We start from the raw sequence: 110631 nt of genomic DNA, 5'->3' as shown, positions 1-110631 counted from the left end.
CATCCAGATCAAGGGCATTAACCTCGATGCGGATGTCGGCACCAACATGGTCTACATCGCCAATACCGACGTGCCGGGCATGATCGGCTTCATCGGCACGACACTCGGCAATGCCGGCGTCAACATCGCCAACTTCCATCTCGGCCGCGACAAGGAAGGCGGCGACGCGATCGCTCTCCTTTACGTCGACGGTCCGGTTCCGGCCGACGTGCTGGCGAAGCTGACCGCCAATCCGGCAGTCCGCCAGGCCAAGCCGCTGGCGTTCAACGTCGACTGAGACCGCCAAAGCCGGCACGCCCATTGTGGTCGTGAGGTTTTCAGAACAAGACGAGGGCTTCCGGCGAACAACGCCGGAGGCCCTCGTCGTTTAGCGCTCCGACATATCCGGCATGTCGGAAAGCTCGATGCCATGTGTATCGAACCACCATTCGGGGCTCATGCCCGGATGCCTTTCCCGCAGGTGGAGATATCTGGCCCGAAGGCGATCCTGGCGCTCGCCCTCCACGATGAAGAAGGGATGGTCGAGCGTTCCGCCCATCCGATACAAGCGGCGCAGCAGTTTGCGCAGGACGTAACCCTGCTCCTTATTTCCTGGCCGGTAGCCGCTTTCGATGATCTTCATAATCGCCCCACTCAGCGTTTCGAGCACATCCTGCCGCTGTGTGCCGTTGATGAGCATGTCGAGACGATCGGCGCCGAAGCCGACATCGATGCAAGTTCCGAGCGGATTGACGATGTTTCCGATCTCCACCCCGTCCTTGTAGAACTCGGTGCTGTATCCGGTGATGCTGCCATCGCTCCACGTGCATTCCGGATCCGGGACGATCGGCATGCGTCCGCGGTAAAGCGGCGTCCATTCAGCTAGGCGGTCCGGATGAATGGTGACGTGATCCGGCACAAGATCGAGCGTCGCCAAGAACTCGAGCCAGAAATCGATGGCACCGCCAACGCTCATCTCCCGGAAGGAGAAGAGGCCGAGCATGGTGAAGTGAAGGAAGTGGGTACCGTCCCCGATTTCGTCCAGATCGCCCAGACGCAGGCATGCCTGGCTGTTTGCGACGGTTCCCTTATGGGAAGGATCGGAGAAGAGGGGTTTGTACTGCTGCATGCCAGCGCTGCAGAAGAGCGTGGTGGCGTCGTGCGGCCTTACGGATTCGATGCGCGTGAAGTCGAAGCCCTTTGAAAGGCAGAAGTCTTGATAGTGTCGGATCAGGCGTCCCGCGGTGTCATAGGCAACCTCCTTTGCGTTATGTGCCTCACAAAAAGGTAATGCCATTCGCCATGCCGCGCAATGTGTTTTGCAGGATCATCTTTCAGCTCGAGCCACTGCGCCTGGTTGTATTTTGAGCGCTTGGCTCTCGTTTCAAACTCCGTTATCTACTTCGACGGGAAAAATGGAGGATGGGCCTAAAATCCAGATGGCCGCCTCTCTATATAAACGGGAATACCGCGCTTGAGCGGTTTATGAGGAGAAAACGATGTTATCCAACCTTCGGCGTTTCAAGAACCTGTTCGCGATCCTGGCGATCGGAATGGCGGTTTCCTTGACCGCCGTGGACATGGCTGAGGCGCGCCGCGCCAGCGGTGGCTTCGGCAGCCGCGGCACGCGCACATTCTCGGCTCCGGCGACCACCAACACCGCGCCCACGGCGCCGACCGGCATCAACCGGTCGATGACGCCCAATACGCAGCAGAACGCCACGACGCCGCAGAACGGCCTTGGCCAGCAGGCGGCGCAGCAGCCCCGTCGCGGCCTTTTCGGTGGCATGTTTGGCGGCCTGCTCGGCGGTCTCGCTCTCGGCGGCCTGATCGGCATGTTCATGGGCACCGGTTTCGGTGGCATGGCCGGCATGCTCGGCATGTTGCTGCAGATTGCTTTGATCGGCGGTCTCGCCATGTTGGCTTTCCGTTGGTTCGCGCGCCGTCAGCAGACGGCCGGCGGCCCGACAGGCGGGGTGAATGCAGGTGGGGCGAATACCGGCTTTGGCCAGCCGCGCAACGCCTATGAGGCGCCGAGCCAGAATACCTCGTCCTTCCAGATTCCGAAGATCGGATCACTGGGCGGCGGTGGTCAGGGCGGTTTCGGAGGCGGTTCCAATGCCGCTCCGCGCCAGGCCGGGCCCGAGACCGACGAGATCGGCATCACCAACCGCGACCTCGACCAGTTCGAAAAGCTGCTGGCCAATGTCCAGTCTGCCTATGGCGAGGAAGACTATGCCAAGCTCCGCAGCCTCACGACGCCGGAAGCGATGTCCTACCTGGCCGAGGAACTCGGCGAGAACGCCACCAACGGCGTCAAGAACGAGGTGAAGGACGTCAAGCTGCTGCAGGGCGACCTGGCGGAAGCCTGGCGCGAAAACGGCCAGGACTACGCGACCGTCGCGATGCGTTACTCCAGCGTCGACTACATGAAGGACCGCACTACCGGCGCAGTCGCCGAAGGCGATCCGAACGCGGTGACCGAAACCGTCGAAGTCTGGACCTTCGTGCGCAAGCCCGCCACGGACTGGAAGCTTTCGGCGATCCAGGCTGCCGCCTAACTTCGAAGCAGCGCGATGGTCTTTTCATCGCGCTCGCCGTCAAAGAACTGTTCAAGGGCTCGCTCGAAAGGCGAGCCCTTTTTGCTGACTGCCTCGAACAGCGTCATCGAACTCTTGAACTTGATGTCGTCGGGCGAACCGAGGATGGCGTGCGCCGAAAGGTCCGGATGGGAGAGCATCGCCACGGTGCATTCGGTGAGCCGGGGCCCGAGCAGGGGATGTTTGAGATAGGCTGTCGCCTCTGCTTTCGAGCCGATCGCGAAGCGCTGGGACATGATCGAGAAACCGAGCCCCTCCACCTGCGGGAAGATGTACCACATCCAGTGGGAGCGCTTTTTGCCATCGCGAAGCTCGCCGATGACGCGCGCATAGACCGGCGCTTGCGCGTCGACAAAGCGCATGAGGTCGAATTGCATTGTCTTTCCGTCCCTATCGCCCTGTTGCCACAAATCACCCTCGCCCAGAAGACTCCCAAATCATGAAATTTTTGCGGCCGCTCTTTTCGATGCTGCATCGCACCCTAGCTGAGGGGGCATGGAAAGCTTCATCCAGGAATTCCGGAATGATACGGCCTGGCTGCCGGACTGGCTCGTCAGCTGCGGTGTCATGGCCGTTTCATTTCTGATCGGCCTCGCAATCCAGCGCTTCGGATTTCGTTTTCTGACGCGGCTGGTCGAGAACCGGGACCTGTTCTGGCGGTCGCTGGTGTCGCGTACGCGCCGGCCGATGCGGCTGGCGATCCTCACCTGGACGCTGTCGCTCGGCGCGACCATCGCTCCGCTCAGTGCCGGGCAGGGAGACGTAATACGTCACCTGCTGCTGCTCGGCTTCATTATCGTCGTCGGCTGGATGGCAAAGATCGCCCTGCATGTATGGATGATCGTCTATCTGCGCCGCTTCAAGCTGGACGCGGAAGACAACCTGCTCGCCCGCACGCATGTTACCCAATCGCGGATCGCCGAACGGATCGCGAGCGTCATGATCGTGGCGATCACCATCGCCGCGATGCTGATGACCTTCCCTGCGGTGCAGCAATACGGCGTCAGCCTGCTTGCCTCCGCCGGCGTGGCGGGCGTCGTGCTGGGCCTTGCGCTGCAGCCGGTGCTGAAGAACATCTTCGCCGGCATACAGCTTGCGATCACCCAGCCGATCCGCATCGACGATGCGCTGATCGTCGAGGGCGAGTGGGGCAATGTCGAGGAGATCACCTCGACCTATGTAGTGGTGAAACTGTGGGACTGGCGGCGGATGATCCTGCCGCTCAGCTATTTCATCGAGAAGCCGTTCCAGAACTGGACTCGCGACAGTTCGGAGCTGATCGGCACGGTGATGATCTATCTCGACTATTCGGTTCCGGTGAATGCGGTCCGTCGCAAGGTCGAGGAGATCGCCGCAACGTCAAAGCTCTGGGACAAGCGGGTAGTGGCGGTGCAGGTGACGGATTTCAGGGAAAACGTCATGGAGATCCGCATCCTCGTCTCGGCCACCAATGCTCCGCGAACCTTCGACCTCCGATGCGAGGTCCGCGAAAAGATCATTGACTTCATTCAGCGTGAATATCCGGCAAGCCTGCCGCGGGTGCGGGCGGAAGGTGCCGCCAGCGGCGTCAGGACGGCGGCCGGCAAGGTCGTACGGCATGGGGCACTGCAGTCTTGAAGCCCGGCCTCTTCGCGGCTGAGGCCTTGTCCGTTCCTGCACGCGCCGCGCCTGCGATTCGCGCTCCTCCTTGCGCAGGCCGCAAATCCTTTCTATATCCGGCAAGAATTGCCTCCGACGGCCGATCCCGCCGCAGGCCCTGAACATGTCGCCCTCCCATCATGGACCGGCGCTTGAGAGACCGAGAGAGCTACTCGTGAATACGCTGGATTTTGACAAGAGGCCGGAAGACACACGTGTTGTCGTTGCCATGTCGGGGGGAGTGGATTCCTCCGTCGTCGCAGGTCTGCTCAAACGCCAAGGTTATGACGTGCTCGGCATCACGCTGCAACTTTACGACCATGGCGCGGCCGTCCACCGCGCCGGCTCGTGCTGCGCCGGTCAGGACATCGACGATGCGCGGCGTGTTTCCGAAACGCTCGGCATTCCCCACTACGTACTCGACTACGAAAAGCGGTTCCGCGAAACGGTGATCAACCCGTTTGCGGAAGCCTATGCGATGGGCGAAACGCCGATCCCTTGCGTTGCCTGCAACCAGACGGTCAAGTTCGCCGATCTGCTGGCGACCGCCAAGGACCTCGGCGCCGATGCGCTGGCGACCGGCCACTATATCCGCTCCTCCGCCAATCCTTCCGTGGGCAACCCGAACCGCCGCGCGCTGTTTCGCCCGATAGACAGCGATCGCGACCAGAGCTGGTTCCTGTTTGCAACGACCCAGGAGCAGATCGACTACCTGCGCTTCCCGCTGGGCGGCATGTCGAAGGCGCAGGTGCGCGAGCTTGCGCAAGAGATGGGCCTCGTGGTCGCCAAGAAGGCCGACAGTCAGGACATCTGTTTCGTGCCGCAGGGCAAATACGCCGACATCATCAACAAGGTGAAGCCGAACGCGGCACTTGCCGGCGATATCGTGCATATGGACGGGCGCGTGCTCGGCCGCCACGAGGGCATCGTGCATTATACGATCGGCCAGCGCCGCGGTATCGGCATCGCTACCGGCGAACCGCTCTACGTCGTTTATCTCGATGCCCGCTCGCGCCGGGTGATCGTCGGGCCGAAGGAAGCGCTCGATACCCACCGCGTCTACCTGCGCGACGTCAACTGGATCGGCGATGGTGCCCTTGGCGAGGATGCGAAGGGCGGGTTCGCCTGTTTCGCCAAGGTGCGCTCGACGCGCCCGCCGACGCCGGCGGTCCTGCATTCCGACGAACACGGCGTCTATGTAGATCTGGCGATCGGCGAGGCTGGTGTGGCGCCAGGCCAGGCCTGTGTGCTCTATTCGGCCGAAGGTGCGGATGCGCGCGTCTATGGCGGCGGTTTCATCGAGCGTTCGGAACGCGCAGCCGAGGCCGAAATCGCTCTGAAGGCCCTGCTTTCGACGCCGGTCGCGGCCTGAAGCCGGCACTTGCCGGGGCTCACGAAATTGCCTTCGGTTTTTGCCCAAACCCTGCTTGACACTTTGGTGACGGGGGACTTATAAGCCGCACGACCAAAGCGGAACCGGCCACGCCGGAACTTCCGCAGTCCCTGTGGCGGGGTAGCTCAGTTGGTGAGAGCGCAGGATTCATAACCCTGAGGTCGGCAGTTCAATTCTGCCTCCCGCTACCAGTCAATCTCACGGCGATAACCTGAAACGGTCTCTAAAGGCTGGCCGGATATCCATCTCAAACTCCGGTCCGGCCGTGGGTGCGTGCTGGCATCTGATCGAGCGAGGACATTTGTCTGTCGCAGGTTTGGCTGGAACACGGTTCGCCCGGCTGCGAACCCTGCTATATCCGACCTTTCTGAAAACTGGAGACGCCCGTGACCGACCACATTGCTACCGAAGAAGACCGAATCCGCCAGACCGAACGGGCAAGGCTCAGCGCCCTGGTCAGCGGCGACGTGGCAGCGGCGCAAGCCCATCACGCGGCGGATTTCCAGCTGGTCACGCCGATCGGCGCTGTCCTGTCCCGGGACCAATATCTCGGTGCGATCGCGTCCGGACACCTTAAATATCTCACCTGGGAACCGGAGGAAATCGCTGTCCGTCTTTACGGCCCTGCGGCCGTCATCCGCTACCGAGCTCGGCTGGCGGTCGTTTTCGGCGGGCACCATGTGCCCCTCAGCGGCTATTGGCATACCGACAGCTACGAATATCGCGACGATCGCTGGGTTGCCGTCTGGTCGCAGGCGACTGCCATCAGTCACGGCAGTGCCGAATAACCCGCACGGTCAAAGGCAACGAAGCTCTCGGGTGACGCGCAGCTTCGTCTCATTGTCAATTGAGCGGAGCAACGGTCGTCTCCTGAACGCCATATCCAGATCCTTCGAGCAGCATCCGCTTTCGCCATGCGTTGGGAGCAATTCCGTAAAGACGGCGGAAGTTGTTGGTAAGATGCGCCTGGTCGGTCATGCCGCATTCCAGGGCGATCCGGCAGAGAGGTTCATCCGTGCCGGTCATCATCCGACAGGCCATTTCCATGCGCCTGCGGGTGACGTATTTGTGCGGCGTCTCCCCAAGGCTTGCCTTGAAGGCCCGCTGGAAATGGCCGCAGCTCAGGTTGCAGAGACCGGCCAAGGCCTCGACGCGGATTGTCGAGCGGAGATAAAGGTCGACATAGGCCTGCACATTGCGCATTTGCCACGGGGCCAGGCCGCCAACGGCGATTTGACGGAGGTTGGGGTCGGGTGCGGACTGGTCGGGATCTCGCGGAAGCTGTCTGGCGACAAGTCCTTCGAGGTCGATCTCCGAGGTCCGATATCTTGAAACATCAGTGCGCTTTGCCGAAGGGTCGGCAGGCGGTGTCTGCGCGGACTGTGGAATCTGCATCCTAAGCCTCCTCCATCTCAATGTGTTTCTTCAATGATCGGAGTCTAACGCCGAGGCAGGCGGTGAGACTATTGGACAAGGGGACTTGTCCCCCTATCCAAAGGTATGATCGAGACCCACTGAAATTGTCTGGCCACCTTCGGAAGCCTGCGTGTCTGCCCGCGCCACATCAAAAAAGTTCGGGGATGATGGCTCCCGAGCTGTTGCTTTCTTTGGCAGTCGGTGAAGCGGCGCGGGTTCAGTCGAAAGCATCTTCGGTGAGATTACGCCGGTCTGGAGGCCTGACGGCGGAGGAGTTGCCCGGCCGGTTTAGCAATGAACCGCTGTTGCGCTTCATCTGCGCAAAAGCGGAAGCAGTTGGTCGCCCTGTCGCTTGATCTCCTGGAGATAAGGCGTGTCGGAGAGCACGAAATGGGTGATGCCGAGATCCTCGTATCTGCGCAGCGAACGGGCCACGTCTTCGGCTGAGCCGACCAGCCAGGTGGTGCCGGCACCGCCGCCGCCGAATTTTCCAGGCGCGGTGTAAAGGTTGTCGTCGAGGACGTCGCCGCGCTCGTGCAGTTCGAGCAGCCGGCGCTGGCCGACGGCGACCGGCTTTCCGTGGTCGTTCCAGTTGCCGGCCTTGCCCTTGGCCATCTCGGCGACCTTCGCCTCGGCATCGGCCCAGGCCTGCGCGGTCGTGTCGCGGACGAGGGTGGTGATCCGCAGCCCGAATTGAAGCGGAGGAAGGTCGCGGTCAAGCTGCCTGCTCAGCGCCTTCAGCCGTTCGATCCTCTCCCGCACGCCGTCGAGCGGTTCGCCCCAGAAAAGCTGGATATCGGCTTCCGTCGCGGCCACCCGCTCGGCGGCTTCGGAAGCTCCGCCGAAATAGAGTTTCGGGTGCGTGCGGTCGCCGCGGGGTTGGAGGCGAGGCTCGATCGTAGAACCGGTGACCTGGAAATGCTCGCCCTTGAACGTGATGTTCTCCTCGGTCCACAGCCGGCGGACCAGCCGCATGAATTCCCTGGTACGGGCATAACGATGCGCCTGGTCACCTTCGCTGTCGCCATAGGCGGCGAGGTTGTCCTGACCCGAGACGATGTTGATCCGCACCCGACCGCCGCTCAGATGATCGAGCGTTGCCGCGGCCGAGGCGAAGTTCGCCGGCCGCCAATAACCGGGGCGGATGGCGATCAGCGGCTCGAAGGTGGTGGTGCGGGCGGCAAGGGCGGTTGCGATGGTGAACGTATCCGGCCGACCCCAGCCGGTGCCGACGAGCGCGCCCTTCCAGCCGTGCTCCTCCAGCGCCTTGGCCTGGCTGGTCAGCGTCTCCAGGCTGTTATGGTTCTCGGTTGAGGAATCGCCGCGATGGCCGGCTTTGACGTCGTTCGGGATGTACCAGAGGAACTCGGAATTGCTGCTCATGTTATCGACCTGCATCTGAAATAGGGAAATGAGTGGGAGGCATCGCGGCGCACGCCAGCCGGGTTCGAGAGGTTCCGTCAGACGACGATCGGGTTGAGGGCGCCGTCCATGCCGATCACGACTCCGGTGACGTAGCTCGCCTTCGAAGAGCTCAGGAAGGTGACGACGCTGGCGATCTCCTCGGGCGTCGCCATGCGGCCGAGGGGGATGCGCTGGACCAGTTTTTCGAGCGCCGCCTGTTCGCTGATGCCATGGAGATCCGCCTCCGCCCGGAGGCCCTCGGTTACCCGCTCCGTTTCGGTATTGCCGGGATTGATGCCGACGATGCGCAACCCGCTGGCGGCGTAGGCGTTTGCAAGGCCGACGGTCGCCAGCATCAGCGCCGCATTGGCGGCCCCGCCCGGAAGGTGGATCGGCGATGCGACCTTGCCGCCACCGCCGATGACATTGACGATCACACCCGTCCGCCGGGCCGCCATCCGTTTGACCACCGGATCGATGACGTTGATGTAGGAGAAATATTTGGCGTCCATCGCGGCACGCCAGTGGGCCGGGCTGAGGTCCTGGGGTGGCGTGCGGCGCGCGGCTCCCGCGCAGTTGACGAGAATATCCAGCGCTCCCACGTCGGCTTCGATCTTGTCGACGAGCGACAGCGCCTCGTTTTCCGATATCAGATCGGCCGCAAAGCCGATTGCGCCGGGCAATTTTGCCAGAGCCGCGTCGATATTCGCCTGGGAACGCGAGCAGATGACGACGCGTGCGCCTTCGGACAGGAGAGATTGGGCGCAGGCAAGGCCGATGCCCTTGGAGCCGCCCGTGATCAATGCCGTCTTGCCGTTCAAATCGAGTTGCATGGTGCGCCGCTTTCCTCAAAATCCAGGGGAGAGGCTAGGCTCTCGAGGATATTGGAACAAGCAAAAGGCAACTGCCGCGGTCCCGGTTACGGGGAAACGGTTCCTTAGTTAGCTGCGCAGGGAGGCAACTCTTCCATGCGGGGCGCGTGACACGTTTTGCCGGCTTTGCCGAGACGGCGATGTCTGCTGGAGCCGATCCGGCTCCGCCATTCCTACCCTCGGATGATTTCCTCATGGGCCATCGCGGCCTGCAGCAGTGTCTCATCGCAATTGGCGTTGGCGGACAGGAGGAAGCCGATCGGCATGCCCGCATCGCCGGTGCCGCAGGGGATGGAGACGCCGCACCAGTCGAGGAAGTTGCCGAAGCCGGTATTGCGCAGCGTCCTGCCGTTGGTGGCAAAGAACAGCTCGTCGTCCTTTTCGAGCGGCGCGATCGGCGGCGCCACATGCGCGACCGAAGGCATGGCGACGAAGCGGTCGCCGATCAGTGCCTCGGTTTCGGCGATCATCCGGGCGCGGTTTTCGACGATGGCGATATAATCGGACAGGCTGGTCTTTTCGCCGAGGCGGGTGCGGGCGACGACACGGTGGTCCATCTCCACGGCATCCGGCCCCGACAGCTTCTCGCGATGCAGGGCGAAGGCTTCGGCGGTCACCATCGGACCATATTTCACCATCAGCTTCGGAAGTTCGTCGAAGGTCGGGAAGGCGAGGCGGGTGATCCTGGCTCCGGCCTTTGCAAGGCGCTCGATCGCCGCTTCGAAGGCGGCCACCACGCCCGGCTCGGCGCCGTCGAGGACGATATTGGTCGGGATGACGATATCGAGGGATTGGGCCGGCTGGCGGGCCGTCTGAGGAACTGCGAGCCCGCGCATGGCGGCATCCACCCAGACCGCATCCTGCACCGTGCGGCAAAGCGGGCCGAGCGAATCGAGACTGGTCGCCAGCGGATAGACACCGTTCATCGCATAACGGCCGCGGGTCGCCTTGTAACCGACGATGCCGTTGAAACCCGCCGGGATGCGGATCGAGCCGCCGGTATCGGTGCCCATTGCGACGGGCACGAGGCCGGCCGCGACCGCGACGGCGGAACCGGAGGAGGAGCCGCCGGGAATGCGCGGCGCATCCTTGCCATGCGGATTGTGCGGCGTGCCGTAATTCGGATTGATGCCGATGCCGGAAAAGGCGAATTCGCTCATGTTGGTGCGGCCGACCGCGACCATGCCGGCCTGTTTCAGCAGGTCGACGATCGCTGCGTCCTTGGCGGCGGGAGCGGCCTTCTTCAGCACTTTCGAGCCGGCGGTGGTCGCCATTCCCTCGATGTCGAAGAGGTCCTTCCAGGCAATCGGGATGCCGTCGAGCAGGCCGAGCGAGCGGCCTTCCTTGATGCGCGTCGAGGATGCCTGCGCTTCCGCGAGGGCGCGATCTTCGAGAAGCGAGATGAACACGGCCTTGTCGGGGTAGGCCTTGATGCCGGCCAGCACCGATTCCGTGACTTCGACGGGGTCGACCTTGCCCATCTGGATGAGCGTGGAAAGCTCGGCGATCGACATCGCTCCAAAGGTTTTCGTCAAGGCAGTCATTCTCCTCATTCCGTTACTGGCGGGCGACAGATGTATCGGATATTTTGGCAATGGGTAGAGGATTTATCGGCTCGGCTGATGGTATGGAACCTCCCGCATATCCGCGAAGTTCAGAGAGTCCACCGCGTCAGCGGGACATCGGGAAGGATCAGCCCATGAGAAACATCATCGCCACCGTCGGTCTCGTGATCGCGCTTGCCGGCTGCAGCACGGACGGCGGCGGAACCACCGGCGCACTCGACATCGGTCCGGGCATCCGGCCGATCCCCGGCAGCATCACCTATGGGGGCCAGCCGCGCACCAAGCTCACCAAGGCGCCGATCGGCAGCGTCGTGCCGCACGAGTTCCGCAACGAACTCGGCCAGCGGGTCGAGGAAAATTACATCATCCAGCCGGACCGCAGTCTCAAGCTGGTCAACCGGCGGGTGTTTCGCGATCCGTTCGGGTTCGACGATTGATGAACTTCAAGCGGATATGGCCGCCCAGGCACGTTCGGTAGCCACCGGTTCGTCGGTGGTGATCTGATCCGGCTTCAGCGCCATCAGGGCGGAGAAGCTGCGGGTTTCGGCCTCGTCGAAACCGGCGTCCGGGTTCTTGAGGTTGAAGGTCCAGGCATCGACGAGCCTGCCGGCATCGTGGCAGAGGCCGATCAGGTCGAGCCCGTCCTTGGCGGCCTGCAACACCAGCTGCCAGGCGAGATAGATGGTGTCCGGCTCGGTCGGGCCGGCGATATCGGCGCGCAGATCCGTTTCGACGGCCTTTAGGCCTTCATGGCGATAGATCTCCACGAGCTTGCCGGTCGGGTCGATGCCGCGCTTGAGGCCCGGCAGTCTCTGCTTGATGGCGACGACAAGATCGAGATCGGCACCGCTGACGATGATCGAGGAGCCGGCATTGCCGAAATGATCGACAAGATGATCCATGCCGCGTACGCCGATCGCCTCCAGCCCGTCCTTCATGTCGAACTGCAGCAGGGCGTCCGGATGCGCTGTTTGAAGCATCGTCGCGAGATCCTCGCTGAGGATCGGCGGATGGCCACCCTGTAGAAGCGTCAGGCCGCGGATGGTTTCGGGCAAAGCCTCACGGATGAGGCCGTGGCCGGTGGTTTCACCTTCGAGTTCGTCGTCGTGCAGCACGACAAAACCGCCATCGGCGCGGACGCGCAGATCGAGTTCGCTCGATGCTCCGAGGCGAAAACCCTCTGCCATGACGCCGGCGGAAAACAGCGGGTCCTTGAAACTGCGGCGCAGGCGATGCCACTTTAGCCGGGTGAAACGACCCTGATGGGCGATGCCGAGGCCTGAAAATTCTGAAGCCATGAAATACCGTCTACGGTGAAGGGCAGCGATTCGATCGACGCCAGACTATTGTTTTGAAGCTGCCTGCCATAGATCGATGACAGAAGTTTCGTGCCGAACCTCAAAAGCCGCAATTGCGCCCGGCAGGCAACTGCTTGTTATAGAGGTCTGCGGGATAAATACCGGAAAACACGTTTTGTCTCCTGTCACGAAAGGCAGATTTCCATGTCCCATGACGCGAATTGGGCGCCTCTTCCTCCCTATAGCACCGGCCCGCGTGGCCGTTGCCCGCGTTGCGGCCAGGGACATCTGTTCAACGGGTTCCTGTCGATGCGGCCGGCTTGCGAGGTTTGCGGCCTCGATTATTCCTTCGCCGATCCTGGAGACGGTCCCGCCTTTTTCGTCATGTGCTTCGGCTGCATTCCGAGCATTGCGCTTGCGGTCTGGATCGAGACCAGTTTCCAGCCGCCATTCTGGGTGCATCTGCTGATCTCGCTACCTTTCCTGCTCCTCACCTGCCTTGCGCCGATGCGGCCGCTGAAGGGCTGGCTGGTCGCGAGCCAGTATTTTTACAAGGCAGGGCCTGGCAAGATCGACCGGGGGCCATCATCGCCTGTTGACGGCGAGAACGGCGGCTGACCGAAAGGACTTCGGGGCTCGCGTTAAAACCGAGCCGGAAGATGAGGAACATTCTTCTTCCCAAACCATTCGGCAGGTGACAGTTCAAGGAGCCTGCAATGTCCGCTGCCGATGAAATCGAAATGGAAACGCGCCGAAGGTCGCTCGCGGTCGAGGGGGCGATGCTCATGCTGATCGACGGTCTGGCCGCCCGGGGCACCATCTCTGCGGACGAGGCGGAGGACATGTTGCGGATCCTGTCGAAGAGCTCGGATTCCTCGGCGACCCGGGCCGCAAGCTCGCTCCGGATCGTCAATCAGCTGAAACGCCTGCGGCGTGGCGACGGAGCAATCACCCCGGGGGCGTGAACCGGAAGGCGTGCTGGGTCGCGATTTCCTCTTTTTCTGATTGTGCATTTTGATCGGGAACATCTCCGGACGAGGCCAGTTGGGGCGGTCAGTTCGCGACCTCGACAACAAGGAAGATCTTGATGGCCCAGTATCCCACTCCGCCGTTTCCAGAACAGCAGCAGCCGATGCCGGGCTTTACCGGGCGCATGGATCCGGTGCCTGATCACGGCGAGCTCTCCTACCGCGGCTCCGGCCGGCTGGCCGGCAAGAAGGCGGTGATCACCGGCGGCGACAGCGGCATCGGCCGGGCGGTGGCGATCGCCTTTGCGCGCGAGGGCGCCGATCTCTTGATTTCCTATCTGGACGAAGACGAGGATGCCGAGGATACCAAGCGCCTGGTCGAGGAGGCAGGCCGCAAGGCGGTGCTGGTGCCGGGCGACATCAAGACCGCGGCGCATTGCCGGGCAATCATCGACAAGGCCGTCCAGGAGTTCGGCGGGATCGATATCCTCGTCAACAACGCCGCTCATCAGGCTACGTTCTCCGACATCGGCGATATCAGCGATGAGGAATGGGAACTGACCTTCCAGGTCAACATCCATGCGATGTTCTATCTCACCAAGGCGGCGGTTCCCCACATGAAGCCGGGGAGCGCCATCATCAACACGGCCTCAATCAATTCCGACACTCCGAACCCGACGCTGCTTGCCTATGCGACCACCAAGGGCGCGATCCAGAATTTCACGGCAGGTCTCGCACAGCTGCTGGCCGAAAAGGGGATACGCGCCAACGCGGTCGCGCCCGGGCCGATCTGGACGCCGCTCATCCCCTCCACGATGACGGAGGACCGTGTGAAGGAATTCGGCAAGCAGGTGCCGATGAAACGCCCCGGCCAGCCGGCCGAGCTTGCGACGGCCTATGTGATGCTGGCCGATCCGCTCTCCAGCTACGTTTCCGGCACGATGATCGCCGTCACCGGCGGCAAACCCATCCTGTAGTTAAGCTCTCCTCCCACGACAACAGCGGCGGCGTGGGTCCCACGCCGCCGTTCATGTTTGGCGGATACATTTTCTTTCTCAGGTGCGGCGGCCGACTTCCCGGGCCAGATCCTCGAAACAGATTTTGGTGCCTTGCTCGCTCGCCTCGTTTGCCAGAAGCAGGAGCCGGATCGGGAAGGCGATTGCCTTCTGATGGGACGTCGACACGGCGAGCGGCTTGTCGTCGGCAAGCACGGTGCGTTCGGCCACCTGCAGGGCGCTCTGAATGTCGGCATGGGAGACGACACCCTTTTCGACCAGAAGCCGGTTGATCGCGGCAACGGCGAGATAGAGGCCTTCGAGCTGCGGATTGGCGGTGTTCATGTCTCTGTCCTTTGCGTGGAAGACGGAACCGAGGTGGCGGCGTTTTCATCGATCAGCCGCGCTCCGCGCTGCTGGGTCAGGTAACGCCAAATCCATTGTACGCTAACCAGCAGGCGTTTTTCAAAATTAACGAGCAGGTAGACGTGGACGAGCGCCCAGAGGAACCAGGCGACCCGACCCTTCAGCGTCCATTTGCCAAAATCGAAGATCGCGGCATCGCGGCCGATGACGGCGGTGTTGCCGCGATTCTTGAACCGGAAAGGCTGGGGGGCCGTGCCGTCCAGCAGTTTTGCCCGCAGCGCTTCGCCGAGATATTGCCCCTGCTGCTTGGCGACCTGGGCAAGGGCGGGCAGGGGCTTGCCGTCCTCCGCAAGACCCAGCGCCGTATCGCCGAGCGCGAAGATATCCGGAAAGCCGGTGATGGAAAGATCCGGCTCGACCGGGATGCGGCCACCCGCCTTGCCCTCGATGCCGAGCCATTTGGCCGAGGGCGACGCTTTGACGCCGGCACCCCAGATGACGCAGCTGGTGCGGAAACGCTGCGAACCGGCAACCACTTCATCCTTGGTGACGGATTCGACGGCCAGGTTGGTCATCACCTCGACGCCGGCTTTTTCGAGTGCCTTCATCGCGTATTGGGTGAGATTGTCCGGGAAGGCCGCGAGGATCTTCGGGCCGGCCTCGATGAGGATCACCCGCAGATGATCGGGCTCCAGCTTGCGGAAGTCGCGGGTGATCATGAAGTGGCCGAGTTCGGCGATCGCGCCGGCCATTTCGACGCCGGTCGGACCGCCGCCGATGATGACGCTGGTGAGCAGCGCCTTCTTTTCTTCCGGATCATGGGAAAGCTCGGCCTTCTCGAAGGCGAGCAGCAGGCGTTGGCGGATCAGCCTTGCCTCGTGGATGGTTTTCAGGCCCGGTGCCCAGGCGCGCCAGTCGTCATGGCCGAAATAGTTGTAGTCCGAGCCGGTGGCGATGACGAGGCGGTCGTAGGGGACCGAGGTGCCGTTGTCGAGCATCACGGTCCTGGCGGCCGCATCGACGCCGGTGACTTCCGCCAGCATGACGTTGATGTTCTTGAAGCGCCCCAGCGTGCGGCGGATCGGTTCCGATATGTCGGCGGGAGACAGTGCGGCGGTCGCAACCTGATAGAGTAGCGGCTGGAAAAGATTGTGGTTGCGCCGGTCGATGACTGTCACGTCGATGGGGCTGTTGCCGAGCGCTCCAGCAGTCGCTAGCCCGCCGAAACCGGCGCCGACAATGACGACGCGTGGTGGTTTTGTTTCTCCGCCCGTCATGTCGTTGTTCAGAATTTCGTCGGCCATACTGCCCCACCCTTTGCCGGGGCAGAGCCCCACTCGACGCTCGTTCAACCCATGCCAGGCGCGTTTGTTCCAGCCATGTTTCACCGGAACCTTTTACGCCTGTCGCCGTTCAATTTCACGACATCAAAAGGAGAAAGTCATGAACAGCATCGTTTGGTTAGTCGGCGCGGTCGTCATCGTCATCGCCGTTCTGAATCTTGTTGGGTTTGCTTGATTTATTAAATGGAATCAAAACGGAAGCCTTGCTTCCACCTGTAGCGAACTGAAAAGGAGACAGTCATGAACAGCATCGTATGGCTCGTTGGAGCCGTCGTTATCGTTCTCGCCGTCCTGTCCTTCATCGGCATAGGCTGATCGGTGAGAAGCAAAGCTGAAGGATATCGAAAAGGCGCAGTCCGTTTTAGGATCGGCGCCTTTTCCTTGTGATGCTCTTTTGACGTAGCGGCACTATTCCGCCAGCAGAAGCGCGAAGGGGTGGTCGCCAAACGCCCAGTTGACGGCGATGCGATCCTTGGGATCGACGACCTTGCCGGTGCAGACATCGCGATAGCGGCGGTGTCCCAGCCTTTCGGGCAGAATTATCTCCGTTTCCGCCCAACGTTCGGACCCGGACGGAGCAAGGCCCGCATGCAGCGCACTGAACACCAGCCGCGGGGCGATGACGATGAAAGCATCGTCCATGTCGGCGCGGGCGAAGGCGATGACGTTGTCGGCGCGCTTGCCCGACGCTCCGAGAGACAGATATTCCCCCCGGCGAAACAGGGTCGGCGCCTCCTGGCGAACGCGCAGCAGGGTAGCGATGACATGCTGTTTCAGCCGGCCGTTCTGCCATTCGTCCTCCTCGGTGGAGGCAAGCTTTTCCTTCTCCGTCAGGCGCTGCTGGAGCCTGTCGAAATCCGGCTCGCGGCGGTTGTCCGGATCGACGAGGCTGAGATCGAGGCCTTCGCTGCCCTGGTAGATATCGGGTACGCCGGGCGCCGTCAGCTTGATGATCGTCTGGGTGATGCCGTTCACCAGGCCTGCTCGGATGAAGGGGCGCAAGGTATCGGTGAAGTCGGTCAGGAAGGCCTGGTTGCTGGGTAACAGAAGCGTGCGGGCGTACTCTTGGACCGCCTTCTCGTAGGTCTCATTTGGATCGCCCCAGTTGGTCCGCAGCTTCGCCTCGCGCAGTGCCTTGTCGACATAGCCGAGGAAACGTGTCTCCAGCGCCTTGAGGCCTGCCGCGTCTTCGGTGTGGAGATCGTTCGGCCAAGCGCCGGCGAGCGCCTGGTAGAGCATCCATTCGACCGCAGGTTCCGGCGCGCGGCCGTCATCCAGTGCGCCGACGGCTTGGCTGTTGAGCCTGCGCCAGCGACCCACGGCTTCGGCCCAGAGCTCCGGGGCCTCGGTGATCGCATAAAGTCGGGCGCGGGCATCCTCGCCGCGCTTGGTATCGTGGGTCGAGGTGCCAGATAGGGCGTCGGGCTGCCTTTCCAGCCGCGTCTGCATTTCCGCATGGAAGCGATCGAGCGAGAAGCTGCGGGGCAGGGGCTCGGCACCGACCTCGTTCAGCGCCAGCGCCATATGCTGGCGGAAGAACAGTGTATCTTCCACGGATTTCGCCATCAGCGGGCCGGTGAGCTGCTGGAACCGGGTACGGAAGATCGATGCCTGGCTGGCTGCCGCCTGCTCGACATCGCCGACCAGGATACGTTCGAGGAAGGCGAGCGCCGCATGCTCCGGCGGGTTTGGGCCGTTGCGCACCTTGTCGAGAACCTTCGCCAGCATCTCCCGGCCCTCCGGCGGAATGCCCTGCCGGGTGCCATAGGTGCGATAGACCGGGAAGGCGACGAGCAGTTCCCGCAGCGCCGACTTCACGGCTGCTTCCGACAGAGCGGATTCCCGGTCCTCAGTAGGCTGGATCTGCATGGCGATATTCAGCAGTGCCGAAACCTCGCCGGCGAAATTGTTCTCGGCCATCAGGAGCTTTGCGGCGCGCAATTCGGCTTCCATGTCGACCGGTTGGCCGGTCAACCTTTCATAGGCGCTGCGCAGTTCGTCCAGCTTGCGGCCGTCGACCAGGGCGTCGCTGACGGCTGCGATGAACTCATAGCCGGTCGTGCCGGAGATCGGCCAGTCTGCCGGGATCTGTTCGCCTTCTCCGAGGATCTTTTCGACGGTGATGTAGCAATCCGGCCCGGCCTCCTGCCGCAGGCGTTCGAGATAGCTCTTCGGGTCGGCGAGGCCGTCGACGTGATCGACGCGCAGGCCGTCCACCTTGCCGTCACGGACGAGTTCGAGGATCAGCCGGTGCGTGTCGTCGAATACGGTGCCATCCTCCACCCGCACGCCGGCAAGCCCGGTAATCTCGAAGAAGCGGCGATAGGAGAGGTCGCGGGGTGCATCCCGCCAGGACATCAGCCGGTAGGGCTGCTGGTCGTGCAGTCTGGCAATCGCGGCGCGATCGGTGACCTTCAGCACTTCCGTCTCGCGGCCGGCGTAACTCGCCGGAGTCAGCGGATAAAACGTGTCGTAATAGGCGAAGGCCGGTTTGCCGGTTTCCGGATCGGCCTTGAGGGAAATCTCCCCGGCTTCCAGCACCTTCTCGAACGTATCGCCGAGGAAGGGCAGCGTCAGGCGCCTCTTCCAGTCGATATCGAAATGGCCGGCATACCGGCTGTTCTCGCCGTTTTCGACGACATCGCGCCACCAATGGTTTTCTAGCGACGCGGCCATGTGGTTCGGGACGATGTCGAGGATCAGGCCGAGGCCCTCGGCCTTCAACGCCTTCACCATGCGTTCGAAACCGTCGCGGCCGCCGATCGCGGGGTCGATCTCATTGGCGTCGGTCACGTCGTAGCCGTGGGTGGAGCCGGTCGTGGCGGTGAAGATGGGCGAGGCGTAGAGGTGGCTGATGCCGAGCCGCTTCAGATAGGGCACCAGTTCGCTTACGCGATCGAAGGTCATGCCGTTGCGGAACTGGATACGGTAGGTGGCGGTCGGGATCATCATGCGGCGTCTCCGACCGCTTCGAAACGGACGAGCACGGAGTTGGGGGGCAGGTCCTTCTCCTGTTCCGGCCACGCAAAGATCACCGTGCCGGGCATGTCCGGCAGTGCCTGCACCTTTTCACCGAGGTTGAGCGCCATTGAGAGCGTGCCTTTCGGGAAGGCCCAGGAGACCGCGAGGAACCCCTTGTCCGTCTTCAGCACCTTGCCGGAGCGACCGCCTGCGGAGCCGAGCAGGGGGATCACGATGTCCCGCCGCAGCTTCGATAACGTCCTGGTAAATTCCAGCCAGTCCTTGCCGTCCGCCGATTCCAGCCTCTTCCAATCGAGCCTGGAGACATCGAACGTCTTCCTGGCATTCGGATCGGGGACGGTCTCTCCCTCGTGGCCGGCATGGCCTTCGAACTCCTTGCGGCGTCCGTCCCGCACAGCCTTGGCAAGATCGCCATGGAAATCGGTGAAAAACAGGAAGGGATTGGTCTCGCCATATTCTTCGCCCATGAAGAGGAGCGGGATATGCGGCGAGAGGAGAAGCATGGCGAGCAGCGCCTTCACCTTGTCGGGGCCGGCAAGCTCGATCAGCCTCTCGCCCTGGGCGCGGTTGCCGACCTGGTCGTGGTTCTGGATGAAATCCACGAAGGCCGCCGGCGGCTGATCGAGGCTGGACACGCCGCGCTTTTTACCGGTCTGCGGCGAGACTTCGCCCTGATAGGCGAAACCTTCCGCCAGCACCCGCGCCACCAGCTTTTCCGGTTCCTTGGCGAAGTCCTTGTAATAGGCATGCGTCTCGCCGGTCGCCAGCACATGGGCGGCATTGTGGAGGTCGTCGTTCCATTCGGCGGTGAAGAGGGGCGTCTTGCCGTCCTCGTCGCGGGGATGCAGGAAGGTGACGTTGCGGCTGTCCTCGGTGGTCAGGTGGATGGCGCGCTCGGGGATTTCGGCGCGGATGCGCTCGGCGATCTCGATCAGCACGTGTCTGTCGGACGGGTCGTTGATCTGGTCGATGGCGTCGAAACGCAATCCGTCGAGATGGAATTCCTCCAGCCAGTAGAGTGCGCATTCGGTGATGTAGCGCCGCACCGGCTCGACGTCATAGGCGATCGCGGCGCCCCAGGGCGTCATGTTCTCCTTGTGGAAGAAGGCGGGTGCCAGAAGCGGCAGATAATTGCCCTCCGGGCCGAAATGGTTGAGCACGATATCGAGAACCACCGTCAGCCCGTGACCATGGGCGGCATCGATGAAGGCCTTGAAATCCTCAGGCGGACCGTAGGCGGCATGAGGCGCATAGAGGAGCACGCCGTCATAACCCCAGCCGCGGTTCCCGCCGAAATGGGCGACGGGCATGACCTCGATCATGGTGATGCCGAGGTCTGCCAGATGGGGGAACTTGGCGATCGCGGCGCGGAAAGTGCCTTCTTCCGTAAACGTGCCGATATGGATTTCGTAGACGACCGTTTCTTCCCAGGGCCGGCCCTGCCATTCCGGATGCTGCCAAGTGTAGCTGGTCGGGTCGATCACCAGCGACGGGCCGTTGACGCTGTCCTTCTGGCCGCGCGAGGCGGGGTCGGGCACGACCATGCCATCGGCGAGGACATAGGCATATTCGGCGCCGGGGGTGATGCCGGTGGCGAGCAGCTCGAACCAGCCGTCGTCGCTGCGGCTCATCTCGGTATCTTCGCCGTCCAGCCTCAGCGTCACGGTCTCCTGGCCGGGCGCCCAGAGCCGGAACCGCACCTCGCCGGCGGCGACATATTCGGCTCCCCATGTCTTTGGAAACGCGCGAAACTCGGTGGCGGCATTCAAGTCCGGCATGCTGACCAGCCCCTGGTTGAGAGAGACCGGCAAACGGTCGAAGAGGCTTCGAGTTCCATTGTGGGGCATAGGCGCAATAAAATTGCGCGTCGAGGTAACAAATAACAAGTTCAAAGGAGTAGTCGCCGGCCCGGTTCGGTCCTAGTTTAGCACTCATGCAGACGGTTTCGGGGAGGAGATCAGTGCATGCTGACTGAGGAAGAAGAGCTTATCCGCTCGACTGCCGCGGAGTTTTCCCGGGAGGTGCTGAAGCCTGGCTCTGCTGCTCGCGACAAGTCGCACGCGATCGAGCCGGAAGTTCTGAAACAACTCGGTGAGCTCGGGTTTCTCGGCATGCGAACGGCGGAGGAATGGGGCGGCGTCGGCTGTTCCTATGTTGCATATGCCTGCGCGCTGATGGAGATCGCCGCCGGCGACGGCTCGGTCTCGACGCTGGTCAGCGTCCACAATTCCCCGGTGTGTTCCCTCCTCGACATGCACGCTTCCGACGACCAGAAGGAACGGTTTCTCAGGCCGCTCGCCGAAGGCCGTCATATCGGCGCTTTCGCGCTGACCGAGGCCGATACCGGTTCGGACGCTGCGGCAATCCGCACCCGCGCCGTGAGGGACGGCAGCGACTATGTCGTCAACGGCTCGAAGATGTTCATCACGTCCGGCAAGATCGCCGGCACGGTGATCATCTTTGCGGTCACCGATCCGAGCGCCGGAAAACGCGGCATCTCCGCCTTCGTCACCTCGACGGATGTGCCCGGATTTTCGATCTCCAAGATCGAGGACAAGCTCGGGCAGAAGGCATCGGATACCGCGGCGCTGATGTTCGACAACCTGCGCATTCCGGAAAGCCAGCGGATCGGGGCGGAAGGCGCCGGTTTGAAGATCGCGCTGTCGGGGCTGGAGGCGGGCCGGATCGGCATCGCCGCGCAGTGCGTCGGCATGGCGCAGGCGGCGTTCGACGTGGCGCTGACCTATGCCAAGGAACGCAAGACCTTCGGGAAGCTGCTGCTCGACCACCAGGCGGTCGCCTTCCGGCTGGCGGATGCGAAAACCCAGATCGAAGCGGCCCGGCAGCTTGTGCTGCATGCGGCGCGGCTGAAGGATCGCGGCGAGCCCTGCCTGGACGAGGCCTGCATGGCGAAACTGTTTGCCTCCGAAATGGCGGAGAAGGTCTGCTCGGCGGCGATCCAGACGCTCGGCGGCTACGGCTACATTTCCGATTTCCCTGTCGAGCGCATCTACCGCGATGTCCGCGTCTGCCAGATCTACGAGGGTACGTCCGACATCCAGAAGATCATTATCGCTCGCGGCTTGGCGAACTGAGGAGGACGGGATGCGGATCGAAGGCGGAAATTTTCTGGTGACCGGTGCCGCTTCCGGCCTTGGGCTCGCGACCGCTAAAATGCTTGTCGAAGCTGGCGGTTACGTGGCTTTGCTCGACCTCGATGAGACTAGCGGCCGGGTAAAAGCCGAGGAACTCGGCAAGGGCACGATCTTCGTGAAGACCGATGTCCGCAGTGGCGAGGCGGTCGAGAATGCGGTCGCCAAGGCGGAGGCCACCAACGGACCGATCCGCGGCGCCGTCTGCTGCGCCGGCATCGCGCTGTCGGAAAAGGTGCTCGGCAGAGAAGGTGTCCATGCGCTCCAAAGCTTTGCCCGCGCGCTGGAGATCAACACGATCGGCACGTTCAACGTGATCCGGCTGGCGGCGCAGGCGATCGCCAGGGGTGAGCCGAACGAGGAGGGCGAGCGCGGCGTGCTTGTCGCCACCGCCTCGGTTGCCGCCTATGACGGGCAGATCGGCCAGGCCGCCTATTCGGCGTCGAAGGCGGCGGTGGCCGGCATGACGCTGCCGATCGCCCGCGAGCTTGCCCGTGACGGCATGAGGATGATGACAATCGCGCCCGGCATTTTCGAGACGCCGATGATGGCCGGATTTTCCGACGAGGTGCGTGCCTCGCTCGGCAAATCGGTGCCGTTTCCGCCGCGGCTCGGACGTCCGGCGGAATTCGCCCGGCTGGTACGCGACATTATCGAAAACCCGATGCTGAACGGTGAAGTGATCCGCCTCGACGGAGCGCTCAGGATGGCGCCGCGTTGAACGACTGATTTTGACCGGTTCTTTGGGAGGAGAAACGAATGACGGATGGACAGAGACTGAGCCTGCATGTGCCGGAGCCGGAAGTGCGGCCGGGCGGCAAGCCGGATTTCTCCAATGTGCCGATCCCGAAAGCTGGTTCGGTGCGGCGGCCGGAGGTGGATGTCGACCCGAAGGAGATCCGCGACCTCGCCTATTCGATCATTCGGGTGCTCGACCGCGAGGGCGAGGCAGTCGGTCCCTGGGCCGGCTCGCTGACGCCCGAGGAACTGATGGAGGGGCTGAAGCACATGATGCTGCTGCGCGTGTTCGACAGCCGCATGCTGATGGCGCAGCGGCAGGGCAAGACGTCCTTTTACATGCAGCATCTCGGCGAAGAGGCGGTCTCCTGCGCCTTCCGTAAGGCGCTTCTCCCGGGCGACATGAACTTTCCGACTTATCGCCAAGCAGGCCTGCTGATTGCCGGCGGCTATCCGATGGTCGAGATGATGAACCAGATCTATTCCAATGATGCCGATCCCCTGAAGGGGCGGCAGCTGCCGATCATGTATTCGTCGAAGGAGTTCGGCTTCTTCACGATCTCGGGCAATCTCGCCACGCAATATGTGCAGGCCGTCGGCTGGGCCATGGCATCCGCGATCAAGAACGACACGAAGATTGCCGCTGCCTGGATCGGCGACGGATCGACCGCCGAGTCGGATTTTCATTCGGCACTGGTCTTTGCCTCCACTTACCGGGCGCCTGTCGTCCTCAATGTCGTCAACAACCAGTGGGCCATCTCCACCTTCCAGGGCGTCGCCCGCGGCGGTTCGGGCACCTTTGCCGCCCGCGGCCTCGGTTACGGCCTGCCGTCGCTGCGCGTCGACGGCAACGATTATCTCGCCGTGCATGCGGTCGCCAAATGGGCGGCGGAGCGCGCTCGGCGCAATATCGGCCCGACGCTGGTCGAATACGTCACCTATCGCGTCGGCGCGCATTCCACCTCCGACGATCCGTCCGCCTATCGCCCCAAGGAAGAGTCCGAAGCCTGGCCACTCGGCGATCCGGTCATCCGGCTGAAGAACCACCTGATCCGCATCGGTACCTGGAGTGAGGAACGGCACAAGCAGATGGAAGCCGAAATCCGCGACACGGTCGTCGCCGCTCAGAAGGAGGCGGAGCGCCACGGCACGCTGCATTCCGGTGGCCGGCCGTCGATGCGGGACATGTTCGAAGGCGTTTATGCTGAAATGCCGCCGCATCTGAAGCGGCAGCGGCAGCAGGCGGGGGTGTGATGATGGTTGTTCTTGACCGTGAAAGACCCCTCCCCAACCCCTCCCCACAAGGGGGAGGGGCTAACCCGGTCTCGCTGTCGCCTGGTGTAAAACGGGGCAGTACCACGAGTCATCTCCCCCCTTGTGGGGGAGATGGCCGGCAGGCCAGAAGGGGTCTTGCTTCCTCCGATCTCTGTGCCAACCTCTCCGCGGAGGCCCGCTCATGCCGCGCATGACGATGATCGAGGCGATCCGCAGTGCGATGGACGTCTCCATGGAGCGCGACGACGATGTGGTCGTGTTCGGCGAGGATGTCGGTTATTTCGGCGGCGTCTTCCGTGGCACCCAGGGCCTGCAGCAGAAATACGGCAAGACGCGCTGTTTCGATGCGCCGATCAACGAATCCGGCATCGTCGGCGTGGCGATCGGCATGGCGGCCTACGGGCTGAAACCCTGCGTCGAGATCCAATTCGCCGATTACATGTATCCGGCCTACGACCAGCTGACCCAGGAGGCTGCGCGGCTGCGCTATCGCTCCAACGGCGACTTCACCTGCGGCATAACCGTGCGGATGCCAACCGGCGGCGGCATCTTTGGCGGCCAGACGCACAGCCAGAGCCCGGAGGCGCTGTTTACGCATGTCTGCGGGCTGCAGGTGGTGGTGCCGTCCAATCCTTATGATGCCAAGGGCCTGCTGATCGCCTCGATCGAAAACCCGGATCCGGTGATCTTCCTCGAACCGAAGCGGCTCTATAACGGCCCGTTCGACGGTCATCACGATCGGCCGGTGACGTCCTGGGCCGGTCATCCGCTGGGGGAGGTGCCCGCCGAGCACTATGTCGTGCCGCTCGGCAAGGCGGTGGTGCGGCGGCCGGGTTCGGCGGTGACCGTGCTCGCCTATGGCACGATGGTGCATGTGGCGGAAGCGACGGCCGAGGAGACCGGTATCGACGCCGAGGTGATCGACCTGCGCACCCTGATGCCGCTCGACCTCGATACGATCGTCACTTCGGTGAAGAAAACCGGCCGCTGCATGGTGGTGCACGAGGCGACGCTCACCTCCGGCTTTGGCGCGGAACTGGCGGCGCTGGTGCAGGAGCATTGCTTCTACAATCTCGAAGCCCCGGTCACCCGGGTCGCCGGCTGGGATACGCCTTATCCGCATGCGCAGGAATGGGACTATTTCCCAGGCCCGGCCCGCGTCGGCCGGGCGCTGCGCGACATGATGGAGGCCTGAGACATGGCGGAAAAACTCATCAAGCTGCCCGACGTCGGCGAAGGCGTCGCGGAAGCGGAACTGGTCGAATGGCACGTCAATGTCGGCGACCTGGTCCGCGAGGACATGGTGCTCGCGGCCGTGATGACCGGCAAGGCGACGGTCGAGATCCCGTCGCCCGTGGAAGGCGAGGTGACCTTTCGGCACGGCGAGATCGGTGACGTGATCGCCACCGGCACCGTCATCCTCAAGATCAGGACCGTGGGCGAGGGCGCCGAGGGCGAGGAAGAGCCGGAGATCGAGCTTCCGCTTTCCCAGCCCGAAGCTTTGTCCGTCGAACCGCAGAAGCAGTCCGAGCCGGTAGTGGAAAGGCCGAAGCCTGCTCCGGAGATTATTCCTCAGAGGTCGGCGGCTTCATCTGTTCCGAGGAATGTCGGAGCCCCCCGTGCCGAGGGAGAAAAGCCGCTGGCGCCGCCGGCCGTCCGTCTTCGGGCGAAGGATGCGGGCGTCGACCTCCGACAGGTGCCGGGCACCGGTCCGGCCGGCCGCATTACCCATGAGGATCTGGATCTGTTCCTCGACAGCCAGGGAGGCGGCGGGGGTGTCGCTGCCGGGCTGCAGCCGAACAAGGCGGTTCATGAGGTCAAGGTCGTCGGCCTTCGCCGCCGCATCGCCGAAAAGATGGCGCTGTCGAAATCCCGCATTCCCCACATCACCTATGTGGAGGAGGTCGACATGACCGCGCTGGAAGAGCTGCGGACCCGCATGAATGGCACCCAGAAGCCCGGCCGGCCGAAACTCACCATCCTGCCCTTCCTGATGCGGGCGATGGTGAAGGCGATCGGCGAACAGCCGGGCATTAATGCGCTTTACGATGACGAGGCCGGCATCATCCGTCAATATGGCGGCGTGCATATCGGCATCGCGGCGCAGACCCCGTCGGGGCTCGTCGTGCCGGTGGTCAAACACGCCGAAGCGCGCGACATCTTCGACTGCGCCCGGGAAGTGGCCCGCCTAAGCGATGCGGCCAAGAACGGTACCGCGCTGCGCGAGGAACTGTCCGGCTCGACGATCACCATCAGTTCGCTCGGCGCGATGGGCGGCATCGTCTCGACGCCGGTCATCAATCATCCGGAAGTGGCGATCATCGGCGTCAACAAGCTCGCCGTCCGGCCGCATTGGGACGGGGCGCAATTCGTGCCGCGCAAGATGATGAACCTGTCCTCCAGCTTCGATCACCGGGTGATCGACGGCTGGGATGCCGCGACATTCGTACAGCGCCTGAAGGCGCTGATGGAAACGCCGGCGCTTATCTTCGTCGAGGAGTGAGGTGAAAGAAGAACAATGAAAGAGATTACCTGCAAGCTCCTCGTCATCGGGGCCGGTCCGGGAGGCTACGTCTGCGCCATCCGGGCCAGCCAGTTGGGGATCGAGACGGTCATCGTCGAAATGGCGAAACCGGGCGGCACCTGCCTCAACATCGGCTGCATTCCCTCCAAGGCGATCATCCACGCAGCCGACGATTTTGCGAGGACCGTCGCGATGGCCGCGGGCAAAAATGCGATGGGCATCCGCACCGACAACCCGGTTATCGATCTTGCCAAAACCATGGCCTGGAAGGACGGCATTACCGGCCGGCTGACGCTGGGCGTTGCCGGTCTCCTGAAGAAAGCTGGCGTCAAGATCGTTGTCGGCCGGGCGAAATTCCGGGACGGCAAGACCGTCGCGGTGGAAACCGAAACGGGCGAGCAGGTGATCCGCGCCGAAAACGTCGTCATCGCCACCGGTTCGGCGCCGGTCGAACTGCCGATGCTGCCGTTCGGGGGCAAGGTCGTTTCCTCGACCGGCGCACTGTCCCTGACCGAGGTGCCGGAGAGACTGGCGGTGGTCGGTGCCGGGTATATCGGCCTCGAACTTGGGCTCGCGTTTGCCAAGCTCGGGGCGAAGGTGACGATCGTCGAAGCGCTCGACCGCATCCTGCCGCTCTACGATACGCAGCTCACCCAGCCGGTCGCCAAGCGGCTCGCGGCTTTGGGCGTCGAGGTTCTGCTCGGCACCAAGGTCAAGGGCCTGTCTTCGAACGGCGAGGCGCTGCTGGCAGAGACCGGCTCCGGCGAGGAGAAACGCATCGCTGCCGACAAGATCCTCGTCACGGTCGGACGAAAGCCGGTGACCGAAGGCTGGGGCCGCGAGGAGCTGGAACTCGACATGGACGGCCGATTCCTGAAGGTCGACGAGCAGTGCCGCACCTCGATGCGCGGCATCTATGCGGTCGGTGACGTCACCGGCGAGCCGATGCTGGCGCATCGGGCGATGGCGCAGGGCGAGATGGTGGCGGAGATCGTCTCCGGCAAGCGCCGTTCCTGGGACAAGCGGGCCATCCCCGCCGTCTGCTTCACCGATCCGGAAATCGTTTCCGTGGGCCTGTCGCCGGACGAGGCGAAAGCGCAGGGCCGCGAGATCAAGGTCGGCCAGTTCCCGTTTTCCGCCAATGGCCGGGCGATGACGCTATCGGCAGAGGAAGGGTTTGTTCGCATCGTGGCGCGGGCGGACAACCACCTTGTGCTCGGCATCCAAGGGGTGGGAGCGGGGATTTCGGAGTTGTCCGCTGCTTTTGGTCTGGCTGTCGAAATGGGCGCGCGGCTGGAAGATATCGCTGGCACGATCCATGCGCATCCGACCCAGTCCGAAGCTTTTGCGGAGGCGGCGATGAAGGCACTGGGGCATGCGCTGCATATGTGAACATATCGGCAGCAAATCGCTGTGGACGCGTGGATCACCGCAGCGTATTCCTGGGTTGAACGGGTGGCGATGATGAAGAAACTATTTGCGATATGCTTCTCGTGCGGGCTTGTGCCGGCGGCGGCGCTTGCCGAAACGCGCTGCGGCTGGCTGGTCAATCCGACGCCCCGCAACTGGACGCTGATCGATGCCCAGAATGAATGGCTAATCATGCTTCAGGGCGGCTACGAAGCCAAAGGCATGGACAAGATCAAGGACATGGCTGAGGGCGAGCATGTGACCATAAACTACAGCCATGGCTACGCCTGCTTTTGCATGAACGTTTCGACCGACAAGGACGGAAGCGTCCGGCAGATTTACTCCACCCGCCAGCTGCCCCTTTCAAAATGCCGACACGATCCGGCACTCAGCGAGCCTCGATGAACAATTAGGCCTCCCGCCCGGTACCCTGTCGAGAGGAGTTTGGTCGCGATTGTGGCCTAAAGCTCGAGCAGCGCATACGGTTTGCCCGTCGGCTTCTCGATATGCGAGGCGACATTGTAGACCGGCGCACCGCCCGGGGTCTTGCCCTCGTAAGTGCCGCGGTGAGCATGGCCGTGGACCACGGCGGAGACCGGAAACCGGTCGATGGTTTCGGCAAGGCGCGACGAGCCGAGAAACGGGTAGATCTCCTCCGGCTCGCCGATCACGGTCTCGCGGATCGGCGCGTAGTGCAGAATGACCATGGCCCGCTCCGAGCGAACCTGGCGCAGCGCGTTTTCGAGCCGCATGGTTTCCTCGACGCTTTCGGTGACCATCGCCTTAATGGCCGGCTCGCCGAAGGACCCGAGCATGTGGCGGCCGAAACCGCCTGCGAAACCCTTGGCGCCCGCAAAACCGACGCCATTGATCTCGACGGCCTGGCCTTCCAGCAGATTGATGCCGGCCTCCTTGAGAATATGGGTCACTTCCTCGACGCAGCCGCATTCGTAGTCGTGGTTGCCGAGTACTCCCACGATGGGGATCGAGCATGAGCGCAGGTCGGCCGCCAGTATTTCCGCCTCCTTCGGTTTGCCGAGATCGGTCAGATCACCGGTCAGGACAAGGATATCGGCGGTTTGCGAAATCTCGCTGAACAGCTCCCTGTAGGACGCCGAACCGTGCTCCTTGATGTGCAGGTCGCCCATCGCGGCGATCCGCTGCTTGCCGTTTGCCTTCTTCGTGGGTGCCTTGGTCGTGTCAGCCTTTTTTGTTTCCGTCTGGGCGGTGTCGTTTCTCGCGTCTGTTGCCTTGCTCACACTGGGCCTCCTTCGGCCATTTCCTCTTCGACGCCGTCGCGAAGGTCACCTTCGCCGCCGACGTCCGCGAAACCCCATTCCTTGACGTCGATCTCGAAATCCACGCGGCTGAACATGCGGCCGCGGCAGATCTTCATCTGCGGCAGCGGCAGTTCGCGTTGCGCCTTCAGGCGGTCGAGCAACTCGTCCAGAAGCCAGTCGGGGACCTTGTCGCGCTCGGTCGGGTAGATCCAGCGAAAATTCAGGAGGTGGATGAGCAGCACTTCCCAGTGCACTTCCATATGGCTCAACAGCCGTTCCCAATCGATCTGGTCATGGGCGCGCAGGATCATGTGGACGATGTCGCCGCCGTCATAGCGGTGGCGGAGCTGCACGAAACATTTTGACCAGATGAGTTCGGTCGGCGCGATGATCCGTACCTTGTGGCCGTTCATCTCGATCTGGCGGGCGTTTTCGAACCAGGCATCGCTGATCGGCATGGTGCCGTTCGACGCGGCAAAGATGACATCGAAGAAGTGCCGGCCCTTCTTCACCTTGCCGAGCCAGCGGTCGTCCTCGACCTCGATATGATAACCCTTGTCCTTGAAATGGGCGAGGATGCGGGCGTAGTCGCCGGCCTTGCAGAAAATATCGAGATCCTTCGTCTGCCGGGTGATGCCCGTATAGGCGCTGATGGCAAACGTGCCGGCCAGCAGGAACGGGATATGGCATTTGACCAGGTCCTCGACCGCCTCGGCGACAAAAGCTTCGGAATCCGCGTCGGCAAGCGTCGGCGCAGCCTTCACCTCCATCCCCGGCATGGTGTCGACCGGATGGGTGGCCTTCTCCCTCGGCAGGTTCTGCGCGGCATTCGCTTCAGCATTCATCGAGGATCTCCAAATCTTCAAGTCGCGCACAAAATCTTCAACTTGCGCAGAGGAACACCCGGGCACGCCCGGAGGTTCCGCTTCCAATTGTTTGCGAGATGTGGGGAGGGGTCAGCGTTCGGGATTATCGGCATTCGCCATGGGGCTGGGACGGCCGTCCGGCTGGTCGACGTCCTCACGTTCGTCGAGGTCTTCCAGATCGGTTTCCACCAGGTAGGTATCCCCGGCGCCGAGACGGGAGGCTTCCTTGACCGCCTCCTGATTGGTCATGTCCATCTGCGCGTGAAGCGCATCTTCGGCACGCTCCCGGCCATCCGTTTCAAAGCGTTCGGCTTCCTTGTCATTGTCGATCTTGCGTTCGGCGTCCATGGGATGTTCCTTTCATCAAATTCTAGCCTGTCGCGGCAACGTCCTCTCCATCCAGAACACGCCGGTGCTGGAGAGGTTCCGCCGGACAGGGAACCAAGCAGGACCGTGCGGTGTTGGATGAGAAGTATGACAGGAGGCAGATATGCCAGCGAAATCCAAAGCACAGCAGAAGGCGGCCGGTGCCGCACTTGCCGCGAAACGCGGTGACATGAAGAAGAGCGAGCTCAAGGGCGCTTCGAAGGGCATGGAGAAATCCATGAGCGAAAAGCAGCTCGAGGATTTCGCCTCGACCAAGCGCAAGGGCAAGCCGGATCACGCCGCCCACCACTGACCGGATGCGGTTTTGCCTCGACGAACGGGCTGCCGGTCCGAGACCGGAACTTCCCGGAAAGCCGGACGTTCTTCGGAGCGCCCGCCTTTTCGTGGAGGAGAAAGCCATGCCACCTGAAGAACTCGATGCCACGCTGACCGCCCTGCCGCTGAGGATCGGCGTCTACGTTCCCGACGATCTGATGGAAGATTGGTTTGCGCCGGGAACCGGCATGAAGCCGGTGAGCGAGGCGGCTTTGAAGGCGGCCGAGGCGTATGGCCGCCGCTTCGAATGCGAATTTAAATATTATCCGGAGCGGATGGAAGGCGTTTTCTGGAAATGGGTACCAGCCCTCTAGTCAGCTTTCGGGCCTGATGACATCTGAAAATCGTTGAAGCGCGCCGCGCCGCTAAAAGATCGCTTGCCTCTCGCAAGCGATCGGTCCGCCTATGGGCGCGGCGGCGCCTCTTTCTCATGACAACCACCTTCAAGGGCGGCACTTGGCTAAACGATCATCACGCAGCCAACCCACTCCGCAAGCCCTGCCACGCCCTCCAATGCAGGGGAAAACGAAAGGTTCCGCCCGGCAAGTGATTCGGACGGTTATTTTTCGCCCGAATCACCAAAACTCACAGAACCGCTGAGGCTCAGGCGTAACTGTCGCGAAGTGCTTCGAACTTCTGAAGCTGCTCGGCGATCAGTTCGCGCGCGGCATCCCGCTTGACGAAGACCTTGAACATCGCCGAACCCTTGACATTCATGAACCAGACCGAGCAGGAGCGGCGGCCGTGGAAGGCGCGGTCGACGAAGGTCACGGAGGCGCAGTTCTCCTTCTTGATGTGACCGCCGATCGGGCTGTCGCCGTGGATGTTGAACCAGCCATGGCCTTCCGAACCCATCGGCAGGCTGCCTTCGGCTTCCAGCACGATGTCTTCGGTATGGACGATGAACAGGACTTCGCCCCAGGTGGTCATCTCGGCCCAGATATCCGCGAACTTCTCCTTGTCGGCGATGACCGCCGCACCCTTCGGCAGGATTTCGAGGATTTCGGCAGGCGTCACGTCGGCCTTGGCGGCGATCGCCTCGACGACGCCGTCGGGCTTCTCCGCCAACGCGGCGAGCGCCCGTTCGCGACGGTCCGGCTTGATTTCGGAAACGGCGTTCATCAGGAGCCTCAGGCTGCTACGTCGGCGCGTACGCCGTTCTTGTCCTCGTGAATGATCACTTCGAAACCTTCGAAATGCGGGCCCGACAGATATTCGACCTTGCCGCGGTTCTCGCCGGCCTTGGCATGGGCGGCGCGGAACTGTTCCGACTTCGTCCACGCCTGGAAGTCCTCGAAGGTTTCCCAGACGGTATGGGATGCGTAGAGGGTGTGATCTTCAGCCTTGGGGCCTTTGAGCATGTGGAATTCGACATAACCGGGCAGCTCCGCGAGGCGGCCCTGGCGGCCGCGCCAGATGGCCTCGAACGCTTCCTCATAGCCCGGCACGACGCGGAATCGGTTCATCGCGATATACATGGATAGTCCCTCACTTAAAGTTTCACTTTCGGCTCAAGATATCTGCGGCCGGTCCCCTTGAAAAGCCCAAAAAACTTGCGTAGTCAACTCAAGTTATCGTCGCCGGCTAGGCGGATCTGAGGCCTGTTGCGCCTCGGTTTGGGCAGACAAGGAGCAGAGTATCATGGGGTCTTCCTTCACCTTGAGGGGGCTTTTCGCAGCCGTCCTCGTGGGTACCGGTCTCGTTGCGGGCGTTGCCGCCGCATCCGACAAGGGCAATCCGGAAGCCAAGCGGATCGTCTCTATCGGCGGCACGATCACCGAGATCCTCTATGCGCTCGGCGCCGAGGATCGGATCGTAGCACGGGACTCGACGAGCTTCTATCCGGATGCGGCCAATTCCAAGCCCGATGTCGGTTACATGCGCGCCCTGTCTGCGGAGGGCATTCTCGGCCAGAAGCCTGACCTGATCCTGATGGAGGAGGGTTCCGGCCCGCCGCCGGTGATCGAAATCCTGAAAGCCAGCGAAGTGCCGATGGTCGTTATCCCGACGCCGCCGAAGGTGGATGCGATTGGCAGGAAGATCCGCGACGTGGGTGCGGCGGTCGGGCTTTCCGACAAGGCCGATGCCCTTGCCCTAAAGACGGAAGACGGACTGAAGAAACTCGCCGCCGACGTTGCCAAGATCCCCGGCCCGAAAAAGAAGGTTCTGTTCGTGCTGTCGCTTGCCAATAACCGCGTCATGGCCGGCGGTGCCGACACGGAAGCGGGCGCCGTGATCGAAATGGCCGGCGGTATCAATGCCGCGCCGACGATCAACGGCTACAAGCCGCTTGCCGACGAAGCCGTCATCGCCACGAAGCCGGATGTCGTGCTCTCCATGTCGCGCGGCGACCACACGATCACCCCGGAACAGGTTTTCGCGATACCGTCGATGCAGACGACGCCGGCTGCCGCCAACAAGGCGCTGGTCACCATGGACGGCCTGCTGCTGCTCGGTTTTGGCCCGCGTACGCCGGAGGCCGCCCGCTCGCTCGCGGCCCAGATCTATCCGGGAGCGATCAACTGATGATGAAGGCGCTGGCGATGCCCTTCCGGGTTGCCGCCGATGGAGACCGGACGCGCCAGGGCGTCATCGTGCTTCTTCTGCTGGCGGTGATGCTGATTGTCGCGTGCCTGCTTTCGCTCGGCATCGGCCCAACGGGCGTCGGCCTGCGTGATCTCTGGACCTACGCGACCGGTAACAGCGCCAGCCTTTCAACCCAGGACCGGGTGATCCTCGAGGCGGTCCGCCTGCCGCGCACCGCGCTTGGCCTTCTGGTCGGGGCTGGGCTTGCCGTCTCCGGGGCGATGATGCAGGGTCTGTTCCGCAATCCGCTTGCCGATCCCGGCATCGTCGGGGTCACCTCCGGCGCGGGGCTTGCCGCCGTTGCGGCGATCGTGCTCGGCAACGGCATTCTGGCGCCGGTCGCCATGGTGCTCGGCAACCAGTTCCTGCCGCTGATGGCCTTCTTCGGCGGTCTTTTCAACACCTGGGCGCTCTACATCATCGCCACCCGCGACGGGCGGACCTCGACGACGACGCTGATCCTGTCGGGCATCGCGATCGGCGCGCTTTCGGCGGCGCTCATGGGCCTGCTGATCGTCATGGCCGACGACCGGCAGCTGCGCGACATCACCTTCTGGAACCTCGGCTCGCTCGGGGGCGCCACGTTCGGCCGGGTATTGTCCATCCTGCCTTTCGTCGGTGCGGTGATGGTGATCATGCCCTTCGTGGCACGCGGCCTCGACGCGCTGGTACTTGGCGATGCGGCCGCGTTCCACATGGGGATACCGGTGCAGCGGCTGAAGAAGATCGTCATCGTCGCCGTCGCCGCCGCCTGCGGCTCGACCGTCGCCGTCGCCGGCTCGATCGGTTTTGTCGGCATCGTCGTGCCGCATCTGCTGCGCCTCGTCATGGGGCCGTCGCACCGTTTCCTGCTGCCGGGCTCGGCGCTCGGCGGTGGTGCGCTGCTGCTGGTTGCCGACAGCGTCGCGCGCACCGTCGCTGCTCCGGCGGAACTGCCGATCGGCGTCATCACCGCATTGTTTGGCGCTCCGGTCTTCCTCTTCCTGCTGCTCGGCAAGAACGGCATCACCACGCGGGACATGCCATGATTTCCGCCGAACACGTTACCGTCACCCGCTCGGGCCGCAAACTGCTCGACAATGTCGGCCTCGATCTTGAGGCGGGCAAGTTCACCGTCGTCATCGGCCCGAACGGTGCGGGAAAATCTACGCTGATGAAGGTGATCTCCGGGGAGATGAAACCGAATGTCGGTTTCGTCAGCTATTACGGCACCAGCGTCGACCTCTGCCAGCCGGTTGAGCTTGCCAAACGCCGGGCGGTGCTGCCGCAGGCGACGCAGCTCGCCTTCCCCTTCACGGCGCTCGAAATCGTCCGTATGGGAGCGGTGGCGCAAGGGGCGCTGAACCCGACCGAACAGGCGCGTCAGGCCTTGTCACGCGTGGGCCTGCGCGGGTTCGAAAGCCGGCCTTATCCATCGCTGTCGGGCGGCGAACAGCAGCGGGTGCAGTTCGCGCGCGCACTCGCGCAGGTGCCGCAGCCGGTCGCAGACGGCGTGCCGCGGGCGCTGTTTCTCGACGAGCCGACTGCCAGCCTCGACCTCGGGCACCAGATCTCGGTGCTGGAAATCGCCCGCGACTTCGCCAATGCCGGCGGGATCGTGCTCGCCATCCTGCACGACCTCAACCTGGCTGCCGAGTTCGCCGACCATCTCGTGGTGTTGAACCACGGCCGGGTGGTGGCGGAAGGCGCCTGCACGGAAACGGTGAACGACGAGATCATCGCCAGCGTCTATGGAATAACCGGCGCCGTCGGCCGCCTGCCGGCAGCCCACATCCCCTACGTATTGCCGCAATCGCGACACCGCTGACGATTGGATGGTCAGGTGTCCGGGCGGGTGACGATGAAGGTCGCCGAGCCGAGCATGACCGCGGCCACCAGCGCCGCCCGCCACAATGGCGGCGAGGTGCCGAACCAGAACACCGCATAACTCACCGCCATCAGCGAAATGGCGGCGATCTTCGCCTTCCGTGCGATCGCACCCTTTGCCCGCCAGCTGCGCAGCGAAGGCCCGAATTTCGGGTGCTCGAGCAACCATGCCTCCAGCCGCGGCGAGGAGCGGGCAAAACAGGCAACTGCTAGCAGCAGAAACGGAGTGGTGGGCAGGACAGGCAGGAACGCGCCGACAATGCCGATTGCAACGAACAGCCATCCGAGGGCGAGAAAAAGAAGACGCATGAAAGCTCTTAAATGAAAAGTTAGGCCAACATCTGAAGACCATGTTTGCGCACGATGTCCAGAAGTTTCAGCGCTGGCCCACTCGGGCGCTTGGCGCCGGTCTCCCACTTCTGGACGGTCGATTCGCTGGTGTTGAGGTAACGGGCAAAGACCGGCTGGCTGACGTGATTGCCCTCCCGCAAGGCCTTGATCTCCTCAGGCCCAAGTTCCACCGGTACCGAAAGGCAGGTCTCGTCAAAGGTCCGCATCGTTTCCTTGTCGATCGTGCCGGCTTCATACATGCCTTCCACGGCGCTATGGATCGCCTCGAAAGCATCGCTCTTGAATTTCCGGTTAGTTGCCATTGCAAATCTCCACCAGTGCGCCGCTCTTCAGTTCCGCATCCAAAGCACCGGGTGTCTTCCGGCGGTAAAGCTCGGCTAGTTTGCGGAAAGCCGCCAGCTCGTCATCATCGATATTGGCCCGATCCTGCTTAGCGAACAGATAGGCATAGACCCAGAACTCGCCCGCCTTTGCCAGAATGATCGACCGGTGCCGGTTGTCGTTGAGGCGTTTCTTGAACACGCCGCCGCCGAGGTCGTCCGCCTGGCCCAGGGCAACCTGAGCAATGGCGTTGCAAACCTCGCGATCCGATATCCGCGCTTTCTTTGCCGCTTTGGCAAACCACGCAGTTTTGAACACCCGGCCGCTCATGATTTGATATAGCACTGGGTGCTATGCTTTTCAATGTGGCTTGGTGCTGGCTTTTCGGCCGCCGCCGGTTATAGTGCCGCCGGCTTCAATAACCGCAGGGGAAATGATGTCAGTGAAGAAAGTACTCGTTGTCGGCGGGGCCGGCTATATCGGCTCCCACACGTGCCTGGTGCTCGCCGAGCGAGGTTATCAGCCTGTTGTCTTCGACAATCTCTCCAACGGGCATGCGGAATTCGCGCGCTGGGGTGAGCTGGAACAGGGCGATATCCGCGATCGTGCCCGGCTGAACGAGGTGTTTGCCAAACACAAGCCGGACGCGGTGCTGCATTTCGCGGCGCTGATCGAGGTGGGTGAATCGGTCAAGAACCCGGTCGCCTTCTATGACAACAATGTGATCGGCGCTTTGACGCTGCTGTCGGCGGCGATCGATGCGGGCGTGAAAGCCTTCGTGTTTTCCTCGACCTGCGCCACCTACGGTCTGCCGGATCGCGTGCCGATGGACGAGACCCACAAACAGGCTCCGATCAATCCGTACGGGCGTACCAAATTCATCGTCGAGCAGGCGCTGAAGGACTACGGCACCTACAAGGACCTGAAGTCGGTCATGCTGCGCTATTTCAATGCTGCCGGCGCCGATTTCGAGGGCCGGGTCGGCGAATGGCACACGCCCGAGACCCACGCAATCCCGCTCGCCATCGAGGCGGCGCTCGGCCGTCGCCAGGGTTTCAAGGTGTTCGGCGACGACTACGACACCCGCGACGGCACCTGCGTGCGCGACTATATCCATGTGCTCGATCTGGCCGACGCGCATGTCCGGGCGGTCGACTACCTTCTCGCCGGTGGCGAAACGGTCGAACTCAACCTCGGCACCGGCACCGGCACGACGGTGAAGGAACTGCTGGCGGCGATTTCGGCGGTTTCCGGAAAACCGTTCCCGGTGGAATATACCGGCCGGCGCGAAGGCGATTCCACCTCGCTGGTCGCCAATAACGACAAGGCGCGGGCGGTGCTCGGCTGGGAGCCGAAATACAGCCTGAACGATATCATCCGTTCGGCCTGGGACTGGCATTCCCGCTCCAACCATCATGTGATCTGAAGGGCCAAGACATGGCGGAAGGCGAGGTCAAGCTCGAGGAAAGCTGGAAACATGCGCTCGGGCCTGAGTTTTCCAACCCGTATATGAGCGAATTGCGCCGCTTCCTCGTTGCCGAAAAGGAAGCGGGCAAACGCGTCTTCCCGAAGGGTTCGGAATATTTCCGCGCGCTCGATCTGACGCCGCTCGACGAGGTGAAGGTCGTGATCCTCGGCCAGGATCCCTATCACGGCTTCGGCCAGGCGCATGGGCTTTGCTTCAGCGTTCGTCCGGGCGTGCGGGTCCCGCCGTCGCTCGTCAACATCTACAAGGAGATGGAGACGGATCTCGGCATTCCGCCGGCCAGACACGGATGCCTCGAACATTGGGCGGAACAGGGCGTCCTGCTTCTGAACAGCGTGTTGACGGTCGAGGAGGCCAGGGCCGCCTCGCATCAGGGCAAGGGCTGGGAACGGTTCACCGATGCGGTGATCCGGGCCGTCAACGACGAGTGCGACGGTGTCGTCTTCATCCTGTGGGGCTCCTATGCCCAGAAGAAGGCGGCGTTTGTCGATCAGCAGCGCCATCTGGTGATCAAGTCGGCCCATCCGTCGCCGCTTTCCGCGCATAACGGCTTTCTGGGCTCGCGGCCGTTTTCCAAGGCGAATGCCTATCTGCAATCGATCGGCAAGGATCCGGTCGACTGGCGCCTGCCGGAACAAGCCTAATTCTGTGAACGATTGGTCAATGGTCGTCTACGCAGAGTGAACAATGCGTTCGGATGGTCGCGTCTATTCAATCCCCGGTCCTTCCACCATCTTTACCCCAGAACAGCAGGCCGCACAGGCGGTCCGCAGAAAAGGGGTTTAAAATGCTAGACCAGATCAAGGGCCTCCACCACGTCACGTCGATGGCGGCAAGCGCCAGCACCAACAACAAGTTCTTCACCGACACGCTCGGCCTTCGCCGGGTCAAGAAGACCGTCAACTTCGACGCGCCGGATGTCTACCACCTCTATTATGGTGACGAAGTCGGTTCTCCCGGTTCGGTGATGACCTATTTCCCGTTCCCGCATATCGCCCGTGGCCGTCAGGGCACCGGCGAAGTGGGCACGACGCTCTTCTCGGTTCCGGAAGGCTCGTTCGGCTTCTGGACCGATCGCCTGACCAAGGCCGGGGCGGAAGGCATCAAGGCCGATACGGCATTCGGTGAAAACCGCCTGCATTTCGCCGGCCCTGATGGCGACGGTTTCGCGCTCGTCGAAGTCAAGGATGATGCCCGCAAGCAGTTCGTCGGCAACGGAATTTCCGAAGATCACGCGATCCGCGGTTTCCACTCCGCTTCGCTTCGTCTTCGGGATGAAGGTGCTACCGCCGAACTCCTGAAGTTCATGGGCTATCAGCAGATCGACGACAAGGATGGCGTGCTGAGGCTTGCCATGCCGGGCGGCAACGGTGCCGATGTCATCGACATCGAAACCATGCCGAACATTGCCCGCGCCAATCTCGGTGCCGGCTCGGTCCATCACATCGCCTTTGCCGTCGAGAACCGCGCAAAGCAGCTCGAAGTCCGCAAGGCGCTGATGGACACCGGTTACCAGGTCACTCCGGTCATCGACCGCGACTACTTCTGGGCGATCTATTTCCGCACGCCAGGCGGCGTGCTGTTCGAAATCGCCACCAACGAACCCGGCTTCGATCGCGACGAGGATACCGCCCATCTCGGCGAAGCCCTGAAGCTGCCCGCACAGCACGCACATCTGCGGGCAACGCTCGAACAACATCTCGAACCGCTGGACGCCTAGTCAGCGCAGCGTCCAAGGAGACCATCATGAGTTACGACAGTTATGTGCACCGGGCGCGCCCCGGTGCACCCGGAGCGCCGATCCTGTTCGTCTTTCACGGCACCGGCGGCGATGAAAACCAGTTCTTCGAGTTCGGTGGTCGGCTTTTGGCCGGCGCCACGGTGATCTCGCCGCGCGGCGACATTTCCGAACACGGTGCCGCGCGCTTCTTCCGGCGCAAGGCCGAAGGTGTCTATGATTGCGAGGATCTTGCCCGGGCGACCGGGCGTATGAGCGAATTCGTCGCCGCCAACCGCGAGCGCTACGGTTCCTCGACCGTGCTCGGCCTCGGTTTCTCGAACGGCGCGAACATTCTCGCCAATATCATGATCGAGAAGCCCGGCCTGTTCGAGGCGGGCGTGCTGATGCATCCGCTGATCCCGTTCAAGCCCAAGGACCGCAAGGCCGAAGCCCAGGCTCATGTTCTGATCACGGCCGGGCAGCACGACCCGATCAGTTCCGTCCAGCAGACCGACGAACTTGCCGACTATTTCAGGCGGCAAGGCGACACGGTGACATTGGAATGGCACGGCGGCGGGCACGAAATTCGTCCCAACGAGATTGAAGCCGCCAAGACGTTCTTTGCGCCCTATGGCGTCTGAACGCGACAACAAAAACGCCCGGCGTCAGGCTTGTGGAGGCTGATGCCGGGCCGACCGTTGCGGGCGCTCTCTACCAGCGGGCCGTTGCCTTGCCGAACAGGTTCTGGAGGGTCGGCTTTTTCTCGTCGTCGACCGCCTCTTCGCTGTCGCCCGTTTTGCCCTCTTCCTCTTTGAAGTATTTGGCGACGGTCTGCATGTGCCACTGCATCAGTTCATAGCAGTATGTCACTTCCCGCTCGCCCGACGACCAATAGGCATTCGGTTCGCCGCATTCGGCGGCCGTCAGCTTGATGCCGTCCTCCAGCTTGTAGAGCCCCGAGAGAAGCTCGGCGAGGATATCCAGAACCTTCGCCGTCTTCGTCAGGTCCGCGTAGTCCTCGAGTTCCTTGTTGCTCGGCTTCTTGTAGGTGATCGTAAACTTGTTGTTCTGCCCGTCGGTCCGCAGATGCGGTTTGAGGAGGCCGAACCAGCTGTCATGGGCTTTCAGATATTCGCCGACGCACTGCCTGCGGCGTCCCTCCGGAAATTCGAGGTTGTCGGCCGATTCCTTGAATTTCTCCGCATCCTTGCCGACCATCATGCAGACCATGCTGAAGGCGCGCTGGCGGTCGAGCGCGTGGACGTCCCACATGGCCAGTTCCTGTTCGGCCGCCTCGCTGGCCTCTGCGGAAAACGTCCAGCCATCGACGGAATCGGTCAGCGCCGTGTCGAAAACTTCGTCATCGGCCTCCAGCAGGAGCAGTGTGGAAAGCGTGTCCACCGCATCCTCCTCACGGCCAAGAACCGGCAGGTTGAATTCTGAAACCAGCATGTGTCCGGCTTCATGAAACAGGAAAAACAGCGCATTGCCGAATGCGAACTCGACGCTGTCCTCGACCTGCTTCTTTGAAAGACCCTGAAGATCGTCGGTGAGGGCTGTCGCTTGTGCGCCGGGCATGGGCAGCGCAAAAAGCCCGAGAAGGGCGAGAGGGAGAAGGCTGCGTCGCATCGGGCCTGCCTGCTTTCTGAAAGCCGTGTTGATCTGTCGCGTCCATGGCCCAGCGCTGCGGAAAGTCGCTTGGTCGTCGCAAGGTCGATCTATTCCGTAACATCGAGCTTTTAAGTTCGGATGAAGCGGTATTGTTGCTGATATGTTTCGATGGGTTTTACGAATATTTAAGGCCTGTTGAAATTCCCCGGCTTTCCCTGGCCTGCAAGAGCAAAGACGTCGGCTGCCGAGCGCCGCCTGGCGATGGAACAAGCCTCCGCACTTCGTCTTTTCGACGCATCCGCCGGGCTTGCGAGGGCGATGGCGATGGCCGATAGTGGCTCACCATTTCCTCGATGCGCGGAGGTTTCCCATGAGCAACCACTTGAAATTCTTCATCGACGGTGTCTGGGTCGAGCCGGTCATTCCGGTCGCGCTCGACGTCATCGACCCGTCCACCGAAGAGGCCTATACGCGGATCGCGCTCGGTTCCAAGGCGGATGTGGACAAGGCCGTCGCAGCCGCCAGGGCCGCTTTCGCGTCTTTCTCTCAGTGGTCGAAGGAGGAGCGGCTGGCGCTGCTCCGCCGTATCCTTGCCGAATACGAAAAGCGTTACGAGGATATCGCGCAAGCCGTTTCCCAGGAAATGGGCGCGCCGATCGCCTTTGCCCGCGACGCGCAGGCGGCCGCCGGGCAGGGGCATCTCAAGGCGACCATCGAGGCGTTCGAAGCCTACGAGTTCACCGAGACGCGCGGCACGACGACCATCCTGAAAGAGCCGATCGGCGTCTGCGCTCTCATCACGCCGTGGAACTGGCCGCTCAACCAGATCGTCTGCAAGGTGGCGCCGGCGATCGCCGCCGGCTGCACCATGGTGCTCAAACCCTCCGAGATCGCGCCGATCAGCGGCATCATCTTTGCGGAAGTGATGGAGGCCGCCGGTACGCCGAAGGGCGTCTTCAACCTCGTCAACGGCACCGGTCCGGACGTGGGGCAGGTGATGGCCGGCCATCCGGATGTCGACATGGTGTCCTTCACCGGCTCGACCCGCGCCGGGGTGATCGTCGCCAAGACAGCCGCCGATACCGTGAAGCGCGTGGCGCAGGAGCTCGGCGGCAAGTCGCCCAACATCATCTTGGCGGATGCGGAATTCGAAAAGGCGGTGGCGGACGGCGTGACCGCCTGTTTTGCCAATTCCGGTCAATCCTGCGACGCGCCGACCCGCATGCTGGTGCCGGCCAGGCGTCACGACGAGGCACTTCAGGTTGCCAAGGCTGCGGCAGAAAAGCTCAAGACTGGCGATCCGCACGCCGACGGCATCGATCTCGGCCCGGTGGTCAGCCAGGTGCAGTTCGACAAGATCCAGCGGCTGATCGAGGCGGGCATCACCGAAGGTGCGACGCTCGTCACCGGCGGCCCCGGCCGGCCGGAAAATCTCAACCGCGGTTATTACATCCGCCCGACCGTGTTCGGAAACGTCACCAACGACATGACCATCGCCCGCGAGGAGATTTTCGGGCCGGTCCTGTCGATCCTCCCTTACGAGACAGAGGAACAGGCAATCGAGATCGCCAACGACACGCTCTACGGGCTCGCGGCCTATGTCCAGTCCGGCGACCTTGTCCATGCCCGCAAGGTGGCGGCGCGGCTGCGGGCCGGTTCGGTGTTCATCAACTATCCCGAATGGGATCTCTTCGCGCCCTTTGGCGGCTTCAAGCAATCCGGCAACGGCCGCGAATATGCCGACTGGGCCATTCACGACTTCCTCGAAATCAAGGGTATCGTCGGTTATGGCATTTGAGACCTTCAATCCGCCTTCCGTCCGCAAGCCGTTCGGCGGCTACAATCACGGTTTGCTCGTCCCACCGGGCGCAAGTCTGCTCGTCACTTCCGGTCAGCTTGGCATTTCGCCGGAAGACAGGATCCCGCCGGACGTGGCAGGCCAGGCCGAACTCTGCTTCAAGGCGATCGGCGCGATCCTCGAAGAGGCGGGCATGACCTATGCGGACGTCATCCGCATTTCCGGCTTCGTCACCAGCCGCGAGGATTTTCCCGCCTACATGATGGTGCGGGACCGCTATACGCTCGATCCGAAACCGGTCTCGACCCTGATCGTCGTCGGTGGCTTCACCCGCGCCGAATTCCTGGTCGAAGTGGAGGTGACGGCGGCGAAGGTGTTTTGAAGCAACGCCGAATAGAGAAACCTCTCCCGGGTCATCCGCATCGCGGGCAGGCCGCATATATTCAGTCTTTGTTGATCACGTATTGTCTTGTTGCGGCGATGGCGGATGCATTTGCGATTTTACGCCGAATACCGTCCTCGATTTTAAATATTCCTTGAGCTGAACCAGGTATCTCTTGCTCCAGGGTTTTTTATTGGGGATTTTCTATGCGTCGTATCGTAATGGGAGCCATGGCGCTCTTCTGTGCGCAATTTCTCGCACCCGCTGCTTTTTCTGCAAGTCTTGTTGCCAGCGTCAGCCTCTCGTCCCAGACCATGACCGTCGAGCAGGATGGCGTGGTGGTTTACGAGTGGAAGGTCTCGACCGCGCGTTCGGGTTATTCGACGCCGACGGGGAACTGGGGTGCCAAGTGGCTGTCCAGGGATCATCGTTCGCGCAAATACGACAACGCGCCGATGCCGTTTGCGGTGTTCTATAACGGCGGGTATGCCGTCCATGCGACCTTCGAGACGAAGCGGCTCGGCCGACCTGCCTCACATGGCTGCATTCGCCTGCATCCTGAAAATGCAGCGACATTCTTCTCGCTCGCCAGCCGGCACGGAGTGTCGAACACGCGCATCGTCGTCAGCCGTTAAGCGGTTTATACGACGTCCTTGCTGAACCGGAGCCGACCTTCGATGAGAAGGCCTATGCGGCCGCGGCCGAGGCGGGTCAGCCGGATTGGCAGCCGCTTCTCCTCCAGCCGCCGGCGGAGAAGCAGCAGCCGCGTTTCCAGATTATCCTTGAAGTCGGGCAGTTTCAGTGCCGCATCGAGCCGGATTTCGCGGTTGGTGAATTCCAGACGGCCGCTTTGCTGGTGCTGTTCCAGCATCGAAGCAAGCAGCCTGCCTGCGACGCCCTTGATGACGTAATCGCCATCGATGAAAACGCTGTCATCGAAGCGATGGTGGACAACTTGCACTGTCTTTTCGGACGTCGCAGGTTGGGCCGGGACCGACCGTTGCGGTTCGGTTTCGAGCGAAAGTTTTTCGCTGAGGGCCAAAGCCATGGCTGCCTGCCTGGCAATCATCGAAAGAGCCGCCTCGTCGTCACTGGTGAAGGCGATGCGGTCGCGGCTTTCGAGGAAGAGGACGCCGCGCACCGAGCCAGCGGCGACGAGCGGCACGGCGATCTGGCTCATCGCGTCCACCATGCCGGGAAGCGGGATCGCTCGCGTTCGGTTTTCGTCGGCGGAGGAGCCGCGCACTGCGGCGCCGAAGCGGCGGATGCGGCTCATGTCGCTCAGCTTGACGACGCGCCCACCGGCGGCGGCTGCGCCGATCACACCTTCGTCGACAGGAATATCCGAGCCGATGCCGGACGGGACATAGCCCATGCTGCCGATGGTAATGAGCTGGTTGCGCTCTTCATAAAGTTGCAGCAACAAGCCATGTTCGAAACCGAACTCCGCGCGCAGGCCCTCAAGCATGGCATCGATGATGCCGTCCGCGTCGGCTTCCGCGGCGATCGCCTCGGCAATCCTGGAAGCGCCAATCAACCGGTTCCGTTTTGACTGCGGGAGTTCGGCGGTCTGGACCTGGGAGGGGATCGCCTCGATGCTCACGACGCGGAAGATATCGAGATTGCGCAGCTTCATGATGCCCGCCATGCCGACCTGGGCGCTGCTGGCGTCGATCTGCAGCGCGATGTGATCGAACAGTGGCCCCGCCTCCAGGGTGTGGGCGAAGACCAGCTCCAGCCGGTATTGTGCAGAATTGCGCGCATCCACCAGAAGCAGCATCGCGTGCGGGTTCAGACGGATGTTGGCGGCGGTCTTGGCGAAGAACTGGTTGGAGAGCGCCACATGCCGATCGTCGACCACGGCGACATGCGAGAGATAGGAAATATTCGGCAGCCCGTCGGCATCCGCCGTCGAGATGATCGAGGGGATCACGCCTTCGAAACAGGCTTCGAGATCAGCCAAGGTCAGCCTGATCGGCGTCGGCGTCATGGGGTCGTGCTCCAGATACGGTCCCCGGCGCGCGAACCGGGCGTCTGGACGAAGACCGAGGCGACGCGCATCGTGATCAGCATCGGATCGCGGTTCGAAAGCACCGGCATGATCAGTTCCGGCAGCATGCCAAGTCTCATCTGGGTCGAAACGATCGCGACGATGTACTGGGATGAACGCTCCACCTCGTCCGGCTCTGCGCGCCGTATGGTCGCCTGTCCCTTCAGTTGATAGGAGACGTAGTCCGATGGCCGGGCGAACGTAACGGCAATTCTTCCGTTTTCGCGCAAATTTGCGACCGTTTCAGGCCATTGCCAGGCTGAGGTCACGAGGTCGATCGTATCGCTTCCGGTGGATATCCATGCGCCCATGGCTCGGCCAATCTCCGGCCGGCGAGCGGCATTCGAACTGCCGATGATCTGCATCACCGGGCTTTCTATGAAGCCTGCGATTTCGTCCCCGAACATCGAACGTCCCCCTTGGACAGGTTCATAGCGCAGTTAGGCAGGTTTTAGGATTCCCTCCGCGCGACTTAATGAGCTTTTAGGAAACGACATTCGCGGAACTGGCTAAAGCGCTCCCATCGAACAAGGAGCAAGCTGATGTCCACCAGGAACCATGTCAAAATGCCTGAAAGCGCCGTCGCCGTGATTGGTGCCGGTCCCGCCGGCCTCGTCGCCGCGCGCTTCCTCATCGCCCGCGGGCTGGTACCCGTCATCTTCGAGGCCTCGTCCCGCCTCGGTGGCCAATGGAATTCCGCCTCGGCGGCCAGCGCCATCTGGCCCGGCATGCGCACCAATACCAGCCGCGTGATGACCGCCTTTTCCGATCTCGACCACGCCTCCGGAAGCGCCGCCTATCTGCGGCAGGAGGAGATGCTCGATTACCTCGAGCGATATGCGTTCACCTTTGGCCTGCTGCCGCATCTGAGACTGAAGACGCGGGTCGAGCGGCTGGAGCGGGCTGGCAATGGCTGGCTGATCCGTTCGGCAGAAGATGGCGAGGAAGGTTGCGAGATCTTCCAGCGGGTTGTCATCGCGACCGGACGGCAGAACGTGCCCGACCTACCCGCCGTACCGGGGCTCGATGGTTTCGCCGGAACTCTCGGCGCCGCCCATACCGCCCAGTATAACGGCCCGGAGCGTTATCGCGGGCGCAAGGTGCTTGTCGCCGGCTGCTCGATCAGTGCGTTGGAGATCGCCTCTGATATCGCGCTCGGCGGTGCGGCCCAGGTGATCTCCACCAGCCGTCGACAGCGCTACATCCTGCCGAAGGTCATTGCTGGGGTGCCGACCGATCACGTGATGTTCAATCGGGCCGCCGTGCTGATGGAAGGCGTGTTGCCGCCGGACATGCTGGCCGAAGGGCTGACTATGAAGGTCCTGAAGGTGGCGGGTTCTCCGGAGCAGTTCGGTGCACGAAAGCCGGAAGGCAACGCCTTTGCAGCGGGCATCTCGCAGTCGCAGGGTTTTCTGCCGGCGGTGGCGGAGGGGCGCATCGCCGTGAAGCCCTGGATGGAGCGGATCGACGGTCACACCATCTGGTTCCGCGACGGGACGAGCGCCAATGTGGACGCCATCCTGTTCGGCACGGGTTATCGTCTCTCGATGCCCTGGCTTTCGGAGGATATCGTCCGGACGATCCGTCTCGACGGTTATGGTGCCGATCTTCACGACCACACTTTCCACCCGGAGCTGCCGGGGCTCGCCTTTCTCGGCCTGTTCGATCTGGTTGGACCTGTCTTTCCGGTTCTCGAATTGCAGGCGCGCTGGGTTGCCCAGTGTTTCGGAAGTAAACAGCCATTTCCGACGCAGGCAGCGATGCATGCCGAGGTTGATCGCTGCCGCGCCACCCGTTCGGGGCCGCTCAGCCTGCCGATGCATGTGGCGGCGCTCACCTTCGCCCGCAACGCCGGCGTGGAGCCGGACCTGACGATCTGGCCGGACCTCGAGCGGGCGCTGCTGTTCGGGCCGCTTTCGCCGATCTCCTTCCGCCTGCAAGGGCCGGACGCGCTGCCGCATGCGCCGGCGAAGACGGAGGCTGCGGCGGTAGCCTTCGGGGCGATCACGACCGGCGATTTCACCGCCGAGGAGGAGAGCATCCGCCAGCTCCTCAAACTCCTCCGGGTTCAGACAGCGGCTTGAACACTTCAACCATTGATTCATCTGATTCAACAAGAAAGGCCATGCTCATGAAATACCTGTATCTTCTCGCGCTGTCGGCGCTGCTCGGCACACCTGCCTCTCCAGAGAGCAAGCAGGCACCCGCGCCTTCCGGGACCTACATGTCCGACCCTGCCCATTCGAGCGTCACCTGGAAAGTCGGCCATTTCGGGCTGTCGAACTATACCGCCCGATTCACCAAGATGAGCGCCGAACTCCTCTGGGATGCAGAGAATCCGGCAGCTTCAAAGGTGTCGGCGAGTATCGATCCGACCTCGGTACGCACCGATTTCCCGTTTCCCCACGTGGAGGATTTCGACAAGAAGATCGGTAGCGACGTGAACTTTCTGGCGGCGCAGCCGATCAGCTTCGTCTCGACCGAGGTCAAAGTGACGGCCGAGAACAAGGGGCAGGTGACCGGCAACCTCACCTTTCGCGGCCAGACCCGGCCGGCGACGCTCGACGTCACGTTCAACGGCTCGATGGCCGAACACCCGATGGATAAGGTACCGAAGCTCGGCTTTTCCGCTATTGCCCGGATCAAACGCAGCGAATGGGGCCTCAGCCATCATGTGCCGGTAGTCAGCGACGAGGTGATGATCCTGATCGAGACTGAACTCGCGCCGCGGAAGAAGGCGACGAACTGATCCGTGACGCTGGCGGCGCTGGCAACCGGCGCCGCTTCATCAATAACCGCAGCTTCTGAGCTGCGCTTCGTATTTGGCGGCCATGCCGGCGGATTTCTGGGCAGTCTGCTTGACGCCGTTGCCGAACTGGCCGCGCGCGTAACCGGCCTGGCCGGTGTAGTAGGCGAGGTAGAGGTTGTAGCTGTCGGCGAGCGGGATGCCGTTCTTGAGATGGCTCTGGTTGTGATACCAGCCGACGAAATGGACGGCATCGCCGAAATCGGTGCGGCTGGCGCTCCAGCGGCCGGTATCCTTCTTATAGCTCAGCCAGGTGCCGTCGAGAGCCTGGGCGTAACCGTAGGCCGTCGAGGCGCGCTTCCACGGGATGAAGCCGAGCAGCTTGGTGCGCGGCGGCCGGGCATAGGGCTGGAAGCCCGATTCCACATAGATCGTCGCCATCAGGATCGGCACCGGCACGCCGAATTCCTGCTCGGCCTTCTTGGCGTCACGCGCCCAGTTGTTGAACAGCCCGTCGCGCTGCTCGAAGATCGCGCAGGCATTGGTAACCCTGCTCGGCGCAGAAGCGCAGGCAGACAGGGACACCGTCAGGAGGGCGATGAAAAACGCAATACGCATCGCTTAATCTCTCGGTTTCCAGAGATTAATAACCGGTAAAATTTAAGGAAAAGTTTAATGGTCGGGATGAGATGTCGGTGGCGCTAAATAAGCGCGTCCGGCAAAGAAATTTCTGACGATGACGGCGAGCGCAGTTGTTGCCGCAATGCCTTCCAGTCCGAGCCCGATTGCCGGCGCAACCAGCGTCAGGACGGCAAACACAGCGAGCGTGAAACGCGCCGGGCCGATGCAGACATAACGGTCGCGCACGAACCACAGGCTCGCCAGATAGATCGCGACCGGGATCGCCACAGCGTAGTCGCCGACGAGGATGGAGACCTCGGAATGGTGGGTGATGATGTCGACGAGCACGGCAAAACCCGCGCCGACCGCCGCGCCTGAGGTGAAGATGAAGAAATGGCCGTAGCCCCAGAGAAGCGAGCGCCTCAGGTGATGGCTGCCGAGTTGTTCCTCGCGGGCAAAATAGACCCACCAGAGCGAAAAGACGATGACCAGGGCCGATAGCGCCGTATGCACCAGCATCAGGTTGAATTCGCCGGCGAACTGGCGCAACGCGATTGAGCCCGCAAGCAGCGTCTCGCCGAGCACGATGATGTTGAGCAGGCCGTACCGTTCGACGATGTGGTGGCGATGCCAGGGTGTGTTGGCGGTCAGCCGCTCCGCAACGGCCGGCACCGCCAGTTCAAGGCCCACGGCGACCGCCCAGAGGACATAGGATACGCCGAAGGTGAGGGGCTGCAGAAAGAGGAAGCTCAGCCAGAGAAGCTGGACGAGGAAGATCCCGATCGCATAACCGAGCGCGGTGGGACGGCAGCCAGGGTCGTGATAGGCCGCCCGCAGCCACAGGATGATCATGGCGATGCGCATGACGGCGTAGCCATAGATCACCAGCGTGAAATCCGGCGCCTCCGTAAAGAGGGCCGGAATGCCGGCGGCAATCGTCAGCGAGCCGCCCATCAACACCATGGTCAGCAGCCGATAGACGACGTCGTCATTGTCATAGGCAGACGAGAACCAGGTGAAGTTCATCCAGGCCCACCAGATGGCGAAGAAGGCCATGATGAAGGTCATCACGCCCTGCGCCGCATGGTTTTCGGCAATCGCGTGATGCAGCCCGGCCGCGGCCGAAGCGATCGCGATCACCGACACGAGGTCGAACAGAAGTTCGAGCGGAGTTGCGACCCGATGACGCTCGTCCGGATCCCGGGGATGCAAGGGACGCAGGATAGTGGCAAGTGGTGAAGCTTGCTTCGTCATCGTTTGCCTGCCCCCGAGCATCAAGATTCGCGATCGAGGGAAATAGCGCAAAAAAGCGTGTTCAAGTAAAGAGTGGCAGGCGATATCGCGATGATTGAGGCTTGGGATGCGTGACGTTCTTGAGACGGAAAGGCTGATATTGCGGGAAATCGGAAAAGCCGACCTGCCGATCTTGTTTCGCATCTTCGGTGATGCCGAGAGCATGCGCTTCTACCCGCGCGCCAAGAGTTTCAAAGAGACCGAGGCATGGTTCGAAAAGCTCGCCTTCCGGAGTTATGAGGAACACGGTTTCGGTCTCTGGGGCATGGTCGAGAAAGTGACCGGCGAGTTGATCGGTGATTGCGGCATTACCCTCCAGCCGACGCCCAAGGGCCTGGAGCCGGAGATCGGCTATCATCTCCGACGAGAATGGATCGGCCGTGGTTATGCCTTCGAGGCGGCTGCCGCCTGCCGTGATTTTGGTCTCAGCGGCCTCGGTTTCGAGCGGATCGTCTCGATCGTCAGCCCGGAAAATATCCCGTCGCTCCGCGTTGCGGCGAGGGTCCATCAACGATGGGAAACCTACCGGACGGTGACGGCTGCTGGGGCGGAGGTGGATCGGCTCCTGTTCATCTCCGAACGGGATGCATCGGACGCAGACCGCCCGGAAGCGGCCACGCGGGTCGCAATGGTCGAGGCAGAGGCTCTTCTGTTGATGCGCCGCGAGAGGGAGGTCTAGAACCGCTCCATTTCGCGCCGGACCTTGTCAAGGAAGGCGGCGCGTGTTTCCGGCGTGCAGTTGTTCATGTCGTAATGGGCCAGAAACGTTACCGGCTGGGCTGGGTTGGTCTGTACCCGCAGCACGCGTTTCGACAGCTTTCGCGGCGGGTCGCCGGCGAGGAAGGCGCGCCAGCGGGTGGCGCCGTAGGTGGTGACCACCGCCACCTTGTCGATATGCAGTTTTCGCGTCAGCTTGCCGTCCTTCAGCTCGAAGGTGATGCCCGGCAGCCAGACACGGTCGAAATAACCCTTCAGCATGGCCGGCCAGCCGAAATTCCAGACCGGGGTGACGATGACCAAGCCTTCCGCCGCCTGCAGCCGGTCGACATAGGGCTTCACCAGCGACAGGTTGTTAGGGTAGTCGTGATAGGTCATCCGGTCATGGCGCGACATGACCGGATCGAAACCTTCGGCATAGAGGTTGCAGTCATCCACCTCGTGCCCGGCCTTCAACAGACTTTCACGCGCCTGCCTGTGCAGGGCGGCGCCATAACTTTCCTCGACCGGATGCGAATGGACGAGCAGGACACGCATCAGCCACCTGCTGCGGCAAGGCCCGGGAAGAGGTAGTTCTTGCCGGCGGAAAAATCGAAATCGGGATTATCCCAGGCGATCATCTTGCCGGGGTTGAGCAACCCCTTCGGATCGGTCTCCTTCTTGAAGGCGAGCTGGACGGTGTCCGTCTGCTTCATGCCGCCTTCTTCCAGCGTGTAGCGGTGCGGGTTGAAGATCGGGCAGCCGTTGTCGCGGTGGATCTGCATGATCTCTTCCAGCCGCTCTTTGGTCGTGTAGCGGACGAGAGGCAGGCCGGAGCACTGCATGCGACCGTCGAACTTGATGAATTCCAGATGGCCCGGCACCTCGTCGCCGAACAGCTTGGTCATCTTCTCGACCTTGGCGACATGGTCCGGTCCCGGATACTGGACCTGGAGATAGGTGAAGCCGGGATCGACTTTCAGGGCGCGCAGCGTCGTGTGGTTCCAGGCGAGTTCATAGGCATGCGGGATGCCCTTCATGCTCTCGACCTTGTCGGAGCGGAACAGGATTTCGCCCTTCTGGCGCTCGGCAAAGGCGGCGAAGGCGTCCATCGAATGCGGCGCAATCATCAGCACGACGATCGACTGGTTGCGGTCGCGCAGGAACGGCTTGTGGCGTGGGAAATAGTCGTAAGGGATCGGTGCCGCGATCGGGGCGATCTCCTTAATCAGCAGGCCGTTCTTGTGGGCCAGCGCATCGCCGAAGCGCACCGCATCCATGAAGTCGTCATAACCGACCAGCACGTCCACCCAGTCATAAGCGGGTGCCAGCGGCATCTCGACCTCGACGATGATGCCGTTGGTGCCATAGGCATGGGTCACCTTCTGCAGGTCCCAGGCAGTCAGGTCGAGCACGCGCGGTTCAGCCTCCATGGTGACGACGCGCAGGCGCAGGATGTTGCCGAGGTCGCGCAACCCGCCCCAATGGATCGAACCGACGCCGCCGGAACCGCCGGCGACAAAGCCGCCGATCGTCGCGGTCTGGGCGGTCGAGGGATGAAAGCGCAGTTCCTGGCCGGAATGGGCTTTTGTCTGGCGGTCGAGTTCGGCAATCACGATGCCCGGCTCGGCGATGACGCGGCCCGGATGGATTTCCTTGACCTTGTTCATGTTGATGAGGTTGAGCACGATGCCGCCCGAGAGCGGCATGGCCTGGCCGTAATTGCCGGTGCCGGCTCCGCGCGGCGTCACCGGCACGCCATGGGCGTAGGCGACCTTCAGCACCCGGATCACCTCTTCCTCGCTTTTCGGCGAGACGACGAGATCGGCGGTGACGTTCTCGAGTTCTTCCTTGAGGATCGGCGAGTACCAGTAGAAATCGCGGCTCTTCTGGCGCACCAGCGCCGGATTGTCCTCGACCGCGAGGCCTTGGAGTTCTTTCTTGATCTGTGCGTAATCCGGCATGTTCACTTGTCCAAAATCGGGTCCAGGTCACGGTAATCCGGCAGGCGACGGTCGATGCCCATGCCATTCCGCATCACGATGCGGTCGGCCTGCGGACGGGAAAGGAATTCGCTCCAGCGGCGTACGCTGAACAGCACGAGATCGGCGGGGCCGCCTTCGGCAATGACGCCGATATCCGGCCTGCCGAGGATCTCGGCGGGTGTCGAGGTGACGACACGGGCAGATGTATCGAGCGGGTGGTCGAGATGGAGGATGCGGACTGCCTCGCGGAACACCTCGACGGGGTCCATGTCGCCATAGGCGTAGAACGGATCGCGGGTATTGTCGGAGGAAACGGCAGTCTTGACGCCGGCAGCCGCCAGTTCGTGGAACAGCGTGACACCACGCCAGCGGGGCGTGCGGCCGGCATGGCGGTCCTGCAGGTACATGTTGCACATCGGCAGCGACACGACCGAGATGTCAGCCCTGGCGACCTTGTCGATGACACGGCCTGCGGTCTCGTCGTCCTGCCTTGCGAGCGAACAGCAATGGCCGACGGTCACCGAGCCTTCGAAACGGTTGCGGAGTTTTGCCTCGGCAATGGCTTCCAGGGTCAGGACCTGTTTGTCTTCCGTCTCGTCCACATGCAGGTCGATGTCGAGGCCATTGTCGGCGGCCGCCTTGAAGAGCGTGTCGAGGATACGCTCGAAATCCGGCAGGATGCGGGTGGCACCGCCGAGCAATCCGCCATAACGCTTTGCCGTCGCGACGATGCCGCCGAAGATGCTTTCGTCGAGCACGCATTCCAACGGCAGCAGGGCGACAGCCTGCAGCACGATCCGATCTTTCCATTCGGCGCGAAGCTCGTCGAACAGCGGGAAGGAGATATCCGGCTGCGGCGGGATGCTATCGAGATGAGTGCGGATCAGCTTGGTGCCGTGGGCATAGGCACTTTTCAGTGAGAATTCGAAGCGGGCGCGGATATCCTCAGCCGTCCAGTTGGCGATCCGATCCTCGCGCACGTTCATCAAGGCGCCTTCGAACGTGCCGTCCGGGTTGGGGCGGCGGTCCCAGAAATGCCCCTTGTCGAGATGCGTATGCATGTCGGCGAAACAGGGCCAGACCATGCCGCCGCGCATGTCCGCAATCATCAGATCGGCGGGTGCCGAGCCTTTCGACAGGATGGCCTCGATCTTCCCGTCCGCGATGACGAGATCGGCCTCCATGAGGCCGGCCTTTGCGGCAGCCGGCAGGCCCTTGACGAGGACGGCCGGCAGCGTCGCATTGGTGAGCGCGAAACGGCGAGCATCGGGAAGCGTCATGAAGGCAGTCATCAGTTTTCTCTTTTCAGGCTGCTTTCATGCCAGCGATGCAGGAAAAACCAGGAGATGAAGGAGGTGATCGCAAAAATCACCACGCCGAGCAAGGAGAGCAGGATCAGTGCCGCAAACAGGCGCGGAATGTTGAGGCGATACTGGGATTCGAGCAGCCGGAAGGCAAGGCCGGAACCTGCGCCCGCCGAGCCCGCCGCGAACTCCGCGACGACGGCCGCGATCAGCGCCAGGCCTCCGCCGATCCGAAGCCCCGTCATGAAATAGGGGAGCGAGGAGGGGAGTTTCAGGTAGAGCAGCGTCTGCCAGCGCGAGGCACCGTAGAGATCGAAGAGGTTGAGCAGGTTGTGGTCGACGCTCTTCAGGCCCTGGACCATGTTCGACAGGATCGGGAAGAAGGCGACGAGGAAGGCGCAGATCAAAAGCGCCACCTGGGTCGTCGGCGCATAGATCAGGATCAGCGGCGCGATCGCCACGATCGGCGTCACCTGCAGGATGACCGTGATCGGATAGAAGGCAGTCTCGATCCATTTCGACTGGATGAGGAAGACGGCGATGCCGACGCCGCCGATCAGCGCCAGCGCGAGCGCCTGCATGGTGATCTGCGTCGTCACCCAGAGAGCGGGCGAGAGCGTGCCCCAGTCGTTGTAGAGCGAGTTCGCGACCGCCAGCGGCCCCGGCAGGATGTATTGTGGGATACTGTTGGCGGTGATGATGAACTGCCAGAGGAGAACGAGGCAGATCACCACGCAGATCGGGACCAGGGTGCGCAGCAGCGTATCGCGGTTGCGGCCGAAGAAGCCAGGCTTCGGCGGCATCAGGGCGGTATCGGTGTCGGCCATCAATGTTCCTCCCCGCCGATTGCTTCGATGAGCATTGTCGAGACCTTTTCGCAGGCCTGGCGATATTCTTCCGAGGTGCGGTAACGTGCATCGCGCTCGAGGCTCGTGATCAGCGGAAAATCCGCATGCACCCGGCCGGGCCGCGCCTTCATCACTACGATGCGGTTGGAAAGGTAAGCGGATTCGAACACGGAATGGGTGACGAAGATCACCGTGATGCCGGTCTCGCGCCATAGACGCAGCACGTCGTCGTTGAGTTTCTGGCGGGTGATTTCGTCGAGCGCCGCAAAGGGCTCGTCCATCAAGAGCAGCTTCGGTTTGGTGACCAGCGCACGGGCGATCGAGACGCGCATCTTCATGCCGCCAGAAAGCTCGCGCGGATAGGCGTCGGCAAAATCCTGGAGGCCGACGGTCGCGAGCGTGTCCATGATTTCGCCGCGGGCGGCGGACTTGGAGACGCCGCGCAGTTTCAGCGGCAGATAGACGTTGCCGAACACCGTCTGCCACGGCATCAGCGTCGGCTCCTGGAAGACGAAGGAAATGTCGCCTTCCGGCAGGCCTTTGGAGTTGATGCGCGAACTCGGCCAGTCGATCGTGCCTGTCGAGACGTCGCCGAGCCCGGCAATGATGCGCAGTGCCGTCGATTTGCCACAGCCGGAAGGGCCGAGCAGACTGACGAATTCGCCCCCCTCGACCGTCAGCGACATGTCGGAGAGCGCCAGCGTGCCGCTGGAGAATGTTTTCGAGACGGAGCGCATGACGACCAGCGGGCGTCTGCGTGTCTCCCCGGGGGCGGGTATCAGCGGGGCTTGGGACATGCTCATTGCGGGCCTTGAACTTAGTCGGGACAGGGCGGCAATTCCCTCTCTCCCGTGACAGGCACAGCAAAGAGGGAATGAACCGTTGCGCTCTTCCGAGACTACTTTTTCAGCGCCATGCCGACGCCCTTGCAGACGAACTTGGTCGAATAAGCCTTCTTGTAATCGAGGTCGGCCGGCTGGACACCGATCGCGACCATGGACTCGAAGAACTTCTTGTAGCGCTCGTCGGTGATGCAGCCGATGCCCTTGGTCTCGGCGTCGCCGGATACGACGATCCCGTATTCCTTCATCTTGGCGATGGAATAGGCGAGCTGGCCATCCGTCATTTCCGGATTGTCCTTCTTGATCAGGTCGTTGGCGGCCTTGTTGTCACCATAGAGATAAGTGTACCAGCCTTCGAGCGAGGCATCGACGAAACGCTGCACGACATCCGACTTCTTGTCGATCATCGTCTGCGTGGTGGTGATCATCGTCGAATAGGGGCCGTAACCGGCATCGGCGATCAGGAAGACTTTCGGCGTCCAGCCGGCCTGCTTGCCGATCTCGTAGGGTTCGGAGGTCAGGTAACCCTGCTGTGCGGAGGCCTTGTCGGCGATGAAGGGGGCCGGGTTGAACGTGTAGGGCTTGAACTGCTCGTCCTTGAAGCCTTTGAAGTTCTTCTTCATCCACTCGAAATAAGTGGTGTAGCCTTCCTTGCCCATGAAGATGGTCTTCATCTTGGCGAGGTCCTCGAACTTTTCGACGCCCGCGTCAGGATGGGCGAGCAGGACCTGCGGGTCCTTCTGGAAGATCGAGGCGACGCTGACCAGCGGGATGCCTTGCTTGACGGCATCCATGTCGCCGAGCGGACCGCCCATGTAGAAATCGACCTTGCCGGCGATCAGGAGTGCGCGGTTGGCGGCATTCGGGCCGCCCTGCACGATCTTCACCTTCAGGCCGCGCTTTTCGTAGGTGCCGTCGGCGACGGCCTGGTAGAAGCCGCCATGCTCGGCCTGGGCAAGCCAGTTGGTGCCATAGGAGACTTCATCGAGAGCCGCAGCCGGTTGGGCGGCCAGCGCTACCGCCGAAAGGCCGACGGCGGCAAAAAAACTCTTCATCATCAAGGATTTGGACATGTCGCTTTGTTCCCCTGTTAAACCGTGCGGCATCGTGAGAGCAGCTTATGGTGAGCATTTGTACGGTTGCGTTGCTCTTTGAAAAGCATCAAAATTCGTTCACATTGATGCCTTTAGGGCAGCGCTCGAATTTTAACCTGCCAAATTGTGGTGCATGATCAAAAAACATGCAATGAGGGGCTTCGGAGAAAATGCTGCACTCGCGAAAACTTCAATATATCGACGAAATCGCCCGATGCGGATCGATCCGCAAGGCGGCGGCCCGGCTGAACGTCGCGTCGTCGGCGATCAACCGGCAGATTCTCGCCTTGGAGGAAGAGTTCGGGGCGCCGCTTTTCGAGCGGATGCCGCGCGGGCTGAAGCTGACGGCGGCCGGGGAACTCTGCATCGAGCATATCCGGGAGGTGCTGAAGACCTATGAGCGGATGGAAGCGCGCATCCGCGGCCTCAAGATGCCGCAGGCCGGCAAGGTGACGCTGGTTTCGACCGTCGGGCTTGCCGCAGGGCCGCTTCCCGAGATCATAGCCCGCTTCGTCGCGCAGCATCCGCGCGTGCGGGTTCTCCTGCGCAACGACGGGCCGTCGAACACGATGCAGCCGGTGATCACGGGGGAGGTGGATTTCGGGCTCGGCTTCAACATCCCCGCGACGCCCGGCATCCGCACGCTCGCCAACTTCGACATACCGATCGGCGTCGTGATGCCGCCAGGGCATCGGCTGGCGGCGGAAGAGGGGCCGGTCGACCTTGCGGATGTCGTGCAGGAACCGCTGGTGCTTGCACAGTCGGGCACCAGCCTGCGCAACATCATCAATCTGGCGCTATCGCCGCTGTCGATCGCGGTGGAGCCGCTGGTGGAAAGCAACGCCTCGGAAATGCTGAAGAAGCTGGTCAAGGCGGGCACGGGCCTGACGCTGCTCAATCCGCTCGACGTGCTGTCGGAATGCCGCCGCGGCGAGCTGATCTTCCGGCCGATCGCCAACCCGCACGCGCGCCACCAGCCGATGAAGCTTTTCGCCCGCGCTCGCACGACGCTCGATACGGCGACCAGCCTGTTCGTGGAATTCCTGCTGTCGGAACTGGCGGCCATGGTGGCCGAATTGCAAGCCAAGGGCCACCTGCCGCCCCAGCCGCATGGCCGGGACGCGCAGCGCGACGAGGGTTAGCCGGAATAGAGTTCGTCGAGCGGGAAGATTTCGAATTCCCGCAGCATCTCGATGAAGCCCGCGACCTGATGGCGGCAGATAGCCGCGCCTTTTTCGGCGGTGCCCTTCGAGGCGTCGCCGACGACGCCGTTGGGGTTCAGATCGTGGGCCACCCAGGACAGCACGTGCGGGGGGGCGGGCTGCATGTATTTCGAGCGGCTTTCCGCCTTGGAGACGAAGTTCTGCGCGTTCTCCATCCGCACCAGTTCGGGGCGGAAATGCAGCATCAGCGAGGTTTCGACTTCGCCGCCATGGATACCGTATTTCTGCTCGTGCTCGCCGATCAGGCCCGGCGGGTGCCCGAAGCGTCCCCACTGCGTGCCGATCACCGCCATCTTGTAGCGGACGCGCAATTCGCGGCCGACAATGCTCATGATGTCGACATTGCCGCCGTGCGAGTTGACGAAGACGAGCTTCTTTACCCCGGCTTCCGCCACCTTGGCGCCGATCGCGGTCCAGGCGGGGATCAGGATTTCCGGGCCGAAGGACAGCGAGCCCGGGCCGTAGACGTGTTCGTTCGCCTTGCCGATCTCCTGGGTTGGGAGGACGAGGAAATCGAGATCCTCGGGGCGTTGCGCCTTCAATTCCGCCAGCATGCCGTTGGCGATCGCCACGTCGGTTGCGATCGGCAGGTGGGGTCCGTGCTGTTCGGTCGAGGCGATCGGCAGGATGGCGATGGTCTTGTCGGGCGAAAGGCCGGCGAAATCGAGTGAATTGAGTTCGTTCCAGTAAAATGGCTTGCCCATGCTGTCCTGCCTTTCTGCATCTCGTTTTTGAGGGTTAGGAGATCGAGCACATCTCGAAAAGCATCAATTTCCGCCTACTCCGCTGCTTTTTTGAGCGCGCTGTTTCGAGCCATCTGTATCAAGTCGGGAAAAAAGCCGATTTCACTAAAATTGCAGCTATCCGTTTAAGCGCCCGAAAAACCCGAGCGCTAGGGTGAACTCGTCCAAGAAACGGCATCCAAGCCGTCTGAAGAAAAGGGTGCAGCCATGATCAAGAAGCTCATCATTTCCGCCGTGGTCCTGACGGCGCTGATTGTCGGCAAGGAATCACGTGCAGCAGGTGTTGGCGGTTTCGCTCGCGTGCTGTCCGAAAATGTGGCAACCGAACGCCATGACGGCGCGATGATCGACAAGCCGGTCGATCGGGCGCCAAGCCCGATCCGCGAGCGCCTTCCCATCCTCCCGGCCTATCACCACATCTGATCCGGAGCGTCTCTCCTGCGCTCCCGTCCGTTGCAGCACGACGGACCGGCCCGTCTCCCTCTTCAGGGGTGGCGGGCTTTCGCGATTCGGCAATCGCGCTGCTTCAAGCTTCCAAAATTGATTCCGCAGGCCTCTGGAACGCGTTGTATTTAATTGAATATTTAACGTTCTACGCGAAGTTGGGCGCTCTTCCCGTCCAAGTCCGGAAAGCCGCCGAACCAGCCAACCCCGCGGCGGTTGTTTGAAATAAGGAGTGATGCAGGTGCGGATTTCAATCAAGCATACATTGATACTGGCTTTTGTTGTCTTGAGCCTGGGCATTTTGGGTCTCATGGGCAAGATGCTGTCTGAGGAGATAGGCCGCTACCGAAACTCCACCCAACTCTCCGAACTGGCACAGCTTGACGAAGCGCTTTTCAATACGCTGATCGGACTGCGCGGCGAGCGCGGCGCCATTTCCTCCGCAATCAAGCTGGAGCCTGCCGAGCTGGCGTCCAGCCTCAAGAACATGGATACCGGCCGGCAGTCGATGGACAAGGCCTTTTCGGCGGTAAAGACTCTGACCGCCGACGTCGAGCAGGCAAGCCTGCGCGGTGCGATCTCTCCCGTCCTCAGCGCCTATACGCAGTGGGCCGGTTACCGTGCAAATGTGGATACGGCGCTCACACAGGCGGTCAAGGATCGCGATCCGGCGCTCGGCAAAGCCGTGCTCGGACTTGCCGATACGATGCTGGCCGATCTCGAAAAGGCCGCCAACCAGGTCGAGGCCACCATCAATGCGCGCGGGCCAGGGATGATCATGTTCACCCAGATCCGCTCCCTTGCCTGGACGGCGCGCACCCAGCTCGGCACCGCCAACTCCACCTTCGTCAGTGCCCTGATCGCCAAGCAGCCGCTTGCGGCGGAGAAACTGACCGAAATTGCGGTTCAGGATGCCCGCGTGGCAACCGCATGGGATGTCATTACCCAGCTCTCCAACGCGGAGACGACCCCGGAGAAGATCAAGACGCTCCACCGGACAGCACAAACGACCTATTTCGGCGGACCGTATGCCGAGCAGCGTAATGCTGCCCTCAAGGCATTCCAGGCCGGCAAACCCTTCGACATGGCGGTCGACGACTGGCGCAAGCCCGCCGCGCCCGCGCAGTCTTCGATCGCCGATATGGCCTCTGCCTCGCTCAACGAGATGACGAGGCTGACGGCAGAAGAGGCTGCTTCCGCAAAGCAATCCATCATCGTCTACAGTGTTGCGACCGTCATCGCTTTTGCGCTTTCGCTTCTCGGCATCTACACGGTCATCGTGCGGATCGCCAACCCGATCAGCCGGTTGACGGGTGTGATGCGCACGCTTGCCGGCGGCGACCTTTCCGTCGAAATCCCGGGTGCTGCCCGCACCGACGAGATCGGCGACATGGCGCGCGCCGTGGAAATCTTCCGCGAGGCTGCGCAGCAGAACCGCCAGCTCGAGGCGGATGCCGAACACTCCCGCAAGGCGGCCGAAGCCGAACGCATCGAATTCCAGCGTCGCGCAGAGTCCGAAGCCGAGCACCGGCTGACCCAGGCCACCTCGGAACTCGCCTCCGGTCTGCAGCGCCTTGCTGCCGGCGATCTGCTGTGTGAGATCGACAAGGAGTTTTCCGAGCAGTTCGAAACCTTGCGCCATGACTTCAACAGCTCGGTCCGCCAGTTGCGGACCGCGCTCGAAGGCGTGAACCGGACCGCCCAAAGCGTTCGCAGCGGCAGCGACGAAATCTCCACCGCATCCGACCAGCTTTCGAAGCGTACGGAACAGCAGGCTGCATCGCTGGAAGAGACGGCGGCGGCGCTGGAAGAAGTAACCACCAATGTGAAGCAGACCTCCGAAAGGGCGAGCGAGGCGCGAGAAATCGTCCGCGATGCGAGCTCCCGCGCGCAAAACTCCAGCACCGTCGTTTCCAATGCGGTCAATGCGATGCAGAAGATCGAGATGGCGTCGAATCAGATCAGCCAGATCATCGGCGTCATCGACGAGATCGCGTTCCAGACCAACCTGCTTGCCCTCAACGCAGGCGTGGAAGCCGCCCGCGCAGGCGAGGCGGGCAAGGGATTTGCGGTCGTTGCCCAGGAAGTCCGCGAACTGGCGCAGCGCTCGGCCAAGGCCGCCAAGGAGATCAAGACGCTGATCGGCAATTCCGAAGCTGCCGTCAACCAAGGCGTGGTTCTCGTCAATGATACCGGCGACGGTCTCAAGGAGATCGCCAAGCTTGTCGCGGCGGTCAACCAGCATATGGAGGCGATCGCCATTGCGGCAAACGAGCAGGCGTTAGGTCTCTCGGAGATCAACACGTCCGTGAACCACATGGACCAGATGACCCAGCAGAACGCCGCCATGGTCGAGGAAATGAATGCGGCCGGCGCTACTCTTGCCGAGGAAAGCAGCCGTCTTTCGGAATTACTGGCGCGCTTCGAGGTGAGCCGAAACAACGTCCGCGATCAGCGCTCGTTCGCCCCCGGACGGCTGGCCATGGCCAGCTGAGGAGCACCGCGATCAACCGCGCTGCCTAATGCCTTTGCAAGCGGCGGGATTTCACCGTTCGAAAATCTGAGAACCGCCGGCTCCTTTGAGGGCCGGCGGTTTTCGTTTCAACAGGGCTAACGGTCCATATGGGGTTTTCCCCATTCGGCGATGGCGATGCCACCGAGCGCCAGCGCCAGTGCGACGACATGGAAGAGCTGCAGGCTTTCGCCGATGATGGCGACCGAGAGCAGCGTGCCGAACACCGGCACGAGATTGATGAACAGCCCGGCCCGGTTGGCGCCGATCTCCTCGACGCCCTTGATGTAGAGCACCTGCGCGATCAGCGAGGCGAAGATGCCCGTGTAGAGAACCACCACCCAGCCTTCCGCATCCGGCCAGATCAGGCGGTCGGCCGAATATTCCCAGAATACCAGCGGCAGCGAGAAGACCATCGCGAAAAAGGCAGGGACCGCCATCAGCGTTCGCCAGTCGATCTTCGGGCGCCATCTGAGCGCCACCGTGTAGACCGCATAGGCGACGACGGCGATCATCATGATCGCATCGCCGAAGTTGACGGTCAGCGTCACCAGGGCGCTCAAGTCGCCGTGGATGGCGGTGATGATGCCGCCGAGAAGCGTCAGGGTGAAGCCGAGGATCTGCGCCCAGGAGACCTTCATCCGGAACAGGGCGAAGTTGATGAGGAAGATCAGCATCGGGATGACCGCCTGCTCGACCGTCACGTTGATCGCCGTCGTGTAATTGACGGCGGTATAGAGCGCAGCGTTGAAGACGACATAACCGACGACGCCGAGGAAGAGGAGAATCGGCAGGTTCTTCCTGACGACCGGCCAGTCCTTGATGAACTGCGGCACGGAGATGGCGAAGATGATGGCGACGGCGAAAAACCAGCGCCAGAAGGTCAGCATCATCGGGCTCACATGGCCGACGGCGAGCTTGCCCGCTACCGCATTGCCACCCCAGGCCAGAGTTGCAATGACGAGCGAGAGATAGGCCTTTTTATGCAAGATGGTCTCCGGCGCCGGAAAATGACGGCGATTTCAGGAAATAACGGGCGGGAATAGCGTGTAGTCCACGGTTTTGTCACGTAAAAACCACGCCCGAGTGACAAACAGGTCGCTTTCCGTCGGCCGAGGCTTTATAGATGCGGCCGTTTGCAATGCCTCTGAACGGTTTCCATCCGCCAAAGGCGGTGCATGTAAAATCAAATTGGCGCATCGACCGTATATCAATATTGATCTACGGAAGGTGCGCGTGTGGTCGCGTGGGGCATTGCCCGCAATACAGGAAGCACAGATGACGAATGTAGTCGTGGTTGGTTCGCAATGGGGTGACGAAGGCAAGGGCAAGATTGTCGACTGGCTTTCCGAACGTGCCGATATCGTGGTGCGTTTCCAGGGCGGTCACAATGCGGGCCATACGCTCGTCATCGATGGCGTCAGCTACAAGCTGTCGCTGCTGCCCTCCGGCATCGTCCGCCCTGGCAAGATCGCGGTGATCGGCAACGGCGTCGTTCTCGATCCGCATGCGCTGCTGGCGGAAATCGAAAAGCTGGGCGCACAGGGCGTGAAGGTCACGCCCGAGAACCTGCGCGTCGCCGACAACGCCACGCTGATTCTCTCGCTACACCGCGAGCTCGACGGCATGCGCGAGGATGCCGCCTCCAACAGCGGCACCAAGATCGGCACCACCCGCCGCGGCATCGGTCCGGCCTATGAGGACAAGGTCGGCCGCCGCGCGATCCGCGTCATGGACCTTGCCGACATGGAGACGCTGCCCGGCAAGGTCGACCGCATCCTCACCCATCACAACGCGCTGCGCCGTGGTCTCGGAGAGAAGGAGGTCTCGCACGAGGCGATCATGCAGGAACTGACCTCGGTCGCCGACCGCGTGCTGCCCTTCCGCGAAACCGTCTGGGAACTGCTCGACAAGCAGCGCCGCAAGGGCGCGCGCATCCTTTTCGAAGGCGCTCAGGGCTCGCTGCTCGATATCGACCACGGCACCTATCCGTTCGTCACCTCGTCCAACACGGTCGCGGGCCAGGCGTCCGCCGGCTCCGGCATGGGCCCGGGCGCGCTCGGCTATATTCTCGGCATCACCAAGGCCTACACGACTCGCGTCGGCGAAGGCCCGTTCCCGACCGAGCTGAAGGACGAGATCGGCCAGTTCCTCGGCGAGAAGGGCCATGAATTCGGTACGGTCACGGGCCGCAAGCGCCGCTGCGGCTGGTTCGACGCAGCGCTGGTACGCCAGTCGGTCGCCACCAACGGCATTACCGGCATTGCGCTCACCAAGCTCGACGTTCTCGATGGCCTCGACGAGTTGAAGATCTGCGTCGGCTACATGCTCGACGGCGAGCAGATCGATCATCTTCCTGCAAGCCAGGGCGCCCAGGCTCGTGTAGAGCCGGTCTACGTCACCCTCGAAGGCTGGAAGGAATCGACGGTCGGGGCTCGCTCCTGGGCGGACCTGCCGGCCCAGGCGATCAAATATGTCCGCCAGGTCGAGGAATTGATCGGTGCGCCGGTTGCCCTACTTTCCACCAGCCCGGAGCGGGACGACACCATACTTGTGACCGACCCGTTTGAAGATTAAAGTCAAGAATTGATTACCATTCGGCCGGCCTTCGGGCCGGCTTACATGAGAAAGTGCTGATGGCTGATTTTGTAGCGGTGATCCGCCGCGCCGTTGACGGTCTGGCGAACAATACGCCGGAGATGCGTGCGAAGGTTTATGAAAAGGCTCGTGGCGCCGTGCAGCGGCAACTCGAGAACATGAAGCCGCGTCCGCCTGAAGACATGCTGCGGCGGCAGCTCGACAAGCTCGAAGCCGCTATCGTCGACGTCGAGAGCGAACATGCCGAAGCACTGGAACCGATAACCGACGGCGCAAGTGCCGCCGATGCCGAGACGGCCGGTGAGGCTGCTCCGGCCGAGCAGCCCTCGGAATACCAGGACGACCAGCAGCAGGCTGCCGAATCGGCTCAGGCGCCGGAAGAGATGCAGGCCGCATCCGAATCAACTCCCTCCGTTCGCGCAGAACGGCCCGTCTTTTACGAAGACGGTTATGAAGAGCCGGTACCGGCCGTCGCTCAAACCGTGCCCGCCGAGCCGGAGCCGGTCGCGCAGGAACCTGCCGACGTGGAGCCTCCGGTCTCCGAGCCAACCGTCCTCCACGAGGAGGAAGAGGTAACGGCGGTTTCCGATCAGCAGGAACCCGCCGCCCAGCAATATGGCGACTGGCGGGACGACGTGCCGTCGGAAGAGACGCCAGCCGAACCGGCACCCTACGAACATTCCGAACAGGCGCCCGAACCGTCGCAGGCTTTCGACGAGAGCACGATCGAATTCCCGACGGCCGCACCCCTGCCGGCCTCGGAGCCGGTTGTGCCGGAACCGGTCGATGCTGCCGCCGAGCCGGCCGATACTGCCGCAAGCGAATCGGCCGACGATGATTTCCCCTATCCGACACGCGGTGAGCAGGCTGTTCAGCAGGCCGCTCCCGAGGTCGTGGAGGCATGGCACAACGAACCGCATCCGTTTGAAGATCAGCATCCGGTCGAGGACCGGATGGAGGTCGAACAGCCTGCCGAGGCCCACCAGGCGCCGGGACCGGCCAAGCCGGCAGACGAGGATTGGGGCTGGGAGGTGCCGGCCCCGGCCGAGCCTCCGGTGTTGAGCCAGGAGACGGTTGCCGCCGCTGCATGGAACGATGTGCCGGAACTGATCACCGCCGGTCCCGTCGTGCCGATCGATCATGGGCACGGTGGTACCGCAACTCCCGCCGACGCTCATTTCGATTTGGAGACCCATGTGTCGGCCGATTCGGTCCGCATGCCGCCGGTTGCCGATCTCCCGGAGCTCGCGGAGCAATCCGCCGCGGCGGCAGGAGTGGCAACGGCTGCCGGCATTGATCCCTTCGCCGAATATCTCGATGAGCAACATTCCAAGAAGACCACTGCCGCGCCGGCGAAGCCGTCCGACAGCGATCCGTGGGGTGATCTCGAGGAGCTGATCGGCTTCAACAAGGATGCTCCGTCTTCTTCGGGCGGTGGTGCGCGCAGCACGCTCCACACCGATGCCGATGCAGACGATCTGATGCATGCGCCGGCCAGGCCCTATCGGGTCACTCCGGTGCGCAAGCGCAACTATGCCGGCATCGTGCTGGCGGTCATCGGTCTGGCACTTGTCGGCGGCGGCGGTTACGCGATCTGGCTGAACCGCGACTCGCTGAACGACATGGTCGACGGCTTGATCCAGTCGAGCGCGCCCGGAAGCCAGACGGCGCAGCAGACACCGGCGCCCGCACCCGCAACGCCGCAACCCAACCGCACTCCTTCGACGCCTTCCACCCCTGCGACGCCGCCACAGAACGGTGCGGCCAATACACCTGCCGCGCCGCGAACGGCGGACGGATCGACAGCCGGGACCAAATTCACGCAGCGGCTGATGGCAGACGGCCGCGAGGTCGACGAGGGGCCGGGTGTCACCGCCGGGCTGGCGCAGAATGCGGAAGGCCAGTCGGTAGCGCAGCTCAATGCTCCGCCCGCCAATCCTCCGGCGCAACCGGCGCCCACTCCGAGCGCGCCGAACGGCAGCGCCAATGCGGTGCCGCCTCAGACGCAACCGGCTGTGCCGGCTCCGAATGCCGCCACGCCGCCCGCCAGTCCGCCCTCGGCGACTCCGGCGAATACTCCGGCGGTCGCAGGCGAAAAGATGTTCCTTTATGAGGAGCGGATCGGCCAGACGGCGCCGACGGCCATCGAGGGCTCGGTCTCCTGGTCGCTGCAGCGCGAGGCAGGCGCCAACGGCCGGCAGGAACCGGTCGTCCAGGGACGTATCAACGTGCCGGGCAGGGGCCTGACGGCGCTGATGACCTTCAAGCGCAATACAGACCCGTCGCTGCCGGCGAGCCACCTGGTCGAGATCGTCTTCGCCGTGCCGCCGGATTTCGAAGGCGGTGCGATCGAAAGCGTGCAGCGCATTGCCATGAAGGCGAGCGAACAGGATCGCGGCAACGCATTGATCGCGGTGCCTGCCAAGATCACCGACGACTTCCACATGATCGCGCTCAACGATTTCCCGGATGCACGCTCGACCAATCTGGAGCTTCTGCGCAGCCGCAACTGGATCGACATCCCGATCGCCTATCGCAACGGCCGCCGCGCGCTGCTGACCCTCCAGAAGGGCCCGGACGGCGAACGCGCCTTCAATGACGCGATCCGCGAATGGGGCACGCTCGGTGCAACCGCCAGCGGGCAGTGACCAGGCAGGCCCTCCCTGGGGGGCGGACGAGATTGACGTACTACGTCGAGCGTAGTACGTTCATCCATGATCAAGTCGTGGGCGAATAGTTCTACCCGCCGCTTTGCCGAGGACGGCAAAGCCAAGTTTTCGGGGATGGACGAAGAGGCCGCGATCGAGTTGCTGGCGGCGCTCCACGCCGCATCGTCCCTCAACGATCTCAGCCCATTAAGGTCCGTCGGCCTTCACAAGCTTTCCGGAAATCGCTCAGGGCAGTGGGCAATGACGATCAACGGGCCGTGGCGAATCTGTTTCACGTTCAGGGATGGAAATGCCTGGGATGTGGAGATCGTCGATTATCATTAGGAAGGATATGCAGATGATGGCAGTTCATCCTGGTCGCATTTTGAAACGCGAATTGACCGCGCGCAGTCTGTCGGCCAACCAGCTCGCTCTTTCACTCCGCCTGCCTTCAGGGCGGATCACCGACATCCTCAACGGAAAGCGCGGCATTTCTCCCGATACGGCCCTGAGACTGGCGCGGTATTTTGGAAACACCGCTCGTTTCTGGCTCGATCTGCAGACGGCCTATGAGCTTGCTCTTGCCGAACGAGAAAATGGCGCCCGGATCGCGGAAGAGGTCAAGCCGTCCGAAGCAGCCTGACGTTCCGCGCAGTGTAGCCGACCGGCTTCTTGCACCACCGTGGTTTTGTATCGCCTAGAGAAGCGTATGGCCGGCCGCCTGCAGCAGTTCGCGGGCCTTCGGTTCGTCGACCGTTTTGATCAGCAGGTGGTCGCCGTCGAATGTGGAGACCACGAAAATGCCGATGCCGTTTTCCGAGAGCGGCCGGATCACCGAGAGCACGATGCCGGTTTCTCCGAACGCGAACGGCCCCTGGAACTTGTAGCAGGTCCAGCCGCCGTCCTGTTTCATGCCGGAAGGCAAGCGCTCATTGCGGCAGACGATGGAGAGTTCGTCGTCGGTGCGGCTGATGCTGACGAAACCTTCGCCATCCGCCCATGCGGGAATGCGGTCGGCGGGTTCAAGCCTGGCGATGGCATAGCTGCCGGCAAGTTTTCTGAGCGTGATCTGCGCTGCCATCCCTGCTTCTCCATTTCCAGTCCACGGATACCGGATAAAGAAAAGGGCCGCCGAAGCAGCCCCTTTTATATCGTCAGCGTCGCGCGTGATTACGCGTCGACGACGCGCAGAGCGTTCGCCTGGGCGAGCGCTTCCTTCTGAACGGCTTCCTGCACCTTTTCGAAGGCGCGGACTTCGATCTGACGGACGCGTTCGCGGCTGATGTCGAACTCGGACGACAGTTCCTCGAGGGTCACCGGATCGTCGGAAAGACGACGGGCTTCGAAGATGCGGCGTTCGCGGTCGTTCAGCACGCTCAGGGCCTTGGCCAGCATGCGGCGGCGCGTGTCGAGCTCGTCCTGCTCGATCAGCACGGCTTCCTGGCTTTCGTGGTCGTCCACCAGCCAATCCTGCCACTGGCCGGATTCACCTTCGGTGGCGCGGATCGGCGCATTCAGCGAAGCGTCGCCCGAAAGGCGGCGGTTCATTGAAACCACTTCCTCCTCGGAGACGTTAAGCTTGGTGGCGATTTCGGCCACCTGGTCGGGCTTCAGATCACCTTCGTCGATCGCCTGAATCTTGCCCTTCAACCGGCGCAGGTTAAAAAACAGCCGTTTCTGGTTGGCGGTGGTGCCCATTTTCACGAGCGACCACGAGCGCAGGATGTATTCCTGGATCGAGGCCTTGATCCACCACATCGCATAGGTCGCCAAACGGAAGCCGCGTTCCGGATCGAACTTCTTGACGGCCTGCATCAGGCCGACGTTACCTTCGGAGACGACTTCGCCGATCGGCAGGCCGTAACCGCGATAACCCATGGCGATCTTTGCCACGAGACGCAGGTGGCTGGTGACCAGCTTGTGGGCCGCATCCCGGTCGGCATGTTCGGCATACCGTTTTGCCAGCATGTATTCCTGCTGCGGTTCCAGCATGGGAAACTTGCGGATTTCGTCGAGATAGCGGTTGAGGCCGGCTTCGCCGGCAGTAATGGAAGGCAGAGTATTGCGGGCCATAAAGCACCCCTTTCCGATCTATATATCGGCTCCCTTTTTGATCTAGCTATACATGCTGAAGGCGAGCCAAGCGGTGCAGGTCATTTTCGACCCCACACCGACCCAAATGGCAGATAAGTACGGCAGAACAGTGATTCAAGTCATCACAGAAGCGTTATATCATTACAATATCGTAATATACAGCGCCGTGGTCTGACGCGCTGGGAAGCAAGACGATTGTGATCGTCTGGGATCCATGAGTGTATCCTTGCCTCACCCATCTCCGCCGCGTCAGAGACATTTGCGTTCCAGTCCATGCGCGTTGGAGCGGCGGTAACGGCTGACATCGCCATAAGCCTGGCTGCGCGAGACGCCGATATCCTTCAACTGATCGTCGGTCAACTCCAGCAGCGCCAGACGGTTGTGGCGCTGGCGAATTTTTCTCACGATGGCTGCGAGCACCCGGCGCAAGGGCGATGGCTTGGCCGATGCATCGTCGGCGGCGAGCGGCTGGCATGCCGCTGCGGGCGGCAGTTCCATGACAAGGTGATAGCGTTCCGATGTGCGGTCAAAGACCGCCCGGTTCTCGTTCTTCATGATCTTTCTCCTGAAAGAGTGCCGGCCAAATGCGCGCGGCTGGTGTTCAGGAGGCGGGCGGCTGGCGCCCGCCTCGATGTCGGTTACCGGTGCCGGTTTTTACTTGCTGGCTGCCTGGGCCGTGCGGGTCGCGACTTCGGCTTCCCGCAGCGCTTCGGCGCATTCCTCGCAGCAGACTTCGACCGTCTTGCCGCCGATCTTCACGGCGATCCGGGTCGAATCGAGTTCGCAGTCGCAGGCGGCGCAGGTGTTCTCTTTCATGGTGGCATCTCCCGATGTTGATCTTACGGGAAGAAGAAAAGCATTTTGGCAGGGGCTTCCGCTGTCAAAATCTTTAGCGACTGTCGCGCTGTCCCTATCTCAAGCCCGCAAAGCGCTGGAACTCCGCCGGCGTCCGTCCATAGGCATGGCGGAAAGCCGAGGAGAAGTGGCTGTGGCTGGAAAAGCCGAGTTCCAGCCCAAGTTCGGTCAGGTCGTCATAGGTGCCGAGCAGGTCGAGCGCCCGGGCCAGCCGCAGGCGAAGCTGGTAGCGGTAGAGCGGCGTGCCCTCCACCTGCTGGAAGACCTGCGTGAGGTAGACCGGTGAGACGCCGGTTTCACCGGCAATCTCGGCGAGCGTCCAGCGGCGCGCGAGATCGGAGGAGAGGGCGAGCTTGGCGCGGTCCACCAGCTTCTGACGCCCGGCGCTGGCGGTCGCGGCGCGCGCGGTCCTGACGCCGACGGAGCGGCGCACCAGCGTCATGGCCAGCGTTTCGGCTTCCAGCGTCTCGGCGGCGCCGCGCATCAGGCTGTGGCGCAGCAGCGCCACCAGCGCCTGGGCTCGTTCGTCGATCCTGAGACGCTGCTTGTCGAAGACGAAGCGCGAGCCTTTGGGATTGCGGTGCTCGGCCGGCACCAGTTCCTCCAGCATCGCTTCGGGCACGTCCATGCTCAGGCAGGAATCGCCGCCTTCGACCGGGTGGCTGATGTGGTAGGCCTCGTCGCAGTTGAAGAACAGGACCTGATTGGCCTCCGCCACCGTGTCGTCGCTGCCGACATGGCGCATGAAGACACCCCGATAGGGGAAGACGAGGCTGGTCGCATGGGAGCATTCCTCGCCGCTGCGATGCCGGCATTCGCCGTTGCACACGACGTCGCGGACCTTGATCAGGTCCGTGTCGAGGAGCTTTCTGACGGCGAGCTGGCTCATGGAGGACCTTGGGCTGCCTCGTGAATGTCGGGAGTTATATACTCTTCGACAGTGCCTCAGGCCACCCGTTTCATGCCTTCAGCGCTTCGATCAGCTCCGCCATGTCGTCGGGCATCGGTGCTTCGAATTCCATCACCTCGCCGGTGCGGGGATGCTCGAAGGCGAGCAGGAAGGCGTGCAGCGCCTGGCGCGGAAAACGGTTGACGACGCCCTTGGCCAAATCCGGCAGCAGGTTTGCCTTGGTCTTGAAGCCGGCCGAATAATCCTGGTCGCCGATCAGCGGATGGCCGATATGGGCCATGTGGACGCGTATCTGGTGGGTACGGCCGGTCTCCAGCCGGCATTCGATCAGCGCGGCGAGTGCGGTTGCATCCGGCTTTTCGTGGAAACGCTCGATCACCTGGTAATGGGTGATGGCTTCCCGGGCGTCGCTGCTGTCTTCCTTCTGCACGGCGCGCTTGGTGCGGTCTCCGGCACGGCCGAGCGGCGCGTCGATCGTTCCCTTCAGGCCGCGCGGGCGGCCCCAGACGACCGCCTGATAGGCGCGCTCCAGCGGACCCGAGCGGCCGTGGTCGGCGAACTGGTCGGCAAGGTGGCGGTGGGCGATGTCGTTCTTGGCGGCGACCATGACGCCGCTCGTATCCTTGTCGAGCCGATGGACGATGCCGGGACGCTTGACGCCGCCGATGCCCGAAAGGCTCGCGCCGCAATGATGGATCAGCGCGTTGACCAGCGTGCCGGTCCAGTTGCCGGCGCCCGGATGCACGACGAGGCCGGCGGGCTTGGCGATGACGATCAGGTCGGCATCCTCGTAGAGAACCTGGAGCGGGATATCCTCGCCCTTGGGCTCCGGATCCTCGGGTTCCGGAAGATCGATCTCGACGGTGTCGCCGGCATTGATCTTCTTCTTCGGCTCGGTGACCGGCTTGCCGTTGAGGCTGACGGCGCCCTGTTCGATCAGCGCCTTGATCCGGTTTCGCGAAAACTCACCGTCCAGCACAGAGGTCAGCCAGGCATCCAGCCGTCCTTCGGCCTCATTGGAGGCGGTGAGGACTTTCCTTGCACGCTCGGCTTCTTTAAAGGGATCGTTCATTCAATCATTCCGATAGCATTCGACAAGAACAAGGACGCCGCCCTCATGCCCCAACCCGAGATCGAGGAACAGGAAGAGCCGCTTGATCCGGCAATGGAGAAAATCCGCCGGAAGATGGTGCTTCTGATACTCGTTTCGGGCGGGATCTTGTTCGTCTGCTTTATGGCGGTCCTTGGCGCCATTGTCTACAAGGTCACGCAGCGGCCTGCCACGCCCGGGACGATCGCTTCGACAGGCGGGCTCTCGGTGCCCGCCGGCCAGCCGCTTGCGGCAACCGCCGAACTGCCTGCCGGTTTCGTCGTGCAGGGCGTATCCCTCTCCGGCAGCCAGATCCTCTTCTACGGACTGCTGACCGGCGACCAGAAGGTCCTGATCTACGACATTGCCGCCGGCCGCATCGTCGCCGATGTGACGGTGGCGATACCGCAATAATGGCACCGATCCGCATCGATGACGCGGACGATCCGCGGATCGCCGAATTCCGGTCGATCCGCGAGCGGGACCTCACCGGGCGGGAAGGGCGGTTCATCGCGGAAGGAACCGTAGTGCTTAGGATGCTCGCCACCGCACATGGTTCCGGCGGCGATTTTCTGACCGAGAAGATCCTGCTGCTCGAAAACCGGGTTGCGGGGGTTGCCGAGATCCTCGCAGGTTTTCCGGCGGACATTCCGGTCTACGTGGCCTCGGCCGCGGTGCTCGATCAGATCGCCGGTTTCCACCTGCATCGCGGCGTGCTGGCGCTTGGACGTCGCCGGCAGGAGAGAACGGCCTCCGAGCTGATTGCCGTGTTGGCCGAGAAGGCGCTGGTGGTCGCGGCCTTCGGCATTTCCAATCACGACAATATCGGTTCCATCTTCCGCAACGCCGCAGCCTTCGGCGCCGATGCGGTGCTGCTCGACCAGGGCTGCTGCGACCCGCTCTACCGCAAGTCGCTGCGCGTTTCCGTTGGTGCGGTTTTGTCGGTGCCGTACGCCCGGCACGGCACGATGACGGATATCCTGGCCGTGCTGATGGAGAAGGGTTTTGCCGTCTGGGGGCTTTCGCCCACGGGTTCGGTGGAAATCCGGAATGTACCGCCTTCAGAGCGTATGGTGTTGATCACCGGAACGGAGGGCGAGGGGCTGCCGGCGCACGTCCTCAGCCGTATCCGATCGGCCAGGATCGCCCAGGCGCCGGGTCTCGACAGCCTCAATGCGGCGACGGCGACCGGCATCGCGCTCTACGAGATCGCCATGGCCCAAGGTCGCCTATCTCAGGGCAGGTTATAGACGTCTCAGGTGTTCGCGTCCTGACTGGTCGCGAGCGTCTTCTTCGACCTCGCGGCCAGGCTTTCCCGATTGCTGTTTCCGGATTTTCCCGACAGGATCTTGTGGATCGGTGAACCCGAACCTTCGGACGCTGCCGTCATGGCCACCATGCTGGCAGCTATGGAGGCCAATTCCTGGCGAATAGCGTCGTCGTTGCCGCCGCCCTTCTGTAGGCGTTCGGAGAGCGCCGCTGCCCGGCTGCGGGCGTCTTCAGCCATTCCGGCGACGACTGGATCGACGTCCGGCTGCCCGGAAACCCGGGCCTGTCTCGGAGGCGGGGCATGCGGAATTTCGCGCAGGTTGATGTCCTCCGGAGTGATCTTCTTTTTCGGCGTCGCTTTTATCACTGGGCGCACAGCCGTTGAATCGCGAAGGGCGCGACTGGAATCGCGCGCTTCGGCACTGGCACCTTTCAGCTTGTCCCGCAGTCGGCCGATCTCGGCAAGCCGGCGTTCCAGCGCCGTCTCCCTGTCGGCACGGTCGGCGATTTCCTTGGCAAGCTTGTCCTCGAGCCGCTGGACGCGATGCTCTTCCTGGGCGAGCCGTGCCTCGGCATCCTTGGCGCGTGCAGTCTGCTGCCGGACGTCGTTGCGCAGCGTATCCCGTTCGTCGCGCAAGGCGGTGACGCGGAATTTGAGGTTCTCGACCTCCGTGTCGCGGGTGGAAAGATCGATCCGGAAATTGTCGGCGTCGGCGATCAACAGGAGCTGGCGCTGCTGCAGCTTCTCGATCTCCAGATCCTTGGCGGCGACGGTTTCCTCGGCGGTTTCGAGCGCCGCCTTCAACTGCTGGATATAGCTGTCTTCCTGACGCAGGCGCGAACGGGCGTCGGCAGCCTCGACATCCATGGTGTCGATCTGGGCGCGCAGGTCGGTGATCTCGGACAGTAACTGCGTGGCTTCCTCGGCCAGCCTGTCGCTCTTGATCTGCAGCGCGACAGCCTTGTCCCTTTCCTGGACGAGTTCCTGCTTGGTGCGGGCATTCTCGGCCGCATAGACGGCGCGGGCCATGTCCCGCTGGGCGCGGACTTCCTGCGGGCTGATCGGCAGCGTCGCCTTGATGCGGTTTTCTGTGTAGCGCACGATGCGATTGTGGACCGCCGGTGCAACCAGCATCACCGCAAGCGCGGCGCTCAGGAAACCCAAGCCGAACAGAAGAGCAAACTGGATCACGATGAGGCCGTTTCGCGGTCTGGATGGGAATGCGCAGGCTGTTTAAGCATGGTCACATTCAACCGGCAAGCGCCCTTCAGGCGGAAGGCCGGATTACCGGCCGCTGTGGCGCAAAACATGAATTCCCCTCCGTTGTCCGGAGAGGAGAATGGCGAATTTCAGAAAGGGTTCCAGGTCGGCGACTGGGTGAGCTTCAGATAACCGACGTTGATGCCGAGGCGAGCACCGAGGCCGGTGCGAATCGGCACGAGAATCATGTTGTTGTTGCGCAGCACCGTCATGCCGACGCCGGCGACCACGAAGGCGGAGCCCGACACGCCGCCGAAGCGGGCGTAGAGGCTGTTCACCGAGGGAAGGTCATAGACCAGCATCATCGCGCGGGTGCCTTGGCCGCCGTAGTCGATGCCGAGCGAAGGACCCTGCCAGAAGACCGGGTGCTGGCCGGCGTTCTTCGTATAGAGTTCGCCCTCGCCATAGGTCAGGCCGGCGATGAACGCGCCCGAGCCTTCCTGGCCAAGGATATAGCCGTTCGGCAGGCCGTATTGCGAAAAGGCGTTCTCCACAACTTTGGCAAGGCCGCCGCTGGTGGAGCCGAAGAAGCCGTGGCCGGCATCGACGATTTCCTGGGCGGAATATTGGTTGGAGCCCTGCTGGGCGGCTGCCGGGCCTGCGAAGACCGCCACGGCTGCGATCACGGCAAACACCGTCGCTGCGAAACGGGCGAGGGCGGAAGGGGTGTGGATGCGCATTGTCAGATCCATGATTGTATCATCCAGGGGCACGCCGTTTGCATCATGCTTAAGGCCCGGCCATTTTGAAGCCATGATCTTAATAATCGGTTTACCAAATATGGTGTCATTATGGCCAGGAACATTGCTACATCCTCGCGCAACCTTCAGATGGCAAGGCGAATACGGGGGGAGCATTCCCAAACAGGAGACCTACATGCCGAAGAATCCGAATCTTACCCTCGCCGGGCCAGATCTCGCGGCACTTCTGTGCAGCCGTGTCTGCCATGACGTGATCTCCCCGGTCGGCGCGATCAACAACGGCCTTGAGCTTCTCGACGAAGGTGCGGCCGACGGCGACGCGCTCGACCTCATCCGCACCTCGGCCCTGAACGCCTCGGTACGTCTCAAGTTCGCGCGGCTCGCTTTCGGTGCTTCCGGCTCGGTCGGCGCCTCGATCGATACGGGCGAGGCCGAGAAGGCCGCCAAGGATTTCGCCATCGCCGAAAAGAAGACCGAGGTCACCTGGAACGGCCCGCGGGCGATCATCGCCAAGAATCGCGTCAAGCTTCTCCTCAACCTCTTCCTGGTCGCCTATGCCGGCATTCCCCGTGGCGGCTCGATGGACGTGACGCTGGAAAATCCGGAATACGACGCGAAATTCATCCTCACCATCAAGGGACGGATGATGCGCGTGCCGGCCAAATTCGTCGAGATCGCCAGCGGCACTCTCGAAGAGCCGATCGATGCTCATTCGATCCAGCCCTATTACACGGTGCTGCTCGCGGAAGAATCCGGCATGGAACTGAGCCATGTGGTTTCTGAAGACAAGATCGTTTTCATCGCCGAGACCGTGGCCGCCTGAGACGATCTGCGGTTGTTTGGCGTCCGCGGGTAACTATTCATTAGTGCCATCCCCTTAATGATAGATGCTCGGAACCAGAGCGGGTTCAGCGTCAGGGGGATACGATGCAGCGTTTAATGATTGCCGATGGATCGGACATCGTACGCACGGTCGGAAAGCGAATCCTGTCGGAATTGGGCTTCCTCGTGATCGAGGCCGGCACTGCGCGCGAGGCGGCGACGCGCTGCAATGCCGAGCTTCCCAATTTCCTGATCATCGATGCAGCGCTGGAAGGCGCGCTTGAACTTATCGGCACCATCCGGGCGATGCCGAACGGCAAGAGCATCCGCATCTTCTATTGCGTCATCGAAGCGGACCTGAAGAAGATGATGGCCGGCAAGCGCGCCGGCGCGGATGATTTCCTGCTGAAGCCGTTCGATCGCAAGATCCTGACTTCGGTCTTCTCGGCCCTGGCGCAGGCCGCCTGATTCTCAAAGCCGATGCATCCACTCGACTGGCGGCAGCCTGCATGGTTGCCGATTCGCGTTTCGTTTTGGGTCCGCAGGCGGATCAAAACAAAACGTCCGCCTGGCAGCCAGGCGGACGTTTTCGATAAGGGGATTTTCAGGCAGCTCAGGCGGTTTCGGCGTATTCCGCCTCGGGTTCGCGCAGCACGTAGCCGCGGCCCCAGACCGTTTCGATATAGTTTGCGCCGCCGGCCGCATTGGCGAGCTTCTTGCGCAGCTTGCAGATGAAGACGTCGATGATCTTCAGTTCCGGCTCGTCCATACCGCCGTAAAGGTGGTTCAGGAACATTTCCTTGGTGAGCGTGGTACCCTTGCGGAGCGAGAGGAGCTCCAGCATCTGGTATTCCTTGCCCGTCAGGTGAACGCGCTGGCCGCCGACTTCGACAGTCTTGGCGTCGAGGTTGACGATCAGTTCGCCGGTCACGATGATCGACTGTGCGTGACCCTTGGAACGGCGGACGATCGCATGGATGCGAGCGACCAGCTCATCCTTGTGGAAGGGCTTGGTCATGTAGTCGTCGGCGCCGAAACCGAGACCACGGACCTTGTCTTCGATGCCGGCCATGCCGGACAGGATGAGGATCGGTGTTTTGACCTTCGAAAGCCTCAGAGTGCGAAGCACTTCATAGCCCGACATGTCGGGCAGGTTAAGGTCGAGGAGAATGATATCATAGTCGTAGAGCTTGCCGAGGTCGACGCCTTCCTCTCCGAGGTCGGTCGTATAGACGTTGAAGCTTTCCGATTTCAGCATTAGCTCGATGCTCTGGGCAGTCGCGCTGTCATCTTCGATGAGTAGAACCCGCATATTTTTCCCCTTTACCGCCGCGTAAGGTATCTTTGCCCCCTTACTCGATACGGATCCAGACTGAGCCTGATTTGGAAGCTGCCACTAAATGGTTAACAAATTATGATTCAACCTGGCAAGGTTCATGATTTCGTTAAGCAAGATTAGTAGCAACCTGTTTTCCCTTCAAGTTTGGCCATCACCAGGATTGAACCCGCGGATGAGGAAATTCCGCTAAGTGATTCATTCGACTCATACATTGTCGCGGCCAATTTAGGCCCTGGCATTTACCGACCCTTAAACGATCCGGTTTATCATTAATGATGCCCGTAAACGAAAGGTTAACGCGAGCCTTAATTTATTAACGCCGCGAGAATTTTTTGATCCTGAGTGTACCAATCCGGATACACGGGCCTGGGTCTCGCTATCCACGGAGTATTGCGTATGAAGTCGCGTGACAGCATGGTTCGCCTGAAAAGCTTTCAGGTCACCGAAAAGCGCCGTCAACTGCAGCAATTGCAGATGATGATGGCCGAATTCGAGAGAATGTCTAAAGAACTCGAGCATCAGATCACTCTGGAAGAGAAGAAATCCGGGATTACCGACCGGAATCACTTCGCTTATCCGACCTTTGCAAAGGCAGCCCGCCAGCGCGCGGACAATCTTCAGGTCTCGATTCGCGAGCTGAAGGTCCAGGAGGAAAGCGCCGAACTGGCGCTCGAGGAAGCGGAAGCAGAATTCGCCAAGGCTTCGGCGCTCGAAGAGCGCGATGGCGGAATGCGCGCCCGGGCTTAACAAAGTCGGGCGGCATCATCGACGGAAATGTCATAATCTGGGGCGGTGCCGCGGTGCCGGGCCCCATTTCCGTATTTTTAGTGGTCGTTAACGTTTGTGATTCGGGCCCGGCATCCCGTGTTAACGAAGGATATCCTGCCAGTCGGGATGGCGTTCCGCCTGCGCCTTGAAGAACGGGCAGAGCGGGATGATCTTCCAGCCGCCCTTGCGGGCTTCCTCGACCGCATGCAGGGCCAGCGCCTGGCCGACGCCCTTGCCGCGAAGCGCATCCGGAACCCCGGTGTGATCGATGATGACAAGTTCCGGAGATGCGCGCGAATACGTCATTTCGGCAAAATGACCTTCGACCTCGGCGACATAACGACCGCCCGACCGTGTCTCTTCCAAAGTAATATTCATGATGGTCCCGCTTTTGTCCGTTCGCCGATGGTGTAATACGGGGAGGGCCGAAGGGAAATAGCCAAGGCTGTCCCACCGAGGGTGACACATCGTCAACGGAGAAAGCAATGAACTGGCTGCGGCCGCTTCTTCTCGCGCTGGCCGCGATCTTTCTGGCGCTCGGGCTCTTTTTGCCGATCATCCGGCTCGAGCGGCTCTATTTCTTCAGCGAAACGCCGTCCCTGCTGGAACTCGTCGCGGCGCTTTTCCGGGAGGGAGATCTGGCGCTGTCGCTGGTGGTCGGGTTGTTTTCGATCGTTTTTCCGATCGTTAAGCTGGCGGGGCTGGCAGCGCAGCTTTCCGGACGTGTGGCGGAGGCAGGATTTTTCCGCCGCGCGATGCCGCATCTTTCGAAATGGTCGATGATGGACGTGATGCTGGTGGCGATCGTGGTATTTGCGGCGAAGAGCAGCGGCCTTGCTGTTGCGGTCTCGCAGCCGGGCCTCTGGTTCTATGCCGCTTCAGCCCTCATCGCCGGGCTTCTGCCGTCGCTGTCCCGGATCGGATCCGGGCAGAATTGAGCCGTCTTTCAGAAACCGAAAGGTGCCGTTGCGTTCGTTGCAGCGGCACCTTTTGGTTTCCTGTGCGGGCTTGACGCCCACGAATTCGGCGTCAGTGGCGATATTGCTGGATGCGTGTGGTGCGCAGGCCGGCCAGGCCGTGATCGTTGATGGAGGACTGCCAGGACAGGAATTCCTCGACGGTAAGCGTGTAACGTTCGCAGGCTTCTTCCAAGCTCAACAGGCCACCGCGAACCGCGGCTACCACCTCTGCCTTGCGCCGGATGACCCAGCGGCGCGTATTGGCCGGCGGCAGGTCGGCGATCGTCAGGGGGCTGCCATCGGGGCCGATGACATATTTTACTCGGGGACGTATCATTTCGGTCATTGGACTCTCTACACAACGCAAGACCACGTCGGTGAGCCTAGCTGCCCAGTTTTAATATTTGACTAAACAGGCAGCAGCATTTGTTCCCACTGTGGCAACAATCGCGCCGCGTGTCCCAAGGCAGGGCGAAAAGGGCTCATTTTCCAGGAAAAGAAGGTGTTTCGGCGATCGGGCGGTCGCTTGAAAGCGGGTGGTCAGAAGCCTTTGCCGCCCCGAAGTTCGGCGAGCAGCGTGCCGAGCATGATGCGCAGATCGAGGAAAATAGAGAAATTGTCGATGTAATACAGGTCGCATGCGATACGGGCGCGCGTCTTGCCGGGGCGGTCCGTCGGCCCGCGAAGACCGCGCATCTGGGCCAGGCCGGTCATGCCCGGCCGCATCGAATGGCGGCAATGATAATCCGCAACCAGGCTCTCGTAAGGAATGCCGGCCGCCAGCATGTCGATCGCGTGACAGCGCGGGCCGACCAGCGACATGTCGCCTTTCAGGACATTCAGCAACTGCGGCAGTTCGTCGACATTGGCCTTGCGGATGAGGGCGCCGACGCGGGTGATACGCGGATCGTCCCTGACCGTCTGGGTTATCCCCCGCGCATCGCCGAGATTGGTGCGCATCGAACGGAACTTGTAGACCCGGAACCTGCGACCGCCCTTGCCCCAGCGCATCTGGGTGAAGAGCGCAGGCCCGTCGCTGTCGATGCGGATCGCCAGCGCGACGAGCAGCATCAGAGGCAGGAGCAGGATCAGTGCCGAAAGCGAGACGCCGATGTCGATCGCCCGTTTTGCCGCGAGCTGCGTTCGAAGGCTGCCGCTGGATTTGTGGGATAAACCCCAATGCCGGATGAGGATTGGTGGCGGCTCGATGTGCCGCCAGCCGCTCGACCCGTCGGTGGTGTCGTCATGCAGATCAGGAACACTCAAAACCAGCCACCCCACCCCACGCCCGACGCCCTCTGGGCGGCGGCAACTCTTGATAGAATACCTCCGGCCCGGAGTCATCAGCCAAGTTAACCGTCTGTTAAGGATGAATAGAATTTTAGGGATTGCTGTTATTGCAGCATTGCCAAAGATAACTCTGTTTTTCCGGCGCCCAATTCCAGTTGTGCCGTTCCGGCATGCCCGAGCGTCAGGTAATCCCCGGCGGAAAAGGAAAAAATTCCCGTTGCGGACTGCATTTGTGCTCCACCGGCGGCGCCATTCATCAAAATAAGTGTCTGCGTTGCATTGAGCATCAGGCTGGTCGCATGGCCGGACGACGAGAGCACCGCTAGATTGAGGGCGACGAGGTACACGCCGTCGGCCGGCACCACGAGCCGGTTGCCGCCGCCGCCGACCGCAACGCCCAGCGAAAAGCCGCCGCGATCGAGCGCGAGCGTGGTGAAGCCGCTCTGCTGGCCGGCGGTCGGGGTGAAACTCGTGCCGGCGCGGTAAACGCGGGCGGCCGGCTGGTTGGGTTGCGAGACACGGCCGCTGGGCGAGATCGACAGTCCGGTCTTCCATGTCGTCCCGTCGCTGACCTTGACGGAGAACTCGGTGTTGCCGGCCAGGCCCATTTCCGCATGACCCGTCCAGTTCGACTGGAAGAGCAGCGAGGCCGTGTCGGTGGATGCGGCCTTGTTGATCTTGATCTGGTGGCCGTTGCCGGCGTGGTTGAACAGGCTTGCCGGGGAGGCGAGCGTGAGCCGGTTGGTATTGTCGGGCGGTGCATTGATGCCGAGCTCGTCGACGCGGCCGATGGCGGGCAGGGGGATGTCCTGCCAGAGCGTGCCGGAGAACACCTTGAGCTTTTCGGAGGCGGCGAACCAGGCCCGCCAGCCGACGCGCGGGATCGTGAATGCCCAGTAGCCGTCCTGCCAGGAAGCGACACGTCCCGCCTTGCCGGCCCAGACGCCGGTCGCTCCGGTCGCCACCAGGTAACAGGCGCCTTCTTCGGATGTGCCCGGCGGGCTCTCGAGTTCCGCGACGATCGTCAGATGCACCAGCGCATCGAGCCGCAGCAGCGCCTCGTTGTGGGTCACGTGTTTCTGCGCCTGAGAAGGCAGGATGAAGGGCATGTTCAGATTTGCGGTCGTATCGGCCATGGCTGTCTCCGTTCGGTCGCCCGGAGTCTAAGGCCGATGGCGGAGACGGGGAGGTGGAAGCCGCCAAGCCTTTGAAAAACCTGAAGCGGTCCTTGAGAAACGTGCCCACCTCGACGCGCCGTGCCTTTGGCGCAACGCCTGGGCGTTTCGTCGCATGCGGGCTTTTCGATGTCCTGATTGCGCTTGTCCTTTGTCTCGCATATGCGAATGTGAGCGCGGCGAGAGACAGGGAAAAGCATGCGTTATTCGGCCTATTCGATCTTCAAGGAAGCGCTGTCCGGCAACCGGATGTGGAAGCCGGCCTGGCGCGAACCGCAGCCGAAGCCGCATTACGACGTGATCATCGTCGGCGGCGGCGGGCACGGGCTGGCGACCGCCTATTACCTGGCCAAGGAATTCGGCATCACCAATGTCGCCGTGCTCGAAAAGGGCTATCTCGGGTCGGGCAATGTCGGGCGCAACACGACGATCATCCGCTCCAACTACCTGCTTGAAGGCAACAATCCGTTTTACGAATTTTCGCTGAAGCTGTGGGAAGGGCTGGAGCGGGATTTTAACTACAACGCGATGGTCTCACAGCGCGGCATGCTCAACCTCTTCCATTCCGACGGCCAGCGGGACGCCTATGCCCGCAGGGGTAACGGCATGCGCATCCATGGCATCGATGCCGAACTTCTCGACCGCGAGCAGGTGCGTAGAAAAGCGCCCTATCTCAATTTCGACCACGCCCGTTTCCCGATCATGGGGGCGCTCTACCAGAAGCGCGCCGGTACGGTGCGGCACGATGCGGTCGCCTGGGGTTACGGCCGTGGGGCGGACGCTCGCGGCGTCGATCTGCTCCAGCATTGCGAGGTGACCGGCATCCGCCGCGAAAATGGTCTCGTCACCGGTGTCGAGACGACCAGGGGGTTCATCGGCTGTAACAAGCTGGCGCTCGCCGCCGCCGGCAACACGACGACGGTCGGGCGGATGGCCGATCTGGAACTGCCGATCGAATCGCATGTGCTGCAGGCCTTCGTTTCGGAAGGGCTGAAGCCGGTGGTCGACCATGTGATCACTTATGGCGCCGGCCATTTCTACATATCGCAGTCGGACAAGGGCGGATTGGTGTTCGGGGCCGAGATCGACTTTTATTCCTCCTATGCGCAGCGTGGCAATCTGGCGACCGTCGAGCACACGATGGAGGAGGGGGTGTCGCTGATCCCCGGCCTATCGCGTGCCAAGGTGCTCAGAAGCTGGGGCGGGGTGATGGACATGTCGATGGACGGATCGCCGATCATCGACCGTACGCCGATCGACAATCTCTATCTGAACTGCGGCTGGTGTTACGGCGGCTTCAAGGCGACGCCGGCCTCCGGTTTCTGTTTCGCCCACCTGATCGCCAAGAACGAGACGCATCACGTCACTCGCTTCATGCGGCTCGACCGGTTCGAGCGCGGTTACACGATCGACGAAGCGGGCCGCGGCCCCCAGCCGAACCTCCACTGAGCAAGATCCCCCATGGCAAGCCTGATCACCTGTCCGCATTGCGGTACCAGACCCAAGGAAGAGTTTTCGATCCGCGGCGCCGCCGCGCCGAAACGCCCTTCGCCGACCGCCAGGGACGAGGTCTGGCACCGTTACGTCTATATCCGGGACAATCCGAAAGGGCGCTATCAGGAGTATTGGCATCACGTCGCCGGCTGCCGCCGTTTTCTGGTGGTCGAGCGGGACAACCTCACCCACGAGGTTTTCAGCGTGGCCGATGCCGCGGAGTTTGAGCGCGCGGGAGCTGACGAATGACCTCCTATCGTCTCGGGTCCGGCGGCGCGATCAATCGCGGCCAGTCGCTCACCTTCACCTTCGACGGCCGCGGCTACAAGGGCTTCGACGGCGATACGCTCGCCTCGGCGCTGCTTGCCAACGATCAGATGCTGATGGCACGCAGCTTCAAGTACCACCGCCCGCGCGGCGTGGTGACGGCGGGGTCCGCCGAGCCCAACGCGCTGATGACGATCGGGTCCGGCGCGCGGGCCGAGCCGAATGCCCGTGCGACGACGGTCGAGCTTTACAATGGCCTCGCTGCCACGAGCCAGAACCGCTGGCCGTCGCTGAAACACGATTTCGGCGCGGTGAACGATCTCTTCTCGCCGTTTCTCGGCGCAGGTTTCTACTACAAGACCTTCATGTGGCCGGGCGTGCTCTGGGAAAAGCTCTACGAGCCGCTGATCCGCCGTGCCGCCGGGCTCGGCAAGGCGACGATGCAGGCCGATCCGGACCGTTACGAAAAATCCTGGGCGCATTGCGACCTGCTGGTAATCGGTGCGGGGCCGACCGGTCTCATGGCGGCGCTCGCCGCCGGCCGGGCCGGGGCCCGGGTCATCCTGGCGGACGACGGCTTCAGGTTCGGAGGTTCGCTGCTGTCGGAAAGCGCCACGGTCGGCGGCCGGCCGGCTACGGAATTCGCGGCTGACGTCGTCGAGGAACTGGCGTCGCTGCCGAACGTGACGCTGATGGCGCGTACGACCGTGTTCGGCTGGTATGACGACATGGTGTTCGGCGCCGTCGAGCAGGTGCAGAAACACGTCGCCTCGCCATCGCCGGACCTGCCGATGGAGCGCCTGTGGCGCATCGTCGCCAAGCAGGCGATCCTTGCCACCGGTGCCGAAGAGAGGCCGCTCGTCTTCGGCGGCAACGACAAGCCGGGCGTGATGACGGCCGGGGCTGCGCGCACCTATCTCAACCGCTACGGCGTTGCCGTCGGCGGCAGGGTCGCGGTCTTCACCAATGGCGGCTCCGGGTACCGGACAGCCGCCGACCTCCTCGCTCAGGGTATCGACGTCACCGCGATCATCGACGCGCGGCCGCAATCGGCCGACCCGGTGCCCGAGAGTGTTCGCGTCATCCGCAGCGGCTCGGTCACCGCGACCAGGGGACGCCACCGAATCGAGGGGCTGATCGCCGAGCGCTCCGGCTTCGAGGAGGTGATCGGCTGCGATGCGCTGGCGATGTCCGGTGGCTGGTCGCCGATCGTGCATCTGATGTGCCAGCGCGGCGCCAAGCCCGTGTGGTCCGACGAGAAACAGGCATTTCTGGCGCCCGACGTCGGCGGCGCTTTTGCGGCTGCCGGCTCGGCTGCCGGCCAGGTGTCGCTCGGGGCTTGCCTGAAGGATGGTTCGGCCAAGGCCCATGCCGCACTCGACGCACTGGGCAGGCTGGTCGGCCCGCTCGAAACGCCTGAGGTCGAGGGTGAATACGATCCGTCCTTTGCGCTGCTCTGGTATGTGCCGGGTGCCCGGGACAAGGCTTTCGTCGATTTCCAGAACGACGTGCATGTCGGCGACCTCGGTCTCGCCCAGAGGGAAGGCTTCCGCCATATCGAGCACACCAAGCGTTATACGACCGCCGGCATGGCGACCGACCAGGGCAAGCTCGGCAATGTCAACACGGCCGGCATCGTCGCGGGCATGCGTGGCGTATCGCCGGCCGAGATCGGCACCACCACCTTCCGGCCGTTCTACACGCCGGTCTCGTTCGGCGCTCTGGCAGGCACTGCGCGGGCCGAGCATGCGGCGCCTGTGCGGACCTCCCCGCTGCATGGCTGGGCGAGAAAGAACGGCGCGACCTTCGTCGAATCAGGTCTCTGGTACCGCTCCGCCTGGTTCCCGCAGGAGGGCGAAAAGACCTGGCGGGAAAGCGTCGACCGGGAGGTCTTGAACGTTCGCGCCCATGCCGGTCTCTGCGACGTCTCCACGCTCGGCAAGATCGAGATATTCGGGTCGGGCGCGGCGGAATTCCTCGATCGCATCTATTGCAACAGCTTTCTCAAGCTGCCGGTCGGAAGAGCACGTTACGGGCTGATGCTGCGCGAGGACGGCATCGTCTTCGACGACGGAACGGTGAGCCGGCTTTCCGAAAACCACTATGTCATGACCACAACGACGGCTTTTGCCGCGGACGTGCTCGCGCATCTGGAATTCTCGGCACAGACCTTCTGGCCGGAGCTCGACGTGCGCTTGGTCTCCACGACGGATCAGTGGGCGCAGATGTCGCTCGCCGGACCGAAGGCGCGAATCATCATGAGCCGCGTCGTGCAGGACGATATTTCTGATGCTGCCTTCCCCTTCCTCGCCGCCAGGGAGGTGATGCTGCGCGACGGGCTGAAGGCGCGGCTGTTCCGCATCTCCTTCTCGGGCGAGCTCGCCTACGAAATTGCGGTGCCCGCCGGCTACGGCGAGGCGGTTGCCGACGCGATCATGGATGCGGGACATGAAGAGGGGATCTGCGCCTATGGCGTCGAGGCGCTCAACGTGCTGCGCGTCGAGAAGGGCCATGTCACCCACAGCGAGCTCGACGGCCGCGCCACCGCAGACGATGTCGGGCTCGGCCGGATGATGGCGATGCAGAAGCCGGATTTCATCGGCAAGCGGCTCTCGATGCGATTCGGGTTGACAGCCGCGGATCGGCTGCAGCTCGTCGGATTGAAGCCGATCGAGGCCGACAAGGAGATCAAGGCCGGTGCGCATCTCCTGAAGGAAGGTGCAAAGCCGTCGACGGCGAACGACCAGGGTTTCGTCTCGTCGGCCTGCTTTTCGCCAACGCTCGGGCATTTCATCGCGCTCGGCATGCTGAAGTCCGGGCGCGAGCGGATCGGCGAACGGGTGATGGTCTGGGACGGGCTGCGCGGTTCGGAAGTGCTCGCGCAAGTCTGCCCGCCGGTCTTCGTCGATCCCGAAAACAGCAAACTGCATCTCTGAGGGCTGCCTGATGTCGACCAATCTTCTCCACCGGCATGTCCTCGAGGATCATATCTCTGGCTTCGAGACGGATCCCAATCCGAACCATCTCTCCATCATTCGCCGGCCGGTGATCTTCTCGGTTCTCGCCCACGAGGGCCAGGAGACGGCAGTCGCCGAAGCCCTGTGGAATGCCGGGGATGCGGCGCCGCGCTTCTGCAGCGCGTCCGAATGGTTGGCCGTATCGCGGACGGTCGGAGCCGGGATGGTCGCCGGCATGCTGTCCGGGATCGCCGGAGCGTCCTTCGTCGATCAGAGCGACGGCCGCGTGCTCATGGAAATCTCCGGCCCGAGCGTGCGAACGATTCTCGCCAAATGCGTAGCGATCGACCTGCATCCGGAGGTGTTCGCGGAGGGCCATTCCGCGGCGATGTTGTGCTGCCATGCGGAGGCGAATGTCGCTCGCACCGGTGCCGACACGTTCGAGATTATCGTGCCGCGCTCGCTTGCCGGATCGGTTTTCGAGGAACTGATGGAGATGGGCCGCGAGCATGCGCTGACCCGCGGCTTCGTGGACTGAGCGCTGAGCCTGCAGGGCGAGGGTCGAATCTGAATTTAACGTTAACCGCAGGACGATCTTTAATTTCGCAAACCGGGTGTACCGGCTAATTTTTCGACAGAAGCTGCCGGTTTTTTGGAATTTCTGATCTTTGTGTTGTCAGATTGTTGAGAAGTGCTGCGATTTTGTCGATATCGCGGCTTTTTGTCTTCCCATTCCTTACGAAAACGTTATGGAATGCGCCAAAGAACGTAAGAACCCGCAAGGGCCAAATAAACGAGATGCGGCCCTTCCGGGATCGCATCCAGGGGAAAATATATGGAGTATTTTATCCAGCAGCTCATCAACGGGCTGACTCTTGGATCCATCTATGGCCTTGTCGCAATCGGCTATACGATGGTTTACGGCATCATCGGCATGATCAACTTCGCCCATGGCGATATTTTCATGCTTGGCGGTTTCGCCGCTCTCATCGTCTTCCTGATCGCAACCTCCTTCTTCGCCGGCATTCCGGTGGCGTTGCTTCTGCTGCTGATGTTGCTCGTCGGCATGCTGATGACGGGGTTGTGGAACTGGACGATCGAGCGGGTCGCCTACCGGCCTTTGCGGGGATCCTTCCGGCTTGCGCCGCTGATCACCGCGATCGGCATGTCGATCGTGCTGTCCAACTTCATCCAGGTGACGCAGGGGCCGCGCAACAAGCCGATCCCGCCGATGGTAACCGACGTCTTCCATATCGGCGGCATCACCATCTCGCTGAAGCAGGTGCTCATCGTCATCATCACGGCGGTGCTTCTGTTCGCCTTCTGGTACATCGTCAACAAGACGCCGCTCGGCCGCGCCCAGCGGGCAACCGAGCAGGACCGCAAGATGGCGGCGCTGCTCGGCGTCGACGTCGACCGGACGATCTCGATCACCTTCATCATGGGTGCAGCGCTCGCGGCGGTCGCCGGCGGCATGTACCTGATGTATTACGGCGTCGCCTCGTTCAACGATGGCTTCATCCCGGGCGTCAAGGCCTTCACCGCAGCGGTTCTCGGCGGTATCGGGTCATTGCCGGGTGCCGTTCTCGGCGGGCTGCTGATCGGCCTCATCGAGTCGCTGTGGTCGGCCTATTTCTCCATCGCCTACAAGGACGTCGCCACGTTCGCGATCCTCGCTTTCGTGCTGATCTTCAAGCCGACCGGCATTCTCGGCCGGCCGGAAGTGGAGAAGGTGTAACATGACAGCTGCAACCGAAACCGGTCATCCGAACGTACTTGCCAAGGCGGTGCGGGAAGGCATTTTCGCCGGCGTCATCTCCTTCTTCATGTTCCTGCTGTTCGTCGGCGTCGAGACCTATCAGGACATCAACAACGCGCTCGTCTGGCGCACCCGCTGGGGTCTTCTGGCGATCTTCGTGCTGGTAGCGGCGGTCAGCCGCTTCCTCACCGTCGGGTTCATCAAGCCGCATATCGACCGTCGCAAGCTCGCCAAGGCAAAGAGCGGCGTTCTGGAAATTTCCGAGCAGAAGAGCTTCTTCCACCGGCATTTCCTCAAGATCGCGCTGATCTTCCTGCTGGTCTATCCCTTCCTGTCGCTGCTCATCGTCGGCAAGCAGGGCTCGCTGAAATATGTCGACAATTTCGGCATCCAGATCCTCATCTACGTGATGCTCGCCTGGGGCCTGAACATCGTCGTCGGCCTCGCCGGACTGCTCGACCTCGGTTACGTCGCCTTCTATGCAGTCGGCGCCTATTCCTATGCGCTGCTGTCCTCCTATTTCGGCCTGTCCTTCTGGCTGCTCCTGCCGATGTCGGGCGTTCTCGCGGCACTCTGGGGGATCATCCTCGGCTTCCCGGTTCTGAGGCTGAGGGGCGACTATCTCGCCATCGTGACGCTCGCCTTCGGGGAAATCATCCGCCTGGTGCTGATCAACTGGACCGATGTGACCAAGGGAACATTCGGGATTTCGGGTATCGCCAAGGCCTCGTTCTTCGGCATCTGGTCCTTCGATACCGGCAGCGCGAACAGCTTCGTCAAGGCCTGGGGCCTGTCGGCTTCCTCGGTCTATTACAAGATCTTCCTGTTCTACATCATCCTGGCGCTCTGCATGCTCACCGCCTACGTCACCATACGGCTTCGGCGCATGCCGATCGGCCGGGCCTGGGAAGCGCTGCGCGAGGACGAGATCGCCTGCCGTTCGCTCGGCATCAACACCGTCACCACCAAGCTGACCGCCTTTGCGACCGGCGCAATGTTCGGGGGAATCGCGGGTTCCTTCTTCGCCACCCGCCAGGGTTTCGTCTCGCCGGAAAGCTTCGTCTTCCTGGAATCGGCCGTGATCCTGGCAATCGTCGTTCTCGGCGGCATGGGGTCGCTGACAGGCATCGCGATCGCCGCGGTGGTGATGGTCGGCGGCACCGAGGTGCTGCGCGAAATGTCCTTCCTCAAGGTCGTGTTCGGACCGGATTTCACGCCTGAACTCTACCGCATGCTGCTTTTCGGCCTGGCGATGATCATCGTCATGCTGTTCAAGCCGCGGGGCTTCGTCGGATCGCGAGAACCGACGGCCTTCCTCAAGGAGCGCAGGGCGGTCTCCGGAAGCTTTACCAAGGAGGGCCACGGCTGATGGCTCTCGGAACGACGACAATGACGAACGATACGATCCTCAAGGTCGAGCACCTGTCGATGAAGTTCGGCGGCCTGATGGCCATCAACGATCTCTCGCTGGAGGTACGGCGCGGCGAGATCACCGCGCTGATCGGGCCGAACGGCGCCGGCAAGACGACGGTGTTCAACTGCATCACCGGCTTCTACAAGCCGACCATGGGAATGCTCACCCTGCAGCGCAGGGACGGCAAGGAATTCCTGCTGGAACGCCTGCGCGACTTCGAGATTCCCAAGCTGGCCGGCGTCGCCCGCACGTTTCAGAACATCCGCCTGTTCTCGGGCCTGACGGTTCTCGAAAACCTGCTGGTCGCGCAGCACAATGCCCTGATGAAGGCCTCGGGCTACACGATCCTCGGGCTCCTCGGTCTGCCGGCCTATAACAGGGCCGTCGATGCCTCGATCGAAAAGGCGAAATACTGGCTCGACAAGGCGGATCTGACAGATCGTGCCGACGACCCTGCCGGCGACCTTCCCTACGGTGCCCAGCGGCGGCTCGAAATCGCCCGCGCGATGTGCACCAACCCGGAACTGCTGTGCCTCGACGAACCGGCTGCCGGCCTCAACCCGCGCGAATCTGCGGCGCTCAACGCGCTGTTGCACCTGATCCGCGACGAGGGCGCTTCGATCCTGCTGATCGAGCACGACATGTCGGTGGTCATGGAGATTTCCGACCATGTCGTGGTGCTGGAATACGGCCAGAAGATATCCGATGGCTCGCCGGACCATGTGAAGAACGACCCACGAGTGATCGCCGCATATCTCGGCGTCGAGGATGACGAGGTGGAAGAGGTGATTGCGGTAGAACTCGAGGGGGGCAATCACTGATGGCGGCCGAGAACCTTCTGAAAGTCGAGGCTGTCGAGACCTACTACGGCAATATCCGTGCACTCGCAGGCGTCGATGTCGAAGTCAACAAGGGTGAGATCGTCAGCCTGATCGGCGCCAACGGCGCCGGCAAGTCGACGCTGATGATGACCATCTGCGGCAGCCCGCAGGCCCGAACCGGCTCGATCATCTTCGACGGCGAGGACATCACCAAGCTGCCGACGCACCTGATCGCACGCCGCCGCATCGCCCAGTCTCCCGAAGGCCGGCGCATCTTTCCGCGCATGACCGTCTACGAGAACCTGCAGATGGGGGCCGGCCTCGACAACCTCAAATACTTCAACGAGGACGTCGAGAAGATCTTCACGCTCTTCCCGCGCCTCAAGGAGCGCCAGAGCCAGCGCGGCGGCACGCTTTCGGGCGGCGAGCAGCAGATGCTGTCGATCGGGCGTGCGCTGATGGCGCGGCCGAAGCTGCTCTTGCTCGACGAGCCCTCGCTGGGCTTGGCGCCGCTGATCGTCAAGGGCATTTTCGAGGCGATCAAGAAGCTGAACCAGGAAGAGGGCCTGACCGTCTTCCTGGTCGAGCAGAATGCGTTCGCGGCACTGAAACTCTCCGACCGTGGCTATGTGATGGTCAACGGCAAGGTGACGATGAGCGGCTCCGGAAAAGAGCTTCTCGCCAATCCGGAAGTGCGCGCCGCTTACCTTGAAGGTGGACGGCATTGATCGTTAAGGTTGTACTAATGGCAGCCGGAGGAATTTAGGATGCAGGGACTGTTTTTCGAAAGCGACAGCGGCGTGCGGTACCTCTTGCGTTTCCTTGTGCTGATCATCGGTTTCTGGACTGCATGGCGCTCGGGCAAGGCCGCCGCCGAGGGCTGGAACGGCTATACGACGGTGGTGGTCTATACGCTGCTACTCGGCGTGGCGATGCGTTTTCTGCACTATGCGCTGTTCCAGGGGCCATTCATCAGCCCGTTCTACTACATCATTGACGTGGCCATCCTGCTCGTCTTTTCGAGCGCCGGATTCCGCATTCGGCGGACGCGCCAGATGGTGCAGAATTACTATTGGCTCTACGAGCCTGCTTCCGCTTTCTCCTTCAAGAAGAAAGATTGACAGCCGAACTTTTCTGCCCTCAGATTAGCTCGGGTTGAAACCATAAGTAACCTAGAGTGGAACATTTCCGGCGCAGTGATGGTGGGTATTGCGCCCGGTTTCGAAAAATCAGCTCACCTAAAAAATTGGGAGTAACTCGATGAAGAAGTCTCTTCTTTCCGCGGTTGCGCTGACGGCCATGGTCGCCTTCAGCGGTAGCGCATGGGCCGACATCGTTATTGGCGTCGGCGGTCCGCTCACGGGTCCGAACGCCGCCTTCGGTGCGCAGCTCCAGAAGGGTGCCGAACAGGCCGCAGCCGACATCAATGCCGCTGGCGGCATCAACGGCGAAAAGATCAAGATCGTCCTCGGCGACGACGTGTCGGACCCCAAGCAGGGCATCTCGGTTGCCAACAAGTTTGCATCCGACGGCGTCAAGTACGTGGTCGGCCACTTCAACTCCGGCGTCTCGATTCCGGCTTCCAAGGAAGTCTATGCCGAAAACGGCATGCTCGAAATCACCCCGGCTGCGACCAACCCGGTCTTCACCGAGCGTGGCCTGTGGAACGTGTTCCGTACCTGCGGTCGTGACGACCAGCAGGGCGGCGTTGCCGGCGCTTACCTCGCCGACAAGTTCAAAACTGCCAAGATCGCCATCATCGACGACAAGACGCCTTACGGCCAGGGCCTTGCCGAAGAGACCAAGAAGGCAATGAACGCCAAGGGCCTCAAGGAAGTTATCCGCGAAGGCGTCAACGTCGGCGACAAGGACTTCTCGGCGCTCATCTCCAAGATGAAGGAAGCCGGCGTCACGATCATCTACTGGGGCGGTCTCCACACCGAAGCCGGCCTGATCATCCGCCAGGCCAAGGACCAGGGCCTCAAGGCTACGCTCGTTTCGGGTGACGGTATCGTCTCCAACGAACTGGCTTCGATCGCCGGCGACGCCGTCGCAGGCACGCTCAACACCTTCGGCCCCGACCCGACGCTGAACCCGGCCAACAAGGACCTGGTTGCCAAGTTCAAGGCAGCCGGCTTCAACCCGGAAGCCTACACGCTGTATTCCTACGCAGCCGTGCAGGTCATCGCTGCCGGCATCAAGGCAACCGGCAAGGCCGACGACGCTGAAGCCGTTGCCAAGGTGCTGCATGAAAAGGGTCCGTTCAAGACCGTTCTCGGCGACATTGCCTTCGACGCAAAGGGCGACCCGAAGATCCCGGGCTACATCATGTACGAATGGAAGAAGGGTCCGGACGGCAAGTACAGCTACTTCCCGCAGGGCTGAGCCGTTATCGGCAACCGTATCTTAGAAGGAGCCCGGTCAAAAGCCGGGCTTCTTTGCGTTTGGGGGATTCTCCTCTTCTCCCCGCGGGAGGTGGAGCAAGCTGAATACTGCGGAGAGGGAACTCACATCTCGTGCAGCACATGTGCCGCCTTGACGGCTGCCGACGCGCGGTTCTCGACGCCGAGCTTCACATAGATCTGTTCCAGATGCTTGTTCACCGTGCGGGCCGAAAGGCCGAGGATATCGGCGATGTCGCGGTTCGATTTGCCCTTGGCGATCCACAGCAACACCTCGGATTCCCGTTGTGTCAGGGGGAAATGCTGGCGCAGCACCTCGTCGTCGGGGCGCTTGTTGGCGGCCGTCAGGCGGAAGAGATGTTCGTCCGCGCCGATCGCGCCGAGGAAGGAGAACTGCAGGCTCGCCTGGCCGTTCTGGACGAGGGCGAAGGCGGCGTCGCGGGCAAAGCCCGGCTTGTCGCGCTCGTCCATCCAGGTTGAAATCCGGCGCGAAACGATGTCGAGCCCGTCGTCGCTATTGGTCGCCGCATTGATCAGCCGTGTCGCCTGGGGGGTCGACCAGTGGATCGCGCCACTCGCCTTGACCGCCAGCAGATGGCGGCCGGCGGCGTCGAGCGCCACACGGGCGCTCTGGGCCGAACGGGCATTGGAGAGGTGCACCCGGATGCGGGCGCGCAGTTCGTCGATATTGATCGGCTTGGTCAGATAATCGACGCCGCCGGAATCAAGGGCGTTGACGACGTGTTCGGTCTCGGTGAGGCCGGTCATGAAGATGACTGGCACCTGGGCGATGCCCCCATTGGTCTTCAGCTTCCGGCAGGTCTCGAAACCGTCCATGCCCGGCATCACAGCGTCGAGCAGGATGAGATCCGGGGTGATACGCTCGACGATGTTGAGCGCCGACTGGCCGGCGGTGGCGATCAGCACCGAAAAGCCGGATTTTTCGAGCGCTTCGGTGAGGAAGCCCAGCGTTTCGGGGCTGTCATCCACAAGAAGGACGATATCGCGCGGCAGAGCAGTTTCAGCCATCACTCGTCCTTTCTGCCTCAAGGCGGCTCAGGAATTTCATATAACCGGCAAGATCGAATGCCTGTACGTAGGCGCCGAGTTCTTCCGTGAAGGGGCGGTGTTCCTCCTCCCGGGCGAGATCGGCGAGTTTCGCTTCGATACCGCGCACGTAGCCGATTTCGCCGAGCCGCAAAAGGTCCTGGACATGGTTCGTCCCCGGACTTTTGATCGGTTTCTTCGGGCCGACAACCGCTGGAATCACCGTTTCATTCTCATAGACCCAGACGAGGCCGAGATGGGCGGCGAGCTTGTCGGCGAGCCTGCGGATATCGACCGGTTTGGCGATCGCGTCGTTGTGGCCCTCGTCGCCGGAATGCGTGGCGAAGCCGTCGCCGATATTGGCCGAGAGCATGACGATCGGTGCCACCTGGCCGATCTCGCGCAGCCGGGAGACGAGCTGCCAGCCGCTCATGCCGGGCATGGAAATATCGACCAGGAACAGGTCCGGCGTCACGCCCTCGATGAGGGTCAGGCAGTCGGGCCCGCTATTGGCGGTCAGCACGACGAAATCCATCGGTACCAGCACTTCGCGCATCAGGTCGCGGTGGTCCTCATTGTCGTCGACGAGGACGATGGTGCGGCGCGGGCCGGTATAGGAGACGATCTTCTTCTCCGCCGCCGGCGCGGTGTTCGGCCGCTCGATGGCGGACAGCATCAGCCGCACCTTGAAGATAGAGCCTTCGCCCTTGGTGCTGGCGACAGCGATCTCGCCGCCGAGCGTGTTGGTGAGGAGCTGGGTGATGGTGAGGCCGAGACCGAGCCCGGGCATCGGCCTGATGCTTTCCGCCTCGCCGCGCTGGAAGGGCTCGTAGATGCGGCCGAGATCCTTTTCGGCAATGCCCCGGCCTGTATCGGAAACGGTGAAGGTAGCGACCTGGCTGCGATAGGCGACCTCGAATTTCACCGTACCCTCGTCGGTGAACTTGATCGCATTGGATAGCAGGTTGACGAGGATCTGGCGCAGTCGCTTTTCGTCGGTGCGGACATATTGGGGCAGGGAGCGGGCGCGCTCGTGCTCGAAGGTCAGACCCTTGGCCTGCGCCTGCAAACCGAACATTTCAACGATCTGGTCCAAGAAATCCTGGATGTTGATCTCGTTGGAATAGACCTGCAGCCGGCCGGCCTCGATCTTGGAAATGTCGAGCAGACCGTCGATCAGGCCCGACAGGTGGTCGGCGGAGCGTTTGATGACCTTGATCGCCGACTGGCGCGGTGCCGGGATCGTGTCGTCGCGCTCGAGGATCTGGGCGTAACCGAGCACGGCGTTGAGCGGCGTTCGCAGCTCATGGGAAAGGCCGACGACGTAACGGCTCTTGGCGCGGTTGGCGGATTCGGCCGTCTCCTTGGCCTCCTGGAGCGCCGCGTCGGTCTTCTTGTGGGCGGCGATTTCCTTCAGCAGCAGCGTGTTCTGACGGGAGGATTCCTCTTCCGCCACCACCCGGCTGTCATGGGCGAGCACATAGAACCACGAGACGATGCCGGCGATGATCGCAAAGACGAAGAAGACGATCAGCACCGTGCCGAAAATCACTTCGGCATTGACCGGGGTTGCCTGGCTGACCTGATAGGCGATCATTCCGAGGATTGCGCCGATCGCCGAGATCGACAGCACAGCCGTCGTCGCGTAACGCCCGAGACGGGTCATCAGGCGGGTGATGACGCTGTCCGGCAGGAAGGAGCGGGCGACGGCCCCAACCTGCGTGTTGAGCCGTGCATGCGGCTTGCACATGTCGTGGCAGCGGCTGTCGAGCGAGCAGCAGAGCGAGCAGATCGGCGCCGCATAGGCCGGGCACCAGGCCATGTCTTCGTGCTCGAACGGGTGCTCGCAGATGGAACAGGTGATCGAGCCAACGCTCTTCCAGCTCTGGCGCGGTTTGCGGGCGAGATAGAATTTGCCCCTGGTGGCAAAGGCGAGCGCCGGCGAGATCAGGAAGGCGACCAATGTCAGGTATGTGGCGAGCGAGGCCATCAACGGGCCGAACAGGCCGAAATGGGCGGCGAGCGCTATCGCCGCCGAGCCGAACATCGAGCCTAAGCCCACGGGGTTGATGTCGTAGAGATGGGCGCGCTTGAACTCGATGCCTTCCGGCGACAGGCCGAGCGGCTTGTTGATCATCAGATCGGCCGAGATGGTGCAGAGCCAGGCCATGGCGACGATCGAGAAGATGCCGAGCGTCGCTTCGAGCAGCCGGTAGATGCCGAGCTCCATCAGGAGCAGCGCGATCACCACGTTGAACACCAACCAGACGACGCGGCCGGGATGGCTGTGGGTAAGGCGCGAGAAGAAGTTCGACCAGGCGAGAGAGCCCGCATAGGCGTTCATCACGTTGATCTTCAGCTGCGAAACGACCACGAAGGCCGCCATCAGCAGCAGGGCGGCCGTATCGTTCGGGATCATGTAGCCGAAGGCCGCGAAATACATGTGTGCCGGGTCGGCCGCCTCGCGGATCGGCACGGCGGTCGATAGCGTCAGCACCGCCAGGAAAGAGCCGGCGAGAAGCTTCGGCACGCCGACCACCACCCAGCCGGGGCCGGCGAGGAAAACGGCGAACCGGTGCCGCCATTTGTCGAGGCCCTCCGGCGGCAGGAAGCGCAGGAAGTCGACCTGCTCGCCGATCTGCGGCATCAGGGCGAGGATGACGGCGGAGGCCGCGCCGAACTCGACCAGATTGAAGGGCGCCGGACCGGCCACCTCGGCGTTCGAGTGGCCGATACCGGCAAAGGCGCGCCAGAGATCGAACTTCTCCCAGTCCATGAAGGCGATGAACACGAAGGGGAGGATGTTGAGGATGATCCAGAACGGCTGGGTGATCAGCTGGAAGCGGGAGATCAGCTGCACGCCGTAGATGACCAGCGGGATCACCACCACGGCGCTGATGATATAGCCGATCCACGGCGGAATGCCGAAGGCGAGATCCAGCGCGCCGGTCATGATCGAGGCCTCGATCGCAAACAGCATGAAGGTGAAGCTCGCGTAGATCAGCGAGGTGATGGTCGAACCGATGTAGCCGAAGCTCGCGCCGCGGGTGAGAAGGTCGATATCGACGCCGTGGCGGATCGCGTAACGGCTGATCGGCCAGCCGATCGCCAGCATGGCGATGGCGGCCGCGACGATCGCGAAAATTGCGTTGGTGGTGCCGTAGGAAAGCGTGATCGTGCCGCCGATCGCCTCCAGCGCCAGGAAGGAGATGGCGCCGATGGCGGTCTGGGAAATGCGGCTGGAGGAAAACCGGCGGGCACTCTTGGCGGTGAAACGGAGGGCGTAGTCCTCCAGCGTCTGGTTGGCGACCCAACGATTGTATTCACGCCGAACGGGAATGATGCGTTGCCGCGCTGCCATGCCTAATTTCTAGCACCTTCTGAGGGAAGACCGTCAATTGTGCACTTTCGGCTGAGGCGCGGCGTTTTGCAAGCAGAGTATGATGCGGTGCGGTAAATCCCCACCGCATCCTGGAAGCCGGTCACATGGTGCGGGTCGGACGCACCACGATCTCGTTTGTATCCACGTCTTCAGGCTGGTCGATCACATGCAGGACAGCGCGGCCGATCGCATCGGGCGTCAGGGCGACGCTGCGATAGGTCTTCATTGCGTCCGCCGCGACCGGATCGGTGATCGTGCCGGCAAGCTCGGACTCCACTACGCCCGGATAGACGCAGGTGACGCGGATCTTGTCGTTCTCCTGGCGCAGTCCGTCGGAGATTGCCCGCACCGCGTATTTGGTGGCGCAATAGACCGCCGCGGTCGGCACCACGCCGAGGCCGCCGATCGACGAGATGTTGATGATCTGGCCGTACCCCTGGCCGTTCATGATCGGCAGAACCGAAGCGATGCCGTAGAGCACGCCGCGGATGTTCACGTCGATCATCCGGTCCCATTCCTCGACCTTGAGCGACGACATCAGCGACAGCGGCATCAGGCCGGCATTGTTGACGATGACGTCGATGCGGCCGAATTCGGCAAGTGCGAATTCCGCGAACGCCTGAAAGTCCTGCCGGTCGGTGACGTCGAGCCGGCGAATTCGCACGGTGCCGCCGGCCGCGGCGATCTCTTCCGCAAGTACTTCCAGCCGATCAGTGCGGCGGGCACCCAGCACGACCTTGGCACCGGCCGCGGCGAGAGTGCGCGCCGTGCCTTCGCCGATGCCGCTGCTGGCGCCGCTGATAAGAACCACCTTTTCAGTGATGTGAGTCATGTTGCTGATCCTCTGTGGCAGGCAGCGGCGGCATGCCGCTGCGGGCAGGGGATCTATGCCGCGGATGTGCGGCCGACCGGTATCAAGGTCCTCCGCAGTTCTTGCACGATCGTCCGAGCCTGCATCTGCTGCTATTTCAAGAGTGGCCAGAGCGTTACGACCAGCAGTAGCGCCATGACGATGTTGAACCATTTGAGCCGCGCCGGATCGGACAGGAACCGCCGAAGCGCCACGCCGAAGCCGGCCCAGACGGCGACGCTCGGCAGGTTGACGATGGCGACGACGAGCGTGATCAGCACCACCGACACGAAGGGGTTTTCGGCGCTGGCATAGGCGGCCATGGCAGTCAGCGCCGCGACCCAGGCTTTGGGGTTCACCCACTGGAAGGCTGCGGATTCGAGGAAGGTGAGGGGACGGGCGGCGCTCGCGTCACCGTTGGGGACGGAGCGGGACATGGCGATCCGCCAGGCAAGGTAGAGCAGGTAGGCGCCGCCGGCGATCTTCAACGCCAATGCGAGCGGCGGATAAGCCGTCAGCAGGGCGCCGAGGCCGAAGCCGACCGCCAGCAGCACCGATGAAAGGCCGATGGTGATACCGAGGATCTGTGGCACGGTGCGCCGGAAGCCGAAATTGGTGCCCGAGGCAAGCAGCATCAAATTGCTCGGCCCGGGCGAAACCGAGCCGACAAGCGAGAAAAGGGCGATTGCAAGAATGGTTTCAAAGGCCATGGCAAAGGGTCTCCCACGCGGGGAGACTGCTCCCGGCGGCGTCAGGGCGTCTGGTTGTTCAATCGAGATTCTGGCGGCGGCCAGATTCCGGCGGCGGCGAGATTCTAGAGGTGGCGGACGCTGAGCTTGCTGCCCCATTTGCCGTTCAGGTAGTCGCAGACGAGCCGGCGGTGGCAATGATGCGGCGTGTCTTCGGAGCAGAGCAGGCAGGAACCGTCGAAGGCTTCCGGCGTCAGGTGACTTTCCACCTGGCGGTCCGCCATCAGACCCATGAAATCGTTCTGGAAAATCGTCCAGTCGCCCTTTTGCTTCTTGAAGGCGGTCATGATCTCCTCGGTCGGCGCCAGCAGCGGTTCGTGCACATAACCGGCGCCGCAGATCGTCTTCAGGAAGAAGGCGAGGTCCTCGGACTTGGCAAACCCGGCAAGCTGCGAGGTGTTGTGGAGTCGCACGTCCAGGACCCGCTTGACGCTGGCCGCCCTGATGCGACCGAAGAAATCTTCGGCGGTCGTCTTGGTGAAGCCGATCGTGGTGACATCCATGCTCATGCGTCTCTTCTTATCGCAACGGGCTCGGTCAGGCGACGTTTTCGAGGCTGATAGTCCCCCACGCGGGCTCGGTTGCCTATTGTCAATATTGACATTGTTGATAGTGTTCTTGCCATGAAACTCCAGCTCCTCGCACTCGATCCCGTCTTCGATACCGGTCTGTCGACTATGCTCGACGTGTTCACCATGGCGAACGAGCTTGCGGCGATGCTGTCGCTCGATGTGCCGGCCTTCGACGTGTCGGTGATCGGCGTGCGTGGACAGGTGAAGACGGCGCACGGGCTTGCCGTGCCGATCTCCGGGAGTTTCGATCCGGAGGCCGGCAGCTGGCTGGTCGTGCCGGCGATCGCCTGCAAGATGCCGGACGTGCTGGTGCCCGCCCTCGGCCGTCCCGACATCCGCGATGCGGGGGCGGTGCTGCGCGAGGCCAAGGCGGCGGGCATGAATATTGCCGCCGCCTGTATCGGCACGTTCGTTTTGGCCGAATCCGGCCTTCTCGACGGAGAGAAATCGACGACCAGCTGGTGGCTCGCGCCGCTCTTCCGCCAGCATTATCCCTCCGTGCACCTGGAAGACGGCCACATGCTGGTGAAATCCGGCTCGCTGGTGACGGCGGGCGCAGCACTCGGCCATATGGACATGGCGCTCTGGCTGGTACGGCAGGTGAGCCCGGAGCTTGCCGGCCTTGTGGCGCGCTACCTCATCGTCGACAATCGGCCATCGCAGTCGGCTTACGTGATCACCGACCATCTTTCTCATTCCGATCCGCTGGTGCAGCGTTTCGAGCGTTGGGCACGCGGTCGTCTGGGGGAGGGGTTTTCGCTGGACGACGCGGCCGATGCGGTCGGCGCCAGCAAGCGGACGCTGGCGCGGCGCATGCAGCAGGTGCTCGGCAAGACGCCGCTCTCCTATTTCCAGGATCTCCGTGTCGAGCGCGCCGTGCATCTCCTGAAGACCAGCGACAAGAGCCCCAACGAAATCGCCTCACTCGTCGGTTATGCGGATGGCGTTACGTTGCGGGCATTGCTGCGGCAAAGGACAGGCCACGGTGTGCGCGAGGTGAGGGGCGGGCGGCTAGGCTAGACCTCCTTGCGCCGCAGCAGGTAGTCCAGACCGCCGACCCGGAACCAGCGAGAGGCATATGCATCGAGCAGGAGCCGGTGCCGGCCGTTGGCGTCCGCCTCGCTGTTGCCGCCGTCCGCGATATCGATGAGCAGATCGCCGTGTTCGCCGACACCGACCACGAACGTGACTTCGACCGGCCTCGAATGCAGGTTGTGGACGATCAGCACCGAATTGTCGCGCCAGTCATAGCGGAGCGCCAGCACGCCGTTGTCTCCGGTGTTGAGGGCGGTGCAAGCGCCCCAGCCGATCTCGGGCACTTCCTTGCGCATGCGGATCAGGCGTTCCGTCCAGTTCAGCATCGAGTTGGGATCGCGCCGCTGCTTCGCGACGTTCAGATGTTCAAAGCCGAGCGGCCCTGCGCTGATGACCGGCAGGACCGGCTTGTCGTTCTTGGTGAAGCCGCCATGCGGCTCGGCCGACCATTGCATGGGCGTACGGGCGCAGTTGCGCTCCGGCAACGACAGGTCGTCGCCCATGCCGATCTCGTCGCCATAACGCAGGACCGGCGTGCCGGGCAACGAAAACAGCAGGCTGTAGGCGAGTTCCAGGCGCCTCCGGTCGTTCTCCAGCATCGGCGCCAGCCGCCGTCGGATGCCGCGGTCGTAGAGCTGCATGTTCTTGTCAGGCCCGAATTCCGAGAACACTTTCTGGCGCTGTTTTTCGGTCAGGCGACCCAGATCGAGTTCATCGTGATTGCGCAGGAACATGCCCCATTGTCCCGTTTCAGGCCGATCGCTGGTATTGACGATCGCTTTCGCCAAGGGCCGGGCGTCTCCGGAGGCGAGCGCATAAAACAGTGCCTGGTTGACGTGAAAGTTGAACATCATCTGCATGCGGTCGCCGTCATCGCCGAAATAGGCGAGGTTCTCCTTCGGCACGACATTGGCTTCGGCAAGGATGATCGAATCTCCGAGCCGCCATTGCAGGAATTCGCGGAAAACCCGGAGCATGTCGAACTGCTCCTTCGGCTTTTTCACCTCGGCACCCTTTTCGGCGATCACGAAGGGCACGGCATCCATGCGGAAACCGGAAACACCGAGCTGGATCCAGAAGCCCATGATCTTGAGGATTTCCGCCTGCACATGCGGATTGGAGGTGTTGAGATCCGGCTGAAACTCGTAGAAGCGATGAAAGTAATATTGCTTGGCCTTTTCGTCATAGGTCCACGTGGTTTTCTGCACGCCCGGGAACACCATTCCCTCGTCGGCATTCGCCGGCTTCTTGTCGGACCAGATATACCAGTCGCGATAGCGGGACTCCGGATTACTGCGGGCGTCCTGGAACCAGGGGTGTTCGTTGGAGGTGTGGTTGACCACGAGGTCGATCAGCACACGAATGCCACGCTGCTTGGCGCCGTGGGTGAATTCGACGAAATCGCCGAGCGTGCCGTAGCGCGGGTCGACATTGTAGTAGTCGGACACGTCGTAGCCGTCGTCCCGGCCGGGCGAGGTCTGGAACGGCATCAGCCAGATGGCGCTGACGCCGAGACCGGAGAGATAGTCCAGCCGCCGCTGCAGCCCCTGAAAATCCCCGACCCCGTCGCCATTGGCGTCCATGAAGGTCTCGACGGAGAGGCAATAGACGATGGCATTCTTATACCAGAGGTCGTTGATCACGGGTTCGAGCTCCTCGGGTGGTTGGCGGGTCCGGGGAGGCAAGCGCGTGAGGCGCAGAAATGTTCCCTTGGGGGAACAAATTCAACATGCGGCAACGGAGAAGATCCGAAACAGGGCGCTGGCGCCGTCATTCAATCAGAAGCAAGCCGCGTTTCTTGTCGCCATCGAGCGTGTCCATTGCCGAGAACAGCCGTTCCCGCTCGATCAGCCAGGGCTTGTAGTCCTCGTTGACGTCGAGGACGAGGATCAGGTCCTCTGCTTCCAGATATCCTCCGATCGGAGAATGGTGGCCGGCGCCGGCTCCGAAGATCTTTTCACGCGTGAAATTGACGATGTAACGGCGACCGGGGTCGTTGGTGTACTTCATATGCTCGCGGAACTCGTCGGCGGTCAGGTCGCGCAGAACCGATACCTTCCGTTCCGTTTTCATCCGCGCGAGTTCGGCAAGCTCATCCAGCGTCAGGCCGATGATGCAGAGCCCGGTCCAGCACATCCCGGTCCCCTCCAGAACCTCCGCCTCGGTCGTTTCCTCCTCCCCGACTGAGCGAAACGCGTTGGCAATGCTGGCGGGGCCGCATCGCGAGCCATTCGATTGCCAGCTGACGTCGCGGCCAAAGGTTGCCGCCACGGGCAATGTCCAGGCTCGGTCCATCAGTTCGGGAGAGCGGATGACGGACGACTGGATCGCTTCCGGCGGGACTTTCGTCTGGCCGACCACGACAAATGCCGCTCCGGCGACCAGGCCGGCGGCGACGATGATGCCGAAAAATGGGCCGCGCTTCATTTCCAGATCCTCGAAGCCAAGGATGATCCGAAGAATGACGCAAAGGGGCAAGGACATCAACCGGGCAGACAATTCGCGACAGCTCTTCCGTTAGGAACGAGATTGTGCCGAACGGTCGCTGCGGATCGGATGCCAGATCGAAATGTCCCGAGGCCCGGCGAGCAGGTCCGGCAAGGCCGCGTGCCATGCCTCGCGGTAGGGGCGCTGCAACTGCACGTCCAGGACGTCCTGATGATCCTCCCATGTCTCGTAGAGCATCACGTGGTTCTCGTTGTCGGGATCGGCATGCAGCACGGCATTGTGGAACATCGGTTCGTGCCGCATGGCATCGAGCACGCCGTTCAGAAGGGTCATGAAGCGGTGGCGCTGGGCCGGGAGAATATCGAAACGGATGACATAGGTGACGGGCATGGGGCTGATCCTCTCGCGCTGCAAAGCTGGATCCTGGATAGATGCCACCGCTCGCCGGGTCGATTACCTCGGAGGTCATATATCGCACGCGCAATGCGCGCCTGCTCCCAAGGATGACGGTCTCTTTACCGGAAGAGAGACAGGATGTTTTGCGCGTCCGAATTGGCGATGGAGAGTGACTGGGTCGCGAGTTGCTGCTGGACTTGCAGTGCCTTGAGCCGGCTCGAGGCCTCGCTCATATTCGCATCGACGAGGCGCCCGACGCCTCTGTCGAGACTGTCCGCGAGACTGTTTCCAAATGCTTCCTGCATCGCGATCCTCGACCTGAGCGAGCCAAGATAGGCGCCGGCCGATATGACCTTCTGCTGCATCTCGTCGAGAACCAAGGTGATTGTCGGAAAATCGATGTCGGGGTCGGTGACGTCGATATCGAGAATATCGATACCCTCCGGCGGCAGCGTACGGGTGTGGACGGGCGGCTGGACGGTGATCAGCTCCGCGGCGAGGGGAATGATGGCGCGAAAGAAGATATTCGGCGCGCCGCCCTGAGCCGTCAACAAGGCGTCGGAGGGCGCCTTGTTGAGAAACGTTGCCTGCTGGAGGACTTTCGCCCAATCGGCCGCGCTCTCGATATCTCCGTCGAAGCCGTACCCCGCTTGACCTCCGAGCGCCTGATCGACGACACTTTTGGTGATGACGAACGTATCGTTGGACGTACCGACCGAAAAGTCGACCGTGATGACATCGAATTTCGTGATCGTGAAGGGCTGGTCGAATGCCGGGCCTGGCACGTCGCCATAACCCGATGTCGAAAATCCGACCATCCCACCGAGCGTGCCGAGGCCATAACCGAGATCCGGATCAGGCTCTTTCTGCAGAATTCCGCCGCCGCCATTCTTGAACAGCGCGAGTTTCGACAGATCGACGTCGATGGTCCCGACGGAGACGGTTCCGTCCTCGCTGCGATTGAGCGATGATACGACAGAAGTCTTCGCACCAGCTTCGCTGGTCTGCCCCTGCATGTCCGACCGCAACCAGTTCTGGCCGGCGAAGCTTGCGGAGTTGGATATGGAGACGATCTGCTGCTTCAACTGATCCAGCTCTTCCTGGATCTTGTTCTTGTCTATTCCGTCCTGCTGGGCGGAAACGACCTTGGCCATGAACGCCGCCAGGATATCGGTGGTCGCAGCGATGCCTTCATAGGCCGTCTCGACCTTTGCGGCTCCGAGGCCAAGGGCGTCCTGCACGGCCGAGAGGGCGCCAGTGTCCGATCGCATGGTGGTAGCGATCGACCAGTAGGCGGCGTTGTCTGAGGCTTGGTCGACACGCAAGCCGGTCGCGACCTGCCGCTGCGTGCCCAACATCTGGCTGTCGAGGGAACGAAGCATTTGGAGCGCAGAAGCAGCTCCAGCATTCGTGAGGATGCTACTCATGGGATCTACACCGAAACAACTCCCCCGCCCTACATAAGCGTTGGGTTATAAAATCCAAATATGGTTAATATATCATGAGTATGATCGACAGGGCCTTGCCGTCGCTATCTGACCTGAAGAGTGCCAGCTGATCACGGGATTTCCCCCGCGGCGCAGTTCTTCCCCCTTCTCCCCCTCCGGTACGTCATTCGACGTATACGGTTTTGCGATGCAGCAACGGATAGTCGCTTAAGCAACGGTTAAGTTCTTCGTTGCGGACGAACGAGAAGAGGGGTTCGAACCAATGACATTCAAGTCCAAATCGGGCAAATCCAAACTGGGTGGCGCGCTGCTCGCTGCCGTAATGTCGACGACGGCGCTGCAGGGTGCTTTCGCCGCTGACGACACCATCAAGATCGGTGTGCTTCACTCGCTTTCCGGCACCATGGCCATCTCTGAGACCACCCTCAAGGATGTCATGCTGATGCTCGTCGCCGAGCAGAACAAGAAGGGCGGCGTGCTCGGCAAGAAGCTCGAAGCCGTCGTCGTCGATCCGGCTTCCGACTGGCCGCTGTTCGCCGAAAAGGCCCGCCAGCTGATTTCGCAGGACAAGGTTGCCGCCGTTTTCGGTTGCTGGACCTCGTCTTCGCGCAAGTCGGTCCTGCCGGTCTTCGAAGAGCTGAATTCGATCCTGTTCTACCCGGTCCAGTACGAGGGTGAAGAATCCTCGCGCAACATCTTCTACACGGGTGCCGCTCCGAACCAGCAGGCCATCCCTGCCGTCGACTATCTGGCCAAGGAAGAGGGCGTCAAGCGCTGGGTTCTGGCCGGTACCGACTATGTCTATCCGCAGACGACCAACAAGATCCTCAAGGCCTATCTGATGTCGAAGGGCGTTGCCGAATCCGACATCATGATCAACTACACGCCGTTCGGTCATTCCGACTGGCAGACGATCGTCTCCGACATCAAGAAGTTCGGCTCGGCCGGCAAGAAGACCGCCGTCGTCTCGACCATCAACGGCGATGCCAACGTTCCGTTCTACAAGGAACTCGGCAACCAGGGCATCAAGGCTGAAGACATTCCGGTCGTCGCCTTCTCGGTCGGCGAAGAAGAGCTCGCCGGCCTCGACACCAAGCCGCTCGTCGGTCACCTGGCCGCCTGGAACTACTTCCAGTCCGTCGATGCCGATGTGAATGCCGAATTCATCAAGGAATGGAAGGCTTTCACCAAGAACGACAAGCGCGTCACCAACGATCCGATGGAAGCCGCCTATATCGGCTTTAACGCCTGGGTAAAGGCCGTCGAAGCCGCCGGCACCACCAACACTGACGCCGTGCTGGACAGCATCATCGGCGTCTCCGTTCCGAACCTGTCGGGTGGCACGTCTACCGTCATGCCGAACCACCACATCACCAAGCCGGTGCTGATCGGTGAAATCCAGGCTGACGGCCAGTTCGACATCGTTCAGGAAACCGCACCTGTGGTCGGCGACGAGTGGTCCGATTACCTGCCGGACAGCAAGAACCTGATCTCCGATTGGCGCAAGCCGATGTCCTGCGGCAACTTCAACGTTGCTTCCGGCAAGTGCGGCGGCAAGGGCAGCTGATCCGATTGCCTCTCGATGTTCATCGACATCATCGCGGGCGGCGTTCAGTCGCCCGCGATCTCGCAAGGGGGTTCCAATGACGAGCAAAGTTCCTTTCCGCGTTCTGCAGAGCCTTGGTCTTCTGCTCTGCCTGATGTTTTCCTTCGCTGCGCCATCCTTCGCGCAGCAGACCGATCCCAGGCCGCTGATCGATGCGCTCTCCAAGGCCGATTTCAGCGAAGCTGAAAAACTGATCGGCCAGCTCGCCGCCACCGGCGATGCCCGGCTCGTGCCGGCGCTGAATGCCTTTTCCGAGGGCGACCTCTATTTCCGCAAGTCCGATAACCTGGTGTTCATCGGCAAGGCGGCCGGCTCCAATTATGAGCTGACCGATCCGGTCACAGGCGCTTCGGCTGGCCAGGCCGCCAAGAATGCCGTCACCAAGATCAAGATCAACAACAGCCTGCGCCGCGTCATTCGTTCGGCCATGGGCGGCCTGACGCTATTGAGCCCGGATCGCGGCGTCCGGCTGCATGCGGCCGATGCGGTGCTGCGCTCGCCGAGCGCCGAAAATCTCGAGCTTATCGAGACCGCAATCTCCAAGGAGACGGACGGCGAGGTCAAGGCCCGCATGGTCGAAGCGCGCGCCGTGTCGCTGCTTTCCTCCGACCGCTCCATCGACGAAAAGCGGGCCGCGATCCAGACGATCAAGAATTATGGCGGCCGCAACGCGATCGGCATCCTGATGGGCGCATCCGCGTCGCTCGATCCGAGCCTCAAGGGCGACGTCGATGCGGCGATCGCCAGCATCGAAAGCGGCCAGCGGCTCTGGGATATCGGCCAGAACGTCTGGTACGGCGTTTCGCTCGGTTCGGTGCTGCTTCTGGCGGCGATCGGGCTCGCGATCACCTTCGGCGTGATGGGCATCATCAACATGGCGCATGGCGAAATGGTCATGCTCGGCGCCTATTCCACCTTCGTGGTGCAGCAGCTCATCCGCGACCATGCGCCCGGTCTGTTCGACTGGTCGCTGGCGATCGCGCTTCCGGTTGCCTTCCTCGTCACCGGCGCCGTCGGCCTGGTCGTCGAGCGCGGCGTCATCCGCTTCCTCTACGGCCGGCCGCTCGAAACGCTGCTTGCCACCTGGGGCGTCTCGCTGATCCTGCAGCAGACGATCCGCTCGCTCTTCGGCCCCACCAACCAGGAAGTCGGCAATCCGTCCTGGATGTCCGGTTCCTTCCCGGTCGGCGGCATGACGATCACCTGGAACCGCATGTGGATCATCGCCTTCTCGCTGTCGATCTTCGTGGCGCTGCTGGTGGTGATGAAGAAGTCCTCCTTCGGTCTCAACATGCGCGCCGTCACCCAGAACCGCCGCATGGCCTCGTCGATGGGCATCAAGACGCCCTGGGTCGACGCTTTCACATTCGCCCTCGGCTCCGGCATCGCCGGCATCGCCGGCGTCGCCCTTTCCCAGATCGACAACGTCTCGCCGAACCTCGGCCAGAGCTACATCATCGACAGTTTCATGGTCGTGGTGTTCGGCGGCGTCGGCAATCTCTGGGGTACGCTGGTCGGCGCGCTGTCGCTCGGGGTGCTGAACAAGTTCCTCGAACCCTCGGTCGGCGCCGTGCTCGGCAAGATCCTGGTTCTGGTGCTGATCATCCTGTTCATCCAGAAACGTCCGCGCGGTCTCTTCGCGCTCAAGGGAAGGGCGGTGGAAGCATGATTTCCGGCTTTGTCTTCCGCGCCCTCGAAGGCCGCATCGTCGTAGCCGTCGGCATCCTTCTCGGCATCGGCATCCTGGTGCCGGCGCTCAACCTGCTGACGCCGCCCGATAGCGCCCTGCACATCCCGACCTACGCGATGTCGCTGTTCGGCAAGTATCTCTGCTATGCGCTGCTGGCGCTGGCGCTCGATCTCGTCTGGGGTTACTGCGGCATCCTCTCGCTCGGTCACGGGGCTTTCTTCGCGCTCGGCGGGTATGCGATGGGCATGTACCTGATGCGCCAGATCGGCCCGCGCGGCGTCTACGGCAACCCGATCCTGCCGGATTTCATGGTGTTCCTGAACTACAAGGAACTGCCGTGGTTCTGGCATGGCTTCGACTGGTTCGTCTTCGCCATGGCGATGGTGATCGTCGTGCCCGGCCTGCTCGCCTTCATCTTCGGCTGGTTCGCCTTCCGCTCCCGCGTCAACGGCGTCTACCTGTCGATCATCACCCAGGCGATGACCTACGCTCTGCTGCTCGCCTTCTTCCGCAACGACATGGGTTTCGGCGGCAATAACGGCCTCACCGACTTCAAGGATATCCTCGGCTTCTCCGTCCAGGCGGACGGCACGCGGGCGGTTCTGTTCTTCATGTCGGCGCTGATGCTGTCGCTCTGCCTGATCCTCGCCTCGGCCATCGTCCGCTCGAAATTCGGCAAGGTGCTGGTCGGCGTGCGTGATGCGGAAAGCCGGGTGCGCTTCCTCGGCTTCCGGGTCGAGAACATCAAGCTCTTCACGTTCGTCGTCTCCGCCATGATGGCCGGGATTGCGGGCGCGCTGTTCGTGCCGCAGGTAGGCATCATCAATCCGGGCGAATTTGCGCCCGCCAACTCGATCGAAGTGGTCGTCTGGACGGCGGTCGGCGGCCGCGGCACGCTGATCGGCCCGATCATCGGCGCCATCCTCGTCAACGGCGGCAAGAGCTTCTTCACCGGCGCCTTCCCGGAAATCTGGCTGTTTGCGCTCGGCGGCCTGTTCATCGCCGTGACGCTCTTCCTGCCGAAGGGCATCGTCGGAACGATCCAGCACGGCTTCAAAGCCCGCAAGGCGCTGAAGGCTGCGGCGGATGCGGAAAAGGGCAGGGGCGACGCTGCGGCGGTGACCCAGGCTCAGGCGGCGGAATAGGGGCGCGCAACCATGAACATGATTTCCGAAACCCGACAGAAAAGCCTGCTCTATCTCGAAAACGTCTCGGTCTCTTTCGACGGCTTCAAGGCGCTGAACTCGCTGTCCTTTGTCGTCGAACCGGGCGAACTCAGGGCGATCATCGGCCCGAACGGCGCCGGCAAGACGACGATGATGGACATCATCACCGGCAAGACACGGCCCGATACCGGCACGGTCCTGTTCGAGGATAGGATCGACCTCACCAAAAAGGACGAGGCGGACATCGCCCAGCTCGGCATCGGCCGCAAATTCCAGAAGCCGACCGTGTTCGAAAGCCATACCGTCTGGGACAACCTGGAACTGGCGCTCAACCGGTCGCGCGGCGTGTTCGCCACCTTGTTCTATACGCTGTCGGCGGAGGACAAGGCTCGCATCGAGGAAATCCTCGAAACGATCCGCATGACCCACCGCAGGCAAGAATACGCCGCCAATCTCAGTCACGGCCAGAAACAGTGGCTGGAGATCGGCATGTTGCTCGCCCAGGAACCGAAGCTGCTTCTGGTCGACGAACCCGTCGCCGGCATGACGGATGCGGAGACGGCCGAGACGGCGGTGCTGCTGAAGGAAATCGCCAAGACCCGTTCGGTCGTGGTCGTCGAACATGACATGGGCTTCATCCGCGAACTCGGCGTCAAGGTGACCTGCCTTGCGGAAGGTTCGGTACTCGCCGAAGGCTCGATCGATTTCGTCTCGAGCGATCCGAAGGTGATCGAGAATTATCTGGGGCGCTAACATGCTGACAGTCAACAACGTCAATCTTCACTATGGCGCAGCGCAGGCGCTGCGGGGTGTCTCCATTCATGCGGACATGGGCAAGATCACTTGCGTGCTGGGGCGGAACGGCGTGGGGAAGAGTTCTCTTCTCCGCGCCGTCACCGGCCAGCATCCGGTCAGCGCCGGTACGATCAGCTTCCAAGGGGAGCTCCTGAACGGCCTTGCACCCTATAACCGCGCCAAGCACGGGATAGGCTACGTGCCGCAGGGCCGGGAAATCTTTCCGCTCCTGACAGTCCAGGAAAACCTCGAAAGCGGTTACGCCCCGCTCGCGCGCAAGGACAAGTTCATCCCGGACGAGATTTTCTCGCTGTTTCCGGTGCTGAAATCGATGCTCGGCCGGCGAGGCGGGGACCTCTCAGGCGGCCAGCAGCAGCAGCTTGCGATCGGCCGCGCCATGGTCACCCGTCCGAAGATCCTCGTGCTCGACGAGCCGACCGAAGGCATCCAGCCGTCGATCATCAAGGATATCGGCCGGGCGATCCGCTACCTGCGCGATTCAACCGGCATGGCCATTCTTCTGGTGGAACAGTATCTGGACTTCTGCCGGGAACTGGCCGACCAGGTCTACATCATGGATCGTGGCGAGATTGTGCACGAAGGGGCGGCCGAGACTCTGGATACGGCAGAAGCAAGGCGACATCTGACCGTATGAGACTAGTATTCTTACTGGTGAATGTTTGTATCGCGTTGCAGCACTTCGTGCGTTTCAAAGGCCGCTAATATATGTTAACAACACTGCGTTTTCAGGGCATTCCGCATATTTGTTGACAACCCCCGCACCCCATGATGAGGCGCTGATGGTCTTTGCACGCGTTGCCGGTTTCTTCTCTCGTTCCGCTCTTACACGCATGTTTGCTGTAGGAGCGGTTTTTTTGGGCGCCACGACCTTTCTCGGGTCGATGACCGGCAGCGCCCTTGCCGCAGGTTGCGGCGGCCAGCCGATGGAAGCCGGTCGCCACCGGATCACCATCGAGACCGACGGTATCGCCCGTTCGGCCATCTATTTCATTCCATCGTCTTATACCGGCAAGGACAAGGTTCCGCTGGTTTTCGATCTCCATGGTAGCCACAGCAACCCTGAAGGGCAGCTGAACAGAAGCTCCTGGGACAAGGTCGCGGAGAAAAACGGCTTCATCGTTTTGGCCCTGCAGGGCAGCCTGCCGGGGAGTTCCGGGGGCACCTACGCCTGGAACGTGCCCTTCGTCACCGTACAGCAGGGTGGCCTCGACGAGATTGCTTATATCAAGCAGGCCCTGAACACCG

The 110631-nt window shown here is 62.2% G+C and carries 115 protein-coding genes and 1 tRNA gene (2 of these 116 only partly in view); 62 read left to right on the top strand and 54 right to left on the bottom strand.

All coding sequences use genetic code 11. The features are described from left to right. On the top strand, positions 1-277 hold the end of the coding sequence (gene serA / locus C5L10_RS08160; RefSeq protein ID WP_105429208.1) for a phosphoglycerate dehydrogenase. Its footprint begins 1319 nt before the window's first position; the window shows 277 of its 1596 coding nt (coding positions 1320-1596); the start codon falls outside the window, past its left edge; the stop codon is at positions 275-277. A gap of 90 nt (positions 278-367) precedes the next feature. On the opposite strand, the gene C5L10_RS08155 is transcribed toward serA, so the two are convergent. After that, a complete protein-coding gene (locus tag C5L10_RS08155) occupies positions 368-1276 on the bottom strand; it encodes an alanine--tRNA ligase-related protein (protein WP_105429207.1) in 909 nt (302 codons plus the stop codon). Positions 1277-1478: 202 nt separating this feature from the next. Between C5L10_RS08155 and C5L10_RS08150 the strand changes: the two genes are divergently transcribed. Further along, positions 1479-2540 (top strand): Tim44 domain-containing protein, encoded by a 1062-nt coding sequence (locus tag C5L10_RS08150; protein ID WP_105429206.1) that lies wholly within the window; start codon positions 1479-1481, stop codon positions 2538-2540. Here C5L10_RS08150 and C5L10_RS08145 read toward each other — a convergent pair. Then, positions 2537-2956: a DUF1810 domain-containing protein gene (locus C5L10_RS08145; RefSeq protein WP_046666766.1), complete on the bottom strand. Its 420-nt coding sequence runs from the start codon at positions 2954-2956 to the stop codon at positions 2537-2539. The two genes, C5L10_RS08150 and C5L10_RS08145, sit on opposite strands and share 4 nt — an antisense overlap. Before the next feature lie 118 nt (positions 2957-3074). On the opposite strand from C5L10_RS08145, the gene C5L10_RS08140 reads away from it, so the two are divergent. The 4 genes from C5L10_RS08140 to C5L10_RS08125 all read left to right on the top strand — a co-directional run bounded on the left by C5L10_RS08140 (position 3075) and on the right by C5L10_RS08125 (position 6398). Continuing rightward, complete coding sequence (locus tag C5L10_RS08140) at positions 3075-4196, top strand: mechanosensitive ion channel family protein (protein WP_105429205.1); 1122 nt, start codon at positions 3075-3077, stop codon at positions 4194-4196. A gap of 196 nt (positions 4197-4392) precedes the next feature. Next, positions 4393-5589: a tRNA 2-thiouridine(34) synthase MnmA gene (gene mnmA / locus C5L10_RS08135; RefSeq protein WP_105429204.1), complete on the top strand. Its 1197-nt coding sequence runs from the start codon at positions 4393-4395 to the stop codon at positions 5587-5589. 135 nt (positions 5590-5724) lie between these two features. Then, a tRNA-Met gene (locus C5L10_RS08130) sits at positions 5725-5801 on the top strand. A gap of 195 nt (positions 5802-5996) precedes the next feature. Continuing rightward, positions 5997-6398 (top strand): nuclear transport factor 2 family protein, encoded by a 402-nt coding sequence (locus C5L10_RS08125; RefSeq protein ID WP_245447950.1) that lies wholly within the window; start codon positions 5997-5999, stop codon positions 6396-6398. 55 nt (positions 6399-6453) lie between these two features. On the opposite strand, the gene C5L10_RS08120 is transcribed toward C5L10_RS08125, so the two are convergent. From C5L10_RS08120 to C5L10_RS08105, 4 genes are all read right to left on the bottom strand, one after another. Next, a complete protein-coding gene (locus tag C5L10_RS08120; RefSeq protein WP_105429202.1) occupies positions 6454-7005 on the bottom strand; it encodes a helix-turn-helix domain-containing protein in 552 nt (183 codons plus the stop codon). Positions 7006-7338: 333 nt separating this feature from the next. Further along, the gene (locus C5L10_RS08115; protein WP_105429246.1) at positions 7339-8409 is read right to left on the bottom strand and encodes an LLM class flavin-dependent oxidoreductase; all 1071 of its coding nucleotides are present in this window, start codon (positions 8407-8409) and stop codon (positions 7339-7341) included. Positions 8410-8486: 77 nt separating this feature from the next. Further along, positions 8487-9263 carry an SDR family NAD(P)-dependent oxidoreductase gene (locus C5L10_RS08110; RefSeq protein ID WP_105429201.1) on the bottom strand — a complete coding sequence of 259 codons (777 nt, stop codon included), beginning with the start codon at positions 9261-9263 and terminating at the stop codon, positions 8487-8489. A 212-nt stretch (positions 9264-9475) separates the two neighbouring features. Further along, complete coding sequence (locus tag C5L10_RS08105; RefSeq protein ID WP_105429200.1) at positions 9476-10837, bottom strand: amidase; 1362 nt, start codon at positions 10835-10837, stop codon at positions 9476-9478. Between the two features lie 164 nt (positions 10838-11001). Here C5L10_RS08105 and C5L10_RS08100 point away from each other — a divergent pair, with 164 nt between their 5' ends. Then, the gene (locus C5L10_RS08100) at positions 11002-11304 is read left to right on the top strand and encodes a hypothetical protein (protein WP_105400277.1); all 303 of its coding nucleotides are present in this window, start codon (positions 11002-11004) and stop codon (positions 11302-11304) included. Positions 11305-11310: 6 nt separating this feature from the next. Here C5L10_RS08100 and C5L10_RS08095 read toward each other — a convergent pair whose 3' ends face one another. After that, a complete protein-coding gene (locus C5L10_RS08095; protein WP_105429199.1) occupies positions 11311-12165 on the bottom strand; it encodes a glycerophosphodiester phosphodiesterase family protein in 855 nt (284 codons plus the stop codon). A gap of 204 nt (positions 12166-12369) precedes the next feature. Here C5L10_RS08095 and C5L10_RS08090 point away from each other — a divergent pair, with 204 nt between their 5' ends. From C5L10_RS08090 to C5L10_RS08080, 3 genes are all read left to right on the top strand, one after another. Continuing rightward, positions 12370-12783: a DUF983 domain-containing protein gene (locus tag C5L10_RS08090; RefSeq protein WP_105429198.1), complete on the top strand. Its 414-nt coding sequence runs from the start codon at positions 12370-12372 to the stop codon at positions 12781-12783. 98 nt (positions 12784-12881) lie between these two features. Beyond that, positions 12882-13130 (top strand): hypothetical protein, encoded by a 249-nt coding sequence (locus tag C5L10_RS08085; protein ID WP_105429197.1) that lies wholly within the window; start codon positions 12882-12884, stop codon positions 13128-13130. Positions 13131-13252: 122 nt separating this feature from the next. Further along, on the top strand, positions 13253-14110 hold the full coding sequence (locus tag C5L10_RS08080) for an SDR family oxidoreductase (protein ID WP_105429196.1): 858 nt from the start codon (positions 13253-13255) through the stop codon (positions 14108-14110). Between the two features lie 78 nt (positions 14111-14188). Here C5L10_RS08080 and C5L10_RS08075 read toward each other — a convergent pair whose 3' ends face one another. From C5L10_RS08075 to treZ, 4 genes are all read right to left on the bottom strand, one after another. Then, complete coding sequence (locus C5L10_RS08075; protein WP_046635001.1) at positions 14189-14473, bottom strand: hypothetical protein; 285 nt, start codon at positions 14471-14473, stop codon at positions 14189-14191. Next, entirely contained in the window at positions 14470-15798 is a 1329-nt protein-coding gene (locus C5L10_RS08070) for an NAD(P)/FAD-dependent oxidoreductase (protein WP_245447949.1), read from the bottom strand. Before C5L10_RS08070 ends, C5L10_RS08075 begins: the two co-directional genes overlap by 4 nt. Positions 15799-16245: 447 nt before the next feature. Further along, positions 16246-18789, bottom strand: a complete 2544-nt coding sequence (gene treY / locus C5L10_RS08065) for a malto-oligosyltrehalose synthase (RefSeq protein ID WP_105429195.1) — start codon at positions 18787-18789, stop codon at positions 16246-16248. Next, complete coding sequence (gene treZ, locus C5L10_RS08060; protein WP_245447948.1) at positions 18786-20597, bottom strand: malto-oligosyltrehalose trehalohydrolase; 1812 nt, start codon at positions 20595-20597, stop codon at positions 18786-18788. Before treZ ends, treY begins: the two co-directional genes overlap by 4 nt. A 186-nt stretch (positions 20598-20783) precedes the next feature. Between treZ and C5L10_RS08055 the strand changes: the two genes are divergently transcribed. The 7 genes from C5L10_RS08055 to C5L10_RS08025 all read left to right on the top strand — a co-directional run bounded on the left by C5L10_RS08055 (position 20784) and on the right by C5L10_RS08025 (position 28323). After that, positions 20784-21914 (top strand): acyl-CoA dehydrogenase family protein, encoded by a 1131-nt coding sequence (locus tag C5L10_RS08055; protein WP_105429193.1) that lies wholly within the window; start codon positions 20784-20786, stop codon positions 21912-21914. A 10-nt stretch (positions 21915-21924) separates the two neighbouring features. Continuing rightward, entirely contained in the window at positions 21925-22692 is a 768-nt protein-coding gene (locus tag C5L10_RS08050) for an SDR family NAD(P)-dependent oxidoreductase (RefSeq protein ID WP_105429192.1), read from the top strand. 38 nt (positions 22693-22730) lie between these two features. Further along, on the top strand, positions 22731-23963 hold the full coding sequence (locus C5L10_RS08045) for a 3-methyl-2-oxobutanoate dehydrogenase (2-methylpropanoyl-transferring) subunit alpha (protein ID WP_046610078.1): 1233 nt from the start codon (positions 22731-22733) through the stop codon (positions 23961-23963). 202 nt (positions 23964-24165) lie between these two features. Further along, positions 24166-25179, top strand: coding sequence for an alpha-ketoacid dehydrogenase subunit beta (locus C5L10_RS08040; RefSeq protein WP_046635010.1), 1014 nt, complete (start codon positions 24166-24168; stop codon positions 25177-25179). Between the two features lie 3 nt (positions 25180-25182). Continuing rightward, positions 25183-26487, top strand: a complete 1305-nt coding sequence (locus tag C5L10_RS08035; RefSeq protein ID WP_105429191.1) for a dihydrolipoamide acetyltransferase family protein — start codon at positions 25183-25185, stop codon at positions 26485-26487. A gap of 15 nt (positions 26488-26502) precedes the next feature. Further along, positions 26503-27900, top strand: a complete 1398-nt coding sequence (lpdA, locus tag C5L10_RS08030) for a dihydrolipoyl dehydrogenase (protein WP_105429190.1) — start codon at positions 26503-26505, stop codon at positions 27898-27900. Between the two features lie 21 nt (positions 27901-27921). Then, positions 27922-28323 carry a DUF4087 domain-containing protein gene (locus C5L10_RS08025; RefSeq protein ID WP_371411924.1) on the top strand — a complete coding sequence of 134 codons (402 nt, stop codon included), beginning with the start codon at positions 27922-27924 and terminating at the stop codon, positions 28321-28323. Between the two features lie 56 nt (positions 28324-28379). On the opposite strand, the gene C5L10_RS08020 is transcribed toward C5L10_RS08025, so the two are convergent. From C5L10_RS08020 to C5L10_RS08010, 3 genes are all read right to left on the bottom strand, one after another. After that, positions 28380-29066 carry a metallophosphoesterase gene (locus tag C5L10_RS08020; RefSeq protein WP_046635529.1) on the bottom strand — a complete coding sequence of 229 codons (687 nt, stop codon included), beginning with the start codon at positions 29064-29066 and terminating at the stop codon, positions 28380-28382. A 107-nt stretch (positions 29067-29173) separates the two neighbouring features. Then, a complete protein-coding gene (locus tag C5L10_RS08015) occupies positions 29174-29977 on the bottom strand; it encodes a nucleotidyltransferase family protein (protein WP_371411926.1) in 804 nt (267 codons plus the stop codon). 177 nt (positions 29978-30154) lie between these two features. Continuing rightward, a complete protein-coding gene (locus C5L10_RS08010; RefSeq protein WP_046666749.1) occupies positions 30155-30412 on the bottom strand; it encodes a hypothetical protein in 258 nt (85 codons plus the stop codon). Between the two features lie 142 nt (positions 30413-30554). Here C5L10_RS08010 and C5L10_RS08005 point away from each other — a divergent pair, with 142 nt between their 5' ends. Both C5L10_RS08005 and C5L10_RS08000 read left to right on the top strand, forming a co-directional pair. After that, positions 30555-30743 (top strand): DUF3008 family protein, encoded by a 189-nt coding sequence (locus C5L10_RS08005; RefSeq protein ID WP_038544703.1) that lies wholly within the window; start codon positions 30555-30557, stop codon positions 30741-30743. Between the two features lie 106 nt (positions 30744-30849). After that, positions 30850-31080 carry a hypothetical protein gene (locus tag C5L10_RS08000; protein WP_105429243.1) on the top strand — a complete coding sequence of 77 codons (231 nt, stop codon included), beginning with the start codon at positions 30850-30852 and terminating at the stop codon, positions 31078-31080. Between the two features lie 289 nt (positions 31081-31369). Here C5L10_RS08000 and hutX read toward each other — a convergent pair whose 3' ends face one another. Next, entirely contained in the window at positions 31370-31888 is a 519-nt protein-coding gene (hutX, locus tag C5L10_RS07995) for a heme utilization cystosolic carrier protein HutX (protein ID WP_105429189.1), read from the bottom strand. An 8-nt stretch (positions 31889-31896) separates the two neighbouring features. Then, the gene (locus tag C5L10_RS07990) at positions 31897-32244 is read right to left on the bottom strand and encodes an antibiotic biosynthesis monooxygenase (protein WP_046635025.1); all 348 of its coding nucleotides are present in this window, start codon (positions 32242-32244) and stop codon (positions 31897-31899) included. A 163-nt stretch (positions 32245-32407) separates the two neighbouring features. Between C5L10_RS07990 and C5L10_RS07985 the strand changes: the two genes are divergently transcribed. The 3 genes from C5L10_RS07985 to C5L10_RS07975 are packed head-to-tail and all read left to right on the top strand — an operon-like array spanning position 32408 to position 35159. Then, positions 32408-33292, top strand: a complete 885-nt coding sequence (locus C5L10_RS07985) for a hemin ABC transporter substrate-binding protein (RefSeq protein ID WP_105429188.1) — start codon at positions 32408-32410, stop codon at positions 33290-33292. After that, on the top strand, positions 33292-34380 hold the full coding sequence (locus C5L10_RS07980; RefSeq protein ID WP_105429187.1) for an iron ABC transporter permease: 1089 nt from the start codon (positions 33292-33294) through the stop codon (positions 34378-34380). The genes C5L10_RS07985 and C5L10_RS07980 overlap by 1 nt, the downstream gene beginning before the upstream one ends. After that, positions 34377-35159 carry a heme ABC transporter ATP-binding protein gene (locus C5L10_RS07975; RefSeq protein ID WP_105429186.1) on the top strand — a complete coding sequence of 261 codons (783 nt, stop codon included), beginning with the start codon at positions 34377-34379 and terminating at the stop codon, positions 35157-35159. The genes C5L10_RS07980 and C5L10_RS07975 overlap by 4 nt, the downstream gene beginning before the upstream one ends. Before the next feature lie 11 nt (positions 35160-35170). On the opposite strand, the gene C5L10_RS07970 is transcribed toward C5L10_RS07975, so the two are convergent. Genes C5L10_RS07970 through C5L10_RS07960 form a run of 3 tightly spaced genes read right to left on the bottom strand, consistent with a single transcriptional unit; the run spans position 35171 to position 36220 of the window. Next, positions 35171-35527 carry a YbaN family protein gene (locus C5L10_RS07970; protein ID WP_105429185.1) on the bottom strand — a complete coding sequence of 119 codons (357 nt, stop codon included), beginning with the start codon at positions 35525-35527 and terminating at the stop codon, positions 35171-35173. Between the two features lie 20 nt (positions 35528-35547). Continuing rightward, on the bottom strand, positions 35548-35871 hold the full coding sequence (locus C5L10_RS07965) for a DNA-binding transcriptional regulator (protein ID WP_105414713.1): 324 nt from the start codon (positions 35869-35871) through the stop codon (positions 35548-35550). Next, the gene (locus tag C5L10_RS07960) at positions 35861-36220 is read right to left on the bottom strand and encodes a type II toxin-antitoxin system RelE/ParE family toxin (protein WP_105429184.1); all 360 of its coding nucleotides are present in this window, start codon (positions 36218-36220) and stop codon (positions 35861-35863) included. Before C5L10_RS07960 ends, C5L10_RS07965 begins: the two co-directional genes overlap by 11 nt. A gap of 106 nt (positions 36221-36326) precedes the next feature. On the opposite strand from C5L10_RS07960, the gene galE reads away from it, so the two are divergent. The 4 genes from galE to C5L10_RS07940 all read left to right on the top strand — a co-directional run bounded on the left by galE (position 36327) and on the right by C5L10_RS07940 (position 39737). Next, entirely contained in the window at positions 36327-37316 is a 990-nt protein-coding gene (galE, locus tag C5L10_RS07955) for a UDP-glucose 4-epimerase GalE (RefSeq protein WP_105429183.1), read from the top strand. Positions 37317-37327: 11 nt separating this feature from the next. Next, positions 37328-38020, top strand: a complete 693-nt coding sequence (gene ung / locus C5L10_RS07950; protein WP_105429182.1) for a uracil-DNA glycosylase — start codon at positions 37328-37330, stop codon at positions 38018-38020. A gap of 143 nt (positions 38021-38163) precedes the next feature. Continuing rightward, positions 38164-39096: a VOC family protein gene (locus tag C5L10_RS07945; protein ID WP_046635037.1), complete on the top strand. Its 933-nt coding sequence runs from the start codon at positions 38164-38166 to the stop codon at positions 39094-39096. A 26-nt stretch (positions 39097-39122) separates the two neighbouring features. After that, on the top strand, positions 39123-39737 hold the full coding sequence (locus C5L10_RS07940; RefSeq protein WP_105429181.1) for an alpha/beta hydrolase: 615 nt from the start codon (positions 39123-39125) through the stop codon (positions 39735-39737). Between the two features lie 70 nt (positions 39738-39807). On the opposite strand, the gene C5L10_RS07935 is transcribed toward C5L10_RS07940, so the two are convergent. Continuing rightward, positions 39808-40725, bottom strand: coding sequence for a DUF4344 domain-containing metallopeptidase (locus tag C5L10_RS07935; protein WP_105429180.1), 918 nt, complete (start codon positions 40723-40725; stop codon positions 39808-39810). 352 nt (positions 40726-41077) lie between these two features. Here C5L10_RS07935 and C5L10_RS07930 point away from each other — a divergent pair, with 352 nt between their 5' ends. From C5L10_RS07930 to C5L10_RS07920, 3 genes are all read left to right on the top strand, one after another. After that, complete coding sequence (locus C5L10_RS07930; RefSeq protein ID WP_105429179.1) at positions 41078-42505, top strand: aldehyde dehydrogenase family protein; 1428 nt, start codon at positions 41078-41080, stop codon at positions 42503-42505. Next, a complete protein-coding gene (locus C5L10_RS07925) occupies positions 42495-42887 on the top strand; it encodes a RidA family protein (RefSeq protein WP_105429178.1) in 393 nt (130 codons plus the stop codon). The genes C5L10_RS07930 and C5L10_RS07925 overlap by 11 nt, the downstream gene beginning before the upstream one ends. A gap of 206 nt (positions 42888-43093) precedes the next feature. Beyond that, positions 43094-43522: a L,D-transpeptidase gene (locus C5L10_RS07920; protein WP_046635044.1), complete on the top strand. Its 429-nt coding sequence runs from the start codon at positions 43094-43096 to the stop codon at positions 43520-43522. Between the two features lie 5 nt (positions 43523-43527). On the opposite strand, the gene C5L10_RS07915 is transcribed toward C5L10_RS07920, so the two are convergent. Together C5L10_RS07915 and C5L10_RS07910 are read right to left on the bottom strand one after the other, a co-directional pair. Then, a complete protein-coding gene (locus C5L10_RS07915) occupies positions 43528-44877 on the bottom strand; it encodes a GAF domain-containing protein (protein WP_371411923.1) in 1350 nt (449 codons plus the stop codon). Continuing rightward, positions 44874-45344 (bottom strand): pyridoxamine 5'-phosphate oxidase family protein, encoded by a 471-nt coding sequence (locus tag C5L10_RS07910; protein ID WP_105429177.1) that lies wholly within the window; start codon positions 45342-45344, stop codon positions 44874-44876. Before C5L10_RS07910 ends, C5L10_RS07915 begins: the two co-directional genes overlap by 4 nt. Positions 45345-45479: 135 nt before the next feature. Between C5L10_RS07910 and C5L10_RS07905 the strand changes: the two genes are divergently transcribed. Together C5L10_RS07905 and C5L10_RS07900 are read left to right on the top strand one after the other, a co-directional pair. Continuing rightward, positions 45480-47021 carry an NAD(P)/FAD-dependent oxidoreductase gene (locus tag C5L10_RS07905; protein WP_105429176.1) on the top strand — a complete coding sequence of 514 codons (1542 nt, stop codon included), beginning with the start codon at positions 45480-45482 and terminating at the stop codon, positions 47019-47021. Positions 47022-47068: 47 nt separating this feature from the next. Then, a complete protein-coding gene (locus C5L10_RS07900) occupies positions 47069-47686 on the top strand; it encodes a YceI family protein (RefSeq protein WP_245447947.1) in 618 nt (205 codons plus the stop codon). 39 nt (positions 47687-47725) lie between these two features. Here C5L10_RS07900 and C5L10_RS07895 read toward each other — a convergent pair whose 3' ends face one another. After that, on the bottom strand, positions 47726-48301 hold the full coding sequence (locus tag C5L10_RS07895) for a transglycosylase SLT domain-containing protein (RefSeq protein ID WP_105427006.1): 576 nt from the start codon (positions 48299-48301) through the stop codon (positions 47726-47728). 54 nt (positions 48302-48355) lie between these two features. Next, complete coding sequence (locus C5L10_RS07890; RefSeq protein ID WP_105429174.1) at positions 48356-49558, bottom strand: low temperature requirement protein A; 1203 nt, start codon at positions 49556-49558, stop codon at positions 48356-48358. A 106-nt stretch (positions 49559-49664) separates the two neighbouring features. Here C5L10_RS07890 and C5L10_RS07885 point away from each other — a divergent pair, with 106 nt between their 5' ends. Further along, positions 49665-50276, top strand: a complete 612-nt coding sequence (locus C5L10_RS07885) for a GNAT family N-acetyltransferase (RefSeq protein WP_105429173.1) — start codon at positions 49665-49667, stop codon at positions 50274-50276. On the opposite strand, the gene C5L10_RS07880 is transcribed toward C5L10_RS07885, so the two are convergent. The 6 genes from C5L10_RS07880 to C5L10_RS07855 form a co-directional block, all read right to left on the bottom strand. Further along, entirely contained in the window at positions 50273-50851 is a 579-nt protein-coding gene (locus C5L10_RS07880) for an NAD(P)H-dependent oxidoreductase (protein ID WP_105429172.1), read from the bottom strand. The two genes, C5L10_RS07885 and C5L10_RS07880, sit on opposite strands and share 4 nt — an antisense overlap. Then, complete coding sequence (locus tag C5L10_RS07875; protein ID WP_105429171.1) at positions 50851-52257, bottom strand: FAD-binding oxidoreductase; 1407 nt, start codon at positions 52255-52257, stop codon at positions 50851-50853. The genes C5L10_RS07880 and C5L10_RS07875 overlap by 1 nt, the downstream gene beginning before the upstream one ends. A gap of 2 nt (positions 52258-52259) precedes the next feature. After that, positions 52260-53570 carry a cytosine deaminase gene (locus C5L10_RS07870; RefSeq protein WP_371411922.1) on the bottom strand — a complete coding sequence of 437 codons (1311 nt, stop codon included), beginning with the start codon at positions 53568-53570 and terminating at the stop codon, positions 52260-52262. Next, on the bottom strand, positions 53570-54409 hold the full coding sequence (locus tag C5L10_RS07865) for an ABC transporter permease (RefSeq protein ID WP_105429169.1): 840 nt from the start codon (positions 54407-54409) through the stop codon (positions 53570-53572). Before C5L10_RS07865 ends, C5L10_RS07870 begins: the two co-directional genes overlap by 1 nt. Next, positions 54409-55233, bottom strand: a complete 825-nt coding sequence (locus C5L10_RS07860; protein ID WP_105429168.1) for an ABC transporter ATP-binding protein — start codon at positions 55231-55233, stop codon at positions 54409-54411. Before C5L10_RS07860 ends, C5L10_RS07865 begins: the two co-directional genes overlap by 1 nt. A gap of 95 nt (positions 55234-55328) precedes the next feature. Further along, complete coding sequence (locus tag C5L10_RS07855; RefSeq protein ID WP_046635066.1) at positions 55329-56345, bottom strand: ABC transporter substrate-binding protein; 1017 nt, start codon at positions 56343-56345, stop codon at positions 55329-55331. Between the two features lie 191 nt (positions 56346-56536). Here C5L10_RS07855 and C5L10_RS07850 point away from each other — a divergent pair, with 191 nt between their 5' ends. Then, complete coding sequence (locus C5L10_RS07850; RefSeq protein ID WP_046635069.1) at positions 56537-57508, top strand: LysR family transcriptional regulator; 972 nt, start codon at positions 56537-56539, stop codon at positions 57506-57508. Here C5L10_RS07850 and C5L10_RS07845 read toward each other — a convergent pair. Continuing rightward, positions 57505-58293: a creatininase family protein gene (locus C5L10_RS07845; protein ID WP_105429167.1), complete on the bottom strand. Its 789-nt coding sequence runs from the start codon at positions 58291-58293 to the stop codon at positions 57505-57507. The genes C5L10_RS07850 and C5L10_RS07845 overlap by 4 nt on opposite strands. Positions 58294-58539: 246 nt before the next feature. On the opposite strand from C5L10_RS07845, the gene C5L10_RS07840 reads away from it, so the two are divergent. Together C5L10_RS07840 and C5L10_RS07835 are read left to right on the top strand one after the other, a co-directional pair. After that, positions 58540-58755 carry a hypothetical protein gene (locus tag C5L10_RS07840; protein WP_105429166.1) on the top strand — a complete coding sequence of 72 codons (216 nt, stop codon included), beginning with the start codon at positions 58540-58542 and terminating at the stop codon, positions 58753-58755. Positions 58756-59011: 256 nt separating this feature from the next. After that, entirely contained in the window at positions 59012-61270 is a 2259-nt protein-coding gene (locus C5L10_RS07835) for a methyl-accepting chemotaxis protein (RefSeq protein WP_245447946.1), read from the top strand. 116 nt (positions 61271-61386) lie between these two features. Here C5L10_RS07835 and C5L10_RS07830 read toward each other — a convergent pair whose 3' ends face one another. Then, positions 61387-62277, bottom strand: coding sequence for a DMT family transporter (locus C5L10_RS07830; protein ID WP_046666723.1), 891 nt, complete (start codon positions 62275-62277; stop codon positions 61387-61389). Between the two features lie 289 nt (positions 62278-62566). Here C5L10_RS07830 and C5L10_RS07825 point away from each other — a divergent pair, with 289 nt between their 5' ends. The 4 genes from C5L10_RS07825 (at position 62567) to C5L10_RS07810 (ending at position 67177) form a co-directional block, all read left to right on the top strand. Beyond that, positions 62567-63865 (top strand): adenylosuccinate synthase, encoded by a 1299-nt coding sequence (locus tag C5L10_RS07825; protein WP_105400314.1) that lies wholly within the window; start codon positions 62567-62569, stop codon positions 63863-63865. 59 nt (positions 63866-63924) lie between these two features. Continuing rightward, the gene (locus C5L10_RS07820) at positions 63925-66534 is read left to right on the top strand and encodes a hypothetical protein (RefSeq protein WP_105429165.1); all 2610 of its coding nucleotides are present in this window, start codon (positions 63925-63927) and stop codon (positions 66532-66534) included. Positions 66535-66600: 66 nt separating this feature from the next. Next, complete coding sequence (locus tag C5L10_RS07815; RefSeq protein ID WP_105429164.1) at positions 66601-66879, top strand: type II toxin-antitoxin system RelE/ParE family toxin; 279 nt, start codon at positions 66601-66603, stop codon at positions 66877-66879. A gap of 13 nt (positions 66880-66892) precedes the next feature. After that, entirely contained in the window at positions 66893-67177 is a 285-nt protein-coding gene (locus C5L10_RS07810; protein ID WP_105400899.1) for a HigA family addiction module antitoxin, read from the top strand. Between the two features lie 54 nt (positions 67178-67231). Here the strand turns inward: C5L10_RS07810 and C5L10_RS07805 are convergent, their stop codons facing one another. From C5L10_RS07805 to C5L10_RS07785, 6 genes are all read right to left on the bottom strand, one after another. Further along, entirely contained in the window at positions 67232-67615 is a 384-nt protein-coding gene (locus tag C5L10_RS07805; RefSeq protein WP_105429163.1) for an ACT domain-containing protein, read from the bottom strand. A gap of 89 nt (positions 67616-67704) precedes the next feature. Then, the gene (rpoH, locus tag C5L10_RS07800; protein ID WP_046600920.1) at positions 67705-68607 is read right to left on the bottom strand and encodes an RNA polymerase sigma factor RpoH; all 903 of its coding nucleotides are present in this window, start codon (positions 68605-68607) and stop codon (positions 67705-67707) included. Positions 68608-68877: 270 nt separating this feature from the next. After that, positions 68878-69183 (bottom strand): DUF1127 domain-containing protein, encoded by a 306-nt coding sequence (locus C5L10_RS07795; RefSeq protein WP_371411921.1) that lies wholly within the window; start codon positions 69181-69183, stop codon positions 68878-68880. A gap of 99 nt (positions 69184-69282) precedes the next feature. Then, positions 69283-69444 carry a hypothetical protein gene (locus C5L10_RS33545; protein ID WP_172716939.1) on the bottom strand — a complete coding sequence of 54 codons (162 nt, stop codon included), beginning with the start codon at positions 69442-69444 and terminating at the stop codon, positions 69283-69285. A 94-nt stretch (positions 69445-69538) separates the two neighbouring features. Next, the gene (locus C5L10_RS07790) at positions 69539-70372 is read right to left on the bottom strand and encodes an AraC family transcriptional regulator (protein ID WP_105429162.1); all 834 of its coding nucleotides are present in this window, start codon (positions 70370-70372) and stop codon (positions 69539-69541) included. Positions 70373-70442: 70 nt separating this feature from the next. Then, positions 70443-71465 (bottom strand): RluA family pseudouridine synthase, encoded by a 1023-nt coding sequence (locus tag C5L10_RS07785; protein ID WP_105429161.1) that lies wholly within the window; start codon positions 71463-71465, stop codon positions 70443-70445. Between the two features lie 45 nt (positions 71466-71510). Here C5L10_RS07785 and C5L10_RS07780 point away from each other — a divergent pair, with 45 nt between their 5' ends. Both C5L10_RS07780 and C5L10_RS07775 read left to right on the top strand, forming a co-directional pair. Further along, positions 71511-71897 (top strand): hypothetical protein, encoded by a 387-nt coding sequence (locus C5L10_RS07780; RefSeq protein ID WP_105429160.1) that lies wholly within the window; start codon positions 71511-71513, stop codon positions 71895-71897. Then, positions 71897-72733 carry an RNA methyltransferase gene (locus tag C5L10_RS07775; protein ID WP_105429159.1) on the top strand — a complete coding sequence of 279 codons (837 nt, stop codon included), beginning with the start codon at positions 71897-71899 and terminating at the stop codon, positions 72731-72733. The genes C5L10_RS07780 and C5L10_RS07775 overlap by 1 nt, the downstream gene beginning before the upstream one ends. A 5-nt stretch (positions 72734-72738) precedes the next feature. Here C5L10_RS07775 and C5L10_RS07770 read toward each other — a convergent pair whose 3' ends face one another. Further along, on the bottom strand, positions 72739-73944 hold the full coding sequence (locus C5L10_RS07770; RefSeq protein WP_105429158.1) for a hypothetical protein: 1206 nt from the start codon (positions 73942-73944) through the stop codon (positions 72739-72741). 158 nt (positions 73945-74102) lie between these two features. After that, positions 74103-74705, bottom strand: a complete 603-nt coding sequence (locus C5L10_RS07765; protein ID WP_371411920.1) for a DUF1134 domain-containing protein — start codon at positions 74703-74705, stop codon at positions 74103-74105. 184 nt (positions 74706-74889) lie between these two features. Here C5L10_RS07765 and chpT point away from each other — a divergent pair, with 184 nt between their 5' ends. Both chpT and C5L10_RS07755 read left to right on the top strand, forming a co-directional pair. Then, a complete protein-coding gene (chpT, locus tag C5L10_RS07760; RefSeq protein ID WP_046603646.1) occupies positions 74890-75537 on the top strand; it encodes a histidine phosphotransferase ChpT in 648 nt (215 codons plus the stop codon). Between the two features lie 104 nt (positions 75538-75641). Next, a complete protein-coding gene (locus C5L10_RS07755; RefSeq protein WP_046666709.1) occupies positions 75642-76004 on the top strand; it encodes a PleD family two-component system response regulator in 363 nt (120 codons plus the stop codon). A gap of 145 nt (positions 76005-76149) precedes the next feature. Here the strand turns inward: C5L10_RS07755 and ctrA are convergent, their stop codons facing one another. Next, positions 76150-76848, bottom strand: coding sequence for a response regulator transcription factor CtrA (gene ctrA / locus C5L10_RS07750; protein WP_007769464.1), 699 nt, complete (start codon positions 76846-76848; stop codon positions 76150-76152). A 423-nt stretch (positions 76849-77271) separates the two neighbouring features. Between ctrA and C5L10_RS07745 the strand changes: the two genes are divergently transcribed. Continuing rightward, positions 77272-77622 (top strand): hypothetical protein, encoded by a 351-nt coding sequence (locus C5L10_RS07745; protein ID WP_046603647.1) that lies wholly within the window; start codon positions 77272-77274, stop codon positions 77620-77622. Between the two features lie 120 nt (positions 77623-77742). Here the strand turns inward: C5L10_RS07745 and C5L10_RS07740 are convergent, their stop codons facing one another. Further along, on the bottom strand, positions 77743-78021 hold the full coding sequence (locus C5L10_RS07740; RefSeq protein ID WP_105429157.1) for a GNAT family N-acetyltransferase: 279 nt from the start codon (positions 78019-78021) through the stop codon (positions 77743-77745). A 107-nt stretch (positions 78022-78128) separates the two neighbouring features. Here C5L10_RS07740 and C5L10_RS07735 point away from each other — a divergent pair, with 107 nt between their 5' ends. Next, positions 78129-78581 (top strand): paraquat-inducible protein A, encoded by a 453-nt coding sequence (locus C5L10_RS07735; protein ID WP_105429156.1) that lies wholly within the window; start codon positions 78129-78131, stop codon positions 78579-78581. Positions 78582-78672: 91 nt separating this feature from the next. On the opposite strand, the gene C5L10_RS07730 is transcribed toward C5L10_RS07735, so the two are convergent. The 3 genes from C5L10_RS07730 to C5L10_RS07720 all read right to left on the bottom strand — a co-directional run bounded on the left by C5L10_RS07730 (position 78673) and on the right by C5L10_RS07720 (position 81028). Then, on the bottom strand, positions 78673-78948 hold the full coding sequence (locus C5L10_RS07730; RefSeq protein WP_018327815.1) for a DUF1153 domain-containing protein: 276 nt from the start codon (positions 78946-78948) through the stop codon (positions 78673-78675). 194 nt (positions 78949-79142) lie between these two features. Next, the gene (locus C5L10_RS07725) at positions 79143-79796 is read right to left on the bottom strand and encodes a sugar transferase (protein WP_371411925.1); all 654 of its coding nucleotides are present in this window, start codon (positions 79794-79796) and stop codon (positions 79143-79145) included. Positions 79797-79996: 200 nt separating this feature from the next. After that, a complete protein-coding gene (locus C5L10_RS07720; RefSeq protein ID WP_105429155.1) occupies positions 79997-81028 on the bottom strand; it encodes a DUF2793 domain-containing protein in 1032 nt (343 codons plus the stop codon). A 237-nt stretch (positions 81029-81265) separates the two neighbouring features. On the opposite strand from C5L10_RS07720, the gene C5L10_RS07715 reads away from it, so the two are divergent. The 10 genes from C5L10_RS07715 to C5L10_RS07670 all read left to right on the top strand — a co-directional run bounded on the left by C5L10_RS07715 (position 81266) and on the right by C5L10_RS07670 (position 92164). After that, positions 81266-82516 carry a sarcosine oxidase subunit beta family protein gene (locus C5L10_RS07715; protein WP_105429154.1) on the top strand — a complete coding sequence of 417 codons (1251 nt, stop codon included), beginning with the start codon at positions 81266-81268 and terminating at the stop codon, positions 82514-82516. A 12-nt stretch (positions 82517-82528) separates the two neighbouring features. After that, complete coding sequence (locus C5L10_RS07710) at positions 82529-82810, top strand: sarcosine oxidase subunit delta (protein ID WP_105429153.1); 282 nt, start codon at positions 82529-82531, stop codon at positions 82808-82810. After that, a complete protein-coding gene (locus C5L10_RS07705; protein WP_105429152.1) occupies positions 82807-85764 on the top strand; it encodes a sarcosine oxidase subunit alpha family protein in 2958 nt (985 codons plus the stop codon). Before C5L10_RS07710 ends, C5L10_RS07705 begins: the two co-directional genes overlap by 4 nt. Positions 85765-85774: 10 nt before the next feature. Then, positions 85775-86323 carry a sarcosine oxidase subunit gamma gene (locus tag C5L10_RS07700; protein ID WP_105429151.1) on the top strand — a complete coding sequence of 183 codons (549 nt, stop codon included), beginning with the start codon at positions 85775-85777 and terminating at the stop codon, positions 86321-86323. 297 nt (positions 86324-86620) lie between these two features. Then, positions 86621-87523, top strand: a complete 903-nt coding sequence (locus C5L10_RS07695; protein WP_038544603.1) for a branched-chain amino acid ABC transporter permease — start codon at positions 86621-86623, stop codon at positions 87521-87523. Position 87524: 1 nt separating this feature from the next. Beyond that, the gene (gene livM, locus C5L10_RS07690) at positions 87525-88913 is read left to right on the top strand and encodes a high-affinity branched-chain amino acid ABC transporter permease LivM (RefSeq protein ID WP_046635115.1); all 1389 of its coding nucleotides are present in this window, start codon (positions 87525-87527) and stop codon (positions 88911-88913) included. Further along, positions 88913-89779, top strand: a complete 867-nt coding sequence (locus C5L10_RS07685; protein WP_046625208.1) for an ABC transporter ATP-binding protein — start codon at positions 88913-88915, stop codon at positions 89777-89779. The genes livM and C5L10_RS07685 overlap by 1 nt, the downstream gene beginning before the upstream one ends. Continuing rightward, the gene (locus C5L10_RS07680) at positions 89779-90507 is read left to right on the top strand and encodes an ABC transporter ATP-binding protein (protein ID WP_046603657.1); all 729 of its coding nucleotides are present in this window, start codon (positions 89779-89781) and stop codon (positions 90505-90507) included. Before C5L10_RS07685 ends, C5L10_RS07680 begins: the two co-directional genes overlap by 1 nt. A 39-nt stretch (positions 90508-90546) precedes the next feature. After that, positions 90547-90900 carry a DUF6867 family protein gene (locus C5L10_RS07675; RefSeq protein ID WP_046603658.1) on the top strand — a complete coding sequence of 118 codons (354 nt, stop codon included), beginning with the start codon at positions 90547-90549 and terminating at the stop codon, positions 90898-90900. A 139-nt stretch (positions 90901-91039) separates the two neighbouring features. Next, complete coding sequence (locus C5L10_RS07670) at positions 91040-92164, top strand: branched-chain amino acid ABC transporter substrate-binding protein (protein WP_046666698.1); 1125 nt, start codon at positions 91040-91042, stop codon at positions 92162-92164. 122 nt (positions 92165-92286) lie between these two features. Here C5L10_RS07670 and C5L10_RS07665 read toward each other — a convergent pair whose 3' ends face one another. From C5L10_RS07665 to C5L10_RS07645, 5 genes are all read right to left on the bottom strand, one after another. Then, positions 92287-93210: a DNA-binding response regulator gene (locus C5L10_RS07665; protein WP_046666697.1), complete on the bottom strand. Its 924-nt coding sequence runs from the start codon at positions 93208-93210 to the stop codon at positions 92287-92289. After that, entirely contained in the window at positions 93203-96589 is a 3387-nt protein-coding gene (locus C5L10_RS07660) for an ATP-binding protein (protein ID WP_105429150.1), read from the bottom strand. Before C5L10_RS07660 ends, C5L10_RS07665 begins: the two co-directional genes overlap by 8 nt. 121 nt (positions 96590-96710) lie before the next feature. Continuing rightward, positions 96711-97442: an SDR family oxidoreductase gene (locus C5L10_RS07655; protein ID WP_105429149.1), complete on the bottom strand. Its 732-nt coding sequence runs from the start codon at positions 97440-97442 to the stop codon at positions 96711-96713. A gap of 131 nt (positions 97443-97573) precedes the next feature. Continuing rightward, the gene (locus C5L10_RS07650; protein WP_105429148.1) at positions 97574-98170 is read right to left on the bottom strand and encodes a LysE family translocator; all 597 of its coding nucleotides are present in this window, start codon (positions 98168-98170) and stop codon (positions 97574-97576) included. A gap of 104 nt (positions 98171-98274) precedes the next feature. After that, positions 98275-98712, bottom strand: coding sequence for a DUF488 family protein (locus C5L10_RS07645; RefSeq protein WP_105429237.1), 438 nt, complete (start codon positions 98710-98712; stop codon positions 98275-98277). Positions 98713-98832: 120 nt separating this feature from the next. Here C5L10_RS07645 and C5L10_RS07640 point away from each other — a divergent pair, with 120 nt between their 5' ends. After that, positions 98833-99801 (top strand): GlxA family transcriptional regulator, encoded by a 969-nt coding sequence (locus C5L10_RS07640; protein ID WP_105429147.1) that lies wholly within the window; start codon positions 98833-98835, stop codon positions 99799-99801. On the opposite strand, the gene C5L10_RS07635 is transcribed toward C5L10_RS07640, so the two are convergent. The 4 genes from C5L10_RS07635 to C5L10_RS33540 form a co-directional block, all read right to left on the bottom strand. Next, complete coding sequence (locus tag C5L10_RS07635; RefSeq protein WP_105429146.1) at positions 99798-101459, bottom strand: alpha-amylase family protein; 1662 nt, start codon at positions 101457-101459, stop codon at positions 99798-99800. The two genes, C5L10_RS07640 and C5L10_RS07635, sit on opposite strands and share 4 nt — an antisense overlap. A gap of 127 nt (positions 101460-101586) precedes the next feature. Further along, on the bottom strand, positions 101587-102243 hold the full coding sequence (locus C5L10_RS07630; RefSeq protein WP_105429236.1) for a phytochelatin synthase family protein: 657 nt from the start codon (positions 102241-102243) through the stop codon (positions 101587-101589). Positions 102244-102333: 90 nt separating this feature from the next. Then, positions 102334-102654, bottom strand: coding sequence for a putative quinol monooxygenase (locus C5L10_RS07625; RefSeq protein ID WP_105429145.1), 321 nt, complete (start codon positions 102652-102654; stop codon positions 102334-102336). A gap of 125 nt (positions 102655-102779) precedes the next feature. After that, complete coding sequence (locus tag C5L10_RS33540; protein WP_256384659.1) at positions 102780-104087, bottom strand: flagellin; 1308 nt, start codon at positions 104085-104087, stop codon at positions 102780-102782. Between the two features lie 283 nt (positions 104088-104370). Here C5L10_RS33540 and urtA point away from each other — a divergent pair, with 283 nt between their 5' ends. The 6 genes from urtA to C5L10_RS07590 all read left to right on the top strand — a co-directional run. Then, positions 104371-105675, top strand: coding sequence for an urea ABC transporter substrate-binding protein (gene urtA, locus C5L10_RS07615; protein ID WP_105429144.1), 1305 nt, complete (start codon positions 104371-104373; stop codon positions 105673-105675). Positions 105676-105808: 133 nt separating this feature from the next. Continuing rightward, on the top strand, positions 105809-107383 hold the full coding sequence (gene urtB, locus C5L10_RS07610) for an urea ABC transporter permease subunit UrtB (RefSeq protein WP_105429235.1): 1575 nt from the start codon (positions 105809-105811) through the stop codon (positions 107381-107383). Further along, positions 107380-108549: an urea ABC transporter permease subunit UrtC gene (urtC, locus tag C5L10_RS07605; protein ID WP_105429143.1), complete on the top strand. Its 1170-nt coding sequence runs from the start codon at positions 107380-107382 to the stop codon at positions 108547-108549. The genes urtB and urtC overlap by 4 nt, the downstream gene beginning before the upstream one ends. Positions 108550-108561: 12 nt before the next feature. Next, on the top strand, positions 108562-109323 hold the full coding sequence (urtD, locus tag C5L10_RS07600; RefSeq protein ID WP_105429142.1) for an urea ABC transporter ATP-binding protein UrtD: 762 nt from the start codon (positions 108562-108564) through the stop codon (positions 109321-109323). Between the two features lies 1 nt (position 109324). After that, a complete protein-coding gene (gene urtE, locus C5L10_RS07595; RefSeq protein WP_046666686.1) occupies positions 109325-110020 on the top strand; it encodes an urea ABC transporter ATP-binding subunit UrtE in 696 nt (231 codons plus the stop codon). 220 nt (positions 110021-110240) lie between these two features. Then, on the top strand, positions 110241-110631 hold the 5' portion of the coding sequence (locus C5L10_RS07590; RefSeq protein ID WP_172716938.1) for a PHB depolymerase family esterase. Its footprint extends 770 nt past the window's final position; 391 of the gene's 1161 nt are visible here — the first part of the coding sequence; it begins with the start codon at positions 110241-110243; its stop codon lies off the right edge, out of view.

Origin of the sequence: Neorhizobium sp. T6_25, from assembly GCF_002968555.1 — a bacterium.
In the GTDB taxonomy this organism is placed as follows: Bacteria; Pseudomonadota; Alphaproteobacteria; order Rhizobiales; family Rhizobiaceae; genus Neorhizobium.
Note: the sequence above shows the minus strand (reverse complement) of the source record. Positions and strands in the feature narration are given on the sequence as shown.

Bases quoted from the DNA above. Each gene is read 5' to 3' on its own strand.
- C5L10_RS08155 (WP_105429207.1), bottom strand. From the start codon at position 1,276: ATGGCATTACCTTTTTGTGAGGCACATAACGCAAAGGAGGTTGCCTAT.
- C5L10_RS08150 (WP_105429206.1), top strand. From the start codon at position 1,479: ATGTTATCCAACCTTCGGCGTTTCAAGAACCTGTTCGCGATCCTGGCG.
- C5L10_RS08145 (WP_046666766.1), bottom strand. From the start codon at position 2,956: ATGCAATTCGACCTCATGCGCTTTGTCGACGCGCAAGCGCCGGTCTAT.
- C5L10_RS08140 (WP_105429205.1), top strand. From the start codon at position 3,075: ATGGAAAGCTTCATCCAGGAATTCCGGAATGATACGGCCTGGCTGCCG.
- C5L10_RS08120 (WP_105429202.1), bottom strand. From the start codon at position 7,005: ATGCAGATTCCACAGTCCGCGCAGACACCGCCTGCCGACCCTTCGGCA.
- C5L10_RS08115 (WP_105429246.1), bottom strand. From the start codon at position 8,409: ATGAGCAGCAATTCCGAGTTCCTCTGGTACATCCCGAACGACGTCAAA.
- C5L10_RS08110 (WP_105429201.1), bottom strand. From the start codon at position 9,263: ATGCAACTCGATTTGAACGGCAAGACGGCATTGATCACGGGCGGCTCC.
- C5L10_RS08100 (WP_105400277.1), top strand. From the start codon at position 11,002: ATGAGAAACATCATCGCCACCGTCGGTCTCGTGATCGCGCTTGCCGGC.
- C5L10_RS08095 (WP_105429199.1), bottom strand. From the start codon at position 12,165: ATGGCTTCAGAATTTTCAGGCCTCGGCATCGCCCATCAGGGTCGTTTC.
- C5L10_RS08090 (WP_105429198.1), top strand. From the start codon at position 12,370: ATGTCCCATGACGCGAATTGGGCGCCTCTTCCTCCCTATAGCACCGGC.
- C5L10_RS08085 (WP_105429197.1), top strand. From the start codon at position 12,882: ATGTCCGCTGCCGATGAAATCGAAATGGAAACGCGCCGAAGGTCGCTC.
- C5L10_RS08080 (WP_105429196.1), top strand. From the start codon at position 13,253: ATGGCCCAGTATCCCACTCCGCCGTTTCCAGAACAGCAGCAGCCGATG.
- C5L10_RS08075 (WP_046635001.1), bottom strand. From the start codon at position 14,473: ATGAACACCGCCAATCCGCAGCTCGAAGGCCTCTATCTCGCCGTTGCC.
- C5L10_RS08070 (WP_245447949.1), bottom strand. From the start codon at position 15,798: ATGGCCGACGAAATTCTGAACAACGACATGACGGGCGGAGAAACAAAA.
- treY (WP_105429195.1), bottom strand. From the start codon at position 18,789: ATGATGATCCCGACCGCCACCTACCGTATCCAGTTCCGCAACGGCATG.
- treZ (WP_245447948.1), bottom strand. From the start codon at position 20,597: ATGCCGGACTTGAATGCCGCCACCGAGTTTCGCGCGTTTCCAAAGACA.
- C5L10_RS08055 (WP_105429193.1), top strand. From the start codon at position 20,784: ATGCTGACTGAGGAAGAAGAGCTTATCCGCTCGACTGCCGCGGAGTTT.
- C5L10_RS08050 (WP_105429192.1), top strand. From the start codon at position 21,925: ATGCGGATCGAAGGCGGAAATTTTCTGGTGACCGGTGCCGCTTCCGGC.
- C5L10_RS08045 (WP_046610078.1), top strand. From the start codon at position 22,731: ATGACGGATGGACAGAGACTGAGCCTGCATGTGCCGGAGCCGGAAGTG.
- C5L10_RS08040 (WP_046635010.1), top strand. From the start codon at position 24,166: ATGCCGCGCATGACGATGATCGAGGCGATCCGCAGTGCGATGGACGTC.
- C5L10_RS08035 (WP_105429191.1), top strand. From the start codon at position 25,183: ATGGCGGAAAAACTCATCAAGCTGCCCGACGTCGGCGAAGGCGTCGCG.
- lpdA (WP_105429190.1), top strand. From the start codon at position 26,503: ATGAAAGAGATTACCTGCAAGCTCCTCGTCATCGGGGCCGGTCCGGGA.
- C5L10_RS08020 (WP_046635529.1), bottom strand. From the start codon at position 29,066: ATGGGCGACCTGCACATCAAGGAGCACGGTTCGGCGTCCTACAGGGAG.
- C5L10_RS08015 (WP_371411926.1), bottom strand. From the start codon at position 29,977: ATGCCGGGGATGGAGGTGAAGGCTGCGCCGACGCTTGCCGACGCGGAT.
- C5L10_RS08010 (WP_046666749.1), bottom strand. From the start codon at position 30,412: ATGGACGCCGAACGCAAGATCGACAATGACAAGGAAGCCGAACGCTTT.
- C5L10_RS08005 (WP_038544703.1), top strand. From the start codon at position 30,555: ATGCCAGCGAAATCCAAAGCACAGCAGAAGGCGGCCGGTGCCGCACTT.
- C5L10_RS08000 (WP_105429243.1), top strand. From the start codon at position 30,850: ATGCCACCTGAAGAACTCGATGCCACGCTGACCGCCCTGCCGCTGAGG.
- hutX (WP_105429189.1), bottom strand. From the start codon at position 31,888: ATGAACGCCGTTTCCGAAATCAAGCCGGACCGTCGCGAACGGGCGCTC.
- C5L10_RS07990 (WP_046635025.1), bottom strand. From the start codon at position 32,244: ATGTATATCGCGATGAACCGATTCCGCGTCGTGCCGGGCTATGAGGAA.
- C5L10_RS07985 (WP_105429188.1), top strand. From the start codon at position 32,408: ATGGGGTCTTCCTTCACCTTGAGGGGGCTTTTCGCAGCCGTCCTCGTG.
- C5L10_RS07980 (WP_105429187.1), top strand. From the start codon at position 33,292: ATGATGAAGGCGCTGGCGATGCCCTTCCGGGTTGCCGCCGATGGAGAC.
- C5L10_RS07975 (WP_105429186.1), top strand. From the start codon at position 34,377: ATGATTTCCGCCGAACACGTTACCGTCACCCGCTCGGGCCGCAAACTG.
- C5L10_RS07970 (WP_105429185.1), bottom strand. From the start codon at position 35,527: ATGCGTCTTCTTTTTCTCGCCCTCGGATGGCTGTTCGTTGCAATCGGC.
- C5L10_RS07965 (WP_105414713.1), bottom strand. From the start codon at position 35,871: ATGGCAACTAACCGGAAATTCAAGAGCGATGCTTTCGAGGCGATCCAT.
- C5L10_RS07960 (WP_105429184.1), bottom strand. From the start codon at position 36,220: ATGAGCGGCCGGGTGTTCAAAACTGCGTGGTTTGCCAAAGCGGCAAAG.
- galE (WP_105429183.1), top strand. From the start codon at position 36,327: ATGTCAGTGAAGAAAGTACTCGTTGTCGGCGGGGCCGGCTATATCGGC.
- ung (WP_105429182.1), top strand. From the start codon at position 37,328: ATGGCGGAAGGCGAGGTCAAGCTCGAGGAAAGCTGGAAACATGCGCTC.
- C5L10_RS07945 (WP_046635037.1), top strand. From the start codon at position 38,164: ATGCTAGACCAGATCAAGGGCCTCCACCACGTCACGTCGATGGCGGCA.
- C5L10_RS07940 (WP_105429181.1), top strand. From the start codon at position 39,123: ATGAGTTACGACAGTTATGTGCACCGGGCGCGCCCCGGTGCACCCGGA.
- C5L10_RS07935 (WP_105429180.1), bottom strand. From the start codon at position 40,725: ATGCGACGCAGCCTTCTCCCTCTCGCCCTTCTCGGGCTTTTTGCGCTG.
- C5L10_RS07930 (WP_105429179.1), top strand. From the start codon at position 41,078: ATGAGCAACCACTTGAAATTCTTCATCGACGGTGTCTGGGTCGAGCCG.
- C5L10_RS07925 (WP_105429178.1), top strand. From the start codon at position 42,495: ATGGCATTTGAGACCTTCAATCCGCCTTCCGTCCGCAAGCCGTTCGGC.
- C5L10_RS07920 (WP_046635044.1), top strand. From the start codon at position 43,094: ATGCGTCGTATCGTAATGGGAGCCATGGCGCTCTTCTGTGCGCAATTT.
- C5L10_RS07915 (WP_371411923.1), bottom strand. From the start codon at position 44,877: ATGACGCCGACGCCGATCAGGCTGACCTTGGCTGATCTCGAAGCCTGT.
- C5L10_RS07910 (WP_105429177.1), bottom strand. From the start codon at position 45,344: ATGTTCGGGGACGAAATCGCAGGCTTCATAGAAAGCCCGGTGATGCAG.
- C5L10_RS07905 (WP_105429176.1), top strand. From the start codon at position 45,480: ATGTCCACCAGGAACCATGTCAAAATGCCTGAAAGCGCCGTCGCCGTG.
- C5L10_RS07900 (WP_245447947.1), top strand. From the start codon at position 47,069: ATGAAATACCTGTATCTTCTCGCGCTGTCGGCGCTGCTCGGCACACCT.
- C5L10_RS07895 (WP_105427006.1), bottom strand. From the start codon at position 48,301: ATGCGTATTGCGTTTTTCATCGCCCTCCTGACGGTGTCCCTGTCTGCC.
- C5L10_RS07890 (WP_105429174.1), bottom strand. From the start codon at position 49,558: ATGACGAAGCAAGCTTCACCACTTGCCACTATCCTGCGTCCCTTGCAT.
- C5L10_RS07885 (WP_105429173.1), top strand. From the start codon at position 49,665: ATGCGTGACGTTCTTGAGACGGAAAGGCTGATATTGCGGGAAATCGGA.
- C5L10_RS07880 (WP_105429172.1), bottom strand. From the start codon at position 50,851: ATGCGTGTCCTGCTCGTCCATTCGCATCCGGTCGAGGAAAGTTATGGC.
- C5L10_RS07875 (WP_105429171.1), bottom strand. From the start codon at position 52,257: ATGCCGGATTACGCACAGATCAAGAAAGAACTCCAAGGCCTCGCGGTC.
- C5L10_RS07870 (WP_371411922.1), bottom strand. From the start codon at position 53,570: ATGACTGCCTTCATGACGCTTCCCGATGCTCGCCGTTTCGCGCTCACC.
- C5L10_RS07865 (WP_105429169.1), bottom strand. From the start codon at position 54,409: ATGGCCGACACCGATACCGCCCTGATGCCGCCGAAGCCTGGCTTCTTC.
- C5L10_RS07860 (WP_105429168.1), bottom strand. From the start codon at position 55,233: ATGAGCATGTCCCAAGCCCCGCTGATACCCGCCCCCGGGGAGACACGC.
- C5L10_RS07855 (WP_046635066.1), bottom strand. From the start codon at position 56,345: ATGTCCAAATCCTTGATGATGAAGAGTTTTTTTGCCGCCGTCGGCCTT.
- C5L10_RS07850 (WP_046635069.1), top strand. From the start codon at position 56,537: ATGCTGCACTCGCGAAAACTTCAATATATCGACGAAATCGCCCGATGC.
- C5L10_RS07845 (WP_105429167.1), bottom strand. From the start codon at position 58,293: ATGGGCAAGCCATTTTACTGGAACGAACTCAATTCACTCGATTTCGCC.
- C5L10_RS07840 (WP_105429166.1), top strand. From the start codon at position 58,540: ATGATCAAGAAGCTCATCATTTCCGCCGTGGTCCTGACGGCGCTGATT.
- C5L10_RS07835 (WP_245447946.1), top strand. From the start codon at position 59,012: ATGCAGGTGCGGATTTCAATCAAGCATACATTGATACTGGCTTTTGTT.
- C5L10_RS07825 (WP_105400314.1), top strand. From the start codon at position 62,567: ATGACGAATGTAGTCGTGGTTGGTTCGCAATGGGGTGACGAAGGCAAG.
- C5L10_RS07820 (WP_105429165.1), top strand. From the start codon at position 63,925: ATGGCTGATTTTGTAGCGGTGATCCGCCGCGCCGTTGACGGTCTGGCG.
- C5L10_RS07815 (WP_105429164.1), top strand. From the start codon at position 66,601: ATGATCAAGTCGTGGGCGAATAGTTCTACCCGCCGCTTTGCCGAGGAC.
- C5L10_RS07810 (WP_105400899.1), top strand. From the start codon at position 66,893: ATGATGGCAGTTCATCCTGGTCGCATTTTGAAACGCGAATTGACCGCG.
- C5L10_RS07805 (WP_105429163.1), bottom strand. From the start codon at position 67,615: ATGGCAGCGCAGATCACGCTCAGAAAACTTGCCGGCAGCTATGCCATC.
- rpoH (WP_046600920.1), bottom strand. From the start codon at position 68,607: ATGGCCCGCAATACTCTGCCTTCCATTACTGCCGGCGAAGCCGGCCTC.
- C5L10_RS07795 (WP_371411921.1), bottom strand. From the start codon at position 69,183: ATGAAGAACGAGAACCGGGCGGTCTTTGACCGCACATCGGAACGCTAT.
- C5L10_RS33545 (WP_172716939.1), bottom strand. From the start codon at position 69,444: ATGAAAGAGAACACCTGCGCCGCCTGCGACTGCGAACTCGATTCGACC.
- C5L10_RS07790 (WP_105429162.1), bottom strand. From the start codon at position 70,372: ATGAGCCAGCTCGCCGTCAGAAAGCTCCTCGACACGGACCTGATCAAG.
- C5L10_RS07785 (WP_105429161.1), bottom strand. From the start codon at position 71,465: ATGAACGATCCCTTTAAAGAAGCCGAGCGTGCAAGGAAAGTCCTCACC.
- C5L10_RS07780 (WP_105429160.1), top strand. From the start codon at position 71,511: ATGCCCCAACCCGAGATCGAGGAACAGGAAGAGCCGCTTGATCCGGCA.
- C5L10_RS07775 (WP_105429159.1), top strand. From the start codon at position 71,897: ATGGCACCGATCCGCATCGATGACGCGGACGATCCGCGGATCGCCGAA.
- C5L10_RS07765 (WP_371411920.1), bottom strand. From the start codon at position 74,705: ATGGATCTGACAATGCGCATCCACACCCCTTCCGCCCTCGCCCGTTTC.
- chpT (WP_046603646.1), top strand. From the start codon at position 74,890: ATGCCGAAGAATCCGAATCTTACCCTCGCCGGGCCAGATCTCGCGGCA.
- C5L10_RS07755 (WP_046666709.1), top strand. From the start codon at position 75,642: ATGCAGCGTTTAATGATTGCCGATGGATCGGACATCGTACGCACGGTC.
- ctrA (WP_007769464.1), bottom strand. From the start codon at position 76,848: ATGCGGGTTCTACTCATCGAAGATGACAGCGCGACTGCCCAGAGCATC.
- C5L10_RS07745 (WP_046603647.1), top strand. From the start codon at position 77,272: ATGAAGTCGCGTGACAGCATGGTTCGCCTGAAAAGCTTTCAGGTCACC.
- C5L10_RS07740 (WP_105429157.1), bottom strand. From the start codon at position 78,021: ATGAATATTACTTTGGAAGAGACACGGTCGGGCGGTCGTTATGTCGCC.
- C5L10_RS07735 (WP_105429156.1), top strand. From the start codon at position 78,129: ATGAACTGGCTGCGGCCGCTTCTTCTCGCGCTGGCCGCGATCTTTCTG.
- C5L10_RS07730 (WP_018327815.1), bottom strand. From the start codon at position 78,948: ATGACCGAAATGATACGTCCCCGAGTAAAATATGTCATCGGCCCCGAT.
- C5L10_RS07720 (WP_105429155.1), bottom strand. From the start codon at position 81,028: ATGGCCGATACGACCGCAAATCTGAACATGCCCTTCATCCTGCCTTCT.
- C5L10_RS07715 (WP_105429154.1), top strand. From the start codon at position 81,266: ATGCGTTATTCGGCCTATTCGATCTTCAAGGAAGCGCTGTCCGGCAAC.
- C5L10_RS07710 (WP_105429153.1), top strand. From the start codon at position 82,529: ATGGCAAGCCTGATCACCTGTCCGCATTGCGGTACCAGACCCAAGGAA.
- C5L10_RS07705 (WP_105429152.1), top strand. From the start codon at position 82,807: ATGACCTCCTATCGTCTCGGGTCCGGCGGCGCGATCAATCGCGGCCAG.
- C5L10_RS07700 (WP_105429151.1), top strand. From the start codon at position 85,775: ATGTCGACCAATCTTCTCCACCGGCATGTCCTCGAGGATCATATCTCT.
- C5L10_RS07695 (WP_038544603.1), top strand. From the start codon at position 86,621: ATGGAGTATTTTATCCAGCAGCTCATCAACGGGCTGACTCTTGGATCC.
- livM (WP_046635115.1), top strand. From the start codon at position 87,525: ATGACAGCTGCAACCGAAACCGGTCATCCGAACGTACTTGCCAAGGCG.
- C5L10_RS07685 (WP_046625208.1), top strand. From the start codon at position 88,913: ATGGCTCTCGGAACGACGACAATGACGAACGATACGATCCTCAAGGTC.
- C5L10_RS07680 (WP_046603657.1), top strand. From the start codon at position 89,779: ATGGCGGCCGAGAACCTTCTGAAAGTCGAGGCTGTCGAGACCTACTAC.
- C5L10_RS07675 (WP_046603658.1), top strand. From the start codon at position 90,547: ATGCAGGGACTGTTTTTCGAAAGCGACAGCGGCGTGCGGTACCTCTTG.
- C5L10_RS07670 (WP_046666698.1), top strand. From the start codon at position 91,040: ATGAAGAAGTCTCTTCTTTCCGCGGTTGCGCTGACGGCCATGGTCGCC.
- C5L10_RS07665 (WP_046666697.1), bottom strand. From the start codon at position 93,210: ATGGCTGAAACTGCTCTGCCGCGCGATATCGTCCTTCTTGTGGATGAC.
- C5L10_RS07660 (WP_105429150.1), bottom strand. From the start codon at position 96,589: ATGGCAGCGCGGCAACGCATCATTCCCGTTCGGCGTGAATACAATCGT.
- C5L10_RS07655 (WP_105429149.1), bottom strand. From the start codon at position 97,442: ATGACTCACATCACTGAAAAGGTGGTTCTTATCAGCGGCGCCAGCAGC.
- C5L10_RS07650 (WP_105429148.1), bottom strand. From the start codon at position 98,170: ATGGCCTTTGAAACCATTCTTGCAATCGCCCTTTTCTCGCTTGTCGGC.
- C5L10_RS07645 (WP_105429237.1), bottom strand. From the start codon at position 98,712: ATGGATGTCACCACGATCGGCTTCACCAAGACGACCGCCGAAGATTTC.
- C5L10_RS07640 (WP_105429147.1), top strand. From the start codon at position 98,833: ATGAAACTCCAGCTCCTCGCACTCGATCCCGTCTTCGATACCGGTCTG.
- C5L10_RS07630 (WP_105429236.1), bottom strand. From the start codon at position 102,243: ATGAAGCGCGGCCCATTTTTCGGCATCATCGTCGCCGCCGGCCTGGTC.
- C5L10_RS07625 (WP_105429145.1), bottom strand. From the start codon at position 102,654: ATGCCCGTCACCTATGTCATCCGTTTCGATATTCTCCCGGCCCAGCGC.
- C5L10_RS33540 (WP_256384659.1), bottom strand. From the start codon at position 104,087: ATGAGTAGCATCCTCACGAATGCTGGAGCTGCTTCTGCGCTCCAAATG.
- urtA (WP_105429144.1), top strand. From the start codon at position 104,371: ATGACATTCAAGTCCAAATCGGGCAAATCCAAACTGGGTGGCGCGCTG.
- urtB (WP_105429235.1), top strand. From the start codon at position 105,809: ATGTTTTCCTTCGCTGCGCCATCCTTCGCGCAGCAGACCGATCCCAGG.
- urtC (WP_105429143.1), top strand. From the start codon at position 107,380: ATGATTTCCGGCTTTGTCTTCCGCGCCCTCGAAGGCCGCATCGTCGTA.
- urtD (WP_105429142.1), top strand. From the start codon at position 108,562: ATGAACATGATTTCCGAAACCCGACAGAAAAGCCTGCTCTATCTCGAA.
- urtE (WP_046666686.1), top strand. From the start codon at position 109,325: ATGCTGACAGTCAACAACGTCAATCTTCACTATGGCGCAGCGCAGGCG.